General features: G+C 40.1%; 109 protein-coding genes (1 of these 109 only partly in view). 51 read left to right on the forward strand and 58 right to left on the reverse strand.

Going from position 1 to position 115343, the window contains the following annotated elements:
- A protein-coding gene (locus FXN70_RS00260) for an RluA family pseudouridine synthase (RefSeq protein ID WP_324645422.1) crosses the window boundary here: on the forward strand, window positions 1-591 show its 3' portion. 51 nt of this gene lie to the left of the window's left edge; only the last 591 of its 642 coding nucleotides appear in the window; its start codon lies beyond the left edge, outside the window; it ends in the stop codon at window positions 589-591.
- A gap of 125 nt (window positions 592-716) precedes the next feature.
- A complete protein-coding gene (rapA, locus tag FXN70_RS00265) occupies window positions 717-3554 on the forward strand; it encodes an RNA polymerase-associated protein RapA (RefSeq protein WP_324645423.1) in 2838 nt (945 codons plus the stop codon).
- A 329-nt stretch (window positions 3555-3883) separates the two neighbouring features.
- Here the strand turns inward: rapA and FXN70_RS00270 are convergent, their stop codons facing one another.
- A complete protein-coding gene (locus tag FXN70_RS00270) occupies window positions 3884-4897 on the reverse strand; it encodes an AI-2E family transporter (RefSeq protein WP_324645424.1) in 1014 nt (337 codons plus the stop codon).
- A gap of 190 nt (window positions 4898-5087) precedes the next feature.
- A complete protein-coding gene (fabR, locus tag FXN70_RS00275; protein WP_324645425.1) occupies window positions 5088-5768 on the reverse strand; it encodes an HTH-type transcriptional repressor FabR in 681 nt (226 codons plus the stop codon).
- Window positions 5769-5928: 160 nt separating this feature from the next.
- Here fabR and FXN70_RS00280 point away from each other — a divergent pair, with 160 nt between their 5' ends.
- Entirely contained in the window at window positions 5929-6996 is a 1068-nt protein-coding gene (locus FXN70_RS00280) for an iron-sulfur cluster-binding domain-containing protein (RefSeq protein ID WP_324645426.1), read from the forward strand.
- 15 nt (window positions 6997-7011) lie between these two features.
- Window positions 7012-8106 (forward strand): acyl-CoA desaturase, encoded by a 1095-nt coding sequence (locus FXN70_RS00285; protein ID WP_324645427.1) that lies wholly within the window; start codon window positions 7012-7014, stop codon window positions 8104-8106.
- Between the two features lie 30 nt (window positions 8107-8136).
- On the opposite strand, the gene FXN70_RS00290 is transcribed toward FXN70_RS00285, so the two are convergent.
- Complete coding sequence (locus tag FXN70_RS00290) at window positions 8137-8499, reverse strand: hypothetical protein (protein WP_324645428.1); 363 nt, start codon at window positions 8497-8499, stop codon at window positions 8137-8139.
- Between the two features lie 27 nt (window positions 8500-8526).
- Window positions 8527-9234 carry an SIMPL domain-containing protein gene (locus FXN70_RS00295; protein WP_324645429.1) on the reverse strand — a complete coding sequence of 236 codons (708 nt, stop codon included), beginning with the start codon at window positions 9232-9234 and terminating at the stop codon, window positions 8527-8529.
- A 499-nt stretch (window positions 9235-9733) separates the two neighbouring features.
- On the opposite strand from FXN70_RS00295, the gene FXN70_RS00300 reads away from it, so the two are divergent.
- The 8 genes from FXN70_RS00300 to sohB all read left to right on the forward strand — a co-directional run bounded on the left by FXN70_RS00300 (window position 9734) and on the right by sohB (window position 19588).
- Window positions 9734-11104 carry a diaminobutyrate--2-oxoglutarate transaminase gene (locus tag FXN70_RS00300; RefSeq protein ID WP_324645430.1) on the forward strand — a complete coding sequence of 457 codons (1371 nt, stop codon included), beginning with the start codon at window positions 9734-9736 and terminating at the stop codon, window positions 11102-11104.
- Between the two features lie 3 nt (window positions 11105-11107).
- Window positions 11108-12640, forward strand: a complete 1533-nt coding sequence (locus FXN70_RS00305; protein WP_324645431.1) for an aspartate aminotransferase family protein — start codon at window positions 11108-11110, stop codon at window positions 12638-12640.
- A 306-nt stretch (window positions 12641-12946) separates the two neighbouring features.
- A complete protein-coding gene (locus FXN70_RS00310; RefSeq protein ID WP_420714340.1) occupies window positions 12947-13975 on the forward strand; it encodes a substrate-binding domain-containing protein in 1029 nt (342 codons plus the stop codon).
- Window positions 13976-14047: 72 nt separating this feature from the next.
- Window positions 14048-15427, forward strand: a complete 1380-nt coding sequence (gene pstC, locus FXN70_RS00315) for a phosphate ABC transporter permease subunit PstC (protein WP_324645432.1) — start codon at window positions 14048-14050, stop codon at window positions 15425-15427.
- On the forward strand, window positions 15424-16809 hold the full coding sequence (gene pstA / locus FXN70_RS00320; RefSeq protein WP_324645433.1) for a phosphate ABC transporter permease PstA: 1386 nt from the start codon (window positions 15424-15426) through the stop codon (window positions 16807-16809). Before pstC ends, pstA begins: the two co-directional genes overlap by 4 nt.
- A 61-nt stretch (window positions 16810-16870) precedes the next feature.
- Complete coding sequence (gene pstB, locus FXN70_RS00325) at window positions 16871-17743, forward strand: phosphate ABC transporter ATP-binding protein PstB (protein ID WP_324646033.1); 873 nt, start codon at window positions 16871-16873, stop codon at window positions 17741-17743.
- A gap of 85 nt (window positions 17744-17828) precedes the next feature.
- On the forward strand, window positions 17829-18467 hold the full coding sequence (locus tag FXN70_RS00330; RefSeq protein ID WP_324645434.1) for a hypothetical protein: 639 nt from the start codon (window positions 17829-17831) through the stop codon (window positions 18465-18467).
- Window positions 18468-18625: 158 nt separating this feature from the next.
- Window positions 18626-19588 carry a protease SohB gene (gene sohB / locus FXN70_RS00335; RefSeq protein ID WP_324645435.1) on the forward strand — a complete coding sequence of 321 codons (963 nt, stop codon included), beginning with the start codon at window positions 18626-18628 and terminating at the stop codon, window positions 19586-19588.
- A gap of 68 nt (window positions 19589-19656) precedes the next feature.
- Here sohB and FXN70_RS00340 read toward each other — a convergent pair whose 3' ends face one another.
- Window positions 19657-20889 carry a L,D-transpeptidase gene (locus FXN70_RS00340; protein ID WP_324645436.1) on the reverse strand — a complete coding sequence of 411 codons (1233 nt, stop codon included), beginning with the start codon at window positions 20887-20889 and terminating at the stop codon, window positions 19657-19659.
- A gap of 324 nt (window positions 20890-21213) precedes the next feature.
- Between FXN70_RS00340 and hemE the strand changes: the two genes are divergently transcribed.
- Complete coding sequence (hemE, locus tag FXN70_RS00345) at window positions 21214-22287, forward strand: uroporphyrinogen decarboxylase (protein ID WP_324645437.1); 1074 nt, start codon at window positions 21214-21216, stop codon at window positions 22285-22287.
- A 4-nt stretch (window positions 22288-22291) separates the two neighbouring features.
- On the forward strand, window positions 22292-23116 hold the full coding sequence (locus FXN70_RS00350) for a DUF817 family protein (RefSeq protein WP_420714341.1): 825 nt from the start codon (window positions 22292-22294) through the stop codon (window positions 23114-23116).
- Between the two features lie 49 nt (window positions 23117-23165).
- On the opposite strand, the gene folE is transcribed toward FXN70_RS00350, so the two are convergent.
- The gene (folE, locus tag FXN70_RS00355; protein WP_324645438.1) at window positions 23166-23714 is read right to left on the reverse strand and encodes a GTP cyclohydrolase I FolE; all 549 of its coding nucleotides are present in this window, start codon (window positions 23712-23714) and stop codon (window positions 23166-23168) included.
- A 344-nt stretch (window positions 23715-24058) separates the two neighbouring features.
- On the opposite strand from folE, the gene xdhA reads away from it, so the two are divergent.
- Genes xdhA through xdhC form a run of 3 tightly spaced genes read left to right on the forward strand, consistent with a single transcriptional unit; the run spans window position 24059 to window position 28929 of the window.
- Window positions 24059-25555, forward strand: coding sequence for a xanthine dehydrogenase small subunit (gene xdhA, locus FXN70_RS00360; RefSeq protein ID WP_324645439.1), 1497 nt, complete (start codon window positions 24059-24061; stop codon window positions 25553-25555).
- 1 nt (window position 25556) lies between these two features.
- Window positions 25557-27938 carry a xanthine dehydrogenase molybdopterin binding subunit gene (xdhB, locus tag FXN70_RS00365; protein ID WP_324645440.1) on the forward strand — a complete coding sequence of 794 codons (2382 nt, stop codon included), beginning with the start codon at window positions 25557-25559 and terminating at the stop codon, window positions 27936-27938.
- A 10-nt stretch (window positions 27939-27948) separates the two neighbouring features.
- Window positions 27949-28929 (forward strand): xanthine dehydrogenase accessory protein XdhC, encoded by a 981-nt coding sequence (gene xdhC / locus FXN70_RS00370; protein ID WP_324645441.1) that lies wholly within the window; start codon window positions 27949-27951, stop codon window positions 28927-28929.
- A 106-nt stretch (window positions 28930-29035) separates the two neighbouring features.
- Here the strand turns inward: xdhC and FXN70_RS00375 are convergent, their stop codons facing one another.
- The 5 genes from FXN70_RS00375 to FXN70_RS00395 form a co-directional block, all read right to left on the reverse strand.
- On the reverse strand, window positions 29036-29734 hold the full coding sequence (locus FXN70_RS00375) for a Smr/MutS family protein (RefSeq protein WP_324645442.1): 699 nt from the start codon (window positions 29732-29734) through the stop codon (window positions 29036-29038).
- 314 nt (window positions 29735-30048) lie between these two features.
- On the reverse strand, window positions 30049-30480 hold the full coding sequence (locus FXN70_RS00380; RefSeq protein ID WP_324645443.1) for a hypothetical protein: 432 nt from the start codon (window positions 30478-30480) through the stop codon (window positions 30049-30051).
- A gap of 219 nt (window positions 30481-30699) precedes the next feature.
- Window positions 30700-31506 carry an indole-3-glycerol phosphate synthase TrpC gene (trpC, locus tag FXN70_RS00385; protein ID WP_324645444.1) on the reverse strand — a complete coding sequence of 269 codons (807 nt, stop codon included), beginning with the start codon at window positions 31504-31506 and terminating at the stop codon, window positions 30700-30702.
- Between the two features lie 10 nt (window positions 31507-31516).
- Window positions 31517-32566 carry an anthranilate phosphoribosyltransferase gene (trpD, locus tag FXN70_RS00390; RefSeq protein ID WP_324645445.1) on the reverse strand — a complete coding sequence of 350 codons (1050 nt, stop codon included), beginning with the start codon at window positions 32564-32566 and terminating at the stop codon, window positions 31517-31519.
- A 9-nt stretch (window positions 32567-32575) separates the two neighbouring features.
- Window positions 32576-33160, reverse strand: a complete 585-nt coding sequence (locus FXN70_RS00395) for an aminodeoxychorismate/anthranilate synthase component II (protein WP_324645446.1) — start codon at window positions 33158-33160, stop codon at window positions 32576-32578.
- Window positions 33161-33894: 734 nt separating this feature from the next.
- Between FXN70_RS00395 and glnA the strand changes: the two genes are divergently transcribed.
- The 6 genes from glnA (at window position 33895) to FXN70_RS00425 (ending at window position 38251) form a co-directional block, all read left to right on the forward strand.
- Window positions 33895-35304 (forward strand): type I glutamate--ammonia ligase, encoded by a 1410-nt coding sequence (gene glnA, locus FXN70_RS00400; RefSeq protein WP_324645447.1) that lies wholly within the window; start codon window positions 33895-33897, stop codon window positions 35302-35304.
- Window positions 35305-35419: 115 nt separating this feature from the next.
- Window positions 35420-35851 (forward strand): MarR family transcriptional regulator, encoded by a 432-nt coding sequence (locus tag FXN70_RS00405; RefSeq protein WP_324646035.1) that lies wholly within the window; start codon window positions 35420-35422, stop codon window positions 35849-35851.
- A gap of 138 nt (window positions 35852-35989) precedes the next feature.
- Entirely contained in the window at window positions 35990-36418 is a 429-nt protein-coding gene (locus FXN70_RS00410; protein ID WP_324645448.1) for an organic hydroperoxide resistance protein, read from the forward strand.
- Between the two features lie 151 nt (window positions 36419-36569).
- Window positions 36570-37064, forward strand: a complete 495-nt coding sequence (locus FXN70_RS00415; RefSeq protein WP_324645449.1) for a chorismate--pyruvate lyase family protein — start codon at window positions 36570-36572, stop codon at window positions 37062-37064.
- 12 nt (window positions 37065-37076) lie between these two features.
- A complete protein-coding gene (gene ubiA / locus FXN70_RS00420) occupies window positions 37077-37955 on the forward strand; it encodes a 4-hydroxybenzoate octaprenyltransferase (RefSeq protein WP_324645450.1) in 879 nt (292 codons plus the stop codon).
- A gap of 29 nt (window positions 37956-37984) precedes the next feature.
- Window positions 37985-38251: a hypothetical protein gene (locus FXN70_RS00425; protein WP_324645451.1), complete on the forward strand. Its 267-nt coding sequence runs from the start codon at window positions 37985-37987 to the stop codon at window positions 38249-38251.
- 68 nt (window positions 38252-38319) lie between these two features.
- Here the strand turns inward: FXN70_RS00425 and FXN70_RS00430 are convergent, their stop codons facing one another.
- Entirely contained in the window at window positions 38320-39639 is a 1320-nt protein-coding gene (locus FXN70_RS00430) for an MFS transporter (protein ID WP_324645452.1), read from the reverse strand.
- A gap of 97 nt (window positions 39640-39736) precedes the next feature.
- The gene (locus FXN70_RS00435; RefSeq protein WP_324645453.1) at window positions 39737-39940 is read right to left on the reverse strand and encodes an amino acid transport protein; all 204 of its coding nucleotides are present in this window, start codon (window positions 39938-39940) and stop codon (window positions 39737-39739) included.
- Window positions 39941-40084: 144 nt separating this feature from the next.
- Here FXN70_RS00435 and def point away from each other — a divergent pair, with 144 nt between their 5' ends.
- Window positions 40085-40561 (forward strand): peptide deformylase, encoded by a 477-nt coding sequence (def, locus tag FXN70_RS00440; protein ID WP_324645454.1) that lies wholly within the window; start codon window positions 40085-40087, stop codon window positions 40559-40561.
- Between the two features lie 146 nt (window positions 40562-40707).
- Here def and FXN70_RS00445 read toward each other — a convergent pair whose 3' ends face one another.
- Window positions 40708-41493 carry a helix-turn-helix transcriptional regulator gene (locus tag FXN70_RS00445; protein WP_324645455.1) on the reverse strand — a complete coding sequence of 262 codons (786 nt, stop codon included), beginning with the start codon at window positions 41491-41493 and terminating at the stop codon, window positions 40708-40710.
- Between the two features lie 102 nt (window positions 41494-41595).
- Between FXN70_RS00445 and FXN70_RS00450 the strand changes: the two genes are divergently transcribed.
- Window positions 41596-42816, forward strand: a complete 1221-nt coding sequence (locus tag FXN70_RS00450; protein WP_324645456.1) for an MFS transporter — start codon at window positions 41596-41598, stop codon at window positions 42814-42816.
- 63 nt (window positions 42817-42879) lie between these two features.
- Here FXN70_RS00450 and FXN70_RS00455 read toward each other — a convergent pair whose 3' ends face one another.
- Window positions 42880-43983: an aldose epimerase family protein gene (locus tag FXN70_RS00455; RefSeq protein ID WP_324646036.1), complete on the reverse strand. Its 1104-nt coding sequence runs from the start codon at window positions 43981-43983 to the stop codon at window positions 42880-42882.
- A gap of 347 nt (window positions 43984-44330) precedes the next feature.
- Window positions 44331-44825, reverse strand: coding sequence for a MarR family transcriptional regulator (locus tag FXN70_RS00460; protein WP_324645457.1), 495 nt, complete (start codon window positions 44823-44825; stop codon window positions 44331-44333).
- A gap of 108 nt (window positions 44826-44933) precedes the next feature.
- On the opposite strand from FXN70_RS00460, the gene FXN70_RS00465 reads away from it, so the two are divergent.
- From FXN70_RS00465 to FXN70_RS00475, 4 genes are all read left to right on the forward strand, one after another.
- A complete protein-coding gene (locus FXN70_RS00465) occupies window positions 44934-45830 on the forward strand; it encodes an EamA family transporter (RefSeq protein WP_324645458.1) in 897 nt (298 codons plus the stop codon).
- Between the two features lie 184 nt (window positions 45831-46014).
- Complete coding sequence (locus tag FXN70_RS11955; RefSeq protein ID WP_420714342.1) at window positions 46015-46473, forward strand: transporter substrate-binding domain-containing protein; 459 nt, start codon at window positions 46015-46017, stop codon at window positions 46471-46473.
- A 21-nt stretch (window positions 46474-46494) separates the two neighbouring features.
- On the forward strand, window positions 46495-46833 hold the full coding sequence (locus tag FXN70_RS11960) for a hypothetical protein (protein ID WP_420714343.1): 339 nt from the start codon (window positions 46495-46497) through the stop codon (window positions 46831-46833).
- A gap of 244 nt (window positions 46834-47077) precedes the next feature.
- Complete coding sequence (locus FXN70_RS00475; RefSeq protein WP_324645459.1) at window positions 47078-48703, forward strand: inorganic phosphate transporter; 1626 nt, start codon at window positions 47078-47080, stop codon at window positions 48701-48703.
- Between the two features lie 115 nt (window positions 48704-48818).
- Here FXN70_RS00475 and FXN70_RS00480 read toward each other — a convergent pair whose 3' ends face one another.
- Window positions 48819-50336 carry a hypothetical protein gene (locus tag FXN70_RS00480; protein WP_324645460.1) on the reverse strand — a complete coding sequence of 506 codons (1518 nt, stop codon included), beginning with the start codon at window positions 50334-50336 and terminating at the stop codon, window positions 48819-48821.
- Between the two features lie 198 nt (window positions 50337-50534).
- On the reverse strand, window positions 50535-51152 hold the full coding sequence (locus tag FXN70_RS00485; RefSeq protein ID WP_324645461.1) for a rhomboid family intramembrane serine protease: 618 nt from the start codon (window positions 51150-51152) through the stop codon (window positions 50535-50537).
- 118 nt (window positions 51153-51270) lie between these two features.
- Here FXN70_RS00485 and nfuA point away from each other — a divergent pair, with 118 nt between their 5' ends.
- On the forward strand, window positions 51271-51915 hold the full coding sequence (nfuA, locus tag FXN70_RS00490) for a Fe-S biogenesis protein NfuA (RefSeq protein WP_324645462.1): 645 nt from the start codon (window positions 51271-51273) through the stop codon (window positions 51913-51915).
- A gap of 62 nt (window positions 51916-51977) precedes the next feature.
- On the opposite strand, the gene FXN70_RS00495 is transcribed toward nfuA, so the two are convergent.
- Together FXN70_RS00495 and FXN70_RS00500 are read right to left on the reverse strand one after the other, a co-directional pair.
- Window positions 51978-54197 (reverse strand): TonB-dependent siderophore receptor, encoded by a 2220-nt coding sequence (locus tag FXN70_RS00495; RefSeq protein WP_324645463.1) that lies wholly within the window; start codon window positions 54195-54197, stop codon window positions 51978-51980.
- Window positions 54198-54634: 437 nt separating this feature from the next.
- Window positions 54635-55651, reverse strand: a complete 1017-nt coding sequence (locus FXN70_RS00500) for a hypothetical protein (RefSeq protein WP_324645464.1) — start codon at window positions 55649-55651, stop codon at window positions 54635-54637.
- A gap of 408 nt (window positions 55652-56059) precedes the next feature.
- On the opposite strand from FXN70_RS00500, the gene FXN70_RS00505 reads away from it, so the two are divergent.
- Window positions 56060-56674 carry a carbonic anhydrase gene (locus FXN70_RS00505; RefSeq protein WP_324645465.1) on the forward strand — a complete coding sequence of 205 codons (615 nt, stop codon included), beginning with the start codon at window positions 56060-56062 and terminating at the stop codon, window positions 56672-56674.
- A gap of 124 nt (window positions 56675-56798) precedes the next feature.
- Here the strand turns inward: FXN70_RS00505 and FXN70_RS00510 are convergent, their stop codons facing one another.
- Window positions 56799-57398 carry an arylesterase gene (locus FXN70_RS00510; RefSeq protein ID WP_324646037.1) on the reverse strand — a complete coding sequence of 200 codons (600 nt, stop codon included), beginning with the start codon at window positions 57396-57398 and terminating at the stop codon, window positions 56799-56801.
- Between the two features lie 70 nt (window positions 57399-57468).
- Here FXN70_RS00510 and FXN70_RS00515 point away from each other — a divergent pair, with 70 nt between their 5' ends.
- Both FXN70_RS00515 and FXN70_RS00520 read left to right on the forward strand, forming a co-directional pair.
- A complete protein-coding gene (locus FXN70_RS00515; RefSeq protein ID WP_324645466.1) occupies window positions 57469-58176 on the forward strand; it encodes an ABC transporter ATP-binding protein in 708 nt (235 codons plus the stop codon).
- A complete protein-coding gene (locus FXN70_RS00520; RefSeq protein WP_324645467.1) occupies window positions 58173-60623 on the forward strand; it encodes an ABC transporter permease in 2451 nt (816 codons plus the stop codon). Before FXN70_RS00515 ends, FXN70_RS00520 begins: the two co-directional genes overlap by 4 nt.
- Here FXN70_RS00520 and FXN70_RS00525 read toward each other — a convergent pair.
- Complete coding sequence (locus FXN70_RS00525) at window positions 60612-61421, reverse strand: rhomboid family intramembrane serine protease (RefSeq protein ID WP_324645468.1); 810 nt, start codon at window positions 61419-61421, stop codon at window positions 60612-60614. The genes FXN70_RS00520 and FXN70_RS00525 overlap by 12 nt on opposite strands.
- Window positions 61422-61490: 69 nt before the next feature.
- Between FXN70_RS00525 and mtgA the strand changes: the two genes are divergently transcribed.
- The gene (gene mtgA / locus FXN70_RS00530; protein WP_324645469.1) at window positions 61491-62165 is read left to right on the forward strand and encodes a monofunctional biosynthetic peptidoglycan transglycosylase; all 675 of its coding nucleotides are present in this window, start codon (window positions 61491-61493) and stop codon (window positions 62163-62165) included.
- Between the two features lie 82 nt (window positions 62166-62247).
- Complete coding sequence (gene ppk1 / locus FXN70_RS00535) at window positions 62248-64347, forward strand: polyphosphate kinase 1 (protein ID WP_324645470.1); 2100 nt, start codon at window positions 62248-62250, stop codon at window positions 64345-64347.
- A 30-nt stretch (window positions 64348-64377) separates the two neighbouring features.
- Here ppk1 and FXN70_RS00540 read toward each other — a convergent pair whose 3' ends face one another.
- The 4 genes from FXN70_RS00540 to FXN70_RS00555 are packed head-to-tail and all read right to left on the reverse strand — an operon-like array spanning window position 64378 to window position 69206.
- A complete protein-coding gene (locus tag FXN70_RS00540) occupies window positions 64378-65478 on the reverse strand; it encodes an ABC transporter permease (protein ID WP_324646038.1) in 1101 nt (366 codons plus the stop codon).
- The gene (locus FXN70_RS00545; protein ID WP_324645471.1) at window positions 65475-66602 is read right to left on the reverse strand and encodes an ABC transporter permease; all 1128 of its coding nucleotides are present in this window, start codon (window positions 66600-66602) and stop codon (window positions 65475-65477) included. Before FXN70_RS00545 ends, FXN70_RS00540 begins: the two co-directional genes overlap by 4 nt.
- The gene (locus tag FXN70_RS00550; protein WP_324645472.1) at window positions 66602-67684 is read right to left on the reverse strand and encodes an HlyD family secretion protein; all 1083 of its coding nucleotides are present in this window, start codon (window positions 67682-67684) and stop codon (window positions 66602-66604) included. Before FXN70_RS00550 ends, FXN70_RS00545 begins: the two co-directional genes overlap by 1 nt.
- 19 nt (window positions 67685-67703) lie before the next feature.
- A complete protein-coding gene (locus tag FXN70_RS00555) occupies window positions 67704-69206 on the reverse strand; it encodes a TolC family protein (protein WP_420714353.1) in 1503 nt (500 codons plus the stop codon).
- Between the two features lie 327 nt (window positions 69207-69533).
- Between FXN70_RS00555 and serC the strand changes: the two genes are divergently transcribed.
- Window positions 69534-70613 (forward strand): 3-phosphoserine/phosphohydroxythreonine transaminase, encoded by a 1080-nt coding sequence (gene serC / locus FXN70_RS00560; protein ID WP_324645474.1) that lies wholly within the window; start codon window positions 69534-69536, stop codon window positions 70611-70613.
- A gap of 42 nt (window positions 70614-70655) precedes the next feature.
- On the opposite strand, the gene FXN70_RS00565 is transcribed toward serC, so the two are convergent.
- The gene (locus tag FXN70_RS00565) at window positions 70656-70793 is read right to left on the reverse strand and encodes a hypothetical protein (protein ID WP_324645475.1); all 138 of its coding nucleotides are present in this window, start codon (window positions 70791-70793) and stop codon (window positions 70656-70658) included.
- Window positions 70794-71006: 213 nt separating this feature from the next.
- Window positions 71007-71942, reverse strand: coding sequence for a hypothetical protein (locus tag FXN70_RS00570; protein ID WP_324645476.1), 936 nt, complete (start codon window positions 71940-71942; stop codon window positions 71007-71009).
- Between the two features lie 217 nt (window positions 71943-72159).
- On the opposite strand from FXN70_RS00570, the gene FXN70_RS00575 reads away from it, so the two are divergent.
- The 5 genes from FXN70_RS00575 to FXN70_RS00595 all read left to right on the forward strand — a co-directional run bounded on the left by FXN70_RS00575 (window position 72160) and on the right by FXN70_RS00595 (window position 78196).
- A complete protein-coding gene (locus tag FXN70_RS00575; protein WP_420714344.1) occupies window positions 72160-72633 on the forward strand; it encodes a YaiI/YqxD family protein in 474 nt (157 codons plus the stop codon).
- Window positions 72630-73547: a DMT family transporter gene (locus tag FXN70_RS00580; RefSeq protein ID WP_324645478.1), complete on the forward strand. Its 918-nt coding sequence runs from the start codon at window positions 72630-72632 to the stop codon at window positions 73545-73547. Before FXN70_RS00575 ends, FXN70_RS00580 begins: the two co-directional genes overlap by 4 nt.
- A gap of 222 nt (window positions 73548-73769) precedes the next feature.
- The gene (locus FXN70_RS00585; protein ID WP_324645479.1) at window positions 73770-75005 is read left to right on the forward strand and encodes a lipoprotein-releasing ABC transporter permease subunit; all 1236 of its coding nucleotides are present in this window, start codon (window positions 73770-73772) and stop codon (window positions 75003-75005) included.
- Window positions 74998-75675: a lipoprotein-releasing ABC transporter ATP-binding protein LolD gene (lolD, locus tag FXN70_RS00590; protein WP_324645480.1), complete on the forward strand. Its 678-nt coding sequence runs from the start codon at window positions 74998-75000 to the stop codon at window positions 75673-75675. Before FXN70_RS00585 ends, lolD begins: the two co-directional genes overlap by 8 nt.
- An 82-nt stretch (window positions 75676-75757) precedes the next feature.
- Window positions 75758-78196, forward strand: a complete 2439-nt coding sequence (locus tag FXN70_RS00595; RefSeq protein WP_324645481.1) for a DNA internalization-related competence protein ComEC/Rec2 — start codon at window positions 75758-75760, stop codon at window positions 78194-78196.
- Here FXN70_RS00595 and FXN70_RS00600 read toward each other — a convergent pair.
- Complete coding sequence (locus FXN70_RS00600) at window positions 78179-79132, reverse strand: lysophospholipid acyltransferase family protein (protein WP_324645482.1); 954 nt, start codon at window positions 79130-79132, stop codon at window positions 78179-78181. The two genes, FXN70_RS00595 and FXN70_RS00600, sit on opposite strands and share 18 nt — an antisense overlap.
- Before the next feature lie 121 nt (window positions 79133-79253).
- On the opposite strand from FXN70_RS00600, the gene FXN70_RS00605 reads away from it, so the two are divergent.
- Together FXN70_RS00605 and FXN70_RS00610 are read left to right on the forward strand one after the other, a co-directional pair.
- Window positions 79254-80282 (forward strand): S49 family peptidase, encoded by a 1029-nt coding sequence (locus tag FXN70_RS00605; protein ID WP_324645483.1) that lies wholly within the window; start codon window positions 79254-79256, stop codon window positions 80280-80282.
- Between the two features lie 29 nt (window positions 80283-80311).
- Window positions 80312-81115, forward strand: a complete 804-nt coding sequence (locus FXN70_RS00610) for an alpha/beta hydrolase (protein WP_324646039.1) — start codon at window positions 80312-80314, stop codon at window positions 81113-81115.
- Between the two features lie 26 nt (window positions 81116-81141).
- Here the strand turns inward: FXN70_RS00610 and purN are convergent, their stop codons facing one another.
- Both purN and purM read right to left on the reverse strand, forming a co-directional pair.
- On the reverse strand, window positions 81142-81774 hold the full coding sequence (purN, locus tag FXN70_RS00615; protein WP_324645484.1) for a phosphoribosylglycinamide formyltransferase: 633 nt from the start codon (window positions 81772-81774) through the stop codon (window positions 81142-81144).
- The gene (gene purM, locus FXN70_RS00620) at window positions 81771-82838 is read right to left on the reverse strand and encodes a phosphoribosylformylglycinamidine cyclo-ligase (protein WP_324645485.1); all 1068 of its coding nucleotides are present in this window, start codon (window positions 82836-82838) and stop codon (window positions 81771-81773) included. Before purM ends, purN begins: the two co-directional genes overlap by 4 nt.
- A 128-nt stretch (window positions 82839-82966) precedes the next feature.
- Here purM and cxpE point away from each other — a divergent pair, with 128 nt between their 5' ends.
- Window positions 82967-84163, forward strand: coding sequence for a chloramphenicol efflux transporter CxpE (gene cxpE / locus FXN70_RS00625; protein WP_324645486.1), 1197 nt, complete (start codon window positions 82967-82969; stop codon window positions 84161-84163).
- 27 nt (window positions 84164-84190) lie between these two features.
- Window positions 84191-84904 (forward strand): DnaA regulatory inactivator Hda, encoded by a 714-nt coding sequence (hda, locus tag FXN70_RS00630; protein WP_324645487.1) that lies wholly within the window; start codon window positions 84191-84193, stop codon window positions 84902-84904.
- 24 nt (window positions 84905-84928) lie between these two features.
- On the opposite strand, the gene FXN70_RS00635 is transcribed toward hda, so the two are convergent.
- The 5 genes from FXN70_RS00635 to FXN70_RS00655 form a co-directional block, all read right to left on the reverse strand.
- A complete protein-coding gene (locus FXN70_RS00635; protein ID WP_324645488.1) occupies window positions 84929-85345 on the reverse strand; it encodes a DUF3106 domain-containing protein in 417 nt (138 codons plus the stop codon).
- Entirely contained in the window at window positions 85335-85670 is a 336-nt protein-coding gene (locus FXN70_RS00640) for a hypothetical protein (protein WP_324645489.1), read from the reverse strand. The genes FXN70_RS00635 and FXN70_RS00640 overlap by 11 nt, the downstream gene beginning before the upstream one ends.
- Window positions 85657-86295 carry an RNA polymerase sigma factor gene (locus FXN70_RS00645; RefSeq protein ID WP_324645490.1) on the reverse strand — a complete coding sequence of 213 codons (639 nt, stop codon included), beginning with the start codon at window positions 86293-86295 and terminating at the stop codon, window positions 85657-85659. Before FXN70_RS00645 ends, FXN70_RS00640 begins: the two co-directional genes overlap by 14 nt.
- Before the next feature lie 205 nt (window positions 86296-86500).
- Window positions 86501-87280, reverse strand: coding sequence for an RNA methyltransferase (locus tag FXN70_RS00650; protein ID WP_324645491.1), 780 nt, complete (start codon window positions 87278-87280; stop codon window positions 86501-86503).
- A gap of 67 nt (window positions 87281-87347) precedes the next feature.
- Window positions 87348-88319, reverse strand: a complete 972-nt coding sequence (locus FXN70_RS00655; protein WP_324645492.1) for a class 1 fructose-bisphosphatase — start codon at window positions 88317-88319, stop codon at window positions 87348-87350.
- 180 nt (window positions 88320-88499) lie between these two features.
- Between FXN70_RS00655 and FXN70_RS00660 the strand changes: the two genes are divergently transcribed.
- Entirely contained in the window at window positions 88500-88703 is a 204-nt protein-coding gene (locus FXN70_RS00660; RefSeq protein ID WP_324645493.1) for an NF038105 family protein, read from the forward strand.
- A gap of 49 nt (window positions 88704-88752) precedes the next feature.
- On the opposite strand, the gene pal is transcribed toward FXN70_RS00660, so the two are convergent.
- The 9 genes from pal to FXN70_RS00705 form a co-directional block, all read right to left on the reverse strand.
- Window positions 88753-89322 carry a peptidoglycan-associated lipoprotein Pal gene (pal, locus tag FXN70_RS00665; protein WP_324645494.1) on the reverse strand — a complete coding sequence of 190 codons (570 nt, stop codon included), beginning with the start codon at window positions 89320-89322 and terminating at the stop codon, window positions 88753-88755.
- A gap of 36 nt (window positions 89323-89358) precedes the next feature.
- Entirely contained in the window at window positions 89359-90642 is a 1284-nt protein-coding gene (gene tolB, locus FXN70_RS00670) for a Tol-Pal system beta propeller repeat protein TolB (RefSeq protein ID WP_324645495.1), read from the reverse strand.
- A gap of 82 nt (window positions 90643-90724) precedes the next feature.
- Window positions 90725-92065: a cell envelope integrity protein TolA gene (gene tolA / locus FXN70_RS00675; protein WP_324645496.1), complete on the reverse strand. Its 1341-nt coding sequence runs from the start codon at window positions 92063-92065 to the stop codon at window positions 90725-90727.
- A 6-nt stretch (window positions 92066-92071) separates the two neighbouring features.
- Window positions 92072-92524, reverse strand: a complete 453-nt coding sequence (gene tolR, locus FXN70_RS00680) for a protein TolR (RefSeq protein ID WP_324645497.1) — start codon at window positions 92522-92524, stop codon at window positions 92072-92074.
- Window positions 92524-93225, reverse strand: a complete 702-nt coding sequence (gene tolQ / locus FXN70_RS00685; protein ID WP_324645498.1) for a protein TolQ — start codon at window positions 93223-93225, stop codon at window positions 92524-92526. Before tolQ ends, tolR begins: the two co-directional genes overlap by 1 nt.
- Before the next feature lie 14 nt (window positions 93226-93239).
- A complete protein-coding gene (gene ybgC, locus FXN70_RS00690; protein WP_324625711.1) occupies window positions 93240-93653 on the reverse strand; it encodes a tol-pal system-associated acyl-CoA thioesterase in 414 nt (137 codons plus the stop codon).
- Between the two features lie 12 nt (window positions 93654-93665).
- Window positions 93666-94667 (reverse strand): Holliday junction branch migration DNA helicase RuvB, encoded by a 1002-nt coding sequence (ruvB, locus tag FXN70_RS00695; protein ID WP_324645499.1) that lies wholly within the window; start codon window positions 94665-94667, stop codon window positions 93666-93668.
- A 4-nt stretch (window positions 94668-94671) separates the two neighbouring features.
- Window positions 94672-95268: a Holliday junction branch migration protein RuvA gene (ruvA, locus tag FXN70_RS00700; RefSeq protein ID WP_324645500.1), complete on the reverse strand. Its 597-nt coding sequence runs from the start codon at window positions 95266-95268 to the stop codon at window positions 94672-94674.
- Between the two features lie 13 nt (window positions 95269-95281).
- The gene (locus FXN70_RS00705) at window positions 95282-96622 is read right to left on the reverse strand and encodes a deoxyguanosinetriphosphate triphosphohydrolase (protein ID WP_324645501.1); all 1341 of its coding nucleotides are present in this window, start codon (window positions 96620-96622) and stop codon (window positions 95282-95284) included.
- A 462-nt stretch (window positions 96623-97084) separates the two neighbouring features.
- On the opposite strand from FXN70_RS00705, the gene purL reads away from it, so the two are divergent.
- The 3 genes from purL to FXN70_RS00720 all read left to right on the forward strand — a co-directional run bounded on the left by purL (window position 97085) and on the right by FXN70_RS00720 (window position 102010).
- On the forward strand, window positions 97085-100918 hold the full coding sequence (gene purL, locus FXN70_RS00710) for a phosphoribosylformylglycinamidine synthase (protein ID WP_324645502.1): 3834 nt from the start codon (window positions 97085-97087) through the stop codon (window positions 100916-100918).
- A gap of 86 nt (window positions 100919-101004) precedes the next feature.
- Entirely contained in the window at window positions 101005-101658 is a 654-nt protein-coding gene (locus FXN70_RS00715) for a hypothetical protein (protein WP_324645503.1), read from the forward strand.
- Window positions 101659-101695: 37 nt separating this feature from the next.
- Window positions 101696-102010 carry an NGG1p interacting factor NIF3 gene (locus tag FXN70_RS00720; RefSeq protein WP_324645504.1) on the forward strand — a complete coding sequence of 105 codons (315 nt, stop codon included), beginning with the start codon at window positions 101696-101698 and terminating at the stop codon, window positions 102008-102010.
- 7 nt (window positions 102011-102017) lie between these two features.
- Here FXN70_RS00720 and FXN70_RS00725 read toward each other — a convergent pair whose 3' ends face one another.
- Together FXN70_RS00725 and FXN70_RS00730 are read right to left on the reverse strand one after the other, a co-directional pair.
- Window positions 102018-102770, reverse strand: a complete 753-nt coding sequence (locus tag FXN70_RS00725) for a nitroreductase family protein (protein WP_324645505.1) — start codon at window positions 102768-102770, stop codon at window positions 102018-102020.
- A 108-nt stretch (window positions 102771-102878) separates the two neighbouring features.
- Entirely contained in the window at window positions 102879-103724 is an 846-nt protein-coding gene (locus FXN70_RS00730; RefSeq protein ID WP_420714354.1) for an enoyl-CoA hydratase-related protein, read from the reverse strand.
- A gap of 123 nt (window positions 103725-103847) precedes the next feature.
- Here FXN70_RS00730 and FXN70_RS00735 point away from each other — a divergent pair, with 123 nt between their 5' ends.
- A complete protein-coding gene (locus FXN70_RS00735; RefSeq protein WP_324645507.1) occupies window positions 103848-104408 on the forward strand; it encodes a nicotinate-nicotinamide nucleotide adenylyltransferase in 561 nt (186 codons plus the stop codon).
- A gap of 41 nt (window positions 104409-104449) precedes the next feature.
- Here the strand turns inward: FXN70_RS00735 and FXN70_RS00740 are convergent, their stop codons facing one another.
- From FXN70_RS00740 to dapD, 5 genes are all read right to left on the reverse strand, one after another.
- On the reverse strand, window positions 104450-104914 hold the full coding sequence (locus tag FXN70_RS00740; RefSeq protein ID WP_324645508.1) for a peroxiredoxin: 465 nt from the start codon (window positions 104912-104914) through the stop codon (window positions 104450-104452).
- Window positions 104915-104984: 70 nt separating this feature from the next.
- Entirely contained in the window at window positions 104985-105386 is a 402-nt protein-coding gene (locus FXN70_RS00745; RefSeq protein WP_324645509.1) for a hypothetical protein, read from the reverse strand.
- 12 nt (window positions 105387-105398) lie between these two features.
- On the reverse strand, window positions 105399-106070 hold the full coding sequence (queC, locus tag FXN70_RS00750; RefSeq protein WP_324645510.1) for a 7-cyano-7-deazaguanine synthase QueC: 672 nt from the start codon (window positions 106068-106070) through the stop codon (window positions 105399-105401).
- A gap of 25 nt (window positions 106071-106095) precedes the next feature.
- Window positions 106096-106809 (reverse strand): 7-carboxy-7-deazaguanine synthase QueE, encoded by a 714-nt coding sequence (queE, locus tag FXN70_RS00755; RefSeq protein WP_324645511.1) that lies wholly within the window; start codon window positions 106807-106809, stop codon window positions 106096-106098.
- 114 nt (window positions 106810-106923) lie between these two features.
- Entirely contained in the window at window positions 106924-107745 is an 822-nt protein-coding gene (gene dapD / locus FXN70_RS00760) for a 2,3,4,5-tetrahydropyridine-2,6-dicarboxylate N-succinyltransferase (RefSeq protein ID WP_324645512.1), read from the reverse strand.
- A gap of 391 nt (window positions 107746-108136) precedes the next feature.
- On the opposite strand from dapD, the gene carO reads away from it, so the two are divergent.
- Complete coding sequence (carO, locus tag FXN70_RS00765; RefSeq protein WP_324645513.1) at window positions 108137-108871, forward strand: ornithine uptake porin CarO; 735 nt, start codon at window positions 108137-108139, stop codon at window positions 108869-108871.
- A 71-nt stretch (window positions 108872-108942) separates the two neighbouring features.
- On the opposite strand, the gene FXN70_RS00770 is transcribed toward carO, so the two are convergent.
- The 6 genes from FXN70_RS00770 to fis form a co-directional block, all read right to left on the reverse strand.
- The gene (locus FXN70_RS00770; protein WP_324645514.1) at window positions 108943-109638 is read right to left on the reverse strand and encodes a methionine ABC transporter permease; all 696 of its coding nucleotides are present in this window, start codon (window positions 109636-109638) and stop codon (window positions 108943-108945) included.
- On the reverse strand, window positions 109635-110660 hold the full coding sequence (locus tag FXN70_RS00775) for a methionine ABC transporter ATP-binding protein (protein ID WP_324645515.1): 1026 nt from the start codon (window positions 110658-110660) through the stop codon (window positions 109635-109637). The genes FXN70_RS00770 and FXN70_RS00775 overlap by 4 nt, the downstream gene beginning before the upstream one ends.
- A gap of 66 nt (window positions 110661-110726) precedes the next feature.
- Entirely contained in the window at window positions 110727-111611 is an 885-nt protein-coding gene (locus FXN70_RS00780; protein ID WP_324645516.1) for a MetQ/NlpA family ABC transporter substrate-binding protein, read from the reverse strand.
- A 357-nt stretch (window positions 111612-111968) separates the two neighbouring features.
- Window positions 111969-113252 (reverse strand): phosphoribosylamine--glycine ligase, encoded by a 1284-nt coding sequence (gene purD / locus FXN70_RS00785; protein WP_324645517.1) that lies wholly within the window; start codon window positions 113250-113252, stop codon window positions 111969-111971.
- A 98-nt stretch (window positions 113253-113350) separates the two neighbouring features.
- Window positions 113351-114925: a bifunctional phosphoribosylaminoimidazolecarboxamide formyltransferase/IMP cyclohydrolase gene (gene purH, locus FXN70_RS00790; protein ID WP_324645518.1), complete on the reverse strand. Its 1575-nt coding sequence runs from the start codon at window positions 114923-114925 to the stop codon at window positions 113351-113353.
- A 70-nt stretch (window positions 114926-114995) separates the two neighbouring features.
- Complete coding sequence (gene fis, locus FXN70_RS00795) at window positions 114996-115265, reverse strand: DNA-binding transcriptional regulator Fis (RefSeq protein ID WP_001086304.1); 270 nt, start codon at window positions 115263-115265, stop codon at window positions 114996-114998.
- Between the last annotated feature and the right edge of the window lie 78 nt (window positions 115266-115343).

A 115343-nucleotide genomic window follows, 5' to 3' on the forward strand; every position in this document is an offset into this window, starting at 1 on the left:
GTCATTCATAAGCCTGCGGGTTTACTCAGTGTTCCAGGTAAAGGCGATTTGCATGATAGCGTGCTGACACGTCTGGTCGAAATCGAACCGAATACGTTGTTGATCCATCGTTTAGACCGAGATACATCGGGTATTTTGGTGTTTGGTTTAACCAAACATGGACAAAGTCAAATTGCACGGCAATTTCAAGACCGTCAGACTGCAAAAATTTATCAAGCCGTGGTTGCAGGACATTTAGTTGGTGAAGGCACGATTGATATTCCTGTTGTATATGACCCAACTCGTCCGCCACTTCATATGGTTGACCCATCACACACTAAACCCGCACTGACGCATTGGCAAGCCATTGAACACTTTGAAATAAATGGTAATGCTGTAACACGGGTGAAATTGACACCAATTACAGGGCGTTCACATCAGTTACGAGTGCATATGCAGTATTTAGGGCATCCAATTGTAGGCGATACCTTATATGCAACGCCAGAGCAACAGCAATGGTTAGCACGGTTATGTTTACATGCAGCACAGTTAAGCTTTAGTCACCCACGTACAGGTCAAACTTTAAGTTTTGATTGTGCTGTGCCATTTTAAAAAAGATTTAAATTTGTCAGTATCAACTCGTTTTTGGATAAGAGTTGTGCAAAAATATTTGTATATCACTAAATTTTGAGAAGCCAGTCGGCTTTACCAAAATTTGGTACACACACGAAATAAAGGTGAAAAAATTGCAACAATTTGCTATTGGTCAACGCTGGTTATCTGATACAGAAACAGAACTTGGTTTGGGCGTTGTAATCGATGTCGATGAGCGTTCAGTCAGTGTTTTATTCCCTAAAAGTGATGAAACCCGTGTTTACGCACGTAGCAATGCACCTTTGTCTCGGATTATTTTTAATGTGAACGATGAACTCCACGACCAAGAAGGTGTGTTGTGGACAGTTGAGTCGTTTGATGAGCGTTTTGGCGTTATTCGCTATAACGTGGTGCGCAGTTTAGAAAATGGGGAACAAGAGCGTAAAGCCTTAAATGAAACCCGTGTTGGTGCACAAATTCAGTTATCTAAACCACTTGACCGTTTGTTAGCAAGTCAAATTGACACCAAAGCATGGTATGAGCTACGTATTGAAGCGTTGCAATTACAAGCCAATATGTACACCAGTCCATTACGTGGCTTAATTGGCGCGCGCGTCGGTTTAATTCCGCATCAGCTTTATATTGCGCACGAAGTGGGTAAGCGTTTTGCACCACGTGTTTTGCTTGCCGACGAAGTTGGTTTAGGTAAAACCATTGAAGCAGGTTTGATTATTCATCAACAGCTTAAAACAGGTCGCTCTGAACGTATTTTGGTGTTGGTGCCCGATTCATTGCAATATCAATGGATGATTGAAATGCGTCGCCGTTTCAATTTGAATTTTTCATTGTTTGATCTGACCCGCACTGCATCAATTCGTGAACATGATCCTGAATTGAATCCGTTCTTAACTGAGCAATGTATCATCGCAAGTGTTGATTTATTGATTGACCATGAAGATTTGCGTGAGCAAGCGGTAGAAGCAGGCTTTGATTTGCTAGTGGTCGATGAAGCGCACCACTTAATGTGGAGCGAAGAAGAAGGCGGTAATGACCGGTACGACTTAGTTGAAGAACTTGCCGAGAAAATCGCGGGCGTACTATTACTGACCGCAACCCCTGAGCAATTGGGTGTCGAAAGTCATTTCGCGCGTTTACGCTTATTAGACCCACAACGTTTTAGCAGTTTAGAACGTTTCTTGGATGAAGAATCACAGTATCAACATACTGCCAAAATTGCCGAAGTGTTGATGTCTGATGAAGCCTTAACGGAACAGCATTTAGACGCATTAGAAGGCTTACTTGGACATAAAATCCAAGATCAGCCTGAACAACGCTACCAAGCTATTCACGAATTATTAGACCGTCATGGTACAGGGCGAGTTTTATTTCGTAATACTCGTGAAGCGATTCAAGGTTTCCCTGGGCGAGATTGCCAACCTGTAGCATTACCTGCACCTGAAAATTGGTCGAAAACTGGCAAATTACGTGAGCAAATGTGGCCTGAAGAAAGCCACCTTGATGGTTCATGGATGGAAACTGACCCACGTGTGGGATGGTTGATGGAGGCTCTACGCAAAGATTTAAAACACAAAAAAGTGTTGCTCATTGCACGTAGTGGCCCTGTAGTAGAAGCTTTGGAAAGTGCACTGCGTTTACATGCGGGCATTCGCACCGCGATGTTCCACGAAGGGATGAGTTTGTTGGAACGTGACCAAGCCGCAGCCTATTTTGCCGAAGACAGCTATGGTGCACAAATTTTACTTTGTTCTGAGATTGGTTCAGAAGGACGTAATTTCCAGTTTGCGAGTGATTTGGTCTTATTTGATTTACCTGCCAACCCTGACGTTTTAGAGCAGCGTATTGGGCGCTTAGACCGTATTGGTCAGCAAAATCGCATCCAAATTCATATTCCGTATTTGGTGGGTACTGCACAAGAACGCATGTTCCGTTGGTACAACGAAGCTTTAAATATTTTTGGCAATATTTCACCTACTGCACAAACCTTACAAGAAAACTTTATTGTCGACTTAAAAGATTGTTTGTTAAGTGATATGGGACAGCAGTTTGATGATTTGCTTGAAGCGGTCAATGTGCAACGTGAAGCACTTGAAGCTGAATTACAAGCAGGACGTGACCGTTTGCTTGAATATAATTCATGTCGTCCAATGGTATCGCAAGAAATTGTACAAGCGCTTGAAGATTACGACGATAACACCACTTTGCCGATGTTCGTCAAACGCTTTATGTCATCGACCAATATCGACTTTGATGAGCAAAGTAATGGTACGGTAATTATTAAGCCCACTGACCAAATGCAGGTTCAAGGTTTAACTTTAGATGAAGAAGGCATCACAGCAACGTTTTATCGTGACCAAGCACAAATTCGTGAAGATGCACAATATTTAACTCTTGAGCATCCATTCATTGAAAGCGTGATGGAAATGATCAACACCCAATCGTTTGGTAGTACCAACGTGGCGTTGCTCAAGTCGAATGCGTTAAAACAAGGTTCGGTATTGCTTGAAGTTTGGTTTAAGTTAGATGTGATTGCACCTAAAGCACTGAATTTGTCTGCAAGCTTGCCGAAACAATTGGTACGGGTGTTGTTAAGTGAAACAGGGCAAGATTTGTCTGCCAAAATTGATCCTGCAATTTTAAAACCGTATTTACATCATTTAGATGGCAACAGTTGTCGCCAAGTGGTGAAAGCTCGCCGTGAAATTATTGAGGCACGTTATAAGCAAGCACTTGAGCAAGCTAAAACTGCATTGCCTGACTTAATTAATCAAGCCAAAACGGTGTATGGTCAACAGTGGCAATATGAAATTGAGCGTTTAATGTATTTAAAACAGTTCAATTCAAGTATTCGCCAAGATGAGATTGAGCGTTTGCAAAAATTACAGCAAGAAGGTTTGAGCTTGCTAAATGGCTTAGCATTAACGCCTGAAGCGATTCAAGTGTTGGTGGTGGTTAAGCCTTAATATCAATGCAGTTTGAGTTAAATTTTTAAATAAAAAAGGCGCTATAAATGAGCGCCTTTTTAATTTTGTGCGAATACAAGATGATTAAAATCATGGTGATGAGATAAGCAGAATTTTTATGGAAACGATTTTATTTTTGTTTGCTTTAACACTAAGTTAATTTGGTTTTTCAAAAAATTATCGGCAATAATGTCAGCCATGAATGCTCAAATTTAAATATGATCCTGAATCGATGTTGCAATCCATGCAGTACGATTAAGTGGACTGTAAAATTAAATGTACATAAAAACCCTGCATGTGCAGGGAGCTTTTTATAAACAAACAGAATTTTAAATTAAACCTGCATCGCGTAATTCACGCTTTAAATAAGCATAAAAAATGGGTGCTGCAATTAACCCACCAAAACCAAAGATGGATTCAAATACCAACATGGCCAATAATACTTCCCATGCTTTGGCATTAATTTTACCTCCGACAATTTTGGCATTCACAAAATATTCAAGTTTATGAATAATCACCAAATAGGCCAGTGCTGCACCTGCAACGGGAAGTGATACGGTTAATCCTGCAAGAATAATTAATGTATTTGACATTAAATTGCCCGCAATTGGAATTAAGCCAAAAAGGAAGGTTAAAATGACTAAGGTTTTGGCAAAAGGCAATTCCACATGAAACAAAGGCAATAGTAGAAATACAAAGACAATAAACAGTGCTGTGTTAATTAATGAAATTTGAAATTGTGCAAAAACTACATTACGAAACGACAACGAGAGTTTGTCAATCCGTTGTAATAAAGCTAATTTGAACGCAGGTTGTGGGGCAGCACTAAAATTATGCAAAGACACTAAAATCCCAATTATCATCCCAATCAGCATAGTGGCTAAATTATGTAAAATATCAGAGCCTGTATGCTGTAAAATCGCGACATTATCTTTAAGTAGTGCAAAGATTTCATTTTTAAGATCAGTTACGCTACTTGGAATTGACATCGGTAGGTATTTGGAGACTTCAAGTCTAAGCTGTTCTAGTGCTTGATCTGCTTTTGCCCCGACTGTTGAGATGCCCGTGCCTTGTACATCATGAACGACAAAGCTAATCAGTGCAGTTGAAAGTGAAACCAATAATGACACAATAATTACACTGAGTGCGACACTAATAATCAATTTGGCACGATGACTATCAATATAACGGTCAATTACTTTGCTTAATGCATTAATAATTTCGTAGATGATAAAACCAGAAAAAAAGCTTGGTAAGAGGTGCAATGGAATGATTGCCACTAGACTGACAAAAATAAGAATATAGCTTGCTAAAACAGCGGGTTTATCACGCAGAAGGTTCATGATAGCGGAGCCTAAAATAAATTTATGATGTATTTTAATGACACAAACAGTCTTGCCAGTTGTTAGCACAATGTGCATTTTGCATACTGAAGTTTTCTTATTCTAACGCGTTAGCATTGAGTTAGATATGCTAAAAAGTATGAAATTAAAAAACTTTCTAGTGTGGATTTTCTGATCTGGATGTTGGGGGTTAGCTAATTCGAGCGGTATCTAAATGGCGGGAACCTTCTAAAATCATTCGAATCATAATCATGGTTTGCTGTGCGACTTGCTCACGTTCTTGAATAGATAAATCGAGTACTTTTGCACCCATATTAAACACCAATTGAGTGATGGCTTGGGCGGCTAAGTCGGGATAAAACAGTTTGTTATGATTTAATCGTTCCAAGCGAATTAAGTCTTCTTGCAACTCTTGCTGAAAAAAACTGAGCTGTTGTTCAACTGCTTGTTTGTATGAGTTTGATCCGGTATAGCCTTCGCGTAACAACAAGCCTAAATTGCCTTCATCTGCATTGAGCTGTTGTAAAAAAACTTCAATTGAACTTTGGATAATGCTGTCTTGTTTATTGGCTTGTAAGCGTGCTTCGCGAATAATTTTACGCAGTACCAAACCCGCACGATTAATCAGTGCAATTGCAAGTTCATCAATGTCTTTAAAATGACGATAAAAACTATTGGGTGCAATGCCAGCTTCACGTGCAACTTCACGTAAGCTTAAAGATGAAATACTTTTTTGTGGGCCAATTAAGTTTAGCGTGGCTTGGAATAATTCTTCTTTGGTGATGGTTGCTCGTCTGCCTGCCCCACGTGAAACTTTAACCTGAGATTCAGATTGAGTATTTTGGGTTTGGGTTTCTGCAAGTAACGACATGAACGTCCATGTAAAATAAAGCAAATAATAACTTAGAATTATGCCCTAGACTGAGCAGATAAGGAATAGTGCAAAGATTTGTTTCGTTCGATTAGAAATGCTATACAAATATATATACATGTGTATAATAATTAAAAAGGCAGAATTGAGATGACCTGCAATGTATGCACTACAACGAAAAAATCCATTAATCGACTTTTTTTCTGATTCGATTATTGATCAACGTGCGGTGAATTTTTGGTTAAAAAAAATCAACCCATTATGGTCAACCGATCAAATGCTTGGGCGAATTGTTCACAAACAACACGTTGCAGATCAAACCTATAGTCTGACTTTGTTGTGTAATCGTCACATGGATTATGGCACAGCAGGGCAACATCATCCTGTCATTGTTGAAATAGAAGGTCGCCGTTATGAGCGAACCTATAGTTTGACTCAAATTGCACCCAATCAAGTGGTTTTAACCGTTAAAAAAGTTGAACAAGGCTTGGTGAGTTCTTGGTTGTGTGATCAGGCAAAAATTGGCGATATTGTAGAATTTGCACAGCCTTATGGTGATATGCGATTGCCTGATGCTTCTCAACCGCTGATTTTACTTGCGGCAGGTAGTGGGATTACCCCAATGTTGAGCCTGTTGTCTTTTTTAGATCAAACCAATCAGCTGAAAAATTATCAAATACATTTACTGTATTGGGCGCAGCATGCGACCGGTTTGGCGTTTAAAGACCGCTTTGAAGTATGGCAACAACAATATCCGAATTTTCAATTTTCAGCCTTTTGTACGCGTGATGAGCCCGCTGCGGCGCGCTTAAATCAGCAACATGTTGATGGTTTGAAAGATGTCGCGCAGGCACAGGTCTTGGCTTGTGGCCCATCGGGCTTTGTGCAAAATGCTGAACAGTTATTTGTGCATGCGAAAAAGTTTGAAGCTGAAGCATTTAGTTTAACGCCAATGAGTTTTGATGACGAAGGTGATGTTGAAATTGTTTTAACTAAGTCTCAAAAAATTCTTCGTGTTGCCAAAGGTCAACCCTTGTTGGATGCTTTAGAGCAAGCCAATGTGAAACCTGTACATGGTTGTCGGATGGGTATTTGTAATAAATGTGCTTGTACCAAAGTCAGCGGTGTGACCAAACATGTAGGAAATGGTAGTGAAAATGCAGAACCTGCCAATTTACTGCGTATTTGTGTCAATTCTGCAAAAAGTGATTTAGTTTTGGATCTATAAGGCGAGATAAAAAAGATGAATATGCATGTCCAAACGCAATATTTTAAAAATCCAAAAAACCGTGATTTAACCCCAGCGCAGCTTGATGCATTTGCGCAAGAACTTGACCAAATTAAACAAGACGTGCTTGACCAAATTGGTGAGCAAGATGCCAAATATATTCGTCGTGTATATTCGGCGGTACGTTATACAGGCATTGCAGGGCGTGCGTTGTTATTTGCAGGATGGTTTCCACCTGCATGGCTATTGGGTACAGGCTTATTGGGTATCTCTAAAATTTTAGAGAATATGGAAGTTGGTCATAATGTCATGCATGGGCAATATGACTGGATGAACGATCCGAAATTTAAAGGCCAAGATTACGAGTGGGATATTGTCGGAACAGGCGATAACTGGCGACAAACGCATAACTATAAGCATCATACCTATACCAATATTAGAGGCATGGATGATGATATTGGTTATGGCTTAATTCGCTTATTTCCAGAACAGCGTTGGAAAAAAGGTCACTTATTGCAGCCTTTATACAGTATTCCATTTTGTTTATTGTTCCAGTGGGGTGTTGCGATTCAGAATTTAGAACTTGGTCGGGTTTTATTTGGGCGTAAAACTGTTAAAGAGTTGTGGAATGAATGGCAACCTGTTCAGAAAAAAATAGCCAAGCAATTGTTTAAAGACTATGTTTTTTTCCCTTTAATTGCAGGGCCAAATGCGCTACCTGTGCTTTGTGGCAATATGGTGGCGAACGGTATTCGTAATATATGGACGTTTAGTATTATTTTTTGTGGACATTTCACTAAAGATGCCGAAGTTTTTCCAAAAACGGTGTTGCAAAATGAAAGTCGTGGACATTGGTATATGCGTCAGATTCGTGGTTCGTCAAACTTAAAAGGCTCTGAGATATTTCATATTTTGACAGGACATTTGAGTCATCAAATAGAACATCATTTGTATCCTGAAATTCCTGCACGCCGTTACCGTCAGATGGGACCTAAAGTAGAAGCTGTGTGTAAAAAATATGGTTTGAACTACAATAATGCCAGTTTGTTTAAGCAATATGGTCAAGTGATTGGACGAATTTTCAAATACGCATTACCGTTTAAAAAATGAAAAAAAGCGCAGTGAAAACTGCGCTTTTTTTTAATTGAACTTTAATGGAATACTTGAACCGCGCAATAATGTTTTTAGGGCTTGACGGACTTCATCTCGTTGTTCAGTTAACTCAATATGAATGCTGTCATATTCTAATTCTTCGGCAACGTCAGTGCTCAGTTCAATGACCACTTGCATGTCAAAACAGCGAATTAATACAATCGCATTTTTAAACTCAAGCTCACTGTCATTCACAAGCAAGCCAATTTGCTCATCTGGGCTTGTGCCTGCTTCTTCAAAACGACTTAAAATGACAAAATCGACAGGGTCAAATTCATCATCCGCTAGACCAATGTTAAAAACATCATCATCATGGCTGCACGAGATATGATGGGCGTAAAAAGATTTCATGCAAATGCTCAGTTTAATCAATGTGTTTTATTTTAACTGGATTGCACCATCAGCGGTTACATTAAATTTGGTTTCACCTGCAGCCATGTTTTGTGCAGGTGCAGCTTCACTATCGGCACTGGCTTTGAGCATTAAATTGGCTCGGAAATAGGCCTGAGGATAGTTGTTGTTTTGACTATTGATATTTAAATTGACCAATTGATAATTGGTTTTATTCCAAACTTTGGTAAGACTTTCTGCACGTTGTTGAAATTGCTTTGATGCTTCAATCATTAGCTCATTTTCAACTTTGCGACGTAAATTATCTGACACATTAAATTGAATGCTTTGGGTTTGGAAATTATTTTGTAATTGACTGACCAATTCGCTAACTGCTTTAAAATCAGTACCTTCTAGGCGTAATTCTGCACGAGAACGCCATTCTTTCAGTTTGTTTTTGTCATCATAAATGGGCTGGGTGGTTTGTGTGCCTGTTGTTGTTTTAACTTGAGGATAAGCTTTGGCTGTATTGAGTGCCTGATTCATTATTTGTGTTACTTCTGTAGCGAGTGCCGCGGGCTGCTTGTTGCTTTTTTCAATATATAAAACCACTTGCATTTCATCATTTTGTACTTGGCGCGAAGCAGTGGCCTGTAAGTTAATCATGTTATTGCGTTGTGGTTCTTCTTGCGCAAAGCTTGCACAACTGAGTGCGCTGGCCAAAACCAATATTCCTGACTTTAGTAAAGTGTGCATAGAGTTTCCTATTTAAAAAGTATGTTTGTGTCTAATAATAGCGATAAATTTAATAACAGAATGCCGATATCGCTTATGGTAGAGTTTTTGATATTAATGAATGCAAAATTTTGTAGATTCTTTGTAAGATTTTAAGCAGATGAAATAAAAAAGATGCTTTAATTTTGATTAAATAAATCGGTGTTTTTTATTGCAACTTTTTTATTAAAAAACACTCAGTTGTTTTAAATTTCCACAAGTATCCAAGCATTCATCTTCATTGAATTGTCATGTAATTTAGGTATCGTGTTCCAATCAAGCTTAGACCAAATTTAGCGATAGCATTTTAGACTGAATAAAGATGTAAAAACGCTTTATTTTTATCAAAAAAAGGGTATCATCGCCCTCCTAGTTATTTAGGTCTATTTCTGGTCTAACTAGAACTTACAAGCACCGAGTCAAACGACCGCAAGTCACCAGACTTATTTCTTTCAACCCATATCAGAGATGGTAATTCGATATGAGCGTTACTTCTGTAAATCCTGCCACCACTTCCACAAACGAATACTACTTGACTCGCCAAAGTCAGATGGAATCGAATGTTCGTAGTTATCCACGTAAATTACCGTTAGCGATAGCGGAAGCACTTGGTTGTTGGGTTACCGATGTTGAAGGTACAAAGTACCTTGATTGTTTAGCTGGGGCAGGAACATTGGCATTAGGCCATAATCATCCTGCGGTGATCAAAAGTATTCAAGACACTGTAACAAGTGGTTTGCCATTACATACCTTAGATTTAACAACGCCGTTAAAAGATGCGTTTACTGAAGGTTTGTTGTCACATCTTCCGGGTGGCAAAGAGGCATACTGTTTACAATTCTGTGGTCCATCTGGTGCAGATGCGACAGAAGCAGCAGTTAAACTTGCAAAAACCTATACAGGCCGTAGCACTGTGATTAGCTTCTCAGGTGGCTATCATGGTATGACGCACGGTTCATTGGCAATGACAGGAAACTTATCTGCAAAAAATGCAGTGAATAACCTTATGCCAGGCGTGCAGTTTATGCCATATCCGCACGAATACCGCTGCCCATTAGGCTTAGGCGGTGAAGCGGGTGTAGATGCTTTAACTTATTTCTTCGAAAACTTTATTGAAGATGTTGAAAGTGGCGTAACCAAGCCTGCTGCTGTGATTCTTGAAGCGATTCAAGGTGAAGGCGGCGTAGTGACTGCACCTGTAAAATGGTTGCAAAAAATCCGTGAAGTGACTGCAAAACACGACATCGTGCTTATTTTAGACGAAGTTCAAGCGGGCTTTGCACGTTCAGGTAAAATGTTTGCATTTGAACATGCAGGTATTGAGCCAGACGTAATTGTGATGTCTAAAGCAGTAGGTGGTGGTTTACCACTTGCGGTATTGGGTATTAAACGTAAATTTGATGCTTGGCAACCAGCAGGTCACACTGGTACTTTCCGTGGTAACCAAATGGCGATGGGCACAGGTTTAGCGGTATTAGACACCATTAAAACGCAAAACTTGGCGCAAAATGCCCAAGAACGTGGTGATTTCTTACAAGCTGAATTGAAAAAATTAGCACAAGAATTCCCATGTATTGGTAACGTGCGTGGCCGTGGTTTAATGATTGGTGTTGAAATTGTTGATGAACGCCTAACTGCTGACCATATGGGTTCTTTACCTGCCGATGCACCACTTGCTGCTGCGATTCAAACGGCATGTTTTAACAACCAATTGTTGTTAGAAAAAGGCGGTCGTAACGGTACAGTAATTCGCTTGCTTTGCCCACTTATTATCACCCAAGACGAATGTGTTGAAGTGATTGCACGTTTCAAAAAATCAGTTGCACAAGCAATTGAGGCGGTTCGAGGCTAATCCATGGTTGATTTTGCAGAACATCGTAAAGCGTTACTCTGCAATGATGCGGGTTCTATTGCTGACTATCAGTCGGCAATGGAGCAAGCGGTTAAATCCGTTGCTGCATGGTTGCAAAACGACAAAATGTATACAGGCGGTAGTATTAAAGAATTGCGTTCAGCAATTGCTTTTAATCCGTCTAAAGAAGGTATTGGCTTGCACGACTCGTTGTCGCGCATGGTTGAACTGTTTTTAAATAAAAGCTTAAAAGTACACCATCCGTACTCACTTGCACATTTGCACTGCCCAACCATGGTGACCAGTCAAATTGCTGAAGTATTAATTAACGCAACAAACCAGTCGATGGACTCTTGGGATCAAAGCCCTGCGGGTTCACTCATGGAAGTGCAGTTAATTGACTGGCTGCGTCAAAAAGTCGGTTATGGTGCAGGTCAAGCTGGGGTATTTACCTCAGGTGGTACACAGTCAAACTTGATGGGTGTATTACTGGCACGCGATTGGTGTATTGCAAATAACTGGAAAGGCGAAAACGGTCAGCCGTGGTCAGTTCAGCGTGATGGTATTCCAAACGAAGCATTGAAAAATGTGAAAGTGATTTGTTCTGAAAATGCACATTTCTCTGTGCAAAAGAACATGGCAATGATGGGTATGGGCTTTCAGTCTGTTGTGACTGTGCCTGTAAACAGCAATGCGCAAATGGATGTCGATGCGCTTGAACGCACCATGGCACAATTAAAAGCCGAAGGCAAAATTGTAGCATGTGTGGTGGCAACTGCGGGTACAACCGATGCAGGTGCGATTGATCCATTGAAGAAAATTCGTGAAATCACGACTCAATATGGCGCGTGGATGCACATCGACGCGGCATGGGGGGGCGCACTGATTTTATCGAATGATCATCGTGATTTGCTTGATGGTATTGAACTTTCTGATTCAGTTACGCTTGATTTCCATAAGCATTATTTCCAAAGCATTAGCTGTGGTGCATTCTTGCTTAAAGATGAAGCGAACTATCGCTTTATGCATTATGAAGCCGAGTATTTAAACTCAGCTTATGATGAAGAACATGGCGTGCCGAATCTTGTGTCGAAGTCATTGCAAACCACACGCCGTTTTGATGCGTTAAAATTGTGGATGACCATTGAAGCTTTAGGTGAAGAACTTTATGGCTCAATGATCGATCATGGTGTGTCTTTAACGCGTGATGTTGCAGACTATATTGAAGCAACTGATGGTTTAGAATTATTGGTTCAACCACAGTTTGCATCGGTGTTATTCCGTGTTGTACCGCAAAATTATCCAGCAGAATTGGTTGATACTTTAAACCAAAACATTGCAGATGAACTGTTTGCGCGCGGCGATGCGAACATTGGTGTGACCAAAGTTGGTGATGTTCAATCTTTAAAAATGACCACGTTAAGCCCTGTTGCAACCCTTGAAAATGTTCAAGGTTTATTGGCAATGGTATTAGCTGAAAGCGATCGTATTAAAGATGCTATTGCGGCAGGTACATACGTTCCTGCAATTGACTAATTGCATATTGAATTTGTTGTCATAAAAAGGTCACTTCGGTGACCTTTTTTAATGTGTATAGAATCCGTAGTAAATGCAAAATATGACAAAATAATGAAATAACATGCATGTTTAATTTGAGCTTTTAATATAAGCGATTGAATTTAAATGATTTTAACTTGTAGTTTTTTGTTATCAGATATCATTAAAGCGTAATAATTCTGTAACCTGAGTGTCACATAAAAAACTCAAAATGCCTGTATCCGAATAAAACGTCAAGTTTTTGATTAGATCACGAAAACGCGTTCCACGCACAGAGAGATGACAATGATGTTCAATAATAAAATTGCACTGGCTTTAGCAATCACAGGGGTGACACTTGCGACAGGTGCACACGCAGCTCGAGATACCATTCAAATTGCAGGTTCTTCAACAGTTTTGCCATACGCAAGTATTGTTGCTGAAGAATTCGGTAATACTTTCCCACAATATAAAACACCTGTTGTGGGTTCAGGTGGTACAGGCGGTGGTTTAAAGCAATTCTGTCAAGGCGTTGCGGATAATACGATTGATATTGCCAATGCCTCACGTAAAATAAAAGACACTGAAATTGCCACTTGTAAAAAAGCAGGCGTTAATAAAATTCAAGAAGTTAAAGTCGGTTATGACGGTATTGTCTTTGCATCGAACTCACATAAAGCCGCTTATAAATTAAAGCCTTATCATATTTTTGCAGCTTTGGCTGAAAAATTACCATCGAATGGTAAATTAGTACCAAACCCATATACGCGTTGGAATCAAATTGATCCAACTTTACCAAATGAGCCAATCACATTGGTCATTCCTGCATCGAACCACGGAACACGTGAAGTCTTCCAAGAGAAAATGGTCAATGCAGGATGTGAAACTTACGATTATTTCAAAAAGTTAGACAAAGAAGAACGTGAAAAAGCATGTTCGACTTTCCGTAAAGATGGACGTGTGGTTGAAATTTCAGGTGATTATACCGAAACCTTAGCACGTTTAAAAACCAATCCAAGTGCCGTAGGTGTGTTCGGTTTAGGTTATTATGATTCCAACCGCGACAAGTTGCGCGTTGCAAGCGTAAACAACGTGATTCCATCAGAAAAAACCGTGTTAAACGGCAGCTATATTGTGTCTCGCCCATTGTATATGTATGTTAAAGGTGAGCACCTTGTTTCAGTCAAAGGTTTGCCACAGTACGTTGAATTCTTCTTAAATAAGAAAATTTCAGGTAAAGGCTCTAAAATTGAAAAAGCAGGTTTGATTGCGATGTCGGATGCTGAACGTGCAAAAGTACTGGCCGATTTTAAAGCTGGAAAATCTGTAAAGTAAGTTAATTTTGACCCAATACAGTTGCTGCTGTATTGGGTTTTTTGAATTAAAACCAATTTGGGCAAAGATAAGATGAATCTGCTTCTTTTAGGTGTGTTACTTGCACTGATTGCAATGGCCTACCAATTTGGCTTGAGAAAAAGTCGGCAGCTTGCAGGAGCGGGAAAAAATACCGTGGGTCTGCATTCTCGTCCCGGTTACTATGGTGCATTGGTTGCAGTGTGGTGCGGTATTCCTGCTTTTATAATTTTCATATTATGGAATCTGATAGAACCTTCTATTTTACGTCAAGTGGCATTTAACCATGTTCCTGCAAATGTAATGGCACATTTAGATGCTGCAGGTCAGGGCGTGTTGCTCGATCGTATTCATGCACTTGCAACAGGATTTGGTTTGACTGATCATCCGACAAGTTATGAGCGACAAGCAGCAGCGCAATATGCGCAAATTAGTCAAATTGGTGGTTATGCTAAATTTGCACTGGTCGTTTGTGTGGCCTTGGTTGGTTTATTGATTGCAAAGAAAAAAATTAACCAAACATATCGTGCGCGTAATAGTGTGGAAAAAGTAATTAAAGTTGGTTTGGCATTGTGCTCTGGCGTGGCAATTTTAACCACGCTTGGCATTGTCATGTCGATGCTTAGCGAAGCTTTACGCTTTTTTCATTTTGTTAGTCCTACAGCATTCTTTTTTGGGACGGAATGGAACCCAGGTTTTAGCACATCTGGTAATGCCGAAGGCAGTTATGGCCTGCTTCCCTTACTCTGGGGTACGCTCATGGTCAGTGCAATTGCGCTGCTTGTTTCAATTCCAGTTGGTTTAATGATTGCGATTTACTTGGCTGAGTATGCTTCCCCTCGTTTTCGTGCATTAACCAAGCCGACCATTGAAATTTTGGCAGGGATTCCAACCATTGTTTATGGGGTTTTTGCATTAATGGTGGCTGGACCATTTTTAAAGCAAATCGGTTATTATATCGGTTTAGATATTAATGCAACCAGTGCGCTCACCGCAGGCGTGGTGATGGGCATTATGATTATTCCATTTGTTTCTTCTTTGTCAGATGACATTATTACCCAAGTACCACGAACATTGCGAGACGGCTCGTTAGGTTTGGGTGCGACTCAATCTGAAACCATTCGTCAGGTGGTTTTGCCCGCAGCTTTACCTGGAATTGTTGGGGCATTCTTACTGGCGGCTTCTCGTGCCATTGGCGAAACTATGATTGTAGTACTCGCTGCGGGTAATAGCCCATTATTGCATACCAACCCATTGCAAGCAGTATCTACTGTCACCGTTACGATTGTAAACCAATTAACGGGAGATACAGACTTTGCGAGTCCACAAGCATTGGTGGCCTTTGCTTTAGGCTTAACCTTGTTTGTGATCACTTTAGGTTTAAACATTGTTGCACTTTATATTGTGCGTAAATATCGCGAGCAATACGAATGAGTATGACCAATTCTGCTGTTCCAGCATTTGACCCGAAAGCGGCGGCTGAAGCACGTGAAAAAAGAAAACGTGCAATTTCCCAAACTTTAGCCAAACGTCATCGCAAAGAAAAAATCTTCCGTACTTTTGGTTTAACTTCGGTCATCGTTGGCCTTATGTTTGTGGCTTTATTGTTTAGTAGTATTTTACAAAAAGGCTTACCTGCATTTTGGCAAGCTAGTATGACGGTTCCTATTTATTTTGATCCCAAACTGATTGATGCTGGCCCTAAACCTGTTAAATTGGCACAAGAAAGCCCCGCGCAATATCAACAGCGTTATATTGATTGGCAAACCAAGATGGGGATGGTGGACTGGGATGGTTTAATTGTTAAAGGTATGGAAAGCAAAGATCCAAGCTTAAAACAATTTCAAGATGACCTAAGCAGCATTTATAGTAGTTCAGAGTCGTATCGATTACGCGATATGGTTTTTGCTGATCCAAGCTTAATTGGACAAACCAAAGAATTGAAACTCCTTGCCGATGCCAATGTGGATGTCTGGGTAAGTGGCGAAATTGATCGTAGCTTGCCTGATGATCAGCAACAGTTAAGTCCTGAAGTTCGTCATTTAGCCGATACTTTAGTGAAAAAAGACCTGTTGACTCAGCAATTCAATTTTAAAATTTTTACCAATACCGACTCTCGTAGTTCACCTGCCACCAGTGGTTTAGCAGGGGCATTTATGGGTTCGTTATTTATGATGCTGATTGTGATTTTTGTTTCAATCCCAATTGGTGTTGCCAGTGCCATCTATTTAGAAGAATTTGCGAAAAAGAATATCGTAACCGATATCATTGAAGTCAATATTAATAATTTGGCTGCAGTTCCTTCAATTGTATTTGGTTTGTTGGGTGCCGCAATTTTTATTGGCTGGATGCATTTACCGCTTTCTGCACCATTGGTGGGTGGTTTGGTATTAAGTTTAATGACCTTACCAACGGTGATTATTACTACCCGTGCTGCGTTAAAAGCTGTGCCGCCATCGATTCGTCAGGCAGCACAAGGGCTTGGAGCATCGAAAATTCAAACGGTTTTCCATCATGTGTTGCCACTTGCATTACCGGGTATTTTAACAGGTGCAATTATTGGCGTTGCACAGGCTTTGGGTGAAACTGCACCGTTACTTTTAATTGGTATGAGCGCCTTTGTTGCCAGTGTTCCAACGACACCGATTGATCAATCAACCGCATTACCTGTACAAATTTTCTTATGGCAGGGTAATGAATTACGTAATTTCTTTGAAGGTCGTACCGCTGCGGCAATTATTGTACTACTTGCTTTAATGATCGGTTTAAATAGTTTTGCCATTTGGTTACGCAAAAAATTTGAAGTGCGTTGGTAATATAAAGGTAATAAAGATGATGAATAATACTGCTGAACGTAGAACATTTCCAACACAGGATATGCATGTGACTGAACATCAACAAACACCAAACGCAAAAATTAACGTGACGCCGTCAATTCATGTGCATGTTGAACATAATGCACAGCCTGATGCGACAAAACAAAAAGCTGTGCAAGAAGTTAAAATTGCGACTCAAGGTGTACATGTTTATTACGGTGAAACCGAGGCGATTAAAGGCATTGACTTAAATATTCACCAAAATGAAGTGATTGCATTTATTGGCCCTTCGGGCTGTGGTAAATCTACGTTTTTACGTACCTTAAACCGTATGAATGACACCATTGAAGGGTGTCGTGTACAAGGTAAGGTTTTATTAGATGATCAAGATATTTATGATCGAAGTTTAGATGTGGTTTTGCTCCGCGCCCAAGTTGGAATGGTATTTCAAAAGCCGAATCCATTCCCAAAATCTATTTTTGATAATGTCGCTTATGGGCCTAAATTGCATGGTTTGGCACGTGACAAATATGACCTAGAAGAAATTGTCGAAAACAGCCTGCGAAAAGCAGGGCTTTGGGATGAAGTGAAAGACCGTTTAAGCCAGTCGGGCACGGGGCTTTCTGGTGGGCAGCAGCAGCGTTTATGTATTGCACGTACCATTGCTGTCAGCCCTGAAGTGATTTTAATGGATGAACCATGCTCGGCACTTGACCCAATTGCGACAGCTAAAATTGAAGAGTTGATTTCAGAACTTTCGACGCAGTTTACAATTGCTATTGTAACTCACTCAATGCAGCAAGCTGCACGTGTGTCGCATCGTACGGCTTATTTCCATTTGGGTAATTTAATTGAAGTCAACTCAACTGAAAAGGTCTTTACTCAGCCAGATCATCAATTAACTGAAGCATATATTACAGGGCGTTTTGGTTAAGGTTATATTTTAAGATATTGCCTAAAAACGAAGCTAATATGCTTCGTTTTTTGTTATGCTTAGTTTTTTAAAAGAATAAATGTGGATGAAAGATATTTTTTTAACAGATGATGCCATAATGCGGAAAAAATTAAAAACAGTACATCATGAAGTGTTAAAAACTCTATTTGGAACATCCTATATTGCTGAAATTACAAGCATAATTTTGGTTCTCTTGAGTGTGATTTTGGCTGTATTTATTCCACATACAGGTTTATTTTTGACCTCGCAAAATGAAGGGATGAGTAAATATCATCGTTGGTTGTATGACGTTTTTGTACTTGCTTCATGCACAATGTTACCAATTTTCTATTTTTGGCTGAGAAAAAACAATAGCAAAGCTGATTTCCGAAGAGCTTGGCAGAACTACATTCACGCCCATGCAGCGTACAAGTTTTATCGTTTTAAACAAGTAAAATTACAGGCTCAAAACAACTCATTACACAGTATGGCGAAGGAATTTGTGGTCTTATTATTTTTTATTTTCTGTCCGATTATTCTTTATTCGCTTATTACGCTATCTGGGAATACACATCGAGGCAATTTCATTATTAAAACTTGGTGGCCCATTAATGCTGTTATTATTGGCATTTTTTATTATGGACAGTTTTGGTTGTTTTTTCGATTGGTTGCTGTAAAGGAAATCATGCTGAGATTTGAACGTTTACGTAAAACTAGACATTAAAACAAAATCGGATATAACACTTAATATTATCTTTGTTTGGTTATTTTTAGCATACAGAAAAAAGTAGACACTACGAATTATGCAAGAACTCTATTGAAAAATAATGAAATTGCCCTAATCTAACTTTAAAGTCCTAAATAAATTGAGAACTAAGATCTATGTTATTTCATTTGCCAAAGCTTCCCTCTGAAATAAATATCACCCATTTAAATGCACGTGTGAATGAACAACGTAAAAAGATGGTTCAAGCTACAGCATCTAAATTTGAGCTATTACAGTTTAATCAGCAGCTAGCAAAAGAAGCCAAAGCACGTAAAAAGTCAGGTCAAAAAATTTATGTGATTGATTTTAACGGTGATGTCAAAGCATCTGCTGTCGCTCAATTTCGTGAAGAAGTTACATTGGTTTTAGCTTCAGCAAAAGTAGGTCAAGATCGTGTGGTGATTCGTTTAGAAAGCCCAGGTGGAATGGTACATGGTTATGGTTTAGCAGCAGCGCAATTAGTTCGCTTACGTGATGCAGGTTTTCATGTAACCGTTGCAGTAGATAAAGTTGCTGCAAGCGGTGGTTATATGATGGCATGTATTGCTAATGAAATTGTTGCAGCACCGTTTGCAATTTTGGGTTCGATTGGCGTGGTTGCGCAAGTGCCTAATTTTAACCGTTTATTGCGTGAAAACCATGTCGATTTTGAGTTATATACCGCAGGTGCATATAAGCGTACCGTGACCATGTTTGGTGAAAATACCAAAGAAGGCAAAGCGAAATTTGAAGAAGAATTGCAGCAAACTCACGTATTATTTAAGCATTTTGTAGAAAAATATCGTCCAAAACTCAATGTTGAGCAAGTCGCTACGGGTGAGCATTGGTATGGACAGGATGCTTTAGACTTAAATCTGGTCGATCAATTACAAACCTCAGATACCTTAATTTTAGACCTCTTAAGTCAACACGATGTTTATTTAATTTCGACACGTCATAAACCGACTTTGGGTGAAAAATTAGGGCTACAAGCAGCGCAAATTGCAGAGCAGATGATCCCCTCTATGTTGGATAAGTTGACGGATTATGCTGCGAAAGCCAATCAAACTTTATTGCAATTACGTGATCCTAAGTTATAAATGACACGACTTTAGCAAATAAAAAAACCAGATCTTATGATCTGGTTTTTTGGGAGTTAAATAGAGAATTACTCAAGAAACTTCACTGTAACTCCAGCTTTAACTTTACTGCCTAAGTCATTGGCATCCCAGTTGGTTAAGCGAATACAACCATGAGATGCTGTTTTAGAAATAGTAGAAGGGTTTGGCGTACCATGAATACCAAAAGATTTTTTGCTTAAACCAATCCAAATATTACCGACAGGGCCATTTGGACCAGGTGGAAGAGTTAATGGTTTTAAGTTTTTGCCTTGCACAAAATTACTTGGTGAATAACCGTAGTATGGATTTTTCGCAACACCAACAACTTTATACGTTCCTGCAGGCGAAGGTGTATCTGAACTTCCAATGGTTGCAGGGAATGAGCCGACCATTTGGTTACGATCATTAAATAAATACAGTTGTTTTGCACCTTTGTGGGCAATAATTAAATGAATATTTTCAGATAAGTTATTGCGTACATTGGCAACAATAATTTTCTCACCTACAGTTTTAAAGTTCGCTTTTGGATTGAGTTGCTTTAAGAAGCCCTCATCCATATGGAACTTCTCACCGAGCATTTCAGTTACACGAGTGTAATAAAGACCCTTCATTTTGGCTTGAAGCGCATAGTCATGTGGAATACTTGGCGCATACGGACCTTTTAAGTCATCTGCGGTAATGGTGTATTCCATATAGGCAGGTTTGGCTTGTTTTTCTACCAACGCGTCCCAAGTTGCCTGATCTAATTCACCTGTTGCCGTTAAGCCATTCATTTGTTGGAATGATGCCAGTGCTTTTAAGGTATTTTTACCGCTTGAACCATCAATTGCCCCTGGCGATGCATGCATATTGTTGAGCATCACTTGTGCACGTGCGTATACAGGGAATTGACCTCTGCCAATATTTGAATACCATTCAACATTATTTAAATTATCGAGTGTCCAAGCCGCTTTATTGCTATTGGTTGGCGCTTTGGTATTTTTTTCAGCGGTATTATCAATACGTTTAACCGTATTTGTAACTTGGTTTAGATTTTTCTGTTCTTGCTGGCTAATTTGTGCTTCAGATGCCGCAGTATCTGGTTTAACCTCAGAAGCAGCATTACTGCCCATGACTTGAGACGCAGTTTTCGTATCTATAGATAATGGATCGATAGGATCTTCCACAGGCGCAGAGGCTACTTTTTGAGGTGTTAATGGTTGCTCTGCATGAGATGCTGCAAAAGCAGTGTTCAGCATGGCGCAGCTTAAACTTACAGCGAGTAATGAGCGAACAAACATTGAATACAACCTTAAATAAAAAATGTATTTGTGACAAAAAACGTGATCAGTATTACAGAAATTAAAACGTGTTGCATTAATTATTTCGTATCTGTTACGTAGATAAACTTGTGTTATTGCACTATTTAATTTTAGTTGTTGCATTTAAGTTCAAACCAAAGGCAATGATTTATGTTCATGGTCAATTTAAAATATTGAAAATCCATTTAGATTTATGAAAAATCCTGCTTAAGATTAGATTGCTGCGAATCTATTGGAAAAAATTACAGTCTATAAACTGTTTTTGTTATTATGTGGTAATTTAAAAAATTGATTGGAAAGAGCGTGACGAATTTAAAAAATGATCGTTTCTTACGTGCTTTATTGGGCGAAACTGTTGATACCACACCTGTGTGGATGATGCGTCAAGCAGGGCGTTATTTACCAGAATATCGTGCAACGCGTGCCCAAGCAGGTGATTTCTTATCTTTATGTAAAAATACTGATTTTGCATGTGAAGTGACGTTACAGCCACTGCGCCGTTATGCCTTAGATGCTGCGATTTTATTTTCAGACATTTTAACGATTCCCGATGCTTTGGGTTTAGGGCTATATTTTGAAACAGGCGAAGGGCCAAAATTTAAAAAAACCATTCGCACAGCACAAGATGTTGCAGCACTACCAAAATTAAATGCCAAATCTGATCTTGATTATGTGATGAATGCCGTAACGGCGATTCGTAGTGCTTTAGGTGGCGCTGTACCTTTAATTGGTTTTTCAGGCAGCCCTTGGACGCTAGCAACCTATATGATTGAAGGCGGTTCAAGTAAAGATTTTCGTTTTACCAAACAAATGATGTATGCCGAGCCAGAAGTGTTACATGCACTATTGTCACATTTGGCCGATTCTGTGATTGACTATTTAAATGCACAAATTGAAGCAGGTGCACAGGCTATTCAAATTTTTGATAGTTGGGGTGGGGCATTGGCACATCGTGAATATCAGGCTTTTTCATTAAACTATATGCAAAAAATTATTGCAGGTTTAAAGCGTGAACATGAAGGGCGAAAAATTCCAATTATTATGTTCACCAAAGGTGGTGGGCAGTGGTTAGAGCCGATGATTGCAACAGGTGCAGATGCTTTAGGTCTAGATTGGGCAACCTCATTAGCCGATGCACGCCAAACAGTGCAAGGGCGAGTCGCGTTACAAGGAAATTTAGATCCTGCAACTTTATATGGTTCAGCCAGCACAATTGAAACTGCGGTAAAAGCCATGTTAGACGATGCTTATCGCCATGGTGAAAAAACAGGTTATGTTGCAAACCTTGGGCATGGTATTACTCAGTGGGTTGACCCTGAACGCGCTAAAATTTTTGTGGATACTGTCCATGATTATAGTGCCAAGTATTTAGGCTAAGCATTTGTTAAGGTCATTTGCTCAAGGCTTGATTTTTACTGCGCAGCGTGCCATTGCCGCTGCGCTTTTTGGTATTTTATTATTGCTTGCTTTTGCGATCAGCTCCTCAATGGATGGTCAGTCTTTTTTAGGTTTTTATCGTTACGACTACTTATTTTTTGGTGCTGTTGCAATTCAATTATTGATGTTGTACTTCCATTTAGAAACTTTGGCTGAAGCCAAGGTGATCGCTTTATTTCATGTTATGGCAATGGTAATGGAGTTGGTGCTTACCGACCCCCATGTGGGGTCATGGCAGTATCCTGAACCTGCGGTGTTAAAAATTCTTACAGTACCGTTATTTGCAGGGTTTATGTATTCGGCAATTGGCAGTTTTTTTGCGCGTGCCATTCGTTTATTTGAAGTGTCATTTCAAAAATTGCCGCATTTTAATCATATGCTGCTGTTAGCATTGGTTGCATATATTAATTTTATGAGTAAATTTTTTATTCATGATTTACGCAGTATTTTGTTTGTGTGGAGCACGCTGCTTTTTTGGAAAACCAAAGTCAGCATCCAAATCCAACAACATCGTTATCAAATTCCAATGCTGTTGTTGTTAGTGTTTTTAGCATTTTTAATTTGGATTGCGGAGAATATTAGCACTTTTTACGATATTTGGGTTTATCCAAACCAAGAACATGGTTGGCAAGTGGTATGGTGGGGGAAAATTGGGTCTTGGTATTTGTTATTATTATTAAGCCTAGTTTTGATCCTTAAAATTTTAGGACGTAGAGATGTGCAAGGCAATTGGGTCTTAATTCAAACAAAGCACAAAAAAAGCAAGTGAAAGATCACTTGCTTTAATTTTAGATTCATTTGTTGATGATTATTTTGAATTAATAGCTTTCAGGCACGGCACTTAAAAATTCGCGACGTGCTTCGGTATCGGTTTTAAAGTCACCGACAAAAGACACTGTACGTGTGGTTGAACTTTGTTTGCCCACGCCACGCATCATCATACACATATGTGCCGAGTCAATCACAACCGCCACGCCACGTGCTTGCGTCACTTCTGCAACGGCTTCGGCAATTTGCTGAGTTAAGTTTTCTTGAATTTGTAAGCGGCGTGCAAACATCTCCGTAATGCGCGCAAACTTAGAAAGCCCTAAGACGTTACCTTCGGGTAAGTATCCAATATGGACGCGTCCATAAAATGGCAATAAATGATGTTCGCATAAAGAATAAAATTCAATATTTTTTACCAACACCATTTCACGGTTATCTGAAGGGAATACCGCATTATTGGTGACTTCTTCAAGGCTTTTGTCATAGCCTGAAGTCAAATACGAAAACGCTCTAGCCGCACGAATAGGCGTATCTTTTAAGCCCGGGCGATTTAGATCTTCACCAACGGCTGTGAGTATTTTTTCGTAAGATTGCTGCATGGACATAAGACGTATTGACTTACTCGGTTAAACAAGCTGAGTATTGTATCAGAAACAGTGCATGAAGTTTATCATCCAACGCGCTATTTTATTTTGGGCGTAAAATAAGCTTTTATTTGAACTGATTGTGGTTACCGCATGCTGTAAATTTTTATGCTACATCGAAAGTGTCCTCTCTTTTTGGTGAGAGGTCGCAGTTTATAGGAGTAGCTCTGGTTTAAACCATGTAAATTTGACTATCTAGTTTAATTTATAAGGAATTGGCACTGTATTTGCTGAGTTTGTTAGATCAGGACGTTGTGCTTGATGCTGTGAAGAATAAATCTAAAATGCAAGGATAAAACATGTCAGAACGTCCAATCAGCTTTTTCTTTCGTGGGCAAATTCAACACGTTCAACATGTTGCACCCACGACAACCGTATTACAGTTTTTACGGGAATATACGGTAAACAAAACGCGTCAAACAGGTACTAAAGAAGGTTGTGCTGAGGGGGATTGCGGTGCTTGTACGGTGGTGGTTGGTGAATTGCTTGAGGGGCAATTACAATTACGTAGTGTTAATGCATGTATTCAATTTTTACCGACCTTAGATGGCAAAGCATTATTTACCGTAGAAGATTTAAAAACATACATGCCTAGCTCAGAATCTGCACTACATCCTGTACAACAGGCGATGGTTGATCAGCATGGTTCGCAGTGTGGCTTTTGTACGCCTGGTTTTATCATGTCGTTATGGTCGATGTATGAGAACGAGGTTACTGTGCCATCGAAAGAGAAAATCAGTGCTTATTTGTCGGGAAATTTATGCCGTTGTACAGGCTACCGTCCCATTTTAGATGCTGCACAAAAATCCTTTGATTATCCAAAAGTAAAATTAGAGCGTCAAAAAATTATTGATACTTTAAAATCACTTCAAGAATTGCCTGCGTTGCAATTTCATTATCAACAACAGCAATTCTTTGCACCTAAAACGCTTTCTGAATTTGCTCGGTTACGTGTGCAATATCCACAAGCACGAATTGTCGCAGGCAGTACTGATGTCGGGCTTTGGGTGACCAAGATGGGACGTGATTTGGGTGATATGTTGTACATTGGACAAGTGCAAGAATTAAAGAAAATTGCGATTGAAAATCATCATTTGTTGATTGGTGCAAATGTAAGTTTGAGCGATGCACTTTCTAAAATTACCGAAATTTATCCAGACTTTAGCGAGTTACAACGTCGTTTTGCATCGATGCCGATTAAAAATGCAGGGACATTGGGTGGAAATATTGCCAATGGTTCGCCAATTGGCGATTCAATGCCAGCTTTAATTACGCTGGATACATTCTTGCGTTTACGCTATGGCGAACAAACCCGAGAAATCGCATTAGAAGATTATTATTTGGATTATCAAAAAACTGCGTTGCAGGCAGGTGAATTTGTTGAAGCGATTTTAATTCCAATTCGTGAAAAACAGGCTACGTTTAAATTTGCGACCTATAAAATTGCCAAACGTTATGAACAAGATATTTCGGCAGTCTGTGCGGCAGTTAGCTGTGAACTGGATGATCATCAAGCGGTGCAATCCATCAAAATTGCATTTGGTGGAATGGCGGCCATTCCAAAACGTGCCAAACATGCCGAAGCGGTGTTGTTGGGGCAAGTGATGTCTGCTAAAAGCATTGCCGCAGCACAAATTGCCATGGCAGAGGATTATCAACCTTTAAGTGATGGACGAGCGAGTAGTGCTTATCGCTTACAGGTCGCACAAAACTGTTTACAACGTTTTTATTTAGAAAAGATTGAAGAGACGCCAATCACCCGTGTGGATGATTTGATTGCTTTGGTGGAGGTGTAACATGAATCAGTCTGTAGAACATTTAAACATCCCCAAAAAATCGGCCAAAGCGGGCGATTCGATTCCACACGAAAGCGCACATTTACATGTGACTGGGCAAGCAACATATATAGATGATTTGCCTGAGCTTGAAAATACCTTACATTTGGCTGTGGGGTTTTCTAAATGTGCCAAAGGCAAAATCACGACTTTCGATTTAAGCGCCGTTCGTGCTGCTGAAGGTGTTTATGCGGTTTATGGTGCAGATGATGTCACTATTGAAAACAATTGGGGGCCAATTGTTAAAGATGATCCGATTTTTGCCAAAGATCAGGTTGAATTTTATGGTCAGGCTTTATTCGTTGTCGCTGCCAAAACCTATCAACAAGCAAGACGAGCGGTGCGTTTGGCAAAAATTGAATATGCCGCAGACACACCTATTTTAAGTATTGAGGATGCAATTGAGCAAGAATCATGGGTATTGCCACCTGTCGATTTTAGCCATGGTGACGTGGATGCCGCCTTTGCAACTGCAGCGCATCAGCTCAGCGGTCAAATTGAATTGGGTGGGCAAGAGCATTTTTATTTAGAAGGGCAAATTTCCTATGCCGTACCACAGGAAGATCAAACCTTAAAAGTCTATTGTTCGACCCAACATCCAACCGAAATGCAATTATTGATTTGTCATGCCTTGGGCTACCACATGCATCAGGTCAGTGTTGAAGCACGCCGAATGGGTGGCGGTTTTGGTGGTAAAGAATCACAATCAGCGCAATGGGCATGTATTGCTTCTTTAGTGGCACAAAAAACAGGTCGTCCAAGTAAATTGCGTTTAGACCGTGACGATGATATGAGCTCAACCGGTAAACGTCATGGTTTTGCCTATGAATGGTCGGTGGCGTTTGACAATGATGGGCTTTTACAAGGTTTAAAAGTGCAATTGGCATCCAATTGTGGTTTTTCAGCCGATTTATCTGGTCCTGTCAATGAACGTGCGATTTGCCATATTGGTAATGCCTATTATTTAAATGCAGTGCAACTGCGTAATTTGCGCTGTAAAACCAATACGGTATCGAATACGGCTTATCGTGGTTTTGGTGGCCCGCAAGGCATGTTTGCAATAGAAGTCATCATTGATGATATTGCGCGACATTTAAATATTGATCCAGTTTTGGTGCGTCAACGTAATTTTTTTGCTGAAAAACCGGGCAACGGTCGTGACCACATGCATTATGGTGCAGAGGTTCGTGACAATGTTGCACCCAAATTAGTAGCAGAGTTAATCGAAAGCAGTCAATATCGTCAACGTCGTGAAAAAATTGAGCAATTTAATCAAAACAATTCGATTATTAAGCGTGGTATTGCCCTAACACCGCTAATGTTCGGGATTTCATTCAATGCTGTACATTATAACCAAGCCGGTGCGCTGGTTTATGTATACATGGATGGCACGGTCGCGATTACTCATGGCGGAACAGAAATGGGACAGGGCTTATATACCAAAGTCCGCCAAGTCGCTGCGCATGAATTAGGACTTCCAATTGAACAAGTTCGGTTGATTGCGACCGATACTTCACGGGTACCGAATACCTCTGCGACAGCTGCATCGAGTGGTGCAGATTTAAATGGTAAAGCGGTGCAAAATGCCTGTATTAAAATTCGTGAGCGTTTAGCCAAACTTGCGGCTGAAATTAGCCAAAGTGATGCGGATCAGATTCAGTTTGAAAACAACACAGTCAGCACTAGCAATGGACAATCATTTAGTTTTAATGATTTGGTCAATCGTGCCTATATGGCACGGGTGCAATTGTGGGATAGTGGTTTTTATAAAACTCCAGAAATTCATTATGACCAAGTGAATCATCTTGGTCGTCCATTTTTTTACTATGCTTATGGTGCAGCGGTGAGTGAAGTCGCCATTGATACCTTAACTGGCGAAATGAAAGTGTTACGTGTCGATATTTTGCATGATGTCGGGCGTTCGATTAATCCAGCCATTGATATTGGACAGATTGAAGGTGGATTTATTCAAGGTATGGGGTGGCTGACAACAGAAGAGCTATATTGGCAGCCACAAGGGCAGCATGCAGGGCGATTATTCACCCATGCACCCTCGACCTATAAAATTCCGACCAGTGCTGATATTCCGCATGTGTTTAATGTCAAATTATTTGATAATCAAAATGCAGCAGATACGATTTATCGTTCTAAAGCGGTTGGTGAGCCACCATTCATGCTGGGTCTTTCGGTATTTTCTGCCATTCGTCAGGCTGTACAAGCTGCGATTCCTGATAATGCGCCGCTTCGCTTAAATGCACCGGCAACCGCTGAGGAAATATTACGAGCAATTGCGATTGGCCGTGGGCAGGCTTTGGCTGAACGATCACAACCACATTTGCGTTAATGAGCTACTGATGCAACAACATTTACAATGGTGGAAAGACTTAAGCGCATGGGGGGGTGACCCATGCGCCATAATTTTAGTGACGGTTGTTCGTGCAGATGGTTCAACGCCTAGAGAAGTTGGTGCGACTATGCTATTACGTTTTGACTCACAGCAAAAATGGCAACAGTCCGATACCATTGGCGGTGGGCATCTTGAGTTTCAAGCCATTGATATTGCAAAAGCCATGCTTGCAGGGTCAGAGCAGCGCATCCTTTTTGTCGAGCGTTTTAATTTAAGTGCGCGTTTAGGGCAATGTTGTGGCGGTGTAATGTGGCTATTATTTGAAAAAATAACCTTTTCACAAAAGCAAAACATTGCAGATACCTATACCGCATGGCAAGCAGGACACGTGGTGATCCGTGAACTTCAATATGAACAAGCATCGAAGTGGCATGTATTAAATGAGTCAACAGTCGTCACTTGCGAATTTTGGCAAAAGGAAACTCGTTGGAAATGGCAGCAAGTCATTCAGCCTTATGCCATGAATGTTTTAATTTTTGGCGCAGGGCATGTTGGTGAAGCCATTGTACGTTGTTTGTTGCCCATTGGTGTGAAAATCACATGGGTTGATTCACGCCAAGAGATTTTCCCACAAGATTTACTACCATTTGTCCACTGTATTGATACTGATATTCCCGAGCAAATCATTGAAAAAGTTGACCGTAATACTGCCGTGCTAATTTTAACCCACGATCATCAGTTGGATTTGCAATTGTGTTTTGCGGCATTAAAATCGACACAGCCGCCGTTTGCTTATGTGGGAATGATCGGTTCGAAAAGTAAACGCGCCATTTTTGAAAAGCGGATGACCGCACGCGGCTATAGTCAAACTGAGCTTGGTCGTTTGGTCTGTCCGATTGGGATTGCAGGTATTTCATCGAAACAGCCTGCAATCATTGCGGTGTCTGTGGTAGCACAGTTACTACAAGTCTTTGATGTGAAAAAGTAGGTTGAACCGAAGGTTGAACAGATGTTTAATCAAGTGTGTAAGACGCTGAACAGCATTACATTCAGTTTATTAAATTCACCATTTAAAAAATATCGAATCCATCGAATTATTTCTTCTGCTCAAATTTTGGATTTTTCTCTGCACGTTTTAACAGCACTAAAACTGCCCCTGTACCGCCTTGATTTTCAGGGGCACTGACAAAAGCCAAAACATCACGATGTTGACGTAACCAACCATTCACATAAGTTTTTAAAATGGCTTCAGGGCCTTTGCCATGCACAATTTTAATCACATTTTGATTTTCAGTTTTGGCCATATGAATAATTTCTAATACTGCTGCTCGGGCTTGTTCAACTGTACAACCATGCAAATCAACAGCTTCAAACCAACGTAATTTACCTGCTTTTAAATCTTCAAAGACTTTATGCTGCAAAGTTGCAATGCGGTAGCTTAAGCTTGCCTGACTGGCAACAGGATTTAAAATGGCTTGTGTATCTGAAATGTCGGTCATTTCATGTTCTGTGCCACCTTCGGCAGCGGCACGTTTGGCTAAAGTCTGTGCATCAACTTTTTTCTTACGTGATGCCTGTAAATTGGCAATATTGCCATGATTTATAGGTTGAACCCCTTGCATTGATTTGCTGAAAAGTTGGCTATCATCTTCATAATCAGCATTATTTTTTTGATCTTGAGTTGATTCAGGGCGTGTTTTTATCGCTTGGCTATGCGGATGAGTGATTTGTTTTTTAAATTGTTTTAACAAATCATGCTGGGCTTTAGAAAGAGAAGTATCGTGTTTGCTCATAATTGAATTCGAAAATCTAAACGCTAAATGTTTACGCGCTATTATAGAACGAAATATTTTATGATGACATTGATCTGTGCTTTGAATCTGATTTTTTGCAGTGACAAGCGTATAGCGTTGGCAATACTCCCCATTAATAATTGAATCAATAAGTAGAAAGTGCGAAACCTTTATTATGTTTTAAAATCAGATGGTCTGCTATTGATTGACACTGTAGCTAGCTATTGCCATGCCGTTATATCGCTTTGAATAAAGCGAATAAGTAAAAAGCGTTGGTTTGCAATATAGCCAACGCTCACGAATTTTTAATTCAATTACCCGCAAAAGAAAATACAGTGAGGATGATTGTATACATGTTGATTGTAACGATCGACATTTTGCTGATGCTTTAAGGCTTGCATATTATAACGATCAACATCTTGTTGATGTTTCATGGCATGTTCATTATAGCGGTCAACTTCATATTGATGTTTCATGACTTGATAATTGTGTTGATCTATTTGAGTTTGTTGTCTTATTGCCTGTTCATTGTAGCGATCGGCATTATATTGATGTTGCATTACTTGGTGATTATAACGGTCAACATTATATTGATGTTGGATCATTTGGCGATTGTATTGATCGACATTATATTGATGCTGTATTTGTCGATTTACATAATCATCGTAAGGATCGGCATGGGTTTGAATGGCACTAAAAAGCGTTGAGGATGTGAGTAAAGCGAAGGCAAATTTTTTATATTTCATGAGAGATAAACTACGCTGCTAAAGAAGTTATCTATTTAATCTTGAATTGGAAAAGCTTCTATAAACATTTGGTTGCGTTGTGTTGAGTTATTTTAGATTTTTGCTCAATCATGAATGAAAATGGGGGAATTGCATGTGCATACTGCATTAAGCTATACGTTTTATCTTTAGAAAAGAGCGATCCAATAATTTATTTAGCGGATCGCTCTAAAAGCAAAATTAGATGATTTGTGGTACACCAAATAATGCTGTAAAAGCAACATCTGGACGTGCTTGTTTCATGAAGCTTTCACCAACCAAAAAGCTATGGATGTCATGATCTTGCATCATTTTCACGTCATTTGGTGTAGCGATCCCACTTTCAGTGATGAGTAAACGAGAAGGATCAAGCAGCTTCTTTAAACGAATTGAGGTGTTTAAATCTACATCAAAAGTTTTTAAATTACGGTTATTTACACCCAATAAACAACGCGAATCTAACTTTAAAGCACGTTCTAACTCGGCTTCGTCATGCACTTCAACCAACACATCTAAGTTATGTTCAAACGCAGTGTTCGACATTTCTTCAAGCTGCTGATCGGACAAACACGCCACAATTAACAAAATACAGTCGGCATGTAAGGCACGGGCTTCAATGACATTATAAGGATCAATTAAAAAATCTTTACGTAGTGCTGGCAATTTACAGTGTTGGCGAGCAAGCGCAATATTTTCATCTGCACCCTGAAAAAAATCGACATCGGTCAATACAGACAAACAAGCTGCACCTGCTTGTTCGTATTGTGTTGCAATTTCAGCAGGATTAAAGTTAGCACGAATTACACCTTTAGATGGTGATGCCTTTTTAATTTCAGCAATCACAGCTGGGCGTTTTGAACGCAGTGATTCTGCAAAACCACGAACGGGCGTTGCTTGTTTTGCCCATTCTTCGACATCTTTTAGGCTACGCTGCTTTAAACGATGCGCTAATTCTTCATGTTTGCGATCAACAATTTTACCCAAAATGGTATTTTGAATTTGAATCATTTGGATAGCCTCAGTTGTTTGCATATTGCTTTAATGCTTTGGTAAATTCAGACAAAATACTCATTTTTTCGAGCGCTTGTCCGCCGTAAATAATGTCATGTGCTAAGGCAACGCCTTGCTTATAGCTGTTGGTGAGCCCCGACACATAAATGCCTGCACCAGCATTTAAGGCAATCATATTTGCAGCTTTTTCAGCAATATCCGATTTATTGCGTCCTAATGCATCTTTAATCAGCTTTAAACTTTCGGTGGCATCGGCAACCATTAAATCTGTTAAGGTTTGTGATGGAATTGCTACATCTTCAGGATGAAGCGTCCATTCGGTGATTTCGCCATGCTTAAGTTCGGCGACATGGGTTGATGATGCCAAACTAATTTCATCAAGCCCATCTTTAGAATGAACCACCATGACATGCTCGGCACCCAGTTGTTTCATCACTTCGGCAATGGGGCGACACAATTCATCTGAAAAAACACCCAACACGAAATGTTTCACTCCCGCGGGATTCGTGAGTGGGCCAAGCAAATTAAAAATACTGCGAATACCCAATTCACGGCGTGGGCCAATTGCATATTTCATGGCTTTATGATGGTTTGGTGCAAATAAAAAACCGATGCCCATTTCACGAATACAGCGTTCAGTCTGTTGCATATCTAAATCAAGCTGAATGCCAGCTTGCTCAAGTAAATCGGATGAGCCTGATTTACTAGATACGCCACGATTACCGTGTTTAGCAATGGTTGCACCTGCTGCTGCAATCACAAAACTTGATGCGGTAGACACATTAAATAAGTTTTGACCATCGCCACCTGTACCCACAATATCGACCAAATAGGGAATATCGCTGACATCAATTTTAATGGCCAGTTCACGCATCACCCGTGCAGCAGCAGTAATTTCATCAATACTTTCGCCTTTCATGCGTAGCCCCATCATCAGCGCACCAATTTGTGCATCGGTTGCTTCACCTTGCATGATGCTACGCATCACATCTTGCATTTGTGGCTGAGTCAGGTCGATATTTTTACTGATATGGTGAAGTGCTTGTTGAATATTCATAACGCCCACTTATTTATATGCATCTAAAAAATTTTGGAAGATTTGATGCCCATGTTGGCTCAAAATCGATTCAGGGTGGAATTGTACCCCTTCAACCGGTAGAGTTTTATGCTTCACTCCCATAATTTCTTCGATTGAGCCATCGGCTTGTGTTGTCCAACAGGTTACATCTAAACACTCAGGTAAAGTATCTTGGTCAATCACCAGTGAATGGTAGCGCGTTGCTGAAAACGGCGAGGGTAGATTGCTAAAAATACCTGTGTCATTGTGGTACATGTCAGACAAACGCCCGTGCATGACGGTTTTAGCACGTACGATATTTCCTCCAAATGCTTGACCAATCGCCTGATGTCCGAGACATACACCCAGTAATGGAATTTTGCCTGCAAAATGCTGAATGGCTGCAATAGAAATACCAGCTTCGCTTGGTGAGCAAGGACCTGGCCCAATCACCAAATATTTTGGCTGCCATCGCTCAATGTCCTCTAATGTGACTTCATCATTGCGAACTACTTTTACTTCTTGGTTTAACTCGCCAAAATATTGCACGATGTTATATGTAAAAGAGTCGTAATTGTCCAACATTAGGAGCATTTTGCTTCAACCTTTTGAAATATGATTAAACTGTAATAGTAAGATATTGATCTGATTTAATCAGTTTTACGACTGATTGTTTAAACTCAAGTAACTCACGCTTTGCAGTCGTTACTGTATCAGAATTCAGTTGTTTTGTGACATGCTTAATTGCTGATCTTAGACTGTCAATTGCATCATTTGAGTTGTGGGGAATCTGAATGATCGAGTGAAAAGCGTTGTTTTTAGAAAATGCACCATCATGAATCGAAAATTGTATGATCGCGTGTGTTTTTTCATATTTATTAGGAGTTTTTGCGAGAGCATGGATTTGTAATTTAGATAAGAAGGGTAGTTACTGATCTAATATTACATATGGTCGATGTATTTTTAAGCAAAAATAGTAATGTAATAAATGAGTCGTGTCATTCTATTATCATTTTTTTGGGTGAAGATAATAAAACAACGGTGTATTTGAGCCGCAAGCTGCCTAATTTAGGGAGTAAGCGCACTTATTTAAGGCAAAAATAATGCTTTTGATTCTATAGGTGCATCAAAATGCTAGAATATGGTGCACTTTAATGAGTCAAACGTATAATATGAATAGAATGAAGCGTAGGAAATGATTTCTTTTCTAGCTTGACAGTTGATTCATCACGTTTTAAAAAGTTGGCACGGGAGTTGCTTTATTACGTGCAACTGGTCACACGCACTTCATAAGTGCAATAAAAATACTTTATTGGAGCATAAAGCACATGGCGAACAAGGTCCTTGAACTCATCGAAGAAAGTGGCGCTAAATGGGTCGATTTTCGCTTTACAGATACCAAAGGTAAAGAACAGCACGTAACTTACCCTGCAGATTCAATTGATGAAGATACATTTGAAGATGGCAAAATGTTTGATGGTTCTTCAATTGCAGGCTGGAAAGGTATTGAAGCATCGGACATGATTTTGCGTCCAGATGCAGAGACTTGTTTTCTTGACCCATTCTTTGCAGAAGCAACTGTAGTTGTAACTTGTGACGTTATCGAGCCATCTACTGGTCAAGGTTACGAGCGTGACCCACGTTCAATTGCGCGCCGTGCAGAAGAATATTTAAAATCGACTGGTATTGGTGATACAGCATTCTTTGGCCCAGAACCAGAGTTCTTTGTATTTGACGAAGTGAAGTGGGACATTGATATGTCTGGCGCGCGTCACACGTTAATTGCTGAAGAAGCTGCTTGGTCTACTGGCAAAGATTATGAATCAGGTAACTCTGGTCACCGTCCACGTGTAAAAGGTGGTTACTTCCCAGTTCCTCCTGTTGATTCTTCACATGATATGCGTGCAGAAATGTGTGCCAAAATTGAAGACATCATGGGCACTGGTCGTGTAGAAGTGCATCACCACGAAGTTGCATCTTGCCAATTAGAAATTGGTGTAAGCTTCAACACAATGGTGCGTAAAGCAGACGAAGTACAACAGTTCAAATATGCGGTTTGGAACGTTGCGCATCAATATGCAAAAACTGCAACCTTCATGCCTAAACCAATGGTGGGCGATAACGGTTCTGGTATGCATGTTCACATGTCGATCTCTAAAGATGGCAAGAACTTGTTTGCAGGTGATGAATATGCAGGTTTGTCAGAAATGGCACTTCACTTCATTGGTGGTGTAATCAAACATGCACGCGCATTGAATGCTATTACTAACCCTTCTACCAACTCGTATAAGCGTTTAGTTCCGCATTATGAAGCGCCAATTATGTTGGCTTACTCTGCACGTAACCGTTCTGCGTCTATCCGTATTCCTTACGTGTCTAGCCCGAAAGGCAAACGTATTGAAGCACGTTTCCCAGATCCAATGATGAACCCATACTTAGGTTTTGCAGCGTTGTTGATGGCGGGTCTTGATGGTATTCAAAATAAAATCCATCCAGGTGAAGCAGCAGACAAAAACTTGTATGACCTACCTCCTGAAGAAGAAGCTCAAATTCCAACAGTTGCGCACAGCCTAGAAATGGCTTTAGAAGCGCTTCAAGCGGATCACGAATTCTTATTAAAAGGTGGCGTGTTCACGAAAGAAATGTTAGATGCTTATATCGAATTGAAAATGGAAGATGTTCGTCGTTTAAATACTACAACGCATCCAGTTGAATTTGATATGTATTACAGCTTGTAATTGATATTACTTAAAGAAGCTCGCCTTGTGCGGGCTTTTTTATTGAAGGATATGATCTGTGTTAAATAAATGTCATACTTTGAGTATTGTTGTTAGATAAGATACAAGCCGCATGATTGATCCAGATGAACTATTAAAACTTGATAATCAACTTTGTTTTGCTTTGTACTCAACCCATTTGGCATTAAACCAAATGTATCGCAAGTTACTTACGCCGCTTGGTTTAACTTATCCTCAATATTTGGTGATGCTTATTTTATGGGAAACGACACCTTTGAGTGTTTCTGAGATTGGTAAGCGTTTGTTTTTAGAATCATCCACTTTAACACCTATGCTTAAGCGTTTAGAAAAAATGCAACTGATTATGAGACAGCGTTCCACCCAAGATGAACGACAAGTCTTTATTTCGCTCACAGCACAAGGGCAACAATTAAAACATCAAGCACAAACAATTCCTGAGCTGATTCAGCAACATTCACAGTGTGATTTACAAAGCTTAAATGAATTAAAGCAGCAGTTAGAAGATTTACGTGCTAGATTGATCTAGCATGTTGATGTGTTTGAAAAACAGCAAACAATATCATTAAAGTTACTACAGATTTAAAATAAGTTTACAAACTTCGCTTGTTTTTACAAATATATCGTGTACGATATATTTGTAAGCGATAATAATTGGAGATTAAAAATGTCACTCGAAAAAGTAGTTTATGTAGCCAAAGCCAAAGCAACAGGTGGTCGTGATGGTCGTGCAACCTCTGATGATGGTGTATTAGATATTCAATTGGGTGTACCAAAAGAAATGGGCGGTGCAGGTGGTGCAGCAACTAACCCTGAACAGTTGTTTGCTGCGGGTTACTCAGCTTGTTTCTTGGGTGCAATGAAATTTGTTGCGGGTCGTGACAAAATCAGTATGCCTAAAGATGCTTTTATTGAAGGTGAAGTAGGTATTGGCCCAATTCCAACAGGTTTTAGCATTGAAGTGACGCTTAATGTTCACTTAGCAGGTTTAACGCAAGAAGAAGCGGACAAATTGGTTCAAGCGGCACATATTGTTTGCCCATATTCAAATGCAACACGTGGCAATATTGATGTGACATTAAACGTAATTGTTTAAATTTCTACTCATGTTGTAAATATAAAACCGACTGTTTTTACAGTCGGTTTTTTCTATCTTGTATTTGTAGATCAGAGAGATGCTGTGATTTGACGCAGCAGTTTGGCAAAATTTCAGTTAAACTAAGCTGTATTTTTTTAGATTTTGCAACATGCCTCATTTGAAAACACATCAATTGCAGCATCGTAATATGCCACAATATCTTCAAGCGTGGTTATATGCAGAAGGTTCGCTCACTCGTCAATTAACGCAATTGGCACAGGGGCAATTTCAGGTCGAGCCGATTACAGAATCCTATCAACGGCTTGATCTTTTCAATGCACGTTGGATGAAAATGCCACATCAGCATATTGCATGGGTCAGAGAAAGTTATTTGTTTGGTCAGGACAGTCAGCCTTGGGTTAAAGCCAAAAGTATTTTTCCTATTTTAAGTTTGCGTAAAAAAGCGCGGATTTTCCCACATATTCGCCAGCAGCCAATTGGACGTTTTTTATTTCAGCGTACAACACCCAAATGTCAGCGCCGTGTGTTGTTGTTGGATGAAGGTTGGACGCGGCAAAGCCGTTATACATGGCACGGTTGTCAGTTTATTGTGCAAGAAACATTTTTACCTGCATTTGAGCAATATTTACAGTCTTCGCGTTAAGTAAGGAATATTATGACAGAGGCATCGCACACAACGTGGCAGCAACGCTTACAAGCGTATTATTATTTATGCCGTTTTGATAAACCCATTGGAACAGAATTAGTCTTATGGCCAACGTTATGGGCATTGTGGATTGCAGCAGGTGGGATTCCTTCGGCAAAATTAATTATTGTCATGTTTCTTGGGGCGGTTTTTATGCGTGCCGCAGGTTGTGCGATTAACGATTTTGCCGACCGTAAAGTCGATGGTCATGTGGCACGAACCAAACATCGACCATTGGCGGCAGGCATTATTCGCCCGATTGAAGCGATATTTGTATTTTTAGTCTTGGTGGGATTAAGTGCAGGGTTATTGTTTTTTTTACCCATAAAAACGTTTTATTGTTCATTTGGTGCGGTATTGCTGGCATTTATTTATCCATTTATGAAGCGTTATACCCATTTGCCACAAGTGTTTTTGGGCGCAGCATTTTCTTGGTCAATTCCGATGGCTTTTACCGCAGCAGGACATCCGCTCGATTTAACCTGTTGGTTACTTTATTTTGGTAATTTGGCATGGACTGTTGCTTATGACACTCAATATGCCATTACCGACCGTGAATATGATTTAAAAATTGGAGTCAAATCAACCGCAATTTTATTCGGTCGCTACGATATTGCCATTATTGCATTGTTACAATTACTCAGTATTGGGCTAATTGGCGCTGCATTAGTGCATGAAGATTTACTACATCCGTATGGAACAATTGCTTTGGCATTGGTGGGATGTGATTTTATCTATCAATGGACGCAAACCAAAACACGTGATCCACAGCGTTGTTTTAAAATGTTTTTACATAATCGCTGGGTTGGAATGCTGATTTTTGCTGGTATTTTTGCCGCATTGCTTTAATAATGCAGCATCTTAAGAGGAAATGTCTTATGTCGCAGGATTTAAAACAACGTGACCGTAAACGTTGGACAATTTTTGCTATCGCCTTGTTAATTCCAATGTTGTTGGTATTGGCTTTGTTCTTTGCTGCTCGTCAAGATGCTGAAACCAAACAGCAATATGACCAGCTTCGCACGACCTATGCTGCCGAGCGTCAAGCACGTGCTAATGAACAGCAGCAATTAAGTGGTGAGCAGCAGTATCAGCAATTGCAAAAAGACCAAGAAGCGCAAGTGTCAAATCAGCCAAAGCCATAATCGTGCTTTGATATAGGCAATTGAAAATAGCAGGTTTCTTCCTGCTATTTTTATCTGAAAATTTTAGCCTAAGCTGAAGGTTTTTCTGAAAAAATGGTGTTTTTTTCTGGTGTGGCTTTGGTTTCAAATTTTATTTTAAAGACAGCGGCAGTAATAAATGCCATGACCGCAAGGGCAACAAGATAATACATCGCCCCAATTTTACTGTATTGCCCTAAAATTTGAATAAGCGGTAAGGTCATCCCACCAATAATGGCATAAGAAACATTATAAGAAAAAGAAATTCCAGAAAAACGAATCGGTGCAGGGAACATTTTGACCATGCTACTAGATACCATGCCAACTGTACCCGAGCATAATCCTAATAACATATACAGCATGAAAATACTGGAAGTACCTGCTTGACCAAGGCTGTGATAAAAAATGATGGCAACCAGAGCCAATGCACTTGCTCCCAACATCATCACTTTGGCGCAGCCAAAACGGTCGGCCAGTGTGCCTGCTAAAATACAGCCAAACATTTGCATGATAATGGCTGCACTTTGCATTTGAAAGGTCATTGCACGGTCAAAGCCAAAACCTGCCATGAGTAAATTTGGCATCGCTAAAATCACCACCACTACACAGCCTGTTAAGAACCATGTAAATAACATGCCAATCGCTACTGCGGTTTTATGTTGCTGTAACACTTGTTTCACAGGCAGTTCTTTGGCCAACTGTTGACGTTCCTGCATGGCTTTAAATACGGGTGTTTCATGTAAATAACTGCGTAAATACAAGGAAAATAAACCAAATATCCCACCTGCAATAAAGGCAATTCGCCATGCCCATGCGTGAATTTCATCGGCACTAAATTTAAGGGCAATGCTAAGAGACATGAGTGCACCGAGTAAGATTCCTAACGATAATCCCGCAGTGAGTAGACCATTGGCAAGACCAATCCGTTTTTCAGGCACATGTTCAGAAACAAACGTCCATGCTGCAGGAATTTCACCACCAATTGCAATGCCTTGAATAATCCGCATGAGTAAGAGTAATAGCGGGGCTGCGTAACCAATGCTGTCAAAGGTAGGCAGAACACCAATGATTAATGTAGGTAGTGACATTAGTAAAATAGATAATGAAAATAGCCGCTTACGTCCAACCAAGTCACCGAAATGTGCCATCACGATACCACCAAGTGGGCGAAAAAAGTAGCCCGCGGCAAAAATACCGTAAGTATTGAGCATAGCCCAAAATGGGCTTAAACCACTTGGGAAAAACAAATCAGAAATAATTTTGGCATAAAATACATAGATGACAAAATCATAGAACTCTAAAGCACCACCAAGAGATGAAAGTGCCAAAGTACGTTTATCTTGACGAGAAAGCTGTGGAGTAGCATCCATGCTGCAACTCTAAAATATTAAAATTAGCTTGATCTTACTGGAAAATTGTTTAAAAAGTAACTGATTTGAAAGAGTAAAGTAAAACTTTTAGGTTTTTTTAGCGGCGTAAAAGCAAGGGTAAAATAGAAAATAAAATTCCAATAATGCTAAGTAGTGTAATGTTTTCAATAAAATATGGAAAAATCATTAAGATTAAGCCACAGACGAGAGGTGTGGGCACTTTTTGTTTTTTGCCATACAGAAAATAACCGAAACCAATCGAGCCAAATAGGACACCAAGCAATAACGATGTTGTAGTCATAGAAAAAGTCTGTGCATTTTGTGGTGAAGATTAGCGTGAGAAACTGAAAAATAAATTAATTTTATGCGTTTAAAAAAGATATTGTGATTCGCTTAATTTTAAGTGCAAAATGCAAGTTAAACAGCATCTTGGATTGAAGATAATATGCCCGTTTTACCTGTTGCCCAGCGCGGTGAGAACATTCTAACCTTAAAGGCCGTACCTGTTGCTGCTCGTGAATTTAATAGTGAATGGCTGACTCAATTAGCAGCAGCCATGCATGAAACAATGTGTGAGCGTAATGGTGTGGGCATTGCCGCACCACAAGTTTATATTTCAAAGCGCGTGATTATTGTGGCATCACGTTCGAATCCACGTTATCCCGACGCACCGAATATGGATGCGGTGGTGATGGTGAATCCTGAAATTTTAGAATGCTCGAACGAAACGTGTTTGGGTGAAGAAGGCTGTTTAAGTGTACCAACCGAACGTGGTCAAGTGGTTCGTGCCGAAACTGTTCGTGTACGTTATTTTACGTTGCAGGGTGAAAAAATAGAAACGCAGTATCAAGGTTTTCCTGCCCGAATTTTGCAGCATGAAATGGATCATTTAGAGGGGGTATTGTTTGTAGATCGGTTATAACAATATTTTTCAATGATGATTTAAGATAAAAAATGATGAACTCAATTTCAGCAATTCTTTTAGATGAACATCCTATTCATGGTTGTATACATGACTTAAATGGTATTTTAAGACCTTTTCCGATTTTTGCAATTGATGGAATACCATTAAATTAGTGGCGAGCTTTTATCATATTTAAACTGCTGTGGTGTTTGCCCCAAATGGCGTTTAAACATGGCACTAAATGCACTCGGATTGCGATAACCTAAAGATGCAGCAATCCGATGAATAGATTGACCATCTGCAATTTTACTTAAAGCCAAGGCAATATGCATTTGTTGTAGCCATGCACGATACGCCAACCCTGTTTCCTTTTGAAAGAGACGCATGAGTGTACGTGAACTGGTGCCAATCTCATCGGCCCAAGTGCTTAAATCTTTTAAATTATCGGGTGTTTCGAGTAAAGCCTGACAAATTTTTAAGAGGCGAGGGTCTTTTGGCCAAGGAATTTGAATGGGAAGAAAATTGGCTTGATGAATTTCCTCAAAAATTAAAACTTGTAATGCACTTAACCATTCTTTGGATGTAATGCCATGACTCATCGGAATATCATGTTCTTGATTGAGGCGAATCAGTAATTCATGCAACAAGTTTCCAACTCGAATAATAAAACAATTTGTACCCATCACTTGAGCTGCGTATTCCTCAACCAAAGCAGTATTCATTTTGACATGGCTTAGCGAAATTACACTGTGTTCAATGCGTGCAGGAATCCATAACGCGCATTTGGGTGGCACAATCCAGACTTGGTTTGGGGTGAAAACTTGAATGGTGCCGCTAGATGCATACAAAAGCTGCGCCCTTAAATGCGCGTGTGCATACGTCACTTCTTTATAAAAATGCTGTGAAGATTGACCAATGATCAGTTCTGAATTTAGACTGTTATTGGACATAAAACTCTCAAATTTGTCACTTATACAATATTAATTGGAAGATAATGTTATTTTAGTCATTTTACAATCATTGTTTTACTTGGACAAAAGGGAGCTAAAGGGATGACATCTTTCGCAAAAATTAAAGATGGCTTAGATAAAATAGAGCAACCAGCACCACAAACCATGATTATTCACATTGTTGCTGCTGTAGCAATTGCCCATCTCATGAATGACTTGATTCAGGCAGTTTTACCTGCAATTTATCCAATGCTCAAAGCCAACTTCTCTTTAAGTTTTGTGCAAGTTGGGCTGATCTCAATGGTGTATCAGATTACAGGTTCATTACTACAACCGTGGATTGGGTTATATACCGATAAATACCCTAAACCATATTTATTGCCACTTGGAATGTGTGTCACTTTTTGTGGCATTGTATTGTTGGCATTTGCACCAACTTTTAGCATTCTTTTAATGGCATCGGCTTTAATTGGTGTGGGGTCAGCAACCTTCCACCCTGAAGCGTCACGTGTGGCAAGAATGGCATCTGGTGGACGATTTGGCACAGCACAATCAACGTTTCAGGTGGGTGGAAATACAGGAACTGCAATTGGGCCATTACTAGCCGCCTTAATTATTGTGCCATTTGGCCAGCACGCGGTGGCATGGTTAGTAGTATTTGCGGGAATTGCCATTTGGATTTTAACGCGCGTAAGCCGTTGGTCCATTCAACATGCACAAACATTAATGGCCTCTAAAGCAGGGTCTGGGCAAAGTAAATTACACGGTCGTCAGTTGGTCTTGGCTTTGACAACCATTTGTGTGTTGATGTTTGCGAAATTTACCTATATTGCCAGTATCAGTAATTATTTTACCTTTTATTTAATTCATAAATTTCAAATTAGCCTACAAACAGCACAACTACATTTATTTGTATTTTTAGCTGCGGTAGCACTTGGCACATTTGCAGGTGGCCCAATTGGTGACAAAATTGGACGTAAAACAGTGATTTGGGTTTCATTTTTAGGGATGGCACCATTTGCGTTAATCATGCCGTATGCCGATTTATTTTGGACAACAGTCTTATCTGTAATTACGGGCTTGGTGTTATCATCGGCTTTTTCTGCGATGGTGGTCTACGCACAAGAAGCTGTACCGGGACGTGTAGGAATGATTTCGGGTTTAATGTTTGGTTTGATGTTTGGCGTGAGTGGTATTGCCGCGGCAGGGCTTGGCTATTTGGCCGATGTAAATGGCATTGAATGGGTGTTTAAATTGTGTTCATACATGCCACTATTGGGTTTAGCCACTGGATTTTTACCTAATACTCATCAGAAAAAGTAAATCTTTAGTTTATGGTGCAAGGCAACGTTTAGTTGCCTTGCACAGGCTTTGCACAACCAAATTTTATTTGGCAATCCCAAATTTAAAAACGGTTTTGCTGTCTAATGTTTGCCCCGGATTTAAACGAGTCGATGGAAAACTCGGTTGATTTGGACTGTCTGGATAATGCTGCGTTTCTAAAGCCAAAGCATCACCTTGGCGATATAGCACGCCATCTGCACCTGCAACATAACCCAACAAATGATTTGCTGTATACAACTGAATGCTAGGTTCTGTGGTTTCAACTGTTAAACTTCGTTTTGATTTTGGATCGACCACATAAGCCGCTTGTTGTAGCTTATCTTTGCCTTGGTTAATCAGCCAAGTTTGGTCATAGCCATAACCATATGCTAATTGTTGGTTATTCTTGCGAATATCTTGGGAAATCGCCTTCGGTGTTCTAAAGTCAAATGGTGTGTCTGCAACACTCGCAATTTGACCTGTTGGAAGCGAGTCTTTATCTGTCACTAACACACGGTCTGCATTCAGCTGCACAATATGATCTAACACACCATAAGGACTATTTTTTGCACCTGCCAAATTAAAATAACTGTGGTTGGTTAAGTTTACAACGGTTGGTTTATTGGTTTTGGCTTTATATTCAATACTAAATTCATTGTTGTCCGATAAACTATATAGCACTTCGACTTCAAGTTTACCCGGGAAACCTTGGTCGCCATCTGGGCTGGTTAGTTTTAAAGACGCTTTGACTGTGTCGCCGTTACTGACCAATGGCTTGACTGCCCAAATACGTTTGTCATAACCCGGATTACCACTGTGTAAAGTGTTTGGCCCATTGTTTTTTTCTAAGTTGTAGGTTTTTCCATCTAGCGTGAACTTACCTTGACCAATACGATTGGCATAACGACCAATCAGTGCGCCAAAGTGAATACCTTCTTTAGTATCGGTGATTTCATAGCCTTTTAAGTCGTCAAAACCAAGCACGATATTGGCTTTTTTGCCTTCTGCATCGGGAGTAATGATTTTTGTAATCACGCCGCCAAAGCTAATAAATGAAACAAAAACACCATTTTTATTACTCATGGTGTAAACATCGACTGCTTTTCCATCTTGAGTTGTGCCGTACGGCGCACTTGTGAGTGTTGCAGCAAAAGTGGTGCTGGTCATGGCAAGACTTGCTGCACTTAGCAGCACGATATTTTTTAATTTCATTGATGAGTTTCCTTGAGTATTCTCTTTATCCGACTTTTGCTACCAATGTTTCGTATTTCATTATGGTGAAATCAAGCAAATATTGGGCTTATGCAAAATAGTCTATTGTAAACATCGGTTGGTCAAATCAATTTGATTTAAACCTGACATTCAAGATAACAGCGATTTAGCAACCGAAGCTAAAGATTTGTTATGTATAAATGTATTTTTATTGGCTAGATGAGCTATTTTTTTATAGCGATCATGGGGGGAAGATGCTGTGCAATTTGATCGCCTTATATCATGATAAAACGGCATGTGATTTAAGCCAAAGTGTGCTCTAATTTTTTCAACAGTTGATTGAGGGTTTCGACTTCGTTTGGCGCTAACCGAGACAGAAGTTGGTTTTCTAATTCAATATGTGCAGGAACGCATTCATTAATGATTTTTTCACCTTTGGGGCTTAATTTAACCATCAGGCTGCGTTTGTCATTTGGATCAATCACACGTTCAATTAAATTACGTTTTTCAAGTTGTTGTAAGCGATTGGTCATGGTGCCTGATGTCACCATCATATCTTTAAATAATAGCGTTGGGGTAATTGCTGCATTAGAGCGTTTTAACGTTGCTAATACATCAAATTCCCAAAATAACAAATCAAACTTTTTATAATTTTGCTCTAGTTTTTTGAGTAAATGAACTTCTACTCGTTTAATCCGCCCAATCGTTGCCATGGCCAATAATTCTTGTTCTGCATAGCCTAAAGCTATCCACTGCGCAATAATTTTATCGACTTGGTCATCTTGAAGTTGGTGCATGGCAAAGTTTCCAATGTTGTATTCGTATCATAGCGCATAAAATTATCTTGATGTTAAGATATATTTAAATTATCTTAACATCAAGATAATTGAGCAAGCTATCAAGTCATGCAATCAAATCATGAGATTAAGTATCTGTTTTTAACTTTAATTGCCCCGATATTGTGGGGAACGACCTATTTCACCACCACCGAATTTTTGCCTGCCGATCGTCCATTCTTAGCGGCAATTATTCGGGTACTACCCGCAGGACTGCTACTTACTTTACTCAAAAGAAAATTGCCACATGGACAACAATGGTGGCAGATTTTAGTGCTTTCATTTCTCAATATTGCATGCTTTCAAAGTCTTTTGTTTTTTGCTGCGTATCATTTAGAAGGTGGAATTGCTGCTGCAATTGGCGCCGTGCAACCGCTGATTATTTTCTTTTTGGCCATAGTGGTCGATAAAAAATCAACCGACATGAAATCATTTATGGCTATTTTATTGATGATCTTTGGCATGTGGGTACTTTTGGTATTAGGAAAAGATCAGCAGCATAGTTTTGACGTACTCGGTTGTGCTGCGGCATTTATGGGGGCGGTATCGATGGCATTGGGGACGTATTTGAGTAAAAAGTGGAAGCCAAATGTCGATAATTTAACCTTTACAGGATGGCAACTCTTATTTGGTGGTATTATTTTAATGCCATTATTTTTTGTTTTTGAAACATTGCCTAGCACACTTAGTTTAGCCAATATCTTAGGTTATAGTTATTTGGCAATTTTTGGATCGCTTATTGCCTATAGTTTATGGTTTTTAGGGGTAAGCAAATTGTCGCCAGTAGCTGTGTCTATTTTGGGCGTATTTAGCCCCATGACGGCTTTGTTTATCGGTTGGATTTTTTTGGGGCAACGATTATCGCTGTTGCAAATGATTGGTTTTGGTATTGTACTTGGGTGTGTGATATTTGTACAAATGCAGAGTTGGGGGCAAGGTAAGAAGCAACGATTGTCTCAAGTCTAAGTTGAGGGCTTGAATAGTGTAAATACATCAAAACTAATTGGTCATGCCAATAATTTTTTATATTGCTGCTGCAAATTTTCTTTTGTGAGAAATGAACGTATAAAACGCAGCAGCAAAATAGATGATTAAGCTGCACCAATATTATTGAGTAGTGGGCAAATATTTTGATTTGAACAGGGATGAAATGAAAAAACTTCAGTTTACTTTAAAGCCTTTACTGGCGTGTTTCAGTATTTGCACAATTGTTTCAAGTGTTGCATTTGCAAGCGATGCTTCAGACAAGCTCACAGCGTCTGCATCAACATTAAATCAAGTCATGAATAACGGTGTATTAAAGGTATGCCTGACAGGGGATTACAAACCCTATACGCATTTAAAAGCCAATGGTGATTATGAAGGAATCGATATTGGTATGGCAGAGTCATTGGCAAAAAGTTTAGGCGTGAAAACGCATTATGTGAAGTCGACATGGAAAAGCATTATTCCTGATGTTGTAGCGGCCAAATGTGATATTGCAGTGGGTGGAATTTCGGTGACTTTAGCGCGTCAGCAACAGGTCTTTTTTAGTCAGCGTTTAGATATAGATGGTAAAATTCCATTAGTACACTGTAAAAATAAGAAGAAATATCAAAGTATTGCATAAATTAATCAAACCACTGTGCGAGTGATTGAACCTGTTGGTGGGACCAATGAAGCTTTTGCACATCAATTTTTGCCAAAAAGTCAGTTAATTTTATCGGATGATAATGTCGGTATTTTTCAGCAATTGGTCGATAAAAAAGCCGATGTCATGATTACCGATGCTTCTGAAGCGCGTTATCAAAGTAAACAGCATCCTGAATTATGTGCGATTCATCCAAATGAACCGATGCAATATGGTGAAAAAGCCTATGTTTTACCGATAGGCGATATAATATGGAAAAACTATGTTGATCAATGGCTGCATTTGGCCAAAGCAACAGGTGAATATGATGCAATTGCTAAAGATTGGATTGGTCATTGAGCGTAAATATAATGTTGAAAGATTGGAGCCATAACGACCAAGTTGGCTTTACGAATCGATGAAATCAATGCGATGAGTGTATTACAAAGTTATATATTGTATTAAAAAGCTCCAAAATTGCTAAATTTGCTTCAAAATAAGGCAAAAGAGCAGAAATAATTTTTTCTGAAAATTAGAATGTCATATAATTGTCATAATTTAAATGAAGAATAAGGGGACTTTTTGATCCCCTTTACATGACTGCATGAATTCAACTATTCCTCCTGCACAAAAGTCAGTACAACTTGATTCAGTAAAGCCATCAAATGTACATGTACCGACACCTAAATTTTTTATGCCGGTATTTTTGACGGTAATTATTTCGACATTAATTTATATTGCTTTGCAAGTGAATGCAGATTTGGCCCATGTGCCGGCTTTGAGTCTGTATTCTGTTGTGCTTTTATCGACCGCTTTGGTCATTGCTTTGGGATTCGAGTTTGTAAATGGCTTTCACGACACAGCTAATGCTGTCGCGACCGTTATTTATACCAACTCTTTATCTGCGCCTGTTGCGGTAATGTGGGCAGGCTTTTGTAACTTTTTAGGGGTAATGCTCGCAAGCGGTACAGTCGCTTATGGCATTATTGCATTGTTACCTGTCGAACTGATCATGAATGTGGGCAGTGGTGCAGGCTTTGCGATGGTTTTTGCTTTATTGATTTCCGCGATTTTATGGAATCTCGGTACATGGTTCTTTGGTATTCCTGCGTCAAGTTCACATACGCTAATTGGCTCAATTTTGGGCGTTGGTATAATGAACCATTTACTCAATGCATCTGCGGGTGCAAGCAGTAGTGGTATCGACATGGATCAAGTATTCAAAGTAGGTAAAGCACTGCTATTCTCACCATTAATTGGTTTTGCTTTTGCTGCGGTTGTCTTCTTATTGGTGAAATTTTTCTTTAAGCGTCATTTAGAATTATTTCAGCCGCCAAAGGGCAATGAACCACCACCGCCTATTATTCGTGCGTTACTTATTTTTACCTGCACAGGCGTAAGCTTTGCACATGGTTCAAATGATGGTCAAAAAGGCATGGGTTTAATCATGCTAATTTTAGTGGGCTTGGTACCATTGGCGTATTCATTAAATAAAAATATGGATAGTCAACAAGTACAAAGTTTCACCCAATTATCTGCCCAAACTGCGGTGCTTATTGCACCAAATAATCAGAACGTAGATGACCAACAAGCACAAGCAGTACTTACGCGTTATTTGCAAAATCGACAAGTGACGCCTGAGGTGTTGCCTGCATTAGCAAGTATGACCCATCATTTGGGTCAAGAAATGGCACAGTATCCATCGTTAAAAGATATTCCTGAAAAACAAATCAGTGAAATTCGCAACGATATGTACTTAAGTACAACCACAATGAAAAGCTTAGCTAAGAAAGAAGCATTGCCTCATTGGGATGATGCACAGCAAAAGATAGTCAAAGCTTATCAGAAAAATTTAGACGGTTTCTTACAATATATTCCAACATGGGTAAAAGTCGCGGTTGCTTTGGCACTGGGGCTTGGTACGATGGTAGGTTGGAAGCGTATTGTGGTTACAGTGGGTGAGCGAATTGGTAAAGACCACATGACCTATGCACAAGGTATGTCAGCGGAACTTGTAGCAATGAGTACCATTGCCGCAGCAGATGGTTTTGGTCTGCCTGTTTCGACCACACATGTTTTAAATAGTGCTGTTGCAGGGACAATGGTTGCGAATAAGTCTGGCTTACAAGCATCAACTATTCGTAGTATTTTATCTGCTTGGGTACTGACCTTACCTGTGACAATTTGTTTGTCTGGTGGTTTGTATTGGTTGTTCTTAAAGTTTCTTTAAGTTGCTACCTCATTAATGAATATTAAAAAAGCTTTGCCTCGGCAAAGCTTTTTTTCTGGGATTATTTTAAGCAAAGTTGCTTAAAATAATCCTATAAGTAAAAAGCTGGGGCAGCTTATCCTTTAAATGAAAACTTGGCTTTGACTAAGCCATAAATGGCTGAAAAAGGCAGCGCACTGCGAACCAAATAGGCGCTATTCCATAATCCTCCATGATTGGCACCATCCATCATGAGAGCCAAAGGATGCTCAAGTGAGGCATTTGGTTGTGCTAAAGCATGTGGATTCTGCAAATCGTGAACCCACATTGCGGCCATAATTGCATTGGTGGTTTCTGGTGCAAAAGCTTCGACATCGAACAGATGTGCTCCTGCAAAAGCGGCTTTGAGTAAAGGGTTTTTTATTACAGATTGCGTTGTGGTGGATGGCGCGATATTAATACAAACGTGCTGCCCCTGTGCTTTGGCAACCAATGCGCGCCATTGTTGCAGTCGTTTGGCTAAGGCATAGTTGGGGCCTTGTTCAATCACTAAACCATCGGCAATACTATAAACTTGTCCATTGTCGGCACGAATTGCTTTATGCGTATGCGATTTGAGCAAATGTCGAATTGTTAAGCCCGAAACACCTTGTGCAACCAATTTTTCAAGGGTTGAGCGTTGTTTTAGCTTTTGTTGCGCTTTTTCCATTACTTGTTTGGGCACCGCATAAATATCGGTTGGGGTACACATAAACATTAAACTGCTGTCAGGTTTTTGAGTGCTGACATAGTGCATAATCGCATCCATTGCCATTGCCACGCGAACATGTTTTTCACCATCTAAATACGCAATAGCAGCTAAATCTAAGCGCTCTGGTCGCGTGGCAAGCCATTGGGCAATTTCAGGTGTTTGAGTAAGTAAATTAACGCCTAAGCATTTTGAAAGTTCTGCCGATGCCATGAAGTTTTCACTTGCGGGAGCAATTAAAGTGGCATTACCTGCTTGAATTGTTTTGAGAATGCGCGCCCATACGCGTTCATTGGGTAAATCAATTGCAATGATATTGGCTTTCCATTTAGATAACCATGTTAATGGGCCTGCTTCAGAACCTGCACCAAACAAAACTAAAGTGCGTGCCGACAAATCTAACCATTCTGGATGTGCTTGCACCGCTTTTAATGCAGCCGCATGGCTAGGTTCAATAATGCCTTGTTGTTGCCATTGTTCTACTTGTGCAACTAATGCTTCTCCTTGTAATTTTTGACCTTGATAGGGAATATACCACTCTGGTGCTTCGGTGCTTTGTCCTTGAATTGTGATGGAATAAAGCGGTTGAATATGTGGCACTTGCATAAAATCTTTTAAGCAAAACTTTTGACCATGCCGATAAAACTCAAATTGTTGATGGGCTTTCTTTAAGCCATGTTCAGCAATTTTAATTGAATTTTCACTCACACGAATACTGTGCTCGAGCATGGTTCTTAAATAGTGTGGATATTTTTTACGCCAATTTTTCTCTTTGATAACAGCTTGAGAACTTTTATGGTCAACCAACGCCAAAGCCTCTGACACAATTTGCTGTCCGGTTCGAGATGTGCTGACACGTTGTTGTTCATCTTGTGGGAATTGGAGTCCTTCTCGCATTTGTGACATACAGGCAATCCTTTTTAAATTTCATTATCGTTGGATTAATTATGGCGTGATGTCGTATATTTCGGCTAGCATTTGTTATCAGATTCTTATTCAAAATGTAGCCGAACATGTATTAATTGCATTTTTTCGAATGATTTTGGGGATTGAGTTTTAAGATGTTTGGCTGTGTATGCTGCATTATCACAGCCAAGTGTTTAATTAAAAAGGCAGTTGTGTCAGCTCGGCTAAGAAATGTGGCAATACTTTTGGATTAATTAAAATAGTAACGATGACGCCATAGGCTGCTCCCCAAAGGTGTGCACTGTGGTTAACGTGTTGGCCTGTTCTTTTTGCTGCCCAAATACTATAAGCAACATAAAGTACCGCAAAAATAATGGCGGGAACAGGTACAAAAAAGACTAAAATTAATTTCCAAGGTTTAAATAAAATATAGGCAAATAAAACGGCAGAAACCGCGCCCGATGCACCTAAACTTGCCCATTGGTAGTCATTTTTATGTTTTAAATAACTCGGTAAAATTGCAACGATCAGCCCGCCTAAATAAAATAAAACAAAGCCCATATTAAAAGCATATTGGCGATAGAACTGTTCAATGGCGCTACCGAAAAAGAACAGAGTCATCATATTAAAGAGTAAATGCATACCGTCAGCATGGACAAAACCGTGGGTAATAAAACGATCATATTGACCTTTTTGCATTGCAGGTGGCCAAAAAATCAAACGATTCATGAGTGCCTGATTTGAAAAAGCCATTAAAGAGACAATGACCGTAATGATAATAAGGGTAATACTGTGATTAAACGGTAGATTAAACATAAAGATTTATCGCAAATTAGGCTAAAGAGAAAGAATTCCGACAATTTTAGTTGAATTTTCTCAATTACCCCATATTTTTAGTTAAAATACAGCCTTCATATTGAGGAAAGAACACGTCATGTCGACTGAGAACATCAACTCTGCGGTGGCAGGAACAGAAGAAATTCCAAATTTATTGATTACGCCAACTGCGCAAGAATATTTAGCAGAGTTATTGGCGAAACAAAATACGCCGGGTATTGGTGTTCGTGTGTTTGTTGAAAGTGCAGGCACACCGCGTGCCGAATGCTGCATGGCTTATAGTGCACCTGCAGAAGTGATTGCGACAGATTATAAGCAAGATTATCCAGATTTTCCTGCATTTATTGATGCACCGTCTATCCCATATTTACGTGATGCGGTGATTGATTATAACAAAGATCGTTTTGGTGGGCAGTTAACATTCCGTGCACCTAACTCTAAAGTACCACGCGTTGGTGCAGATGCTTCGATTGAAGAACGTATTGCTTATGTATTGCAAGCGGAAATTAATCCCGGTTTAGAAGGGCATGGCGGTAATTGTAGTTTGGTTGAAGTGATTGACGATGCTGAACATGGCTTAACTGCCGTATTAAAATTTGGCGGTGGTTGCCAAGGTTGTTCTGCAATTGATGTCACTTTAAAACAAGGTGTTGAAACAACTTTACAACAGCATATTCCTGAATTAAAGCGTGTAATTGACCAAACCGACCATAGCCAAGCAGAAGGTGCTTATTTTAAATAAGTTCTTTCATAATAAAAAAGACCTCAATTGAGGTCTTTTTTATTGCTATAGTGAGTGAAGTCTTAGAATTTAGCTTCTAAGGTTAAAGTGAAGCGACGTGGTTCACCATAAATTAAGCCATTATAGAAACCATATTGGCGGTAGTAAGTTTTATCAAACAAGTTACTAACGTTTAAACCGAGAGAGAAGTTTTGGTTAATGTCATAGCGTGCCATTGCATCAAATAAAGCATAACCTTTAACTTTAAGAGGGGTATCTTTATCATCACTTAATGGACGACCTGGATTTGCTGTATTAAGTGTATAGCTCTGCCAAGATGCACCCGCACCAATTGTTAAACCATTGATATAGTCGGAAAGGTTATAAGCTGTATGTAGGCGGAGTAAATGACGCGGATCTTCACGATCTGCTGTGCTTTGGTCTTTAACAGATAAATAAGTATAACCAGCAGAAACATTCCAGTTATCGGTTACAGCACCAGAAATTTCAGTTTCAAACCCTTGGGTTTCACGGCCTGTACCCTGAAGATATGCATTCTTTGTTAAGTCATCCAAAACATGGTTATTACCATCTCGTACCGCTTTATTCTTTTGCTTTGTTTTAAATACTGCTAAAGAGGCATTTAAAGAGTTATTAAACCATGCACCCTTAATTCCAGCTTCATAACTTTGGCCAGTAATTGGGTCTAGCACATCGCCATTGGTTTTCTGTTCTGATTGTGGTGTAAAGATATCAGTATAACTTGCATAGGCAGAATAATTTTCTGCAAAGTTATACACTAAGCCGTAATAAGGTGTCCAAGCATGAGCACTATTCTTAGCACTTTGTCCACTATTTTGACCATCTACCGTATAGTTATTTGTATAGGTATTATAATAACTACGACGAACACCTGTAATTAAAGATAAGTCATCCATTAGACTCCAGCGTGCAGCCATATATCCACCCAATAAATTGGTGGTTGCTTTGGTTGATGCGCCTGTACGAGAGTACAAGAAATCCCCAAACTCATTACCTGTCCATGTGCGCCAATCTACAAGTTTGTTATGTTGGCGTATTTGGCAACCAGACATACCATCGAGGTTACAAACTGATCCGTAAGTTGTTTCTTGGAGCTGAGAGCCATTTAATCCAAACATTAAATCGTGTTGACGACCAAATAGATTAACTTTCCCTGCAAGTGAAATATCTAAAGCATTATTTGTGCTAGCTCTGTCAGTATGGAATGCATTCAAAAATGCGCCTGTCCCATCTTTATTCCAAATAGTGTAGCCGCCTCCCTTTTTGTTATTTACTTTAAGTAACCCAATATTACTTAAATCATTCCGTTGTGTATGTGCATAATTGGTTTTGAGTTTCCAGTCATTGCCTAAATCACTTTCTAAAAAGGTGAAGAAAGTCTTACCTTCGCGTTCAGCTTTACTCCAATTTGTTACAGGGTTAAAGCTACGACTAAAATGTGTTTCGCTGCCATCTGTAAACCAAATTGGGACATTGGTTCCCCAAGATGCACCATGCATGTTGCTTTTTTCGTATTGGAAACCAGCACCAATGGTAGTGTCATCCGACACGTCAGCCGCAATACTAGCTAAAATACCTGTACGTTTTAGATTTTCGTGGTCACGGAAACTGTCCGAATCTTCAGTACTTACCACTAAACGTGAACGAACTGAACCATCTTTAGTTAATGGAACATTAATGTCACCTACCGCATTTTTTTTGTCCCAACTGCCGGTGCGTAATTTTAAGCTACCACCAAATTCTTTTTTAGGAAGTTTACGCACTAAGTCAATAGTTGCCGAAGGGTCGCCTGTACCACCCAATAAACCATTGGCACCACGTACAATATTGACTTGTTCATATAAGTCCATATTGATTGAATTACCCGCACCGCTAAATCCAGAGCCACCTGAAATCGCTAAACCATCCGATTTATAGTTAGTAATATCGTATCCACGTGCGCGATAGGTGGTACGACCACCCACATCAAGCTGATTAAACGTGATTCCTGTAGCTTGACCCATTACATCGTCAATGGTTTGTGCATTGGTATCGTCTAATTGTTGACGCGTAATGACTGAAACTGACTGAGGGGTTTCTTTAGGACTTAAAGCTAAGCCTGTAGAAGAACTGGTTTTTTGTGCGGTATAGGTTGCTTTTTTTTCAGCACTGACTTTAATGGTGGGTAAGTCAGTAGGGTTTCCTTCTGTGTTTGCTGCATGCACAACGCTAGAAGCTAAAACTAAACTGATAATACCAAAAATAGAGGAAGAATTTCGCATAGGCCACAATGCAATGAGTGGTTTCTTTTTGAAATTCTTAGGATATATAGATGTTTTCATAGTATTTAACATGATTTGAGCAAATTATAGGAAATAGGCATCTAGTTTTAGAAAATTCAATAAATTACTACGATGCGGATACATAAAATAACAGTTAACATAAATGATTTCTATTCTTATTTCTAAATAAGATTAATTATTATTCTATTTGGTTTGTGCTGATAAAATCATAAGCTGTTCGGTTTTAAAAATATATTTTTGATTTTGAAGTGAATATTTTTATTCATTCATTTTTTTATGTGGATTAATGGTGTGAGATTTTTTAAATTTTTTAGTCCAAGTTAGCATCAATTTTTACTCAGTATTATGCTTGAGATTTGTTACATTGTGATAAAGAGAAGATTTATTTTTGCTGTATTAACTCAAGCATCCACAGTTTACTGTGAATGTTGGTTAAGCAATGTATAGACTGAATCGGAATAATAAAATTGACGTAACAAATCATCGGCACGTTGTTTTAAATAGCCAGTTTCAATCAGTTGTTGAAAAATAGGTTGCAGTAATGCTTGCAGTTGGTTCTGCAACAAGTCTTGATGAATATTTAAATCTTGAAATAGCAAGTCGAAAGGACGCTGCTGGTTACGGATATACCAAGTGTAAATACCGTCATGCAATTGTTGTTTTAAATAGTCACTTTGGCGCAAATAGTCCCAAAATTGCTGACTCAATTTGACGGTTTGTGGCAAGTCGTCTAACACAATGTAATTTTTTAATACACTTAAGGGCTGCGTTTTTATTTTGTGCCACAAGCTGGCTTGGAAGTGATAAAGCTTTTCATCATCAAAATGCTGATTCAGCACTTGTTCGCTTAGCACACTTAATTTCAAAATATTCTTTTGTAAATAATGCGTAATAGTATCGTCTAAGCGGCTATCGGTCATGCTTTCTAAAACGGTTTTTCCCATTTTCATAAAGCGACCAACGCTCGGCACACGTTTATTCATGCTGTGATCAAGATAATCTTGCAGCGCGTGTTGAATAAGCTGTGAAACAAGCGCACTAAATGCAGGATGAGTGACGACTTGATGAATCAGTTTGGTTCGATGCTCACTTTTACTAGCGATATATTGTGCAAGTTGATCGACTGCTAAAACATCAATTACATCTTCAATTTTTGTGCTTGCGTTAATGTCGTGACTCAGGGCAAAGTGCAATTGTTTGGCAATTTGTTCAATTAAAAATGCACTGAGTGGCGTATCTAAAATTTGTCTTTGCAGTAGTTGTTGTAATTGTTCAACCTGCCATAGGTCTTGAAGCGTTTGTGCTTTTAACCAACTCAAAAATTGTTGGCATTCAAAGGTCACGGTTTCGGTAGATGAGAACTTTTGTTCTAGAAATTGAAGTTGTAGCTCAATTAATTGTTCAATCAGTGGGTGTGGGGTATAAGTGGTCATCTAGCACAGATATGACAAAATAGATTGTTTTGAGTATAACCTGTCTAGAAAAGCAAAGTTGGCTTTGCTGAAATAAACGTATAAAAAAACTGCATAAATGTATTGCTATAATTCTGGTATTGATGAGATGAAGTGGATATTGATCTGTTTGAAAATGGTAAATATTTAGTGTTGATTCCTCAGTAGTGAGTTGTTGCGCTGTTTTAACTTAAATGGATTTTTAGCGACAAAAATAGCTTAAAATACCAATTTTAAAAGCATGTTTTTATAGCACTTATCAAAAATATAAAGTTTTTAGTTAATATTGGATGGGTAAAATGGTGAATAAACGACAGTTTTGGTCAGTGACAAGTCATAGCCTAAACTTTACAATGCTTGGACTCTTATCATTCAACGAATGGGAAATATATGTTAACGGCACAAGAAGCTCTAGAGCGTTTAAAGCAAGGTAATCAGCGTTTTATTAGTGGGAAGTCTTCTATCGCAAATGTAATTTCTCATGAACATCGTGCGCAATTAACTGAAGATCAAAATCCATTTGCAATTGTATTGGGTTGTTCAGATTCACGCGTTCCTGCCGAAATTGTATTTGACCAAGGCTTAGGTGATTTATTTGTCATTCGTGTTGCGGGTAACATTGTTGCGCCGTCACAGGTGGGAAGTGTTGAGTTTGCTGCAGAACGTTATGACTGTGCGGTTGTTGTGGTATTAGGGCATACGCATTGCGGCGCGGTACAAGCGACGATTGACACATTAATGCATCCTGAACAGCATCCATCAGATAATTTAATGTCGATTGTAAATCGCGTGCGTCCTTCGGTTGAAATTTTAATGCAAACCGATTTAAAACATGATTTATGCAAACTTTCGACGCATGCAGTGCGTTCAAATGTGTTTGCTTCAGTAAATCAATTGCGTCATGGTTCAGCAGTCTTAGAGAGTCTAATTGCTAAAGGTAAAATGATTGTGGTTGGTGCAGAATACTCACTTGAAACAGGTGAAGTAGTTTTCTTCGACTTCTAAGCAAAATCAGTTTTTTAAAAATAAAAAGGTGCTAAAAACAGCACCTTTTTTTATCGCTAGTATTAAGATTATTTGTGTATCGGATGATCGTTGTTGATATGGATATTAAGTGTTATGCAATTCGTTATTTTAAGGTCTGTTGAATAACTGGATAGGCATTTTTAAGTAAAATGGCTTGTGCTTTGGCATTTGGATGAATTAAATCTTGTTGCATGAGTTGAGGATTGCCTGCAACCCCAGTTAAAAAGAAGGGGAGTAATTTTAGTTGATATTTTTGACTGACATTTACATAGGTATTTTCGAACGCTTGACTATAGGCAGTGCCATAATTAGGCGGAATTTTCATGCCCAATAGCACAACTTTGGCTTTGGCTTGCTGACTATGTTGGACGAGTTTTTCTAAATTGGCTTGAATACTTTGCGGTGGTTGGCCTCTTAAAGCATCATTTCCACCCAATTCAATCACTACAATATTTGGGCGATGCTTGTTTAATAATGTGGGCAGCCGTGCCAATGCGCCTGCTGTCGTTTCACCGCTGACACTGGCATTGACCACATGATATTGTTTCGGGTACTGTTGATTAAGACGTTGTTGTAATTGGGTTACCCAGCCTTGCTGAGGAGACAAGCCATAAGCGGCACTGATGCTGTCACCTAAAATTAAAATGGTTTTTGCATGTAATAATGCAGGAAAACTACAAAATATCGCTAAGATGATAGACATAACAATAGACTGAATGCGCCAAGTAAAGAGCATACTTCATCACCTTTGATCTTTTTTTAGGATTTTTATCATGCCACAACCTATCATTGTCGCACAGCAATTAAGCCAGAAAGTTCAACTCAAAAGCCAAGACCTCACTATTCTAGATGCAATTAATTTAGAGATTCAGGTGGGAGAGCAAGTGGCCATTACTGGACGTTCAGGTTCAGGGAAATCAACATTGCTTGGGGTTTTGGCTAGTTTAGATCGGGCAACACAAGGCGAGTTATGGCTGTGTGGGCAGGCAGTACATTTGCTCAATGAAGAACAACGCGCAAAATTACGTTTGCAGAATATTGGTTTTATTTTCCAGTCTTTTCAGCTTTTACCGCATTTGTCTGCTTTAGAGAACGTATTGTTACCATTACGTTTACAAGCCAATTTTCACTATGCCCACGCTTTGCAGCACGCAAAAGAGATGTTGCAGCGCGTTGGTTTATTGGCACATGCGCAGCAACTGCCAAAAGTCATGTCGGGTGGTGAACAGCAGCGAGTTGCTATTGCAAGGGCTTTAGTGACCACACCCAAAATTATTTTTGCTGATGAACCTACAGGCAATTTAGACCGTCAAACTGCCGCAGAAATTGAACAGCTTTTATTTCGGCTCAATCAAGAAATGGGGGTAACCTTGGTGATTGTGACTCATGATTTAAATCTGGCCGCGCAATGTCAGCGACATTATGAGCTTGTGCAAGGACAATTATATGCAGTAAACCCTCAGCAGGATTTAAGCGGATGACTCGAATTTTAAAACCGTGGTTACAACAAAACTTTTCCAATCGAAGTATTTGGTTGCTGATCATGGCTTTAAGTTTAGCCATTTGTGCAACTACTGCATTAAGACTCAGTAATGCTCAAATTCAGCAAGCGCTACGTTTACAAGCAGCACAAATGTTAGCAGCCGACTTAACGTTAACCGATCAACAGCCAATAGCCCAAAGGTATAGACAACAAACCAAAGCATTTGGGCTAAAGACGGCACAAGTCACTGTATTTGGAACGATGGCACATACCCAGCAGCAATTTGTGATGGTGACGGCCAAAGCCATTGACGAGAAGTTTCCGTTGCGGGGGCAACTTAAGATATCGACAGGGCAACGACAAATTTCCCAAGGTGAAGTATGGTTAAGCCCACGGGCACAAGATTTATTGCAAGTAAAAGTTGGTGATACCGTATCGATTGCGGATGCAGCACTTAAATTTACGGGGGTCATTGAGCGTGACTTAAATCAGGAAATGGGTTTTTCAGGCTTTGCGCCAATGATTATTTTCTCGGCTCAAGACCTCGAAAAAACGCATGCGATTCAAACAGGAAGTCGTATTGAATATCGTTTATTAATGTCGGGATTGCCCGATCAAATTCGGCATTATCAACAGTGGTTTAAGCAGCAATATGCACAGCATTCTAAATTGGGTAATTTACAACTACGGGATGCCAAACAGAGCAATAGCCGTTTAGTTAAACCACTTAACAATTTAGATTTATTTTTGCAATTGAGCAATTTAATTACCTTGCTATTGTGTGGAATCGCGATTGCCTTAGCCAGTCGCCGCTATGTGCAGCAAAGTCAAAACCAAATGGCTTTGTTGCGTTGCTTAGGTGCAAGTCAAAGTCAACTTCTCACTTTACTGATTTATCTACTAGGTGGACTCATTTTAGTTTCGGCTGTTGTTGGGTGTATTGCAGGTTTTGGATTGGGGCAGCTGTTGTTGCAGCTTATGCTACAGATGTTGCCTCATTTAGATCTGAGTAATATCGCGCTTACGATGACGATAAATAGCGTATTGTCAGCCTTAGGTATAGGTCTATTGACCAGTGCATGTGTATTGATTGGCTTTATTGCACCCAATATGTATTATTTATTGAAAACAGCTCCTATGCGGGTCATTCGCCCTGACAACGTCCAACAAGCTTCTATGCGAGCTGTATGGATATTTGGCTTAGCCAGTTTGGCAGTTTTGAGTGTTGTTTTGACTCAAAACATCATTTTAAGTTTAAGCTTTTTGACGGGTGTGTTGGTGCTAGGCATCGTATTTTGGGGGCTGCTATGGGGCATTCTAACAGGGTTAAAACAATGCCCCCATAATTGGGTCAGTGTGATTCGGCTGCCTATACAAATGGCAAGTTATATGACCATTTTAGCTTTGGCGATGAGTTTAACCGCAGTATTATGGGTTTTAAAAACCGATGTGTTGACACGTTGGCAGCAACAATTGCCAGCCAATACACCGAATCAATTTGTTTATGGCTTACCTCCAAATGATAAAGCTGCATTTGAGCAACAATTACAACAACAGCATTGGTCACACACGCCGTTATATCCAAATATCCGAGCACGTTTGGTTGCGAAAAATGGACAGCCGTTTTCAAAACAATTGATACAGCAGAATAATAGTTTAAAACGTGAATTAAATTTAACCCAAGCGGAAGATTATCCAGTGGATAATTTAATTGTGCAGGGACGTCGCCAATTACAACATGCAGGAGAGGTTTCCGTCGAAGCAAAAACAGCACAAACATTGGGGATTCAAATTGGCGATCGACTGACCTTTGAGCGGGCAGATGGCAATATTACGGCAACGGTAATCAATTTTAGAACGGTAACATGGGAGAGTTTTAGTCCAAATTTCTTCTTTATTTTTGCCCCCAAGACGATGGATGAAAATGCGGGCAGTTACTTGGGAAGTTTTTATGTACCACCGCAACAGAATGCCGCGTTATTGGCAATGATCCAACGTTATAACACCACAGTCTTTATTGATATTGGGAATATTTTGATACAGGTTAAAAGCTTACTTTCAATTGCGGCACAGGTGATTGGTATTTTAGCTGTGTTGGTTGCTGTGTCAGGGTTTTTGGTTTTAGTGGCATGTTTAAATTTATTGATGGATGAACGGAAACATGAAGTGGCTTTATTGCGTGCTTTAGGCAGCTCACAACAACAAATTAAACGCTTATTCAGTTTAGAATTTGGTTTAATTGGTTTTGGTGCAGGTATATTGGCCTGTATTTTTGCAGAAAGTTTAAGCGCAATTGCAGCATATCAATTTAATTTAGCTTTTCAGTTGCATGCTCAAATCTGGTTAATTTTACCCATTGGTATGCTGCTGTTATGTATTTTAATTGCCCGCTTTCATTTTAGAGCGATTTATAAAATTTCGCCATTTGTCGCACTAAGAGATTAATTGCATTTGAATTAAAATATCTTGCCATAGCGGGTGAAGAGCAATGACTAAATGTTGGCAATATTGATAACTGACAACCACAGTAATGCACCCAATGCTCAGTCCAATGGTATTCGCAAAAATTGAATGGCTGCGCTGTTGTAGTAAGCGCCAAAGGAGACTGAGTAGTACACCCATAACTACACCACCTAAATGTGCGGCATTGTTAATGTTTGGAATGGTCAATCCAATCACAAGATTAAGTCCCATGATCATCAACAAGTTACGTTTGGATAAGATATAAGGCTGATTGGGTAAAGGACGGAAAAATGCCAATACGGTAAGGGCCGAACCAAGCCCCATCACTGCACCTGAAGCACCTGCACTTAAATGGGGAAGTAAAGCCAAATTGTGTTGCTGCAAAAAGGCATAACTGTCTTGAATACTCAAGTAACCGCTCAATAAGCTACCTGCTAATCCACATAGGACATAGATGCCTGAAAAATAAACTCGACCATAAATTTGTTCGGCAACCTGCCCAAATAAATACAGCGCCCACATATTGAGTGCCAAATGAATAAAACCAAAGTGAAAGAACATATTGGTGAGCAGTCGTTCGGGTGCATATAAAAAAGTGAGAGGGGGGTAATCTGCACCCCAAGCCAAAGCATCGTTTGGGCTAGGATTAGCACTGTCAACACCTGTTGCAATTTGCCAAAGATATAAACCAGAATTTAATGCAATTAGCATTGCGGTGATCCACCAAAGTTTTAGTGGTAACGGTGGGCGTGAAAATGAAGGTGGTGAAAGACTTGGCATGCTATGCTATGTCGCTTTAAAATCTTAACCTAATATAAAGTACCGCCGTAGCAGGAGCAAGTTGCCACAATGAAGACATTGATTCGCCGAATATTGATGTTGATGATCGGGCTTTTTTTACTGATACAACTGTGGATTTTCCTAAGCCTGTGTTGGTGGAAATTTAATGACATAAATAGCACGATGTTTATGCGAATTGACCAATGGCAATTTCCAGATGCGGTGCAGCGTCATCAGTGGCGTGATTATGATCAAATTAGTGATCAGTTCAAACGTGCTGTTGTTGCAGGTGAAGATGGTAAATTTGTGCATCATCATGGCTTTGATATTGATGGTATGACGGCAGCTTTAGAGCGTAATAAAGAAGATGGTGAAATTGTCGCAGGTGGTTCGACTATTTCACAACAATTGGCAAAAAATTTGTTTTTGTACAATGAGCGTTCATTTATTCGTAAGGGACAAGAAGCAATTGCTACGTTTATGATGGAAAGTTTGTGGTCAAAGCAGCGCATTTTAGAAACTTATATGAATTCGGTGGAACTCGGCGAACATATTTATGGTGTTGAGGCGGCATCACGCCATTATTTTCATAAAAGCAGTGCCAATTTAACCCGTGAGCAGGCGATCTTTTTAGCAGCATTATTACCAAATCCAAAGTATTATCAAAAACATCCAAACGATCCAAAATTCAAATTTCGTAAACGCTTTATTGGCAAATACATTCGTTATAGTGAAATCCCATAAAGATAAAACTTAGAAAATTTATGAAATTGTCATAAAGATGAAGCATACTATTTCAATAGACACAAAAATGACGGAACAGCGCATGAATACCGAGGTATCTTCTACACCATCAACAGCAACGAAAGCAGTGCTGGCGACGGAGTATGCCTATAATGATCGTTATATTAATCGTGAACTTTCTATTCTAGATTTTCATCTACGCGTTTTAGAACAAGCATCCGACCCGAAACATCCATTATTAGAACGTTTAAATTTTTTACTGATTTTTTCACGCAATTTAGATGAATTCTTTGAAATTCGCGTTGCTGGGATGATGGAGCAATTGTCTTTAGACAATGATAGCCATACACCAGATGGGTTGACGCCAAAACAAGTGTTAGAACAAATTTCACGTACTGCACATGAGGCGATTGAGCGTCAATATCGGATTTTAAATCAAGAAATTTTGCCTAAACTACGTGAAGAAGACATTTGTTTTTTACGTCGTGGAGAGTTAAGTCCTGCTCAGGCACAGTGGGTGCGTAAATATTTCCAAGAACAATTGGCACCAGTTTTAACCCCGATTAGTTTGGATCCTGCGCATCCTTTTCCACGGTTAGTGAATAAAAGTTTAAACTTTATTGTCACTTTAGAAGGTAAAGATGCCTTTGGTCGTCAAATTGACTTAGCCGTCGTGCCTGCACCACGTTCGTTGCCACGTGTGGTACGTTTGCCTGATGAATTAACTGATGGTAAAGAACATCATGTGATGCTCTCGGCAATTATTCATGAGCATATTTCAGATTTGTTCCCAGGAATGACCGCAACAGGTTGTTATCAATTCCGTGTGACTCGAAATGCTGATCTTGCATTAAATGAAGATGTTGAAGATTTAGCCAAAGCATTAAAAGGTGAATTAAGCTCACGCCGTTTTGGTCAAGCTGTTCGTTTAGAAGTTACTGAAAATTGTCCAAAGCATATTTATCAGTATCTATTAAATGAGTTCGATTTAAATGAAAATGAACTATATAAAGTCGATGGGCCAGTTAACTTAGCACGATTGCTTTCGAACTTTAAGCGCCCGCATTTAAAGTACGATGCCTATACGCCTGTTATTCCAAAAGCATTGTTAAAGTCAGAAAATATTTTTGCTGCGATGCGCAAGCAAGATATTTTGTTGCACCATCCATTTGAGTCATTTGCGCCCGTGATTAATTTTTTACGTGAGGCTGCGCGAGATCCTCAAGTTTTAGCGATTAAGCAAACGCTTTACCGCAGTGGTGCAGACTCAGAAATTGTACAAGTGTTGGCAGAAGCTGCGCGTAATGGTAAAGAGGTAACGGCAGTCATTGAGCTTCGCGCACGGTTTGATGAAGAATCCAATATTGCCGTTGCCAATGTATTGCAAGAAGCGGGCGCTGTGGTGGTCTATGGTATTGTAGGTTATAAAACTCATGCCAAAATGATTTTAGTTGTGCGCCGTGAAAACAATAAGTTGGTGCGCTATAGCCATTTAGGTACAGGAAATTACCACGCAACCAATGCTCGAATTTATACCGACTATGGTTTACTCACCACTGACAAAGAGCTGTGTGAAGATGTGCATCGCATTTTCCAAGAGTTGACGGGCATGGGTAAAATGGCAAAATTGAAAAAATTGTTGCATGCACCATTTACCTTACACAGTCATTTAATGAGTTATATTGACGATGAAATTACCGCAGCAAAAGAAGGCAAACCCGCACGTATTATTATTAAGGTCAATGCCTTAACTGAAGTTCAGTTGATTAATAAGTTGTATGAAGCTTCGCAAGCTGGGGTCAAAGTTGACTTAATTATTCGCTCGATTTGCTGTTTGCGCCCAGGTTTGGCAGGCTTGTCGGAAAATATTCAAGTCCGTTCAATTGTTGGGCGTTTCTTAGAACATACCCGTGTTTATTATTTTGAAAACCAAGGTAATGCCCGTATTTATTGTTCAAGTGCCGATTGGATGGATCGTAATTTATTTAACCGTGTTGAGGCGTGCTTCCCAATTGTTGATCCTGCCTTACGTAAGCGGATTTATCAGCAAGGTTTACTCAATTATTTAAAAGATAATCAGCAAGCATGGTTACTACAAGGTGATGGGACTTGGGTGCGTGCAGTACAAGGTGAAGCTGTGGCATACAGCGCGCAAGCAACCTTATTGGAATCGTTTAAATAGTCAATTGAAAATAAGCGCCGCATTTGGCGCTTATTTTTTGTGTGTTTGTAAAACTAAGCGCCAATAAGCAAGGCTTAAAGATATGAATGTGAAACCTATTAAATAGAGCAGCTTAGGTAGAACGACCGCTGTGCTTACGCCCATTTGATTTAATTGTACGAAAGTGTGAATGCCTGAAGTTGAAGGTAACATCCAAGCCAATATTTGCAGTAATTCGGGCATAGCTTGATGTGGCCATGCTAAACCTGAAAGTAAAAAAAGTGGAATTGAGCTAATCACAAGCAGGTGACTGGCGCGTTCTGGTACATCTAAAAAAGAGGCCAAAAGCATACTCATGGCTGAAACAGCCGCAATGAAAATGGGTACAGCCAACAGCATTCCCCAGAAGTTTCCGCCACGTGGGTAATCGTATAGCCAAAAAATAAAGCCAAATAGATATAAACAGGCAAGACTACCAATGGTGACCGCACAGGCAAAATTGGCAAAAAATTCGGTGGTGTTCGGTTTCCATTTTCGCTCACGGTAACTGGTAATCAGCATAGTAAAGCCAAGTAGAATCGTTTGATGCACAATTAAAGGCGCGACAGCAGGAAAAATGTAGCTGCCATAGCCTGAAAGTGGGTTGAACAGGCTGACCATATGAATGCTTGGTTCAACTTTAAAATGTGATATTTGTGAATATTTTGCTGCATAGTCACTTGCAACACCACCAATGGCTTGAGCAAGCCCTGTTCCTGCTTCTTTTAAGCGAATTAAGTAGGCTGCACTTAAGTACAAGCCAATTCCACCATTTTCACCACGCCTTAAACTTGTACTTAAATTACTGGGTAAATACAAAATACCTTCGGCTTGCTGGTTTTTAAGCATATGCTCTGCTTCAGCAAAGTTCACAGTCACTTTTTTTATTTCAATGTTGGGACTTTCAGCCGCTGTGCTAATTATGGCATTGGTCAGTTGGCTGTGTTCTTCATCCACAATCACAATTGGAATAGATTCGGCACGTTGTGCTTGGTAGGCAGTTGGATAGAAAAATCCGTACAGCAGTGTTGCCAAAACCATTGTGGTAAACACTGAGGAATGTTTGGCAATATTTTTAAATGCTTGTAGATAATAATGCAGGAAAGTTCTCATTGACTTGCCACCTTTTGCACTTTGTGCAACAGCCATAAACTTACCGCAAAGTACAACAACGCTGAAAACAGTAAAATCGCAAGGGGCAGCATGGAAATATTCCACGGACTGCCAATCACCCATTGTTCGGTTTGTAATTTTACATAAGGTGTATAGGGCAAAAGTTCAGACCAAAAACGGGTAAACAACGGGGCGTTATTGACAGGTAAGGTCACCCCTGCAAAGCTTAGGGATGAACCACCATAAATTGCAAGGATTCCAAAAGATTTGGCTAAGTTTTGTGTTGCAAGCACCACAATACAACTCACACAAGCATAGGCAAAATACATTAGAAATTGTGCAAGTAAAATAAGCCCAACGTTGCCTGCAACGAACCAACCACGGAAGTTGACTAGCCAAAACATCCACAATGCATTCCATGCACAAATAATGAGAACATGCAGCAATATTTTGCCAAACAAGGCATCAAAGGGGGAGTCGTTTAACCATTGTTGAACCGTTTTATATTTAAGTTCTTGTCCAATACTAAAAGCAATCGTGCAACACAGTAGTAAATGCAACATGGCAGGAATTAAAAAAGGCTCTAAAAAGAATTCGTAGCTTAGACTTGGGTTATAGAGTGCTGAAATTTTTAAATGTGGCGTTGCAACGTCTACATAAGGCAAAGTGTTTTTTAAATAATCATCGCCTAAAAAATTTAAACTCGCTTGTAAGGTCGAGATTTGCATTGCAGTTGAAATACTATTGCCAATACTAAAAAAAGATTGATTATAGAAAATACCAATCTGTGCATCTTGCCCACGTACTAAGCGTTGTTCTGCACCTTCAGGAATGGTCACATATCCCCAAATATTGGTTTCATTGAGCCATTGCTCTGCATCTGAGTTACGTTCGGTTATATGGGCAATATGAAGGGTAGTATTTTGGCTTAAATACTTTTGAATATTTCGACTCAGTTGGCTATGGTCTTGATCTACTATAGCAATAGGCAAGTGTTCAGCTTTGCCTGAATAGAGCATACTGCCAAATAACAGCAGAATAATAAGCGGTGCAATGGTGAGCATGCTTAAATCCCATTTATGCTGCCATAAATAGTGTAATTCACGCTGAAGGCTTGCCCACATTAGTCATTTGCCTGTTTAAGTTTAAAGACCACGCTCATGCCCATTCTTAATCCATCTACAGGTTGCTCAGGTTTTAAATGTAGTTTAAAACTGCGAATGTCATAGCCGCCCGTTTGGCGAGTGCTTTTGAGTGTGGCAAAGTCACCTTCAGCATCAATATTATCAATCTTAAAATTAACGGTTTTATTTAAGGCAGGAATATAACCTGAAATGGTTTTTTGCTTATACACATTGGCATATTGGTCTTCACGCACGTTTAGGCTGACCCATAAATGTGCGGTGTCGAGTAAACTAATAATGGGAACGGCAGATGCCACAATTTCCGAAGGTTTTCCATAGGTTTTAGAAATGGTGCCAGAGATGGGCGCAAGTAATTTGGTTTCAGCCATAAGCGCATTGACTTCATTAACGGCTGCCTTGGCAATATCCACTTGGGCGGCTGCTGTGGTGCGCTGTTGTGATGTGCCACCTGCTTTGCCACGTTTATATTGTTGATACGCAGCTTCTGCCATTTCATGACTTGACTTTTGTGCAGCAAAAGATTCGTCACGACGTTGGCGAGAAATCACACCTTGTTGAAACAAACTTGCCCCACGTTGATACGTGGTTGCGGCAAGTTCTGCCTGTGCTTTTAAGCTTTGCCAATTGGCATAAAGGCTATCTAAATTTTCTTCTCGCGCACCACGATCTACCGTTTCTTGTAATGCCAAAGCCGATTGTAAACTTGCAAGTGCTTGTTGTTTCTTAGCATCGACTTCTGGGCTGTAAAGACGAACCAATGCTTGTCCTTTTTGAACCGCTTGACCTTCTTCTACATAAATTTCTTCAATTCGGCTTGGTACTTTGGTACTAATATGAATCGTATCTGCTTCAACACGGCCTTGCACATCAACCAAGGCAGGTTGATAACTTTTCCAAAGTCCAAATGCAATCAAACACAATAACAGTAACACCACAATAAAAATCACAATTTTTGATTTGCCACTTTTGCTCGGCTTGTGTGTAGTGTATTCATTTTTATTTGACGTTTTATCTTCAGATTCTGAATTTAGCTTGTCTTGAGATTCATCTTGCGGATTCATAGCATTCCTTATTCAGACCTTAGCGAATATATGCGGTATTGGGTAAATTGGTATAGGTTTTAAATTGTTCGAGTGTACCGTGACTTTGTAATAACGTTGCCAGTGATAAAATATATTGATAAGCATTGACGGCTTCTTCGGCACGAATGGCATTGAGTGCATTTTCAGCATCAATCATTTGAGTTGGGGTGCCCATACCTTCTTTAAATGATAAAGTTTGGATTCTTAAATTTTCTTCGGCAGCACGTCGATTTTGTTGTAATAGCAGATGCGTTTTCTGGCATTTATCCATGTTTGCAAAGGCTTTAAACAAAAGATTTTCAATTTCTTGCTTGCTGCGTTCAGTTGTAAGTGCTGCTGCTTGGCGGGTGTATTCTGCTGCTTGGGCTTTCTTTTTATAATCAATGCCAGAAAATAAACTATAGCGTGCCGCAATGCCCACAATCCAGTTGTGATGATCATCTAAACCGTATTCACCAAAAGCAAAAAGGCTCGGTTTACGTGCTGCATTTTGCAATTTTACGTTTTGTTCTGCAATGGCAGTGTCGAGCTGCATTTTTTGTAGCAGTGCAGATTGCTGTGGGTAGCTTTGCATGAGCGATGCTAGGGTTTGGGTCATTTGTGGGTTAATAAAAAGTGGTGTTGCAAGGATGATGTCTTGTTGGTTGTGTAGCAAGTTGTGGAGCACAAATAAGCTATTGGTTTTTTCAGCTTGCACACTTTGCAGTGCCCGCTGTGCAGAATTACGTGCCACTTCAAATTGCATGCGTTGTCCTTGGCTTATAAAACCTTGTTTTTCAAGTTTATAGGCGTTATCAACATGTTTTTGCATGGTGTTGTAATTCATTTTGGCAACATTAAGCAATTGTTGTTGCAGTTGCACATTAAAATAATCTTGAATGACTTCAAAGCGTTGAATATTTTGTTGCTGTTGCTCGCTTAAATTGCTGCGGTCGGCTTGTAACTGTGCAATTTTTTGGGTTGAGCGAATCAGTCCACCTGTATACAGTGGCATCATGACCGATACTGTCGGGATAAAAGTGTGGTCTTTCACTGTCACATCAGCAGTGTCGGGAATGAGATTCACACCACTATTAATGGCTTGGCTTGTCCCATTATTAATTGCATCTATATCCTCTTTACTAAGGTTTAATGGATCTTGCAAACCTGACAATTGGTTGCTTACGCCTTGTGAAATTGAGTTGCGCAGATTGTTTTTTACGCCATCTAACGGAACTGTTGTTTCACTTTTAAAAGCATAGGCACGTGCATTGAGGCTCACTCGTGGTAAGGCTAAATTTTTTACCGCTTCGGCATCTAAGTTTGCAGCTTGTTGTAAGGCTTGGCTAGCTTGAGTTGCATAGCTTTGAGTTAAAACCAATTGTTCAGCATCGTGGTAACTTAAATCTTGAGCATGTCCCAATTGTGCCAACAATAAGCACAACGGAACCAACAACCGCTTGGGCTTTAAAGTTAAAAAACATTGTGGCTGTAAACAACGATAACGGTTAAGCAAAGGCATTTTTATTGGACTCTCTTTTACTTTACTCAGGTCTTGCATAGCTGACACAAAAATATGGAACACAAATAAAACATTTAATAAATGAAGCTGAGTAAATTCAACAATTTCTTGATTATTTTGATTGTAACTGATCGTATCTTACACCACGTAAAAAAATGTAGCGATTTAAGCAACCATTCCTTTGGCTCTTAGAGAAGATTAAATAAAATGGCTTGTATGATTCAAAATTTAAAATCGACATTTTGATCGATGAAAACATACCTGCATCGCATTTTATATGGTTAAATATCAGCAATTTTATTGTGTTTAACCATGAAAGGAAAAATCATGCGCGCGTACAATTTCTGTGCTGGCCCTGCTGCATTACCTACGGCTGTTTTAGAACGAGCTCAAGCTGAGTTATTAGATTGGCAAGGTAAGGGTGTTTCCATTATGGAAATGAGCCATCGAAGTTCAGACTATGTTGCGGTAGCAGAAAAAGCTGAAGCTGATTTACGCACGCTGATGAACATTCCAGACAATTACAAAGTTTTGTTTTTACAAGGCGGCGCGTCATTACAGTTCTCTGCTATTCCACTCAATTTATTGGGTAAAAATGCGCAAGCAGACTATATCCACACTGGTATTTGGTCGGAAAAAGCCATTAAAGAAGCACAGCGTTATGGTCAAATTAATGTTGTCGAAGCAGGTAGTAAAGTCGATAACAAATTTGCAATTACAGATGAAAGCACTTGGTCTTTGTCTGACAATGCTGCTTATGTACATTATTGTGAAAACGAAACCATTGGCGGTTTGCAGTTTAGCCATATTCCAACTACAACTGCGCCGTTAATTGCCGATTTATCATCAAGCATTTTATCTGCGCCAATTGATGTGTCTAAATTTGGCTTAATTTATGCAGGCGCACAAAAAAATATTGGCCCTGCAGGCTTAACTTTGGTAATTGTGCGTGATGACTTGTTAGACCAAGCCAAACCTGAAATCCCAAGTTTGTTAAAATATGCGGCACAGGCGAAAAATGAATCGATGGTGAATACACCTGCAACGTATGCATGGTACTTGTCGGGCTTAGTGTTTGAGTGGTTGCTTGAACAGGGCGGTGTTGATGCAATTCACAAAATTAACCAGCAAAAAGCTGAACTTCTGTATGATTATATTGATGCAAGTGCGTTTTATAACAACCCAATTGCACTTGCAAACCGTTCACTCATGAACGTGCCATTTACCTTGGCAGATAGCCAACTTGAAAAATTGTTTTTAGAAGAAGCAGAAAAGAATCACTTGTTGAATTTAGCAGGACATCGTTCTGTAGGCGGCATGCGTGCCAGTATTTATAATGCTGTGCCTTTAGAAGCTGTACAAGCATTGGTGAGTTTTATGGATGAATTTGCCAAACGCCACGGTTAATCGCTATAAAGAAGGTGCTGAATTTTCAGCACCTTTTAAAAATTAAAAAAATCGATGAATCATTAAGCCGACCAAAAACATACCCAGCATAAAAAAGCACAAGGCTCCAAAGTCGAGTTTAAGACGTGGTTGGCTATGTTGTTGAATCATGCTAGAAGTCTGTTGTGGTGTAATTTTCATTGATAATTACCTAAATCCGATCAATTACTTATACTTAGCTTATCGATATTTAACTTTTAGCATAAAATTTAATCTTTGAAAACCATTGATTCGATATTCTGATGCACACTGTACCAAGTACAGCATGCATTCAGAGAAATTGATCTTTCAAATACATGGATTGTGTAAAAAATAAACCATTGTATTTTATGTAAAAGATTCGTTTCTAATCCATTAAATTTTGGCTGAATAAATATTTGCCTGAATCCATAAATTACCTCGAATATATTGGCCAATTTCAAAATCTTTGTATAAAGCATTTTGGGTGGCAATACGGATTAAGGTTGCTTCTTGCTGTTCTTCAAGCAGTAGAGTTACATCATATAAAGTGTAATCTGCATCCATACATTGTGTTGATGATTTACCCACAATTTTACCTTGGAACCATGCTTCATCTTCTTGTCCCAAATTTTCACCATATAAATAAGCGACCATTTGTGAAAAATCAACCGTAACTGGGGCTTTGTCATCTTCTGTTTTAGGTTGCCATGCATCAATAAGTTCTTGTAAATTTGGTGGGGCAATCCCGTTATGTTCAGACAAAATTTCATTGAGTGCGCGGTGGTGTTTAATCGATGCAGGGTCGTCTACTACAATGTGCTCGTGTTCATTGACAACTTCAAGTTGATAGGCCCATGCATTTAAATGCACTTGGTAGCTTTGATCTTTTTGATATTGCAATTGGTTGACAGCATATAAACTGTCAAAAGCATAAACTGTTGCGTTGTGACCGACATTTAAACAAAGTACTGCTTGGGTATTGGATTGATTTTGAATAATGCGTTCGACTTTGGCCGAAGTGCTATATGGGCCTTCAAAACTTGGAAACGCAATTTGTACTGCTTTGGGGCGATTATTCTCAACCGCCACTACTTGGCTAAATTGAATTGTTGATGTGTTTGGACCTTGAATTAGCCAAGCATCAGCTGACATATCGGCTTCATCATTACAAAGCCCCATGGGCATAATGGGTGCATCGAGTGCCAGACCTAGCCATTTGGGAACAGTTTGGGTTGGTTCTTCGGTTAAAAGACTCCAGTGTTCAATATGGCTACCAAAGTTGCTATCTTCTATGGTAATGACTTCAGGTCTGTTGTTTTGCATATTCATAAGCACACATATTTGCCTTGTTTCATTTGTTTATCGAGGATAAAGCGGCATTTTTCAAGGGCTAAGCAATAAATTATTGTGATTAATGACGCAAAAGTCTGCTTTTTTCGTTTAAATTAAAAGAAATGTGTTGATTGAGCCTGAATGTGAAGAAGTCAGCGCTTAATTCGTACCAATTTGTTACACTGTTTTTTCGTCAAATGAAATGAGCATTACTGTGGCTAGTTTTACCTTGTGGATTGATGCGGATGCGATTCCTAAAATTCTAAGAGAAATTATTTTTCGCGCATCAGATCGTTATTTACTCGATGTTATCTTTGTTGCGAATCAGCCACTAGGCATCACACCATCGGTACGAATTAAGTCTATACAAGTCTTAAGTGGTGCAGATCAAGCAGATAAAGAAATTGTGAAACAAATGGTGGAACACGATATTGTAGTCACCCAAGATATTCCCTTGGCCGCCGAAGTGATTGAAAAGGGTGGTGTTGCGATTCATCCACGCGGTGAAATTTTTACCACTGCCAATATTAAAGCTCGCTTACATTTGCGTGATTATATGGATGTTCTACGCGGTTCAGGCGTACAAACAGGGGGGCCAAAGCCCATTAGCGACCGTGACAAACGCGAATTTTCGAGTAGTTTAGATCAAACCATTCAACGTCAAATTCGTAAGACCAAAATGGCATGAGTTTTTTTAGCCGCCATCATTTGCCCTTGACCTATGCACTTTTGGTACTCATTTGGTCATCCACACCACTGGCCATTGTATGGAGCGTGTCGGATTTAAACCCATATTGGGCCTTATTATTTCGGTTCTTTTTGGCGTGTCCACTTGCATTTTTATTGCTCAAAATGCTTGGACTAAAATTTGTGCTGAATCCTCAGGCAATTCATAGCTATGTGGCGGGCTCATTTAGCCTGATTGGTTCACAATTATTTACCTATATGGCAACGCGCTATTTAAGCTCAGGTATGATTGCGCTGATGTTTGGGCTTTCGCCGATTATTGCAGGGCTAATTGGGTGGGGTGTTTTTAAGCAGCAACTGCGAATGATGCAATGGTTTGGCATGTTGGTGGCAATTGGTGGGCTTGGATTAATTTGTTTTAGTCAACAGCAGCATTTGCAAATTATGGGCATTGTATTGATGTTGATGAGTGTTTTTAATTATGCGATGTCTATTTTTTGGGTCAAAAAAGTTAATGCCGAATTACCGCCTTTGGTACAAGCCTCGGGTTCAATTTTGGTCTCTACTTTGGTGTCGTTATTGATTATTCCCTTTATTTGGGCAGACGTGCCGCAGCATCTACCTTCATTTAAAGCCATGTCTGCCATTATTTATTGTGTGTTGATGGCATCGCTATTGGCAATGTTTTGTTATTTCAAACTGGTACAACAAGTGCAAGCCACAACCTTGTCTTTAACCAATGTAATGACCCCACTTTTTGCATTATTGATTGGGGCACTGTTGAATCATGAACCACTGTCTTTACAAGTCATGTTTGGGGCTTTTACTTTACTTGCAGGTTTGCTGCTTTATTTTTTTCGTGATTTACAACAACTCAAGTTTTGGCAGCAACGTTTTAAGCGAATGAAATCGTGATTAGTCAATTAATTTGGCAAAATGAGGATAAATTGCGGCTGAAGTAACATGCTTTGTACAATACTTTAAACAAGATCAATCGATTAAGCATTTACTTTTATTAGAATCACGATAAGCTTTTGCAATCTTTTAGGTATATATCGAAATGAGATGAAGCGTAAAATCCTCATTTTTTCGGTATATGATTTTAAAATCGTATCAAACACCTTGGATTTGGGTCATATGTTTAAACCAATCTCGCTGTATATCGGCTTAAGATATACACGCGCTCGGCGTAGTAACCACTTTATTTCATTCATTGCTTTAGTGTCGATGATCGGGCTAACGCTTGGCGTAGCGGTATTGATTACGGTGTTATCGGTCATGAATGGATTTGACCGAGAATTAAAAAACCGTGTGTTAGGCATGATTCCACAAGCGACGGTTTCTTCAAACGAAATTATTACCAATTGGCCTGAGCTTGCGAAAAAAATACAGCAACATCCACATGTCACAGGCGTTGCGCCATTTACTCAATTACAAGGCATGCTGACTGCACAAGGTCAAGTTTCGGGTTTAATGGTAAATGGAATTGAACCAAAGTTTGAAAAAAATGTGTCGATTATTCAAGACCACATGGTGGCAGGTAGTATTGATGCGTTAAAAAAAGGCAGTTTTGGCATTGTGCTCGGCAAACAAATGGCCGACAGTTTAGGCTTAGGTTTGAACGATTATGTAACTTTGGTCTTGCCTGAAGCCACGCCTTCGCCTGCGGGAATTGTGCCACGCTTTAAGCGATTTAAAATTGTGGGTATTTTCAGTATTGGTGCGCAGGTTGATGGTTCACTGGGCTATATTGCCTTAAATGATGCTGCAACATTATTGCGTTTGCCAGACGGGGCGCAGGGCATTCGTATGAAACTTGATGATTTATTTCAAGCGCCACAAGTGACCCAAGATATTGTCAAAACGTTACCGAAAGATTTTTATGGGTCAGATTGGACCTATACACAAGGTAATTTATTTAGCGCCATTCAGATGGAAAAATCGATGGTCAGCTTATTGTTGTTCTTAATTGTTTTGGTTGCGGCCTTTAATATTGTGTCATCTTTGGTGATGGTGGTGACGGACAAAAAAGCCGACATTGCTATTTTAAGAACACTAGGTGCATCGCCTGCGACCATTACCCGAATTTTTATGGTGCAAGGCACCATTATTGGGGTGATTGGGACACTGGCAGGTGCAGTATTGGGTATTATTTTTGCGACTAGCATCAGTAATATTATGGATTGGCTAAATACCCGATTAGGTTGGCATTTATTTGATGCGTACTTTATCAACTATTTACCTTCGTATTTAAGATGGCAAGATGTTGCGGTCATTGTGAGTGTGTCGTTGATTTTAAGCTTCTTGGCGACGATTTATCCTGCAATTCGTGCTGCTAAAATCCAACCTGCCGAGGCATTACGTTATGAGTAACATTATTTTAGAAGCCAAAAATATTACCAAAACGTTTAGCGAAGGCAAAAGCCATGTGCATGTATTAAAAGGCTTGTCATTACAAGTTCGAGAAGGTGAGTTTATCTCGATTGTGGGTTCAAGTGGTTCAGGTAAAAGTACGCTGTTGCATGTACTTGGTGGTTTGGACCGCCCAAGTGAAGGTGAAGTTTGCTTGAATGGTCAGCGCTTTGATCATTTAAATGAAACCACCCGCGGCGATTTACGTAACCAGCACTTAGGTTTTGTTTATCAGTTTCATCATTTATTGCCCGAATTTAATGCCTTAGAAAATGTGGCAATGCCGCTGATGCTGCGTAAAGGCACAAATTATAAAGAAGTCAAACAACGCGCAGAATATTTACTTGAGCGAGTAGGCTTGTCTCACCGTTTAACGCATAAACCGGGTGAGCTTTCCGGTGGAGAGCGGCAGCGTGTGGCACTAGCGCGTGCTTTGGTGACCAGCCCTAAAGTGGTTCTTGCCGATGAACCTACAGGAAATTTAGACCGTAACACGGCAATGAGTATTTTTGAATTACTCAGTGAGTTAAAACAAGAACTCAAAATGTCGATGTTGATTGTTACGCATGATGAACAGTTGGCGCAGTCTGCTAACACCATTTTACACATGCAAGATGGCTTGTGGCGATAAAATAAATCGCCTACCACGCCTTGTTAAAGCCCATTTTATGGGCTTTAATTGTTTTTCAATAAAATAAAAATAGATCAATAACATGTGGATGTTAGTTTTTATTGCTTGGATTTTAGGCATTGCTACTTTGGGAATGCCTGAAGCTGTTTGGTTGTCTAAGGTTGATGTGGTTGCTAGTGTCGGGCTGAGTATAGTCTTCGCGCTGTTATTAAAATTTCAGATGCTTAAAAGTAGAATGCTATTTTGGCATTACCTTTGCCGTAGCATTTTTTTGATTACAATTTTCCTCAGTGCGGTTTTTTATGCACAGACATGTTTTGAACAACGATTACGCTTAGTTGAAACATCCACGAAATCTGCTGATGTGGTGGTATTTGTATCCAAAATGGATGAGTTAACGGAAAATGGGGCCAAACAAGTCTTAAATGTGTATTCGTCGAAACATGCACAAACAGTGCATTGGTTGGCACGCTTTAAAACCACACAGCTTGAAAATTATGCATCGCCTTTAAAGATTGGACAGTATTATCGGTTAACAGGAAAAATCCGTCCTGCACATAGTTTTGCAGTGGTTGGGGCATTTGACCAAGAAAAATGGTATTTACAACAAGACTTACAAGCCAATTTTCAGGTCGATACCATTCAAGCAATATCTGAAACGATCGCTATTCAGCAAACCAATGCGGTTTTTATTAAAGCAAATCAAGGGCTGTGGTTACGCATCAATATGGCGATTGAAAAGCAGCGTTTGGCTTATCGCAATCTAATTGCCAAACAACCCTTTATGCAAAAAGGTTTATTATTGGCACTGCTTACGGGCGATGAAAGTTTACTCAATCCACAAATTCAGCAGCAATTTCAGACCTTAGGGATTAGCCATTTATTGGCAATTTCAGGGCCGCATGTTTTGGTTTTTGCTGCAATGTTGTGTTGGTTGTTGCATCGAATCATTATTTGGCGATGCCCTAAACTATATTTGAAATATCCCAAACCTTTTGTGTTAAGTGTGCCATTTCTATTGGGTGTGATGTTTTATTGTGGCTTTGTTGGATTTGAAATTCCTGCATGGCGTACCCTCATCACCACCTGTATTTTGTTGTTTGGTTTGTGGTTGTATCAAAGGATTAGTCCAATTATGGTACTGCTATGCAGCGCAGCTTTGATGCTATTTTTTGACCCATTTAGTTTGTGGTCGGCAGGGTTTTGGTTATCTTATGGTTCTTGCCTTATTCTGCTGCGTATTTATCAGACCTTACAGCAACAGCCCGAGCAGGTCTTTGTGAATTGGCGGCAGCAGGCATGGTTTTACTGCAAACTGGCTTGGCAGTCACAGTGGAAAATATTCATTGCCTTATTACCGTTAACCTTATTATTTTTTCAACAAGTGTCATGGCTTGCACCCTTTGCGAATCTGTTTGCTGTACCGTGGATTGGTGCGATTATTGTACCGCTTGATATTATTGCAGCGATTCTGTCGTGGTTTTCGCCTCGCTTAGGTTTAGGAATTTATCAACTGGTTGAATGGAATTTACATGCTTTAACGGCATGTTTAGATGGCTTAATGGCTTTGTCACCAAATGCGTTAAAGTGGATTGCGATAACACCATTGCAATTACTTTGCGTGTCGATTGGTTTAATGATTTTATTTTTACCACGTGGTGTTGTACCGAAAACGTGGGCAGTTTTGTGCTGCATTCCGTTACTTCTACCGATTAAATATGCAAATGAGTTTGAGTTAAAGGTGTTAGATGTTGGGCAAGGTCAGGCAATCTATTTACGTCATCAACAGCGACACAGTTTGATTGATACAGGTGGCAGTTATCAAGAACAAAACTTTGGTATTGGTAAAATGGTGTTACTCCCATTTTTTGCCCAAGCAGGAATTTCAAAGCTCGATCAGGTCATTTTAACCCATTTAGATTTAGACCATAGCGGTGCGTTAAATCATATTGCTTCTGAAATTAAAATCGCGCAGCTTACTGCCAATGAAAACCCCAATTTGGTAGGTCGTGTACCTTTTCAATATTGCAGTACGGGACAACAATTTGGGCAAGGCAATTTAAGTATTCGGGTTTTATCACCTTTAAGCCATGAATTGGCGCAAGTGCCAACACAGCGCAATGAATTGTCTTGTGTGCTGTATCTGCAATATCACCATGCAGCACAAAAATTAAATATACTGGTTATGGGCGATGCAGGGGCGCTGGCGGAGCAGCGCATTTTAATGGATTATCCAAATTTACCAGTTGATGTGCTGATTTTAGGGCATCATGGCAGTCGGCACAGCTCATCAATGGCATTTTTAACTCAACTGAAACCTAAAATAGCAGTGGCTTCAGCGGGCTTTGATAATCGCTATGGGCATCCAAGCCGTGAAGTTAAACAGCGCTTGGCTGAACTTGGCATTCCGCTTTATAGCACTGCCGAGCAAGGAACGATGACATTGACAATGAATGATGTCGGACAGTTACAGGTGCAGTTTTATCGTCAAAGTAAACCGTGGTTAGTCGGCTTTCGTTAAGGCCTGCTTGCGTACTTGTGCAACTTTTTTTAGCGCGTCTTCTGTAGAAAGATGATAGACATCGTCAAGCTCAGGATTGGCTTTAAAGCGTTTGTAGCTCCAATGATAATGCTCTGGATATTGACGAATTAAATTTTCAATCATGTGATGAATAATTCGCGTGCCTTCAACATCACTACCTTGATAGATTTGCTCATCAATCGCTTCAATGTGCATATCATAGCCCGCATTGTCATTACGCATGGCATATAAAAATAAGGCACGCGCTTTGGTTTTTTGAATCAGCTTGGCGGATAAGTTACTCGATGCGAGTGGAATCCCAAAATAATCGACCATTGTGCCACCTACATTTGGGCTGTGGTCAGGTAAAATGACAGTTGTGCCGCCACGCTTTAAGCTTTTAAACACTTCGCGTACGCCAGATTCATCTGTCGGTACAAGGGTGGCATTTTCACGACTACGAGCTTCACGGACAAAGGTATCTGCCGCACTATTTTTAATTGGTTTATACATAATGGTCATGGCGGTATGCGCTGCAAACCAAGCATTCATAGCTTCCCATGTACCAAAGTGCGGTACGATAAGCACTAGACCTTTACCTTCTGCCAACGCATCGTGAAAAATTTGTTCGCCGTAAATTTTATGAATGCGGGCAATATTCTTTTTATTACTTGCGCCCCAAACATTAAAAAACTCAAAATAAGACATCATTTCATTTTGAATTGCTTGTTTGATAATTCGCTGTTGTTGTACTGAACTCAATTCAGGTAATGCAATTTGAATGTTGCGTTCAGCGGCATCGGCAGTTTTCGACAAGTGAAGTTTATAGGTGATCGATGCCAAGAAACCGGCCATAGACCGCGCAAAATGCAGCGGCTGTTTACTTATAAATTTAAGCGCGTGGTAAGTAAAAGATTGAGAATTTGCCATGATCAATGCAAAAAATTATCGTTTGTCATATAGAAGTAAAATATTATATGCCAAAAAGTCGCTTTTAGACAGTAAGCGTGTCGATCACGTATATAATCACAGCATTAAAAATTTTAGGACGAAAACGATGTCTGATTGGCCACCTAAACCGCTGCACGATGCAGCACAACAACAAAATTCATCATCCACGCCAACAGGCAAAGAATGGCAATTACTTGAAAAAGTCTTGCTAAGCTCGGTGGATGAACAGAAAAAAGCGCGTCGTTGGGGGATATTTTTCAAAATTTTAACCTTTGTCTATTTATTTGTCGTTTTAGGGTTGATGTTACGCAGCTGTTCAACCGACACCGATGATACCGCGACAAGTGCAAGTAACCATTTAGCTGTTGTGGACGTGATTGGTACGATTGGCGGAGGTGGCAGCAAAGCGGTTAATAGTGAAGATACGATTAAAGCCCTGAAAAAAGCGTTTGCTGCCAAGAATAGCCAAGCGATTGCTTTAAATATTAACTCACCCGGTGGTTCACCTGTCGAGTCGGATAATATTTGGCAAGAAATTCGTTTATTAGAAAAACAATATCCCAATAAAAAAGTCTATGCTGTGATTGGCGATATGGGCGCATCGGGCGCATATTATATTGCATCTGCCGCTAACGAAATTTGGGTCAATCCATCAAGCCTAGTGGGCTCAATTGGGGTGATTATGCCAAATTATGGTGTATCGGGCTTGGCACAAAAATTGGGTGTTGAAGACCGAACGATGACTTCCGGTGACAACAAAGATATTTTAAGTATGACCAAACCGATTAATCCTGTGCAACGCGCGCATGTTCAAGGTGTATTAGATGATGTTCATCAACACTTTATTGATGCGGTAAAAGAAGGTCGTGGTACGCGTTTAAAGAGCAATGATCCTGCGATGTTCTCGGGGCTTTTTTGGAGTGGTGCACAAGCGGTGAAATTGGGTGTTGCTGACCGTGCGGGTAATCTTGAAAGCTTGAAACGAGAATTAAAGCTTGATAAAACGGTTGATTATACCGTTGAACATAATCCATTTGAGTCGATTTTAGGCAAGATGGGGGCTGAATTTGGGCAAGGTTTTAGCGAAACAGTAACACAAAAAATCAGTAGCCAAAAACAGCTTGAACTCAAGTAATTCAAGCTTTAGGAGTTGAATCAAGGATGATGATACAAAAAACCGTTATTCACTTTGCCCATGCCAATGGTGTGCCATCTCAGGTTTATCAAAAACTCTTTGATTTACTTCAGCCTGATTATGAGGTGATATTTGTACCTTTATTGGGAACAGATCAGCGTTATCCGATTGATCAGCATTGGCACAGCATGGTACAGCAAGTGATTGACAGTGTGGTGCAGCAGGGCGGTGGTCGCCCTGTGATTGGTTTGGGGCATTCTTTGGGGGCGGTGCTAACCTATTTGGCAGCACAGCGCCGCCCTGAATTATTTGGGCAGGTGATTTTATTAGATCCTGCATTTATTTTGGGTAAGGCAGGATTGGTTTTTGATTTTGCCAAACACTTTAAAGCATCACTTGTTGATCGTTTAAGCCCTGCAGGATTGTCGAAACACCGACGGGATCATTGGGACTCGCGTGAACAAGCCGCAGCTTTATTGCGCCCTAAAGTGTTTTATCAACATTTTGATGCAACCTGTTTTGAAAATTATATCCGCTATGCCTTAACCGATAATCCAATTCAAGGTGGGGTAAGTTTAACGATTCCTAAAATGGCAGAAGTGGAAATTTTTAGAACCAATCCATCGTATTGGTGGCGCAAAAAACAGCCTAAGCCAACAATGAAAACTGATATTTTAGTGGGTGAGCAGAGTATGTTCTATCAACAAAAAATTACCCATTTGGTGCAGCAACAACTGCATATTCCGTTTGATGTTGTGCAAGGTGGACACATGTTCCCACTAGAATATCCTGAACAGACGGTGAGGCAAATTCGACAATTATTAGCAAAATAAAAAACGCATCTTTTGATGCGTTTTTTTTAAATTTGGCAAATTTGCAGTGGGTCTTTGAGGATTTTGCCTTTATAAAGAATTTGCGTATTTGATTGATAGAGCAAATGTCCTTGGCATAGCAATTCCACGACTTGTGGATAAACCACATGCTCAAGTTGATGCACACGTGCTGCAAGGCTTTCGGCTGTATCGTGGTGTTGTACTTGCACAACACCTTGAGCGATGGTTTGTCCTGCATCTAATTCTGCAGTCACAAAATGCACACTACAGCCATGCCACATATCACCTGTGCGTAATACGCGTTGATGGGTGTGCATACCTTTGTAAGCAGGTAATAAAGAAGGATGAATGTTAAGCATTCGTCCTTCCCAAGCGTGTACAAACTTCGGGGTCAAAATACGCATAAATCCCGCTAAAATCACCACATCGACATCCCAAGCTTGCAATTGTTTTTGCATTGCATCGTCAAAGGCTTCACGTGTTGGAAAGTCTTTATGTTCGATGATACAGCTTGGAATGTTGGCTTTTTTGGCGCGCTCTAAAGCATAGGCATTGGGTCGATTCGATACAACGCCTACAATTTTTCCAGACAAATTGGCATCAATTAACGCTTGTAAATTACTGCCACTGCCTGAAACAAGTACTGCAATTTTGATCATGCGAAAATAACGCGTACTTTTTCGTCAGCGCCTTCAACCGATTCAGCATTTTCTTGGATATGACCAATTGTCCATGCTTTTTCGCCTTGCGCCATTAAAATTTCAACGGTTTTTTCTGCATCATTTGCGTCAACGGCAATCACCATGCCTACGCCACAGTTAAATGTGCGGTACATTTCAAAGCGTTCAACATTGCCTTCACGTTGCAATAAGTTGAATAGTTCCGGCCATTCCCAAGAATTTTCGTTAATAACGGCCTGAGCACCATTTGGAAGTACGCGGGGTAAGTTACCTGGTAAACCGCCACCTGTAATGTGTGCCATTGCATGAACATCAACTTGTTTACACAGTTCAAGAACAGGCTTTACATAAATACGAGTTGGTTCCATTGCAACATCTGCCAGTGGACGACCATCAATTTCTTGTGTTAAATCAACATTTTTAACATCTAAAATTTTACGGAGTAATGAGTAACCATTTGAATGTGCACCGCTAGATGCGATACCAATCAGTACATCACCAGATTTAACTTTAGAGCCATCAATAATTTTACTATGCTCAACAACACCAACGGCAAAACCAGCAAGATCGTAATCTTCGCCTTCATACATACCTGGCATTTCTGCTGTTTCACCACCCACAAGGGCACAACCAGCAAGTTCACAACCTTGACCAATGCCTGTCACAACATTTGCTGCAACATCAACATTTAAATGACCAGTTGCATAGTAGTCTAAGAAGAATAAAGGTTCAGCACCACAAACCAAAAGGTCATTTACGCACATTGCAACAAGGTCTTGTCCAATTGTGTCATGACGGTTTAAGTTTAATGCTAAGCGTAACTTTGTTCCGACACCATCTGTACCTGAAACTAAAACAGGTTCTTCATAGCCCTTTGGGATTTTGCAAAGTGCGCCGAAGCCGCCTAAACCACCCATCACTTCAGGACGAGAGGTGCGTTTCGCTACAGATTTAATACGGTCGACAAGTGCATCACCAGCTTCGATGTCCACACCTGCATCTTTATAACTTAGGCCAGTATTAGAGGTCATTGAGTTGCTCATCTTGGGGTCTGTGTTGGCGGCAGATTATACCCTAATATACGAAATTCTTACGTTATTTATGCGAATAAAATGTTATCTTTGCCTAAAATAATTCGATAAATCATTTCAAAATAGGAATAGGCGCATCTATGGTCGATAGCACTTTAAAGCGAATATTTATTTTGGCGGCGATAACGCTCATCATTTGGTTGATTTATATCCTGATACCTGTGGTATTACCTTTTGTTGGTGCATTTTTAATTGCTTACTTATTTAGTCCTTTGGTTAGTAAATTATCGCAATATCATATTCCTCGTTGGCTTTCGACGAGCATTGTGTTTTTAGGGATTGCGGTTGGATTGTTTTTTGCCATTTGGTTTGTCATTCCGTTGCTTTGGAAGCAAGCAATGTATGCTAAAAATAGTATTCCAGCAGGTATTAGCTGGGTGAATCATACTTTATTGCCGTGGGCGGAACGGACATTTCACCTTGAGCCAATGCGTTTAAATACAGACCAAATCTCAAATGCAGTGATGGGTTATGTGCAAACCAATTATAGTGTTGATAGTATTCAAGCGTTAGTTTTGAAACTTGCACAATCTGGACTCAATTTTATTCAGATTGGTGGAACTGTCGTGCTTGTACCTATTATTGCTTTTTACTTTTTGCTTGATTGGGAGCGAATGTTGCTGCAAATGCGTAGACTCATTCCACGACCTTATGAAGCATCAACAATGCGTATTGTTCGTGAATGTCATGGCGTATTAGGTGCATTTGTTAAAGGTCAATTTTTGGTGATGATTCTGCTTGGTGCAGTCTATGCAATTGGCTTGCAAGTTATAGGTTTAGAAGTTGGGCTAATTATTGGTATGGTTGCAGGTCTAGCCAGTATCATTCCATATTTAGGTTTTGCTGTCGGCATTATTGCTGCGGTGATTGCCACCTTGTTTCAATTTGGCATAGATTGGACGCATCTGCTATTAGTTGGTGTGGTCTTTATGATTGGACAGGTGATAGAGGGCTATATTTTACAGCCATTTTTATTGGGAGACAAAATTGGTTTGCCGCCTGTGGCTGTGGTGTTTGCTGTTTTGGCAGGAGCGCATTTGGGTGGAATTTTGGGTATGTTGGTGGCATTACCTGTGGCTGCAATTATTGTGGTATTACTCAAACATGCACGAGAATTTTATGAGAGCACCCCACTTTATGGCAAACCAAGTCCTTTAACAGATGCAGTTGTGGTCGAAAATGGACATGTGCAATTCAATACCAATAGTATTGATGTTGAGATCAAGATAAAATCTGAGCAAGACGCAGAAAAATCAAGTAAGATTCAATCAGATTAAAATAAATTGATAGGTACCTGTGTATTTATGCGTCAATTACAATTAGATATAGAACCTCAGCTTGATGCCCGAATTAGTGATTTTTCTGGGCCAAGTTGGGGGCATGTCATTGACGCAATCCGCCAGTTACATGCAGGGCTTATGAATCGATTTTATGTGTATGGTGGAGCAGGAACAGGGAAAAGTCATTTATTATCTGCGATTTGTGACTCTTATTTGGAAGTTGGGAAATCTGCAATTCAAGTATCTTTACTCGAGTTGCTTGATGCTCCTATTGACGCTATTACAGCACTTGAGCGGTATGACTTGGTTGCTTTAGATGATGTTGACGCAATTAGTGGTGTTCTTCATTGGCAAAAAGCGATTTTCCATTTAATTAATTATAATAACCAAGAAGGTGGGCAGTTGGTGTTTTCATCACGCCATGCTCCAATTGAGTTAAAATTAGAATTGCCTGATTTACAATCTCGTTTAACCCAAGCGGTCAGTGTAAAGTTGCCTAGTGGAAGCTTATATGCAGATCGACAAGCTTTGGTGATGTCGGTGTTGTTGCGGCGTGGGGTTCATTTAGATCAACAAATTATCGATTATTTATTAATACATGGTCCACATCAAGCATCGCAATTATTGCAAGCTGTTGAGCGATTAGAGAAATTACTCAAGGGTGAAAAAACCAAATTGTCACATGCAACTTTGCGTCAAATTTATGCGTTCATTGATGAATATCGGCAAGCACCGTAACTCACCCCAAATAGCTAATTTGCTTTAGTTGCTGGTTTTGATGACTGTTGTTTGAAATTTTTGAATATATTCTTGGCGAATGCTATTGCGCTCATCGACAGTCGTGGCATTCTGCATGCGTTCACGCATTTCTTGGCGTTGTTGCGTGCTCATTTGTTGCCATGCCTCACGCATTTTTTGTTGCTCTTGCTCAGGAAGCTGAGCAAACCAGTTCATGCGGTTCTCTAAACTCTCACTTTTTGTAGTTGGAAGATCTTTCAGGTTTTGATAGCGTGACAGTAATTGTTTTTGCTGATCTGTTGATAATTCATTCCAGTTATCATCAGTTTGAGCGATTGAGTCACTTTTGCTATGAAATGGCCAAAAGCGTTCAAAACCTGCAAATCCGGTTTGTAAAAATACCAAGCTAAAGAGGGCCAAGCCCCATTTTTTAACTGCCATGAGTGTTTTTATCCTCACCAAAAACCATGACCATTTCTAAATCTTCCATCATTTGTGGTGATAGCTTGTTGCTATTAATATTGATAACGACTTGTTCCGGCGATGACTGATGATGCAAGTCGAATGCACTTGGCAGAATTAAGAAACCTGCCACAGTTGCTGCAAGTGCAAAACTGGTCATTTTCCAAATATTTTGACGACGTTGGCGTTGTTTTTCGACTTGTGCGAGTACGTTGTGCATCACATCAGAGGTGTGCTCATGGTTCTGTGCAAGCCGATCAAGCTTTTTGGTTATCTGAGTTGCAAAATCATCATTTTTCTTCATGTGATGATCCTCCAATATGAGGGTTGAGGTGTGATAACGAGGCTCTTAAGCCTTGTAATGCACGGTGATAATGGGTTTTAACACTGCCTTCGCTACAATCCATGATTTTTGCAGTGGTTTGAATATCAAATCCTTCCCATGCTCTGAGCATAAAGGCTTGCTGCTGTCTAGGTGGTAGTTCTGCGACAGCGGCTTGAATTTCTGATGCTGTAGCTTGTTGAACTAAAGCTTCTGGTGGATTAATTTGTTGTTCATCTTCAATTTCTAAAAATTCATCTTCATCGAGTTGGTTTTTTTTTAAAAAAGAAAAAGGCTGTATACGACGGGCTTCTTTACGGCGCCAATCTTGTAATTTGTTATTTAAAATGGTGTAGAACAACGGATACCATTCGGTAATGGTTTTATCGGCATAGGATTTATGCAGTGCAATAAAAGCTTCTTGTACTAAATCCATTGCAATGCCATGTTGGCCTTTGGTTGCATTTTCCATCATAACCAAGGCACGACCTGTCACCTCTTGCATAAAATGCTTCAAGCGTTGTTCAACTGTACCCATTTGGATACTCGTGCGTTCGGTCTGACTCTCTTTTGGTGTTAGATCCATAGAGATGGAAAATCCTGTCATTGGATGCCCACCACACTTTTTGAATGAATATCTTTAAATAACGTTCAAAAAACAAGGAAGGTTGACAATTTGCGTAATTATTTTCAGTTTAAAGGAATTTTATTGCAAAAAGATAGGGTGATCAGGTAAACAAACAGCAAAGACCATAAAAATGGTATTTATTGTTTGTTTTTGAATCACCCATTGGAATCTTGCTTCGTTTTATTTATGCAAGACGTTGACGACTCATTTCAAATAAGCAAATAGAACCTGCTATCGCAACATTTAATGATTCTTGCCCACCTGGTTGTGGAATTGTCACTGCTTTGGCATGTGTAAGTGCAGTTTCTGAAGCGCCTTGACCTTCATTGCCTAAAATCCATGCACAAGCGTGTGTTAGGTCTTGCTTGTAAATGCTTTCAGGTTCGTGTGAGCTAGTCACAAAAACGGGAATTTGAAATTTAGGCAAAATTTGTGCTAAATCGACATTTTCATAGCAATGCAGTGAGAAGTGTGCGCCCATGCCGGCACGTAAAACTCGTGGCGACCATAATGCAGCTACGCCATGAGTGCAGACAATCTGTTTTACATTGGCAGCTGCAGCAGAGCGGAGCAGTGTACCGACATTGCCTGGGTCTTGTACGTTGTCTAAAATTAAAGTGTCGACATCAAATTGCAATGCATGGCTACTACGAGGCAAGTCAATAATCGTTAGGCAGGCTAAACTGGTGCCTAAGCCACTTAAATCTTTATATAAAACTTCGCTAATGACAAAAATATGTCCTGTATATTGTTCTTGAATTTGTTCGAAGTCGGGGTGTGCAAGTGCGGCTTCAGTAGTAAAAATAGACACAATCGGCTGTTGGGTTTGTAGCCATGCCAATGTTAAATGTGTACCTTCCAAAACCGTTTGTTGATGTTTCTTACGATATTGATTCTGTTCGATCAATGCGCGTAAATGTTTGATTTTTGGGTTGTCTTTTGATGCGATGTAGAGGATTGCCATAAGCTAAAAACCAATCGAGCATAAGCCATACAGACTTATGCTCGATATTAAAAAAGAGAAATAAAAATTAATGATAGCCAGTAACTAAATTAACTTCGTCGGTGGCACCTAAAATGACAGGAACACGCTGATGTAGTTCAGTTGGTTCAATTTCAAGAATACGCATACGACCTGTGGTTGCTGAGCCGCCCGCTTGTTCAATCATCATACTCATTGGGTTGGCTTCGTACATTAAGCGTAAACGACCTGCTTTTTCAGGGTTTTTAAGGTCGTAAGGGTACATAAAGATGCCACCGCGGCATAAGATACGGTGAATATCACCCACCATACATGCAACCCAACGCATGTTAAAATCTTTTTTACGAACCCCAGTTTTTCCTTCAAGTAATTCACCAATATAGCGTTGTACTGGTGCTTCCCAATGGCGCTGATTCGACATGTTAATCGCGAATTCTTGGGTTGAGGTGTCAATTGTAATATTATCTTTACTTAAAATAAATTCTTTACTGTCGATGTCAAACGTGAACAGTGCAACGCCTGCACCAATTGTTAAAGCAAGCATGGTCGACGGGCCATAGAGCACATAACCTGCTGCAACTTGATTTACACCAGGCTGCATGAAATCATTTGCTTGAGTAATGGTATTTTTAGCAGGTAAAATCGAGAAAATTGTTCCGACACACATGTTAATGTCAATGTTGCTCGAACCATCTAATGGGTCGAATAACACTAAATAATCACCATTTTCTTGCGCTGCAGTAAATGTATCTAACTCTTCAGAGGCTAATCCACCTACAGAAGGGTGAGATTGTAGGATATCAATTAATTCTTGGTTTGAAATAACATCAAGTTTTTTCTGCGTTTCACCTTGAATGTTTTCATTCTCAGCGCTTCCTAAAACTCCTTCGATTGCGCCTTTTTGCAATAAACGATCGATAATTTTACAGCTGTGAATAATCGCATGAATAACGCTAGCCAATGCTGGTGTTAGATTTCCCTTTTTTTGTTCTAAATAGCGGGATAACGTGATATTTGACATAATGGTATTGCTCCGAATCCTATGCGATTTTTTCGAGTCTAAACAGCTGCGCGCTATTTTAGATGAGAACGACCTAAAAAAGAAATTTTCTTGACATAAAACTGCATATTTTTCTATTTGAATTGTCAAAATAACATGCTATGTTTGAGTTTAGCCTAAATGAGCAAGAGGTATTCTACAATGACTACAAAAACCTTTGATGCGATGCCTACGCCTAGTGAAGCAATTGATTTTGAAGAAATTTCGGATGAGAAAGTTAAGTCTGCTTGGGCAGATTATGAGTCCAAGCCTGAATATAAAGACTTTAATAAACACGATTTAATTGAATCTATGCAGTCACGTAAGGTAAACGCAGAAAATACAAAAAAAGTACACCCTCATTAAAAAAGTCGCTCTAAATTTGAGCGACTTTTTTGCATCTAAAGCAAAAATGTTATTTAAGTAACGGTGGAACTGCTTCGTAGTTGATTTCTACGCGGCGGTTTTCCTTCCATGCTGCTTCGTCATGTCCTGGATTAACAGGCATCTCTTTACCATAGCTTACTGCTTCAAGTTGAGTCGCATTCACACCATAAGAAACCAAATAATTCAGTACAGCTTTGGCACGACGTTCACCAAGTGCCATGTTGTATTCACGTGTACCACGTTCATCGGTATGCCCAGTTAATGCAACTTTAGAACCTACGTTGGCTTTTAAAAATTGTGCATGTGCTTGCAGGGTTTGGTAGTCTGTTGGCGATAAATCGCTGCTGTCGTAGTTAAAATGCACCACACGCTGTGCTAAAAATGCACGATTTGCATCGGTGACGCCCTTTGCTGAAGCACCTTTTAAATTCTGTGCATCTAATGCTGCATCGTCACTTAATCCTGTGGTATTCACTGTGGTTACAGCAGTTGGTGTAGTCGTGCTATTGATCGGTGCAACAGGTTTACGGCTCGCACAGCCCGTCATTGCAATTGTCGAGGCAAGTGCAGGAATGATCAGTAGTTGTAATGCTTTCATTGTTCTACTCCATAAAAGTTCAGTATAGAAGAGGGATTATTTCGGTGCCCATGCAGGTTCGCGGACTTCACCTTGTTCGCTTGGTAAATTTAAACGGAATTGTCCATTGGTTGAAACAATGGAAAGTAAGCCGCGATTACCTTCGCGTGTTGCATAAACCACCATTTGCCCATTAGGGGAGAAGCTTGGTGATTCATCTAAACTGGTAGGCGTGACCAAATTGAGCACACCTGAGTTTAAATCTTGTAGTGCAATTTTAAAGCTGCTGCCAGCTTCGCGGTGTACCATAGCAAGTTTTGCACCATCTGCACTAATTGATCCACGTGCATTAAATCCACCACGGAAAGTAATGCGTTTGGTTATACCGTCTGCAAAGGTATAACGATAAATTTGTGGTGAACCACCACGGTCAGAGGTGAAAATAAATGCCTTACCATCAGGTGTGTAACGCGCTTCGGTGTCAATTGCAGAATCATTGGTGATACGCTCGACTTGACGGGTATTTAAATCCATTTGGTAGATGTCGGGATTACCATCCATTGAGGAGGTAAATAACATGGATTTACCATCGGGTGAGAAGCTTGGTGCACCATTTAAACCTGTAAAGTTAGCCAATACTTGGCGTTGACCTGTTGATAAATCTTGTAAATAAATAGCAGGACGTTTGCTCTCAAAAGAGACGTAGGCGATTTTTTTGCCATCAGGTGTCCATGCAGGCGATAAAATAGGTTGATGTGATGCCAAGACAGTAAATGGACGCTCGCCATCTGTGTCTGCAATTTGCAGCGTATAGCGTTGATTTGGTGTATTTGGGTTGCGTAGAACGTACGCAATCCGCCCGCTAAAATCACCTTGAATACCTGTGAGCGCTTGATAGATCGCATCACTAATGGTGTGTCCTGCTTGGCGTAAGCGAGACGTTGGAGCAGTCAGTTCTTCATTGAGCAAATATTGTTGTTTATTCACATCGTAGAGTTGATAGCGAATTTGATAGCTGTTGGCATCGGGCTGAGTGACTTTGCCGACCACGACATAAGGAATGCCGGCATTTTTCCAAGCATCAGCCTGAATTGAATCTAAGCTTGCTGAAGTTGGTAGATTTTGTGATGCGCTTGAGAAACGACCTGAACGATTTAAGTCATTTTCGACAATTGGAAATAAGTTCTGGTCGTTGTTAAACGGAACAATTGCAATTTTAGGTGCTTGGTCGGGTGCTTTGGCAATTTCTAAGTGCAATTGTGCCGAGGCTGTGGTGGAGAGGGTTTGTCCACAAATTGCCATAAGTGCTAAAGCAAGTAAATGTTTACGATTCATATTCATAGTGGTTATGTTCGCAGTTTTTAATAAAGTGGAATAAGATTTGAGATGTTCTAACTGTAAAACATCTCAATGTGAAGAACTACTATTTTGCTGTAAATGTCGCGCTAAAACTTCTTGCCTCGCGGCGCGCGTCAGGGTCACTTGGCATTGGGTAAGGCGCAGCTCTGCGTATCGCAGCTTCAACACTGGCTTTTACATCAGGGTCACTTGAGTTCACAATTGCAGAAACCACAGCACCTGAGTCACTTAAGGTGACACGAACATTGGCGGTTTTTCCTGTCGTGCCGGATGGGACATCCCAAATACCTTTAATTTTATTGGTAAAGTCCTTTTTCGCAGTTGATGCAATCCGTTTAACTTCAGCTTGTTTATTGGCAGCAGCCGTTTTTTCAGCGTCAGCTTTTGCTTGTGCATCGGCAGCAGCTTTAGCCTTCGCATCTGCTTCGGCTTTGTGTTTAGCGTCTAAAGCAGCTTTTGCTTTATCGGCCTGTTGTTTCTGTGCGAGTGCTTTGGCATCGGCAGCAGCTTTGGCCTTCGCATCTGCTTCGGCTTTGTGTTTAGCGTCTAAAGCAGCTTTTGCTTTATCGGCCTGTTGTTTCTGCGCGAGTGCTTTGGCATCGGCAGCAGCTTTGGCCTTCGCATCTGCTTCGGCTTTGTGTTTGGCATCTAAAGCAGCTTTTGCTTTATCGGCCTGTTGTTTCTGCGCGAGTGCTTTGGCATCGGCAGCAGCTTTGGCCTTCGCATCTGCTTCGGCTTTGTGTTTGGCATCTAAAGCAGCTTTTGCTTTATCGGCCTGTTGTTTTTGTGCAAGTGCTTTGGCATCGGCAGCAGCTTTAGCCTTCGCATCCGCTTCGGCTTTATGTTTAGCGTCTAAAGCAGCTTTTGCTTTATCGGCCTGTTGTTTTTGTGCGAGTGCTTTGGCATTAGCAGCAGCTTTGGCCTTCGCATCTGCTTCGGCTTTGTGTTTGGCATCTAAAGCAGCTTTACGTTGTGCCTCTTGATCTGTGTGTTGCTTTTGGGCGAGTGCTAATGCATCTGCGGTGGCTTTAGCTTTTTGCTCAGCTTCTACTTTGGCTTGTTGCAGTTGCTTTTCTTCAGCATGTTTTTTTTGCTGCTGTAAAAGTGCCTGAGCTTGCGCTTGAGCATTACTTCGTGTGTTTTCAACTGGTTCTGGCAGAGGTTCTGCTGTAGTTGCGGCAGGTGTATTGCTGCTTGGTTCAGGACTTGGTGCGGCTGAATCTGTATTGTTGGTTAAACTTTCAGGCGAAACAAGAAAGGTTTTAATTTGTTTGGGTGGCTCTGGTGGTTTACTTAAGCCCAAATACAGTAAAGCGACCACTGCAATGGTATGTACCCCAAGGGTAAAACCGATTGCAATGGCTTTTTGCTTAAAAGGTGGTTGCTGTGTTTGACGTTTGTTCATAACAACCTACTTCACAGGGGCTGTGAGTAAACCGACTTGCGATAAACCAGCATCTTGTAAATTTGCCATCAGTGCGACAACATCGCCATAAGGGCGAGATTGATCACCATTGACCAATACATTCAATTGCTGATTTCGTTGTTCAGCATCTTGCTGTGCTTGGCTTAACGTGGCTTTCAGTTCGTCTAAACTTAAAGCCTGATCATTTTTTTGATCTTTATAATCTAAATAATATTGACCATCGGCTTTTAAAGAAACAATGGCAGGCTTGTCTTTAGACTCAAATGGTGTGCTATTGGCTTTGGGCAGGTCGACTTTAATGCTGCTAGTAATCATGGGTGCAGTAACCATAAAAATGACCAAAAGCACCAACATAACATCAATGTATGGTACGACATTCATGTCGCTTTTGAGTGGTTTTTTAACTCGTGCAAACTTGCTAGAACGTCTTATTGGCATTATTCAGTTTCCTGTGTTGCCCCTAAAGATTGGCGTTGTAATAACGCAATCATTTCTTCAGAAAATAATGCACGATCGGCGTAAATGGTTTCGCTTTTTGCAGTAAAATGGTTAAAGGCAAGTACGGCAGGAATGGCAGAAAATAAACCGATTGCTGTGGCAATGAGTGCTTCTGCAATACCGGGTGCAACAGTTGCTAGGGTGACTTGTTCAACAGCTGCAAGGCCAATAAAGGCATTCATAATGCCCCAAACTGTACCAAACAAACCAACATACGGCGCAACCGAACCAATGCTTGCCAGTGAACCTAAACCATGTTCCATATTCGATTGGTCGCGGCTTAAGCCAACACTTAAAATACGCTCGGTACCTTCAATGTTTTGCGCCAAAGTCGCATGGCGTTTTTTTAGTTTTAAAAATTCGCCTAAACCATTATAGAAAATATCTTCAAGCCCAGAACGTTTTGAATTAAGCTGTGCATTGTTATACAAAGTGCTCAATTCTGCGCCAGACCAAAAGATTTTTTGAAAGTGTTCATCTTGTTTTTGGGCATTTTTAAAGCCTAAGTGCAACCTCGCAATTAAATACCAACTATATAAAGATGCGAGCAGTAACAGCAGCATGACCGTTTGAACAACAGGGCTTGCTTGCAAAATTAAATCGGAAATATGCAATGTTGAGGAAGTCACAGGATTTGCCATAGTAAAACGGTCACTTAATTGGATTCTTGCTCCATTTGAGCATGGATCAGATGTTTTAAATATTCAGGTAAACGGCGTGGACGCATGTCTTTGCTTAAACACGCTAATTCTACCTCACCCGAAGCTAGCAAGATTTCATCACGATAAATTTCTTGTTGCAATAAAAAAGACGCAGTTTTACAAGAAATAACACGTGCAGTAACAGTAATCAGGTTATCCATTAAAATTGGACGATGATATTTGATATCAATTTTATGCACGACAAAGTTGTAATCGGTTTGATGCCAATAATGATCTATGCCAGATGCACGTAGCCATTCAGTTCGGGTACGTTCCATATAACGAATATGATTGGCATGATACACAATGCCACCTGCATCGGTATCTTCAATATAAACGCGAATGTTGAACTCAAAACGATTAGCCATGAAAGTGTTCCATTATGATGATTCAGGAGGAGTCAATCCAAATTGCAAGTAGGATTGATTAGTGGCAATACGTCCGCGCGCAGTACGCATCACGTAGCCTTGTTGGATTAAATATGGTTCGATTACATCTTCAAGTGTGCCGCTGTCTTCTGCCATGGCAGCAGCTAAGGCCTCAACGCCTGCCGGGCCGCCATCAAAGCGTTCAAGCAACATGCTTAAATAACGACGGTCGAGTGTGTCTAAGCCTGCCTTATCGACATTGAGCATATCGAGTGCGCGTTGAGCCATTTCTTGAGTGACTTCACCTGTACCTTTGACTTGGGCATAGTCACGCACACGACGTAAAAGGCGGTTGGCAATTCGTGGTGTACCACGCGAACGGCGGGCAATTTCCTGCGCGCCTTCTTCGGTCATCGGTACATCCATTAAAAAGGCCGAACGTGCCACAATAGAGGTTAAATCTTCAACCGAGTAGAATTCTAAGCGTTGCACAATACCAAAACGGTCACGCAAAGGTGAGGTGAGTAAGCCTGCACGTGTTGTTGCGGCAACCAAGGTAAATGGCGGTAAATCGAGTTTGATTGAACGGGCAGCAGGGCCTTCACCAATCATGATATCCAGTTGGTAATCTTCCATCGCTGGATATAAAATTTCTTCAATGACTGGCGAAAGTCGATGAATTTCATCAATAAACAGTACGTCGCCTTCTTCAAGATTGGTCAGCAGTGCGGCTAAATCGCCCGCGCGTTCAAGCACAGGCCCTGAAGTAGATTTTAAATTGCCACCCATTTCGCGGGCAATAATATTGGCGAGGGTGGTTTTACCTAAGCCCGGTGGGCCAAAAATTAAGGTGTGGTCGAGTGCCTCACCGCGTCCACGTGCTGCACCAATAAAAATTTCCATTTGCTCGCGTACCACAGGCTGTCCGACATAATCTGCCAAAGTGGTCGGGCGAATGGCGCGATCTATTTGATCTTCTGGTTTTTCTGAACCGCTAATAATTCGATCTTGCATGGGCTTATTTCATCATCGATTTAAGGGCAGCACGAATTAAATCGGCAACATCGGTAAATTGGTCTTTGACCGCCGCAATGGCTTTTTGTGCTTCTAATGGTTTATAACCTAAAGACTGTAAGGCAGCTTCAGCTTCAGCCACAGCAGAGTGAGCAGAAAGTTGTACAGCATGGTTGCTACCGATTGCTGAACCCGCAGAAAGCGTTTTAATGCGGTCACGAAGTTCGATTAATAAACGCTCGGCAGTTTTTTTGCCCACACCTGGAATTTTAACCAAAGTGTTTACATCGTCATGTTCAATTGTTTGAATGAGAAGATCTACACTTAGCGTAGATAAAATACCCAAAGCCATTTTAGGTCCAACCCCATTTACTTTAAGTAATGTTCTAAAAAGTGTCTTTTCTTTGCTGTTACTAAAGCCATACAATTGTTGGGCATCTTCACGGACAGCCAAGTGTGTCCATAGTGTCACTTTTTGGCCCTTTTGTAATTGGCAAAATGTTGAAAGTGGTGTGTCGATTTCATAACCAACCCCATTCACATTTAAAAGTACCGTCGGGGCTTCTAGTGCAAAAACTTCGCCAATTAAACAACCAATCATGTGTGTTTCCTAATTAAAAAATACTGGTGCGATGACCTTGTAATACTTGTGCTAAATCGTAAGCCTGATGGTCTGAAAATTTACTAATAATGTCGAGTGCTTGCATAATATTTTGGTAGTGATTGCTTTCAAAATGCGCACCAAATTGCTGAAACAGCATCATTAAACTATTTTCTTTAAAACTTAAGGTTTTGTTGGGAACGGTGAGTGGCATAAATTCATCTAAGATATATTGCAGACTCATGTGTCCAATCACTTCAAGCTCAAGTTTTTCTTTGTGGCTAAAAATTTTCTGACGGGTGAGTTCTTTGGCCGCTTCAATACCAAGCGGAATATCTTGCGGGCAATATTGCAATAAACAACCTTTAAGTTGTCCAGATAAAATTTGTACTTGGTTTCGGGCAAAAGCGGTACTGACTTCATCTACCAGTCGTTTCATAACCCGACCACGTAGGGCCGCAATTTTTTGTTGCCATGTGGTCCACGGTAAAGAAAGTTCATGTGGAATACCAAAGTCGGCAATAAGATTTAAGAAAATTGGCTCGACTTCTTCATAGCTTAGAATATTTAAATTAATGCCATCTTCAAGGTCAATTAAGGCATAACAAATGTCGTCGGCGGCTTCAAGTAAATAAGTGAGCGGATGGCGGCTATAATGATAGTCACCCAATTGAATCAGTCCGAGCTGTTCGGCAATTTGTTTTAAAATTTCTTTTTCGGTGTGGTAGCAGCCAAATTTTGCCCGCATATGGGCAGGCTGATTGCCTTGTTCTGCAATGGTTTTAGATAACCACGGATATTTTAAATAAGCACCAAGTGTCGCCGAGGTCAGACGCATGCCACCATCGTTAGGATGATAGTCGGTGCGGGTAAGTAAACGTAAGCCTTGTGCATTGCCTTCAAATTGGCGGACATCAGCTTGTTCTTCTTCGCTTAACTGGTCTAAAAAGCCTGTTGTTGCTGCACGGTCAAACCATTCTCGAATCGAGTATTCACCCGCATGCCCAAATGGAGGATTCCCAATGTCGTGTGCTAGACAGGCTGCTTGAATAATCGCGCCCATATCGGCAGGCGAAATCCAAGCGGGTAGATCATCTTTAATTTTTTCAGCCGCCATCATGCCTAAAGAACGACCAATACAAGACACTTCAAGTGAGTGGGTGAGTCGAGTATGGACGCCATCGTTTTGAGTGAGTGGATGAACTTGTGTTTTACGGTTTAATTGTCTAAAGCTTTGTGAAAATATAATTCGATCATAATCTTTATGAAAAGGACTACGTCCTAGTTCATTGCTACTTTTTTTTGTGCCTAAACGAACTGCTGAAAGCAATTCTAACCAACGCATTTGTTTCATTAATTGTCTGAACATCCTTTGTAAAAATACATCATGCCAAAAAAGCCGCACAGACTCTAGTCTACAACGTCAGACCTTGTCGTGATGTGCTTGAATGCTTTATGAAGTGAAGATGTGTCATTTACATGACAACGTGTTAAAGATGAAGGATTAAAGCAGGATGGATGAAATTGGCTTGTATTGGGTGAACTGCGTCAATGGTTGGGGCGTACGTTGAGCTTTAATTTGCAAACGGAAGCTAAGATGGAAATATTTTTTGTATCAGATCGTTTGGGGTGAATTTTAAGTGAAGATAACTATCTAAATTTTCGATAAAAAATAAAGTGTGCTTCTCTTAATTTTTAGCATTGTTTTGATGGTTCATGCTAGCTCAAATCATAAATTCACAGTAGAATGTCGGCTCTCTATCAAGTCACATGGCGGCGACGTCCTAATCGACGAGCCCGTGGAGCCGAAATTAACATGTTTATCGTGGCCGGTGCCTCAGCGCATTCTTCTTTTAAGAAAACTCAGCTATTATCACGTTTATCGTCAATTAGTTCTGTTCTATCTTTTGATAGTCAGTGGGTTTATCTGTTTGATCAAGCGCTCAGCGAGCAGCAGCATCAGTCAGCTTTACAACTGCTGAACGATGGCGAAAGTTTTAGCTTGCGTCAGGCGGCAGAGGATGAAGTCCAGATTCTCGTCACGCCACGCTTAGGAACAATTTCCCCGTGGTCGTCGAAAGCAACCGATATTTTTAAAAACTGTAATACCCCGATCCACCGTTTGGAACGGGGTATTTTGTTTACGCTCAAAGGTATTTCAGAAGTCTCTGATGCACTTAAGCTTGCACTGCACGACCGTATGACAGAAAGCGTGTTTGCTCAGCTAGACGATGCTCAAGCATTGTTTGTTGAAACTGCACCAAAGCCATTAAATTCAATTGATGTGTTGGGTCAAGGTAAAGATGCTTTAGTGAAAGCGAACCAAGAATTTGGTTTTGCATTATCTGATGAAGAAATTGATTATTTAACTGCGGCATTTATTAAATTAGAGCGTAATCCAAACGACATCGAATTGATGATGTTTGCACAAGCAAACTCTGAACATTGTCGTCATAAAATTTTTAATGCTGAATGGACAATTGATGGTGAAAAACAGCCGTTGTCATTGTTCCAAATGATTAAAAACACCTACAAACAATCTCCTGCAGATGTATTGTCGGCATATAAAGACAATGCCTCGGTGATTGTGGGTTATGACACGATGCGCTTTTATCCAAAAGCAGATGATCAAGGTCATTTTGTTTATAAATATAAGAGCCAAGCTGCACATATTTTAATGAAGGTTGAAACCCATAACCATCCAACCGCGATAGCCCCATTTGCAGGTGCTGCGACAGGCTCTGGTGGTGAAATCCGTGATGAAGGTGCAACAGGCCGTGGTGGTAAGCCAAAAGCAGGTTTAACAGGTTTCACTGTTTCAAACTTGAATATTCCAGGCTTTGAACAGCCGTGGGAAGAACAATATGGCAAGCCTTCACGTATGGCTTCACCGTTACAAATTATGATTGAAGGCCCATTGGGTGGCGCGGCGTTTAACAACGAATTTGGTCGTCCTGCCTTAAATGGTTACTTCCGTACTTTTGAACAAAATGTGAATGGTGAAGTAAAAGGTTTCCATAAGCCCATTATGATTGCAGGCGGTTACGGTAACATTCGCCCTGATCATGTCGAAAAAGATCCGATCCAACCGGGTGATTTACTGATTGTGTTGGGCGGCCCTGCCATGTTAATTGGCTTGGGTGGCGGCGCAGCATCTTCAGTTGATAGCGGTACGATGGGTGAAAGCCTCGATTTTGCTTCGGTACAACGTGAAAACCCAGAAATGGAACGCCGTTGCCAAGAAGTTATTGATACTTGCTGGCGCATGGAAGATAACAACCCGATTGTTTCAGTCCATGACGTAGGTGCAGGTGGTGTGTCGAATGCAATGCCTGAGTTAGTGAATGATCACGAATTAGGTGCAGTGCTCAATTTACGTAAAATTCCATCGCTTGAACCGGGCATGAGCCCAATGGAAATTTGGTCGAACGAAGCGCAAGAGCGTTATGTGTTGGCGATTCATCCTGAATCTTTAGAATTATTTGAGTCGATTTGTGCGCGTGAACGTTGTCCGTTTGCGGTACTTGGCGAAGCAACTGAAGCACGTCATTTAACCGTAGAAGACCCATTGTTTGAAAACAATGCGGTGGATATGCCAATGCAAGTCATGTTGGGTGGTACACCACGCATGCAACGCTCGTACGAAAGTACTGAGCGTCAAGGCACCGACTTTGACGTTGCAGCAATTGACTTAAAAGACGCGATTTTCCGTGTACTTAAAAACCCAACGGTTGCCTCTAAATCGTTCTTAATCACCATTGGTGACCGCTCAATTACTGGTATGGTTGCCCGTGACCAAATGGTGGGTCGTTGGCAAGTGCCTGTCGCAGATGCTGCGGTAACTACTACAAGCTTACAAGGCTTTACTGGTGAAGCAATGGCGATGGGTGAACGTCCACCTGTAGCATTGTTAAATCCCGCTGCATCGGCACGTTTATCTGTTGCAGAAGCATTAACCAATATTGCATCGGCAAATATTGAACAATTGGGCGACATTAAATTATCGGCTAACTGGATGGCAGCTGCGGGTCAAAAAGGTGAAGATCAAGCCTTATTTGAAGCCGTTCGTACTATTGGTATGGAAATTTGCCCTGCGCTTGATATTGCCATTCCTGTAGGTAAAGACTCATTGTCAATGCGTACCACATGGAATGACCAAGGCGAAGATAAGTCGGTGACATCGCCAATGTCGCTGATCATTACCGCATTTGCACCTGTGAATGACGTGCGTAAAACCTTAACACCTGAGCTTAAAGCTGGTGATGAATCTGTCCTTGTGCGTATTGATTTATCTAAAGGTCAGTTCCGCTTAGGTGCGTCAATTTTAGCGCAAGTCTATAAAGCACTTGGCACAACTGCACCAGATGTTGACAGTTTTGATGATGTCAAAGCCTTCTTCGCTTTAGTGCAAGATTGGAATAATCGTGGCTTAATCCAAGCCTACCACGACATTGGTGATGGTGGCTTATTGGTAACCGTTGCAGAAATGATGTTTGCATCACGCTTAGGTGTGGCGCTTGAAACGCAAAGTATTGAAAGCTTATTTGCAGAAGAAATTGGCGCAGTGCTACAAATTAAAGCAGCAGACTGGGCGAATTTACAAGCTGAAATTGCAGCATCAAGCTTAAAAGATGCAATTACAGTTGTGGGTCAAGTCAACAATAGCGACCGTTTAAATGTGAATGATTTAGCGTTAACACGCGTTGAATTACAACAAGCATGGACAGAAGTGTCGCATCAAATTCAACGTTTACGTGACAACTCTGAAACGGCTGACCAAGAATTTGCCTTAATTGCAGATACAAATCATCAAGGTTTAATTGCAAAACCAACCTTCGACTTAAATGAAGCAATTGAAGCGCCATTCTTAAATTTACGCCGTCCAAATATGGCAATTTTACGTGAACAAGGCGTGAATGGTCATATTGAAATGGCAGCTGCGTTTGATAAAGCGGGTTTTAATACCATTGATGTTCACATGAGTGATTTGCTTGCAGGACGTATTGGTCTTGACGAGTTTGAAGGCTTAGTGGCATGTGGTGGCTTCTCTTACGGTGACGTATTAGGTGCAGGTGGCGGTTGGGCGAAATCTGTATTGTTCAATGGCAAATTACGCGACCAATTCGAAACCTTCTTTAACCGTGACAATACTTTTAGTTTGGGTATTTGTAATGGTTGCCAAATGTTGTCGCAACTTGCACCGTTAATTCCTGGTGCAGAAGATTGGGGACGTTTCCATCGTAATACTTCAGAAATGTTTGAAGCACGTAGCGTAAACGTACGTGTAGAAAAATCAAATTCTGTATTATTACAAGATATGGACGGCTCAATTTTACCAATTGCTGTTGCACATGGTGAAGGTCGCATGGTGGCAACTGCCGAGCAAATTGCCAACTTAAATGGTAATGACCAAGTGGTGTTACGTTATGTGGATAGCCAAGGTAATCCAACACAACATTACCCATTGAACCCAAATGGTTCACCTGAAGCGATTACAGGTTTAACTTCAAAAGATGGCCGTGCAACAGTCATGATGCCGCACCCTGAACGTACCTTCCGTGCTTTACAGCATTCTTGGAAGCCTGAAGATTGGCAAGAAGATGGTGCTTGGTTACGTATGTTCCGTAACGCACGTAAATTTATTGGTTAATCAAAATTTTGATGTATAAGAATGCCACCTTCGGGTGGCATTTTTATTAGAATAAACTCATAAATGACTAAAAAAGGTGTTTTTCAGTGAAAGTATTTTTATCAATTTTTATCGGTACAGTATTTTCAGTACTCGGAATTATTTTACTGTGCTTAGGAAAATTAGCAGGAGGATCAGCGGTTTCTTTAATTTTAGGTGGTGCACTTGTTGGATTAATTATTTTCTTTTCTAATGAAATTCAGGAGTTTTCTATAGCAGGACAGAGTGTTAAATTAAAGCAATTAAAATCTGAAGCAGAAGATACAATTGAAGATTTGAAAACAGCAAGGATAGCTATATTTAGACTATTAATTCGAAAGAGTATAGATTTTTCAGGTGGTTTTGCAGTGACATCTAAAGTAGATGAAAGAATTCCTGATTTTATAGTGTTATATAATGAAGTCAAAAAAAATAATTGTGCTATGGTATTAAAAGCCGATATTGAAAAAACACTTAGAGTTTTAATGGCTGTTCAATTTAATAACTTTAGTTTCATTCATGGTTTGCCACATAAATCTCCTAACGATTCTTTAGATGATTTATGGACACCACAAAAATTATCACTAAAATTAAAAGATTCGATGATTGCTAGACTGGTTGATGGGCAGAGTCCAAAACCTGAATTTGAAGTTATTAAACTAGATATTCATGATGCAATACGTGCCTATAGCGAATTATACATAATTTACAAAGAGCTATAGGCAGTAGAAGAACCTTAAAGTAAGAGGAAGTATATTGATGCTCAAACTCATCTACTATGTTCCCGAATCTCACCTAGAAAGTACCAAAGCTGCTATTTTTAATGCAGGCGCAGGCGGTATTGGCAATTATGAACATTGTGCATGGCAAGTCAAAGGCATGGGACAATTCAAACCGATTCATGGTGCGAATCCATTCTTCGGGCAGCTAGACCAATTAGAACACGTTGAAGAGTGGCGTGTTGAAACCATTGTGGAAGACGTCCATGCGAAGCGAGTCGCACAGGCACTTAAAGCAAGCCATCCTTATGAAGAGCCTGCTTTTGAGTTTTTGCAGATTTTAAGCTTTGACTAAAACTGCGTTAAATCTTTTGAATAAATAAATTACGGTCAAAACGTAATTGTGGCCAAAATACGCCGTCTTCAGCACGTTCGCCTGCGGCAATAACCATAACAGGGTATTCTTCACTGTTTAGCTTTAAAATTTTGCGCACATGCGATTCATCAAAACCCTCCATCATGCAACTGTCAAAACCATAAGCACGCAGTGCCAAAACTAAGTTTTCACAGGCTAGAGCAGTGCTTTTTACCGCCCATAATGTGCGGTCAGCAGGGCTAAAGGCAGTAATAGGAAGTGCTGTAAATTTACTGGCGATGCCATAAGCCAGTTTTTTGGCATGCCCAATGCTGTTAAAAGCACCTGTTTTATAATTATAACCAATGAAACGATAGTAACTTTTTACAGCTTTTGGTACTTCGGGTAAGGTAAATTGGCGGATATTTTCTGCAGCCAGTTCATCAATACGGTCTGTTCGTGCCACACAAACAATGAGTTCTGCGGCGGTACGTGCGGCAAGTTGTCCCATGCAGGCTTTCACTAACGCTTTTTTAGGTGCTTCAGATTGCACCACATAAAACATCCACGGTTGTAAATTCGATGAATTCGGTGCGAGTAGGGCAAGATCTAGGCAATCTTGTAAGATTTCATCTGGAATTTGTGTTTGTGTAAATTTACGTACCGAACGGCGACTTTGAACGACTTGCTTAAATGCATCGGCATCGGTTATTGCTGCAGCTTCAAAATAGCGTGATTTTTCTTGCTTTTCATGTGTCATGATGGATTGCCAAACATTGAATATGATTTAGCTTAGCATTGATAAAATAAAAAAGGGAAGGCTATAAGTGAAACAGACATCACGGTGGATGTCTGCTTTTTGATTGAATTAGTTAAATTGTGAGAAATCAGGTGTGCGTTTCTCTAAAAAGGCTTGGACTGCTTCACGTAATTCAGGTGATTGAACGCGCTGCATAAAAATTTCAGCTTCAATATCAATGTGTTCTAAAATACTATTTAAATCTTTTTTCATTAAAGATTTGCTGAGTTTTAAAGATGCAATTGGAAGTTGTGCCAATTTTTGTGCTGTGGTTTCGGCATAACCATAGACATTTTTATCACCCAAAGCCATTAAGTGATATGGTGCACGGGTATTATCTTCGGCAAAAACTTGGTTCACTAAGCCGTATTTCTCCGCAGTTGCAGCATCAAATTTATCGGCTGTGAGGAGTAATTCTGCCGCGCGATGATAGCCCATCTGTTCTACCATGAGTTTCCCCGCCGCACCTTCAGGAGATAACCCTAAGCTGACAAATGGAAGTTGGAAAATGGCAGATTCATCAGCATAAGCTAAATCTGCATGTAGCAGTAAAGTCACGCCAATACCAATTGCAACGCCTTTAACCGCCACAATAAATGGCTTTGAAAAACGTGCTACGGCTTTAAGCAAAACAAAAGGTGGTTCATCACCCGCAAGGCCTTCAAGTGGTTTGTCGATAGATGCCAAGAAATCACGCATGTCATTGCCTGCGGTAAAATCTTGCTCTGCACCGCGTAAAATAATGACACGAACATCATCGCTAGCATCTGCTTCATCAATCGCTTGTGCAATCCACAAATACAGCTCTTTATATAAAGCATTTTTAGCAGAAGGGCGGTCAATTGCCAAAGTAAGAACACCTTTTTCAAGACTGGCAATTAAATGTTGGTGTGGCTTAAGAATACAATTAAGCATTGTCATATCTGTTCCTTTTTACAGTATTGTCCGTGATTTTCAGTATTTAAGTTGTTATGCTTGCAACGCTATTTTTCACATGCTGACCACCCAAAAAGCTGACGGCTGTCATGGAATATCCTTATGTATCATCTTGATTATCTTGTTTTCATTGGTCGTTTTCAACCATTTCATTTGGCGCATTTACAAACGGTTCAAATTGCGCTAAGTCAGAGTAAAAAAGTATTGATTGGTTTGGGGTCGGTACAGTCTGAGCGCAGCTTAAAAAATCCATTTTTAGCCTGTGAACGTGAACGTATGATTTTAAGTAATTTCAGTGTTGAAGATCAGGAACGGATTGAGTTTATTCATATTATTGATGTGTATAACGACCAAAAATGGGTGACATTAGTTAAGCAGTTAGTCCATGAAAAAATAGGTGACGCTTGTAAAATTGGACTAATCGGTCATTTTAAAGATGACTCATCTTATTATTTGGCTTTATTTCCAAACTGGAAGTTGGTGGAACTTGAAAGCCTAGAAAATTCTATTTCTGCGACACCTTTACGGGAAGCTTATTATGCTGGGGAAATTCAGCGCCAATTTTTCCCGCAAGGAACGATCCAATTTCTAGAAAATTTTCAAAAAAGTACAGCTTTTAAACAGTTGCAACAGCAATTTTTAGCTGAGCGTTCATTACAATAAAATATGAAAAAACCAGTATTTTCAAATACTGGTTTTCAACATTATGCTGTTGCACCTTGAAGTGCTTTTAGGTCGGTTAACACTTGTTCTGCATGACCTGCTGCCTTCACTTTACGGTATTCTTTAACCAATTTGCCTTGATGGAAAATAAAAGTTGAGCGTTCAATGCCAAATACTTTTTTACCGTACATATTTTTTTCTTTAATAACATCAAAAACTTGACATAGCACTTCTTCTTTATCACTAATCAGTTCAATGCTTAAATTTTGTTTAGCAGTAAAGTTTTGATGTGCTTTGACTGAATCACGTGATACACCAACGACTTGTGTATTCAGCGCTGCAAATTGGGTATTCAAACAGCTAAAATCTACCGCTTGAACCGTACAACCTGGGGTTGAATCTTTCGGGTAAAAATAAACAATCAACCAAGATGTGTCGATTTGAGTGAGATTGATTTCGCCTGATGTCGTGGCAAAAACTTGATTAGGTAATTGAATATCTTGCATATATTCCTCTTAGATAAAAAACAAGCCACTGAATGTGGCTTGTTTTTGTGATGTTCACGGCAGAAAAGAATTATTTTTTCGGCTGTGCTTGCGCATTTTTCATTGCTTCTTCAGACAATGTTTTAAGTTTTGAGGTTAACTGTGGGCCAAAACAAGTTTGAATGGCTTTGTTTTGCTGTTGAACGAACGGCAAAGTACTTGGGCTTTTCTTTTGGTTGACTGTGCTGACAATTTGCCATTCTTGTGCTTTGGTTAAACGACCTTCAGCATCTACTTGGCAAGTACAAAATTTGTCTGCTTCAGCTGCGGTGAGTTTTCCACCTTTGCTTGCACCTTCTTTACAGTTGCCAATTAAAGTGCCACGAACATCACTGCTTTTTGATGGGTCTTGTGCAGCATGTGCAGCTGTTGCTGTGAGTGCAGCAGCACTTAAAACTGTAGAAAGAACAAGTTTAGCATTTAAGAATTTCATATCATTTACCTTTTATTGCGGTATATAGCGTGTAGGGTCTGCAACATCTGCTTGCGCAAAACCTTCTTTGCGTAAACGGCAGCTATCGCATTTTCCACAAGCGCGTCCTTGGTCATCTGCTTGGTAACAAGAGACTGTTTGAGAGTAGTCTACACCATGTTCTAGACCGAGTCGTATTATATTCCCTTTAGATAAATGTAACAGAGGTGTTTCAATTTTAAGTGGTTTTCCTTCAACACCTGCTTTAGTGGCCAAACTTGCAAGGTTAGCAAAGGCATCAATAAATGCTGGGCGGCAGTCTGGATAACCTGAATAATCGACCGCATTCACGCCAATCACAATCGCTTCTGCTGAAAAAACTTCGGCAGCTGCAAGCGCATAAGACAAGAAAATAGTATTACGTGCAGGCACATACGTGACAGGAATACCTTCTTGAAGCTGCTCAGGTACGGCAATGTTATGATCTGTGAGTGCTGAGCCACCTAAATTGGCTAAATCGATATTGATGACACGATGTTCAACACCCGCACGTTGGGTTAAGGCTCTTGCTGCATCAAGCTCGGTGGTTGAGCGTTGACCATACATAAAACTTAACGCGATACATTCATAATTCGCCTGAGCCCAAGCCAAACATGTTGTTGAGTCTAAACCACCTGAAAGTAATACAATCGCACGAGGACGCATCTTCATCTCCAAATTATTTAATTGATTAGCGGCCAGTTTCATCTTGCCATAAAATTTTGTGTAACTGTAACTGAAAGCGTACAGGTAAATGATCTTCTAAAATCCATTGTGCCAAGTCACGGGCAAAGTCGGGCAGGCGAGCATTGCCTTTTTCTACGGCAAAAGCAGGCGAGAACCAAACGGTACTCACTTTTTTATCAAGCTGATAACTTTTAAGCTGCTGCTTTGACCATTCGTAATCGGCACGGTCACAAATCACAAATTTGATTTGATCGTGCTCTGTCAGTAAATCTAAATTACTCATTAAATTGCGTGCCGATTCGCCCGAAGCAGGGGTTTTTAAATCTAAAACTTTAGACACACGAGGATGTACTTTAGAAACATCTAACGCACCACTGGTTTCTAAAGAAACTTTAAAGCCTTGTTCACACAGTTGATTTAGCAGATTGATACAGTTCGGTTGTGCTAAAGGTTCACCACCTGTGACACAAATATAAGGGGTGTTGTAGCTTTTTGCAGTTGCAATAATCGCGTCTAAAGACTGGCGTGTGCCACCTTCAAATGAATAGGTCGTGTCGCAATAATGACAACGTAATGGACAACCTGTTAAGCGGATAAAAACAGTTGGTAAGCCCGCCGTATTGGCTTCTCCTTGTAACGAATAAAAAATTTCCGTTATACGTAAGCCCGCAGCAGGGTCTGTAACAGGAATGGCAAGAGAGCGAATCGGGGAACTCATAGTTTAATAACCGCAGTATGTTAAAAAGAAAAATCTCTACGACCGTCAATGATCGTAGAGACGAAGAACGACTTGGAGTATCGAAGGAACAGAAAGAGTTCCTCCAATGCTTAATTAGTCGTCACGAAGTAATTCATTAAGGCTTGTTTTTGCGCGAGTTTTTGCATCAACTTTCTTCACGATGATGGCAGCATATAAGCTATATGTACCACATTTAGAAGGTAGGCTACCTGAAACAACCACCGAACCTGCAGGAACGCGGCCATAATGCACTTCGCCAGTTGCACGGTCATAAATTTTGGTTGATTGACCAATGTAAACGCCCATTGAAATTACCGAACCTTCTTCAACAATCACGCCTTCAACAATTTCAGAACGCGCACCGATGAAACAGTTGTCTTCAATAATGGTTGGGCCTGCTTGTAATGGCTCTAATACACCGCCAATGCCAACACCGCCAGACAAGTGAACGTTTTTACCAATTTGTGCACATGAACCTACAGTTGCCCATGTATCTACCATTGTGCCTTCATCGACATACGCGCCAATATTGACATAAGATGGCATAAGCACCACATTTTTAGCTTGGAAGCTACCACGACGTGCAACCGCAGGTGGTACAACACGTACGCCAGCTTCTTTAAATTGAGCTTCTGTCCAATTGCTAAATTTAGTGTCGACTTTGTCATAAAAACGTAAGTCGCCTGCTTCAATGGCTTTGTTGTCATTCAATTTAAAAGACAAAAGTACCGCTTTTTTCAACCATTGATGTACTACCCATTCGCCATCAATTTTTTCAGCCACGCGAAGTGAACCATTATCTAAACCTTGAAGGGCTTGCTCAACAGCAGCACGTACTTCTGCAGGACAGTCTGCTGCAGTAAAGTTAGCGCGATTTTCAAAGGCTTGTTCAATGATTGTTGAAAGCTCAGACATTTGTTTTCCCAAAGTCAATTCAAAAAATTGTGCTAATTTTACACGAAAAAATGAGTCTTGGATTTGAAAATTTCGAAAAGTTGTTAATTCTTTGTTCATACAAATATGAAAATATTATATTTGTAATGAATACGTATCTAAATCTGGATATTAAAATGCTATATTTAAATTAAATATTTGTTTTTAAATTGGAATCTTACTGAATAATAAATCTTAAAAAGATAAGAAACTTCGCATAAACTCACAAAAAACGTATCAATTTAGCCTGAAATTGCTAAGCAATATTAAAATTTGCCCCGTTATTATGAGGGGTATCTTAAGGAACGCATGTGTTTAGATTAAACCATACCGAGTTAAATCCTTCAGCTTGAATCCTTCTAAGGAGAATTAGATGTATAAAATCCGAAAATTATTGATTTGTTCTGCATTTGCAACTGTTGCAGGGCATGCAATGGCAGATGAACAGGTGATTAAAGAGCCAGGAAATACTTACAAAACCTATTTGCCGACTTCGGTGCGTGCTGAAGGTGGGACAACGGGGTATGGTGGTGCTTTCACTTGGGATGTCAGTCCAATTGTGGGTGTAACACTTGGTTATAATGGCGGTCATATTAACTGGCGAAATGATATTAAAAGTCATGGTACTAAATATGACTTAGATCAGGACAATAACAACAATGTTTATTTAAATGCGGAGATTCATCCATGGGGGAATAGCCAAAATATGTGGGCACGATCTGCTTATGTTGCAGGAGGTGTAGCGTATTTAGACAATGATTATAATTTAACTTCAACATCAAATAATGGCGATGTGACGGTCAATAATACCAAATATAATGTGAATGGTAATATTACTGGAAAAATGAAGTATAAAAATGAGATTGCCCCTTATGTGGGTTTAGGTATGCGTCCAATGTTTAGTCAGCATTGGGGCATGTTTGGCGAGGTTGGTGCATATTATTCAGATAATCCAAATGTGAGTTTAAGCTCAAATGCAACTGTAAATTCAGGTGGCTCGAATGAACAGTTCCAAAGTGATTTAGCAGCAGAACAAAACAAGATTGCCAATGATGACAAATACAAATGGATGCCTTCTGCTAAGGTGGGTGTGGTGTATAAATTCTAATTTTAAAAGCAATGTATAAAAAAACGAGCCGCGGCTCGTTTTTTTATTGGGTCGATTCAAACAACTGGCATTTAGCGTAATTTTGCAAGCCAATTACCCAAGGTTTGCACAATCTGAACTAAAATAATTAAAACAATGACGGTTAAAATAATCGCGCTATTGTCAAAACGTTGGTAACCATAAGAAATGGCTAAATCACCAATACCACCTGCACCTACAGCACCCGCCATAGCCGTTGCGCCAATTAAGCTAATGGTGGCTGTGGTCATATTTAAAATGAGTGAGCTACGCGCTTCAGGCACAATAAATTTAAAAATAATTTGTGTCGGAGATGCGCCCATCGCTTGGGCTGACTCAATAATACCTGCATTGACTTCCAGCAATGAGGTTTCAATTAAACGTCCCATATATGGGCCAACATAAATGGTTAAAGGCACAATTGCTGCCCAAGTGCCAATTGATGAACCCACTAACCACTGCGTAAATGGAATTAATGCAATCAGTAAAATAATAAACGGTAATGAGCGTAGCGCATTCACGATTGGATTTAACAAATGATAAATCGCTTTATTGGGTAAAATGCCTTCTGGGCGAGTGACCAATAAGGTAATCCCTTGAATCAGTCCCCAAATGCCACCAAAAATGAGCGAGAAGAACACCATTTGAAAGGTTTCTTGCATGGCATCGACAAATTGGTCAATGCCTAGTGAACTGTGCCAAAAAGGTTGTGTCAAAACAGTTAAGCAATGAATAATTAAATCTCTCATGCTAGTACTCCTTCTTGACGCACTTCGACTTCATGTTGCTTTAAGTAGTCGATGGCTTGTTGCAAAATTTGTTCATCACCTAAAAGCTGAACAAACATTTGACCAATCACTGTGCCATTAATTTCAGTCATATTGGCAAATAAAATATTTAAACTGATATCAAACTGTTTCAGCATTTGCTGAATAACGGGTTGCTGTGCTGCTTTGCCTAAAAATTGTAGGCAATAAATACTGTGTTCGTGCTGATGTTCGAGTTGGCTTAAAATATTGCGTGGTAATTGTTGTTGTAATACCGTTTGAATAAAGTTTTTGGTAGTTGGGTGTTGTGGATTACTAAAGATGTCAATCGTTGCACCCATTTCAATCACTTTGCCGGCTTCCATGACTGCAACATGGTCACACACGCGTTCAATCACATCCATTTCATGGGTGACCATGACAATGGTAATGCCTTGTTCGCGATTAATTTTTTTAAGCAACTCAAGCACAGATTTTGTGGTTTGCGGATCAAGTGCAGAAGTCGCTTCATCACACAGTAAAATTTTAGGATGATTGGCCAGCGCACGTGCAATACCCACACGTTGTTTTTGACCACCAGAAAGTTCGTCTGGATAAGCATTTTTTTTATGTGCCAGATCAATAAATGTCAGCAGTTCATTTAAGCGAGCTTGACGTTTTTCTTTACTTAAACCGACAAGCTTCATTGGCATTTCGATATTTTCAGCCACGGTTTTGGTTTCAAGTAAATTGAAGTGCTGAAAAATCATGCCAATATTGGTGCGTTCTTGCCGTAAGGTACGTGCATCTAATGCAGTAAAGTCTTTTTGATGAATAATGACTTGCCCTTCATTTGGCCGTTCGAGCAAATTAATTAAACGAATCAGGGTACTTTTACCTGCACCACTATAGCCAATAATGCCAAAGATACTGCCTTCAGGAATCTCAAGGTTGATTTGATCGAGTGCCCGAATGGTTTGACCTTTGAGCTGATAGTGTTTGGAGATGTTTTTAAATTGGATCATACGGTCGAAAACTATTCTAAAAAGAAAAACAGGCAAAGAAACTTTGCCTGTTCGTTCACATCTATTTTACTTCTGCTTATTTTCAGTTTGAGTAAAATAGCTGACAGGTTTGTTTACATCAATTTTAGTACCACCGAATTTTTCATCAATGAATTTTTTCACTGCTGCGGTATGGTACAACGTGCCTAATTTTTGCAAAGTCGGATCGTTCTCACGACCTGCCGATGTCACGAGTAGATTAATATAAAGCTTAGTCGATTGGTCAATCGGCTCGTAGAATAACGCATCTTTCAATACATTTAAACCACCTTCCATGGCTAAAGTGTTGCCTAATACAATTGCATCGACATCACTTTTCACGCGTACTGCGGTTGCCATAGGAATGGTTTTAAGTTGTAACTGTTTTGGATTGGCAGTTACATCTTTTACTGTACCTTGAATTGGGTTGAAATCTGCTTTTAATTTAATCAAACCTGCGGTTTGTAATAATGATAATGCACGTGCTTCATTGGCAGTATCATTTGGAATCGCAATGGTTGCATTGGCAGGAATTTGGTCAATTTTTTTGTATTTACTTGAGTAAATACCCATTGGTTCAATGTAAGTCGTTGAAAGTGGTGCAACTTTGGCAATTTTGCTTGCTGTATTATAAGCAACCATGTAGTTGTACGATTGGAATGCATTGACATCGACTTCTTTGTTCGCCGTTGCGGTGTTCATTGCCACGTAATCAGTGAAGTTTTTTACTTCAAGCTCAATACCTGCTTGTTTCGTTTCAGGCAAGGTTGCAATGAATTTCCACACATCGGTATCTGAACCAGTAGAGGCAAGAACGACTTTTTGCAGTTGACCTGCTTGTGCTTTTTCTTCTGTTGCAGGTGCATTTTGTTTACTACAGCCTGCCGCAAGTAATACGCTTGCGCCCAATACAACACTTAATACTTGTTTCATGAGGTGGAAATCCTACCTAAAATAATATAGCTCTAAACGAGATGCAGAGCAGTTGATCTAGAAATGATGGAACACTGTCACTTTAAAAAAAGCAATACAATTCATGATGCTTGATTTGGTGGTATTTAAAGACCTTTGATAATCGACCCACTGCCATTTTTATCTGAAATTATTTAATGTTTCAGGTGTAGATGGTGAATGGCCATCGATTGAACAGAATGATGTCGATTAAAGTATAAAGTCTTGTCTATATATGTCAAAACAATAAAAATCACAAAGCTTATGAGAAATAGTGAATAAGAACACTTAAAAAAATGCACGCAGAACGTGCATTTTTAAAACGGAAGGGTTCTTCGGTTACGCTTTTTCACGCGCAATCGCACGATAACCAATATCCGAACGATATTGCATACCTGTGAAGTTCACTTGTCCACAGACTTCTAAAGCATTAATTTGTGCTTCAAGTACGGTATCGCCCAGTGCGGTTACGCAAAGTACACGTCCGCCTGAAGTGATGATATGACCATCTTCAGACATTGCTGTGCCGGCATGGAAGATTTTTGTATCTTCAGGTGATTGACCTAAACCAGAAATAACATCGCCTTTACGTACAGTTTCCGGATAACCTTCTGCTGCTAAAACGATACCAATCGATTTACGTGCATCCCACTCAGCTTCAGCAGGTAAATTACCTTCAATTCCGGCTTCAACCAATTCAACCAATGACGATTGTAAACGCATCATAATGGGCTGAGTTTCAGGGTCACCAAAACGGCAGTTAAACTCAATTACACGTGGCTGACCTTGTTCGTCAATCATCAAACCGGCATATAAAAAGCCTGTGTAAACGTGCCCATCTGCGGCCATGCCTTCAACGGTTGGACGCATCACTTCATTCATGGCGCGTTCAAATACGTCTGCTGTGACCACAGGCGCAGGCGAGTATGCACCCATGCCGCCAGTGTTTGACCCTTGGTCACCTTCAAAAATACGTTTGTGATCTTGCGATGTTGCCATTGGTAAAATGTTTTTACCATCAATCATGCAAATGAACGAGGCTTCTTCGCCAGCAAGGAATTGCTCAATCACCACGCGTGAGCCTGCATCACCAAATTTGTTGCCAGCTAACATGTCTTCAACCGCAGCAAAGGCTTCTTCGTTGGTCATGGCAACAATTACGCCTTTGCCCGCAGCAAGTCCATCAGCTTTAATGACAATCGGCGCACCTTTTTCTGTGATGTAGGCTTTGGCGGCATCGACTTCGGTGAACACATCATAAAATGCAGTTGGAATATTGTGGCGTTTTAAGAAATGCTTCGCGAACGCTTTTGAGCCTTCAAGCTGTGCTGCATATTGGGTTGGTCCCCAAATTTTTAAGTCTGCTGCGCGGCAAGCATCTACAACACCGTTAACCAATGGCGCTTCTGGGCCAACAATAATTAATGCCACATTATTTTCTTTGGCAAAAGCAATAATGGCAGGGTTATCTAAAATATTGAGTTCTACATTTAGACATTTGTTTTCTGTTGCTGTACCTGCATTACCCGGTGCAACAAAAACTTGGCTGACTTTTTCATCTTGCGCGATTTTCCATGACAAAGCATGTTCACGACCACCGCTACCCAAAACTAAAATATTCATCGGTTCATACTCCATGAATCGAAAAGTCACAAAGCCCGAAAGTTAAATTTTCAAGGCTTTGCAAAGTTATTTAGAACGTGTTGATTGTTATGTCTATCTTAATGGCGGAAATGACGCATGCCCGTGAAGACCATGGCAATGCCAGCTTCATCTGCTGCTGCAATCACTTCTTCATCACGCATAGAACCGCCCGGTTGAATAATGCATTTAATGCCGGCTTGGGCTGCATTGTCAATTCCGTCACGGAAAGGGAAGAATGCATCCGATGCCATAACAGCGCCTTCAACCACTAAACCTGCATGTTCTGCTTTAATTGCAGCAATACGTGCAGAGTTGATACGGCTCATTTGACCTGCGCCCACACCAATGGTTTGACGGCCTTTGGCATACACAATCGCATTCGATTTTACATATTTTGCAACTTTCCATGCAAAAATAAGATCATCAATTTCTTGTTCCGTTGGTGCGCGTTTAGTTACAACTTTTAAATCAGCTGCTTTAATCATGCCTAAGTCTTGATCTTGTACCAATAAACCACCGTTCACACGTTTGTAGTCTAATTGTGCAGCACGTTCATCAATATTTGGTAAGCTACCGCATGTCAGTACGCGAACATTTTTCTTCGCGCCAGTCACTTCAAGTACGCCATCAGCAATGCTTGGTGCAATAATCACTTCTACAAATTGACGATTTACAATCGCTTGTGCAGTTGCAACATCTAACTCGCGGTTAAATGCAATAATACCACCAAAAGCAGATTCTGGATCGGTTGCATACGCTAAATCGTAAGCTGCTTGAATGCCGTCTAAAGATACCGCAACACCACAAGGGTTAGCATGTTTTACAATCACACAAGCAGGTTTTGCAAAAGATTTCACACATTCAAGGGCTGCGTCTGTGTCGGCAATGTTGTTGTACGACAATTCTTTGCCTTGTAATTGTTTTGCTGTTGAAACTGACGCTTCTTTTGCCGCAGGGTCAACATAAAATGCTGCTGCTTGGTGTGGATTTTCGCCGTAACGTAAATCTTGTGCTTTTACCAATTGTGTATTAAACGTACGTGCAAAAGTATCTGCTTCGCCTTCAGTTTTGCCTACACGCGCACCAAGATAAGAGGCAATCATACCGTCGTATTGTGCGGTGTGTTCAAAAGCTTTTACCGCTAAGTCAAAACGCGTTTCGTAAGACAGCGCACCGTTTTGTTTTAATTCAGCAATCACGGTGTCGTAATCGGTAGCATTGACAATAATACCCACAGAAGCATGGTTTTTTGCCGCAGCACGAACCATAGTTGGCCCGCCAATATCGATGTTTTCAATGGCATCTGCCAATGAACAGTTTGGTTTAGCTACTGTTGCTGCAAATGGATATAAGTTGACAATCACTAAATCGATTGGGTCGATGTTGTGTTCTTGCATCACGGCTTCATCAACGCCACGACGCGCCAAAATACCACCATGAATTTTTGGATGTAATGTTTTTACACGACCATCCATCATTTCAGGAAAACCTGTGTGCTCAGAAACTTCTACAACGGCAACATTATTGTCTTTTAACAATTTATATGTGCCGCCAGTTGATAGAAGTTCTACCCCTAAAGCTGCCAAGTTTTGAGCAAACTCAACAATACCAGTTTTATCAGAAACAGAGATTAACGCGCGTTTAATAGTCATGAGATACAAGTCTTTAGATCAAAATAAATAGGCAAAAAAAATGCCCACGACAACGTGAGCATTTTATCAGTTATTCACTCATTAAACCGTGAGCTTTTAACTTTTTACGTAAAGTCCCGCGGTTAAGTCCTAGAATTTCAGCGGCGCGGGTTTGGTTGCCACGGGTATATTCTAGTACCACAGATAAAAGAGGTTTCTCCATTTCTGCTAACACCATGTCGTAAACCTGAGATGGTTGCTCACCTTGCAATTGTGCAAAATAATGGCGAACTGCGCGATCCACATGGATGCGAAGAGCAACATCAGATTGTGCAGTAAAAATAGGAGATTTGCTATTCATGCGTTTTTAATCCGAAATTAATCTATAATCACTAGGGTAAAGTGATTTGAGTTTATAAAAGGTTAAAAAATGCTGCGT

The sequence above is a fragment of the Acinetobacter sp. MD2 genome, assembly GCF_035615575.1.
In the GTDB taxonomy this organism is placed as follows: domain Bacteria; phylum Pseudomonadota; class Gammaproteobacteria; order Pseudomonadales; family Moraxellaceae; genus Acinetobacter.

Bases quoted from the DNA above. Each gene is read 5' to 3' on its own strand.
- FXN70_RS00270 (WP_324645424.1), bottom strand. From the start codon at position 4,897: ATGAACCTTCTGCGTGATAAACCCGCTGTTTTAGCAAGCTATATTCTT.
- fabR (WP_324645425.1), bottom strand. From the start codon at position 5,768: ATGTCGTTACTTGCAGAAACCCAAACCCAAAATACTCAATCTGAATCT.
- FXN70_RS00280 (WP_324645426.1), top strand. From the start codon at position 5,929: ATGTATGCACTACAACGAAAAAATCCATTAATCGACTTTTTTTCTGAT.
- FXN70_RS00285 (WP_324645427.1), top strand. From the start codon at position 7,012: ATGAATATGCATGTCCAAACGCAATATTTTAAAAATCCAAAAAACCGT.
- FXN70_RS00290 (WP_324645428.1), bottom strand. From the start codon at position 8,499: ATGAAATCTTTTTACGCCCATCATATCTCGTGCAGCCATGATGATGAT.
- FXN70_RS00295 (WP_324645429.1), bottom strand. From the start codon at position 9,234: ATGCACACTTTACTAAAGTCAGGAATATTGGTTTTGGCCAGCGCACTC.
- FXN70_RS00300 (WP_324645430.1), top strand. From the start codon at position 9,734: ATGAGCGTTACTTCTGTAAATCCTGCCACCACTTCCACAAACGAATAC.
- FXN70_RS00305 (WP_324645431.1), top strand. From the start codon at position 11,108: ATGGTTGATTTTGCAGAACATCGTAAAGCGTTACTCTGCAATGATGCG.
- FXN70_RS00310 (WP_420714340.1), top strand. From the start codon at position 12,947: ATGATGTTCAATAATAAAATTGCACTGGCTTTAGCAATCACAGGGGTG.
- pstC (WP_324645432.1), top strand. From the start codon at position 14,048: ATGAATCTGCTTCTTTTAGGTGTGTTACTTGCACTGATTGCAATGGCC.
- pstA (WP_324645433.1), top strand. From the start codon at position 15,424: ATGAGTATGACCAATTCTGCTGTTCCAGCATTTGACCCGAAAGCGGCG.
- pstB (WP_324646033.1), top strand. From the start codon at position 16,871: ATGCATGTGACTGAACATCAACAAACACCAAACGCAAAAATTAACGTG.
- FXN70_RS00330 (WP_324645434.1), top strand. From the start codon at position 17,829: ATGAAAGATATTTTTTTAACAGATGATGCCATAATGCGGAAAAAATTA.
- sohB (WP_324645435.1), top strand. From the start codon at position 18,626: ATGTTATTTCATTTGCCAAAGCTTCCCTCTGAAATAAATATCACCCAT.
- FXN70_RS00340 (WP_324645436.1), bottom strand. From the start codon at position 20,889: ATGTTTGTTCGCTCATTACTCGCTGTAAGTTTAAGCTGCGCCATGCTG.
- folE (WP_324645438.1), bottom strand. From the start codon at position 23,714: ATGCAGCAATCTTACGAAAAAATACTCACAGCCGTTGGTGAAGATCTA.
- xdhA (WP_324645439.1), top strand. From the start codon at position 24,059: ATGTCAGAACGTCCAATCAGCTTTTTCTTTCGTGGGCAAATTCAACAC.
- xdhB (WP_324645440.1), top strand. From the start codon at position 25,557: ATGAATCAGTCTGTAGAACATTTAAACATCCCCAAAAAATCGGCCAAA.
- xdhC (WP_324645441.1), top strand. From the start codon at position 27,949: ATGCAACAACATTTACAATGGTGGAAAGACTTAAGCGCATGGGGGGGT.
- FXN70_RS00375 (WP_324645442.1), bottom strand. From the start codon at position 29,734: ATGAGCAAACACGATACTTCTCTTTCTAAAGCCCAGCATGATTTGTTA.
- FXN70_RS00380 (WP_324645443.1), bottom strand. From the start codon at position 30,480: ATGAAATATAAAAAATTTGCCTTCGCTTTACTCACATCCTCAACGCTT.
- trpC (WP_324645444.1), bottom strand. From the start codon at position 31,506: ATGATTCAAATTCAAAATACCATTTTGGGTAAAATTGTTGATCGCAAA.
- trpD (WP_324645445.1), bottom strand. From the start codon at position 32,566: ATGAATATTCAACAAGCACTTCACCATATCAGTAAAAATATCGACCTG.
- FXN70_RS00395 (WP_324645446.1), bottom strand. From the start codon at position 33,160: ATGCTCCTAATGTTGGACAATTACGACTCTTTTACATATAACATCGTG.
- glnA (WP_324645447.1), top strand. From the start codon at position 33,895: ATGGCGAACAAGGTCCTTGAACTCATCGAAGAAAGTGGCGCTAAATGG.
- FXN70_RS00410 (WP_324645448.1), top strand. From the start codon at position 35,990: ATGTCACTCGAAAAAGTAGTTTATGTAGCCAAAGCCAAAGCAACAGGT.
- FXN70_RS00415 (WP_324645449.1), top strand. From the start codon at position 36,570: ATGCCTCATTTGAAAACACATCAATTGCAGCATCGTAATATGCCACAA.
- ubiA (WP_324645450.1), top strand. From the start codon at position 37,077: ATGACAGAGGCATCGCACACAACGTGGCAGCAACGCTTACAAGCGTAT.
- FXN70_RS00425 (WP_324645451.1), top strand. From the start codon at position 37,985: ATGTCGCAGGATTTAAAACAACGTGACCGTAAACGTTGGACAATTTTT.
- FXN70_RS00430 (WP_324645452.1), bottom strand. From the start codon at position 39,639: ATGGATGCTACTCCACAGCTTTCTCGTCAAGATAAACGTACTTTGGCA.
- FXN70_RS00435 (WP_324645453.1), bottom strand. From the start codon at position 39,940: ATGACTACAACATCGTTATTGCTTGGTGTCCTATTTGGCTCGATTGGT.
- def (WP_324645454.1), top strand. From the start codon at position 40,085: ATGCCCGTTTTACCTGTTGCCCAGCGCGGTGAGAACATTCTAACCTTA.
- FXN70_RS00445 (WP_324645455.1), bottom strand. From the start codon at position 41,493: ATGTCCAATAACAGTCTAAATTCAGAACTGATCATTGGTCAATCTTCA.
- FXN70_RS00450 (WP_324645456.1), top strand. From the start codon at position 41,596: ATGACATCTTTCGCAAAAATTAAAGATGGCTTAGATAAAATAGAGCAA.
- FXN70_RS00455 (WP_324646036.1), bottom strand. From the start codon at position 43,983: ATGACCAGCACCACTTTTGCTGCAACACTCACAAGTGCGCCGTACGGC.
- FXN70_RS00460 (WP_324645457.1), bottom strand. From the start codon at position 44,825: ATGCACCAACTTCAAGATGACCAAGTCGATAAAATTATTGCGCAGTGG.
- FXN70_RS00465 (WP_324645458.1), top strand. From the start codon at position 44,934: ATGCAATCAAATCATGAGATTAAGTATCTGTTTTTAACTTTAATTGCC.
- FXN70_RS11955 (WP_420714342.1), top strand. From the start codon at position 46,015: ATGAAAAAACTTCAGTTTACTTTAAAGCCTTTACTGGCGTGTTTCAGT.
- FXN70_RS00475 (WP_324645459.1), top strand. From the start codon at position 47,078: ATGAATTCAACTATTCCTCCTGCACAAAAGTCAGTACAACTTGATTCA.
- FXN70_RS00480 (WP_324645460.1), bottom strand. From the start codon at position 50,336: ATGTCACAAATGCGAGAAGGACTCCAATTCCCACAAGATGAACAACAA.
- FXN70_RS00485 (WP_324645461.1), bottom strand. From the start codon at position 51,152: ATGTTTAATCTACCGTTTAATCACAGTATTACCCTTATTATCATTACG.
- nfuA (WP_324645462.1), top strand. From the start codon at position 51,271: ATGTCGACTGAGAACATCAACTCTGCGGTGGCAGGAACAGAAGAAATT.
- FXN70_RS00495 (WP_324645463.1), bottom strand. From the start codon at position 54,197: ATGCGAAATTCTTCCTCTATTTTTGGTATTATCAGTTTAGTTTTAGCT.
- FXN70_RS00500 (WP_324645464.1), bottom strand. From the start codon at position 55,651: ATGACCACTTATACCCCACACCCACTGATTGAACAATTAATTGAGCTA.
- FXN70_RS00505 (WP_324645465.1), top strand. From the start codon at position 56,060: ATGTTAACGGCACAAGAAGCTCTAGAGCGTTTAAAGCAAGGTAATCAG.
- FXN70_RS00510 (WP_324646037.1), bottom strand. From the start codon at position 57,398: ATGTCTATCATCTTAGCGATATTTTGTAGTTTTCCTGCATTATTACAT.
- FXN70_RS00515 (WP_324645466.1), top strand. From the start codon at position 57,469: ATGCCACAACCTATCATTGTCGCACAGCAATTAAGCCAGAAAGTTCAA.
- FXN70_RS00520 (WP_324645467.1), top strand. From the start codon at position 58,173: ATGACTCGAATTTTAAAACCGTGGTTACAACAAAACTTTTCCAATCGA.
- FXN70_RS00525 (WP_324645468.1), bottom strand. From the start codon at position 61,421: ATGCCAAGTCTTTCACCACCTTCATTTTCACGCCCACCGTTACCACTA.
- mtgA (WP_324645469.1), top strand. From the start codon at position 61,491: ATGAAGACATTGATTCGCCGAATATTGATGTTGATGATCGGGCTTTTT.
- ppk1 (WP_324645470.1), top strand. From the start codon at position 62,248: ATGAATACCGAGGTATCTTCTACACCATCAACAGCAACGAAAGCAGTG.
- FXN70_RS00540 (WP_324646038.1), bottom strand. From the start codon at position 65,478: ATGAGAACTTTCCTGCATTATTATCTACAAGCATTTAAAAATATTGCC.
- FXN70_RS00545 (WP_324645471.1), bottom strand. From the start codon at position 66,602: ATGTGGGCAAGCCTTCAGCGTGAATTACACTATTTATGGCAGCATAAA.
- FXN70_RS00550 (WP_324645472.1), bottom strand. From the start codon at position 67,684: ATGAATCCGCAAGATGAATCTCAAGACAAGCTAAATTCAGAATCTGAA.
- FXN70_RS00555 (WP_420714353.1), bottom strand. From the start codon at position 69,206: ATGCCTTTGCTTAACCGTTATCGTTGTTTACAGCCACAATGTTTTTTA.
- serC (WP_324645474.1), top strand. From the start codon at position 69,534: ATGCGCGCGTACAATTTCTGTGCTGGCCCTGCTGCATTACCTACGGCT.
- FXN70_RS00565 (WP_324645475.1), bottom strand. From the start codon at position 70,793: ATGAAAATTACACCACAACAGACTTCTAGCATGATTCAACAACATAGC.
- FXN70_RS00570 (WP_324645476.1), bottom strand. From the start codon at position 71,942: ATGAATATGCAAAACAACAGACCTGAAGTCATTACCATAGAAGATAGC.
- FXN70_RS00580 (WP_324645478.1), top strand. From the start codon at position 72,630: ATGAGTTTTTTTAGCCGCCATCATTTGCCCTTGACCTATGCACTTTTG.
- FXN70_RS00585 (WP_324645479.1), top strand. From the start codon at position 73,770: ATGTTTAAACCAATCTCGCTGTATATCGGCTTAAGATATACACGCGCT.
- lolD (WP_324645480.1), top strand. From the start codon at position 74,998: ATGAGTAACATTATTTTAGAAGCCAAAAATATTACCAAAACGTTTAGC.
- FXN70_RS00595 (WP_324645481.1), top strand. From the start codon at position 75,758: ATGTGGATGTTAGTTTTTATTGCTTGGATTTTAGGCATTGCTACTTTG.
- FXN70_RS00605 (WP_324645483.1), top strand. From the start codon at position 79,254: ATGTCTGATTGGCCACCTAAACCGCTGCACGATGCAGCACAACAACAA.
- FXN70_RS00610 (WP_324646039.1), top strand. From the start codon at position 80,312: ATGATACAAAAAACCGTTATTCACTTTGCCCATGCCAATGGTGTGCCA.
- purN (WP_324645484.1), bottom strand. From the start codon at position 81,774: ATGATCAAAATTGCAGTACTTGTTTCAGGCAGTGGCAGTAATTTACAA.
- purM (WP_324645485.1), bottom strand. From the start codon at position 82,838: ATGAGCAACTCAATGACCTCTAATACTGGCCTAAGTTATAAAGATGCA.
- cxpE (WP_324645486.1), top strand. From the start codon at position 82,967: ATGGTCGATAGCACTTTAAAGCGAATATTTATTTTGGCGGCGATAACG.
- hda (WP_324645487.1), top strand. From the start codon at position 84,191: ATGCGTCAATTACAATTAGATATAGAACCTCAGCTTGATGCCCGAATT.
- FXN70_RS00635 (WP_324645488.1), bottom strand. From the start codon at position 85,345: ATGGCAGTTAAAAAATGGGGCTTGGCCCTCTTTAGCTTGGTATTTTTA.
- FXN70_RS00640 (WP_324645489.1), bottom strand. From the start codon at position 85,670: ATGAAGAAAAATGATGATTTTGCAACTCAGATAACCAAAAAGCTTGAT.
- FXN70_RS00645 (WP_324645490.1), bottom strand. From the start codon at position 86,295: ATGACAGGATTTTCCATCTCTATGGATCTAACACCAAAAGAGAGTCAG.
- FXN70_RS00650 (WP_324645491.1), bottom strand. From the start codon at position 87,280: ATGGCAATCCTCTACATCGCATCAAAAGACAACCCAAAAATCAAACAT.
- FXN70_RS00655 (WP_324645492.1), bottom strand. From the start codon at position 88,319: ATGTCAAATATCACGTTATCCCGCTATTTAGAACAAAAAAAGGGAAAT.
- FXN70_RS00660 (WP_324645493.1), top strand. From the start codon at position 88,500: ATGACTACAAAAACCTTTGATGCGATGCCTACGCCTAGTGAAGCAATT.
- pal (WP_324645494.1), bottom strand. From the start codon at position 89,322: ATGAAAGCATTACAACTACTGATCATTCCTGCACTTGCCTCGACAATT.
- tolB (WP_324645495.1), bottom strand. From the start codon at position 90,642: ATGAATATGAATCGTAAACATTTACTTGCTTTAGCACTTATGGCAATT.
- tolA (WP_324645496.1), bottom strand. From the start codon at position 92,065: ATGAACAAACGTCAAACACAGCAACCACCTTTTAAGCAAAAAGCCATT.
- tolR (WP_324645497.1), bottom strand. From the start codon at position 92,524: ATGCCAATAAGACGTTCTAGCAAGTTTGCACGAGTTAAAAAACCACTC.
- tolQ (WP_324645498.1), bottom strand. From the start codon at position 93,225: ATGGCAAATCCTGTGACTTCCTCAACATTGCATATTTCCGATTTAATT.
- ybgC (WP_324625711.1), bottom strand. From the start codon at position 93,653: ATGGCTAATCGTTTTGAGTTCAACATTCGCGTTTATATTGAAGATACC.
- ruvB (WP_324645499.1), bottom strand. From the start codon at position 94,667: ATGCAAGATCGAATTATTAGCGGTTCAGAAAAACCAGAAGATCAAATA.
- ruvA (WP_324645500.1), bottom strand. From the start codon at position 95,268: ATGATTGGTTGTTTAATTGGCGAAGTTTTTGCACTAGAAGCCCCGACG.
- FXN70_RS00705 (WP_324645501.1), bottom strand. From the start codon at position 96,622: ATGAAACAAATGCGTTGGTTAGAATTGCTTTCAGCAGTTCGTTTAGGC.
- purL (WP_324645502.1), top strand. From the start codon at position 97,085: ATGTTTATCGTGGCCGGTGCCTCAGCGCATTCTTCTTTTAAGAAAACT.
- FXN70_RS00720 (WP_324645504.1), top strand. From the start codon at position 101,696: ATGCTCAAACTCATCTACTATGTTCCCGAATCTCACCTAGAAAGTACC.
- FXN70_RS00725 (WP_324645505.1), bottom strand. From the start codon at position 102,770: ATGACACATGAAAAGCAAGAAAAATCACGCTATTTTGAAGCTGCAGCA.
- FXN70_RS00730 (WP_420714354.1), bottom strand. From the start codon at position 103,724: ATGCTTAATTGTATTCTTAAGCCACACCAACATTTAATTGCCAGTCTT.
- FXN70_RS00735 (WP_324645507.1), top strand. From the start codon at position 103,848: ATGTATCATCTTGATTATCTTGTTTTCATTGGTCGTTTTCAACCATTT.
- FXN70_RS00740 (WP_324645508.1), bottom strand. From the start codon at position 104,914: ATGCAAGATATTCAATTACCTAATCAAGTTTTTGCCACGACATCAGGC.
- FXN70_RS00745 (WP_324645509.1), bottom strand. From the start codon at position 105,386: ATGAAATTCTTAAATGCTAAACTTGTTCTTTCTACAGTTTTAAGTGCT.
- queC (WP_324645510.1), bottom strand. From the start codon at position 106,070: ATGCGTCCTCGTGCGATTGTATTACTTTCAGGTGGTTTAGACTCAACA.
- queE (WP_324645511.1), bottom strand. From the start codon at position 106,809: ATGAGTTCCCCGATTCGCTCTCTTGCCATTCCTGTTACAGACCCTGCT.
- dapD (WP_324645512.1), bottom strand. From the start codon at position 107,745: ATGTCTGAGCTTTCAACAATCATTGAACAAGCCTTTGAAAATCGCGCT.
- carO (WP_324645513.1), top strand. From the start codon at position 108,137: ATGTATAAAATCCGAAAATTATTGATTTGTTCTGCATTTGCAACTGTT.
- FXN70_RS00770 (WP_324645514.1), bottom strand. From the start codon at position 109,638: ATGAGAGATTTAATTATTCATTGCTTAACTGTTTTGACACAACCTTTT.
- FXN70_RS00775 (WP_324645515.1), bottom strand. From the start codon at position 110,660: ATGATCCAATTTAAAAACATCTCCAAACACTATCAGCTCAAAGGTCAA.
- FXN70_RS00780 (WP_324645516.1), bottom strand. From the start codon at position 111,611: ATGAAACAAGTATTAAGTGTTGTATTGGGCGCAAGCGTATTACTTGCG.
- purD (WP_324645517.1), bottom strand. From the start codon at position 113,252: ATGAATATTTTAGTTTTGGGTAGCGGTGGTCGTGAACATGCTTTGTCA.
- purH (WP_324645518.1), bottom strand. From the start codon at position 114,925: ATGACTATTAAACGCGCGTTAATCTCTGTTTCTGATAAAACTGGTATT.
- fis (WP_001086304.1), bottom strand. From the start codon at position 115,265: ATGAATAGCAAATCTCCTATTTTTACTGCACAATCTGATGTTGCTCTT.